This window comes from Eubacteriales bacterium, from assembly GCA_041390245.1.
Lineage (GTDB): Bacteria > Bacillota > Clostridia > Christensenellales > JAWKQI01 > JAWKQI01.
In genome coordinates this window covers 230,687-346,029 of record JAWKQI010000001.1, presented here as the reverse complement: position 1 = coordinate 346,029, position 115,343 = coordinate 230,687, and the positions used below count along the sequence as shown (strand labels likewise).

At 38.9% G+C, this 115,343-nt stretch carries 112 protein-coding genes, 1 other RNA gene and 4 pseudogenes (2 of these 117 running past the window's edge); 104 read left to right on the top strand and 13 right to left on the bottom strand.

The features are described from left to right. From R2876_01760 to R2876_01740, 5 genes are all read right to left on the bottom strand, one after another. Positions 1-467: the 5' portion of a type III pantothenate kinase gene (locus R2876_01760; protein MEZ4357346.1), read on the bottom strand. It extends 304 nt beyond the left edge of the window; only the first 467 of its 771 coding nucleotides appear in the window; the start codon lies at positions 465-467; the stop codon falls past the left edge of the window. A gap of 27 nt (positions 468-494) precedes the next feature. Further along, positions 495-1,064 carry an ECF transporter S component gene (locus R2876_01755; protein ID MEZ4357345.1) on the bottom strand — a complete coding sequence of 190 codons (570 nt, stop codon included), beginning with the start codon at positions 1,062-1,064 and terminating at the stop codon, positions 495-497. A gap of 134 nt (positions 1,065-1,198) precedes the next feature. After that, positions 1,199-1,672: a tryptophan-rich sensory protein gene (locus R2876_01750; protein MEZ4357344.1), complete on the bottom strand. Its 474-nt coding sequence runs from the start codon at positions 1,670-1,672 to the stop codon at positions 1,199-1,201. Between the two features lie 113 nt (positions 1,673-1,785). Continuing rightward, positions 1,786-1,968: a chorion class high-cysteine HCB protein 13 gene (locus R2876_01745; protein MEZ4357343.1), complete on the bottom strand. Its 183-nt coding sequence runs from the start codon at positions 1,966-1,968 to the stop codon at positions 1,786-1,788. 114 nt (positions 1,969-2,082) lie between these two features. Continuing rightward, positions 2,083-3,465 (bottom strand): glycine--tRNA ligase, encoded by a 1,383-nt coding sequence (locus R2876_01740; GenBank protein MEZ4357342.1) that lies wholly within the window; start codon positions 3,463-3,465, stop codon positions 2,083-2,085. A 182-nt stretch (positions 3,466-3,647) separates the two neighbouring features. Here R2876_01740 and R2876_01735 point away from each other — a divergent pair, with 182 nt between their 5' ends. The 13 genes and pseudogenes from R2876_01735 to R2876_01675 all read left to right on the top strand — a co-directional run bounded on the left by R2876_01735 (position 3,648) and on the right by R2876_01675 (position 14,961). After that, positions 3,648-5,012 (top strand): TrpB-like pyridoxal phosphate-dependent enzyme, encoded by a 1,365-nt coding sequence (locus tag R2876_01735; GenBank protein ID MEZ4357341.1) that lies wholly within the window; start codon positions 3,648-3,650, stop codon positions 5,010-5,012. Positions 5,013-5,210: 198 nt separating this feature from the next. Then, positions 5,211-5,972 carry an N-acetylmuramoyl-L-alanine amidase gene (locus R2876_01730; protein MEZ4357340.1) on the top strand — a complete coding sequence of 254 codons (762 nt, stop codon included), beginning with the start codon at positions 5,211-5,213 and terminating at the stop codon, positions 5,970-5,972. Between the two features lie 23 nt (positions 5,973-5,995). Further along, positions 5,996-6,427, top strand: a complete 432-nt coding sequence (locus R2876_01725) for a ribonuclease III domain-containing protein (GenBank protein ID MEZ4357339.1) — start codon at positions 5,996-5,998, stop codon at positions 6,425-6,427. Positions 6,428-6,432: 5 nt separating this feature from the next. Next, positions 6,433-7,176 carry an FAD-dependent thymidylate synthase gene (gene thyX, locus R2876_01720; protein ID MEZ4357338.1) on the top strand — a complete coding sequence of 248 codons (744 nt, stop codon included), beginning with the start codon at positions 6,433-6,435 and terminating at the stop codon, positions 7,174-7,176. Further along, positions 7,166-7,933 carry a 23S rRNA (guanosine(2251)-2'-O)-methyltransferase RlmB gene (gene rlmB, locus R2876_01715; GenBank protein MEZ4357337.1) on the top strand — a complete coding sequence of 256 codons (768 nt, stop codon included), beginning with the start codon at positions 7,166-7,168 and terminating at the stop codon, positions 7,931-7,933. The genes thyX and rlmB overlap by 11 nt, the downstream gene beginning before the upstream one ends. A 55-nt stretch (positions 7,934-7,988) precedes the next feature. Continuing rightward, positions 7,989-8,663, top strand: coding sequence for an RNA polymerase sporulation sigma factor SigH (sigH, locus tag R2876_01710; GenBank protein ID MEZ4357336.1), 675 nt, complete (start codon positions 7,989-7,991; stop codon positions 8,661-8,663). A gap of 17 nt (positions 8,664-8,680) precedes the next feature. Further along, complete coding sequence (locus tag R2876_01705) at positions 8,681-9,046, top strand: hypothetical protein (protein MEZ4357335.1); 366 nt, start codon at positions 8,681-8,683, stop codon at positions 9,044-9,046. A 6-nt stretch (positions 9,047-9,052) separates the two neighbouring features. After that, the gene (locus R2876_01700) at positions 9,053-9,751 is read left to right on the top strand and encodes a TIGR01906 family membrane protein (GenBank protein ID MEZ4357334.1); all 699 of its coding nucleotides are present in this window, start codon (positions 9,053-9,055) and stop codon (positions 9,749-9,751) included. Further along, a pseudogene (gene tsaD / locus R2876_01695) lies at positions 9,748-10,768 on the top strand (tRNA (adenosine(37)-N6)-threonylcarbamoyltransferase complex transferase subunit TsaD). The gene R2876_01700 and the pseudogene tsaD overlap by 4 nt, the downstream one beginning before the upstream one ends. Positions 10,769-10,792: 24 nt before the next feature. Next, positions 10,793-11,110, top strand: coding sequence for a hypothetical protein (locus R2876_01690; GenBank protein MEZ4357333.1), 318 nt, complete (start codon positions 10,793-10,795; stop codon positions 11,108-11,110). Between the two features lie 233 nt (positions 11,111-11,343). Then, positions 11,344-12,036 (top strand): response regulator transcription factor, encoded by a 693-nt coding sequence (locus R2876_01685; GenBank protein ID MEZ4357332.1) that lies wholly within the window; start codon positions 11,344-11,346, stop codon positions 12,034-12,036. Continuing rightward, positions 11,990-13,531, top strand: coding sequence for an ATP-binding protein (locus R2876_01680; GenBank protein ID MEZ4357331.1), 1,542 nt, complete (start codon positions 11,990-11,992; stop codon positions 13,529-13,531). The genes R2876_01685 and R2876_01680 overlap by 47 nt, the downstream gene beginning before the upstream one ends. Continuing rightward, positions 13,528-14,961 carry a GerMN domain-containing protein gene (locus tag R2876_01675; GenBank protein MEZ4357330.1) on the top strand — a complete coding sequence of 478 codons (1,434 nt, stop codon included), beginning with the start codon at positions 13,528-13,530 and terminating at the stop codon, positions 14,959-14,961. Before R2876_01680 ends, R2876_01675 begins: the two co-directional genes overlap by 4 nt. A 7-nt stretch (positions 14,962-14,968) precedes the next feature. On the opposite strand, the gene R2876_01670 is transcribed toward R2876_01675, so the two are convergent. Further along, positions 14,969-16,468 (bottom strand): hypothetical protein, encoded by a 1,500-nt coding sequence (locus R2876_01670; protein ID MEZ4357329.1) that lies wholly within the window; start codon positions 16,466-16,468, stop codon positions 14,969-14,971. Between the two features lie 170 nt (positions 16,469-16,638). Between R2876_01670 and R2876_01665 the strand changes: the two genes are divergently transcribed. Genes R2876_01665 through holA form a run of 5 tightly spaced genes read left to right on the top strand, consistent with a single transcriptional unit; the run spans position 16,639 to position 21,160 of the window. Continuing rightward, the gene (locus R2876_01665; GenBank protein ID MEZ4357328.1) at positions 16,639-17,166 is read left to right on the top strand and encodes an ECF transporter S component; all 528 of its coding nucleotides are present in this window, start codon (positions 16,639-16,641) and stop codon (positions 17,164-17,166) included. A 1-nt stretch (position 17,167) separates the two neighbouring features. Continuing rightward, a complete protein-coding gene (locus tag R2876_01660; protein ID MEZ4357327.1) occupies positions 17,168-17,896 on the top strand; it encodes an MBL fold metallo-hydrolase in 729 nt (242 codons plus the stop codon). 29 nt (positions 17,897-17,925) lie between these two features. Further along, positions 17,926-19,404 (top strand): ComEC/Rec2 family competence protein, encoded by a 1,479-nt coding sequence (locus R2876_01655; protein ID MEZ4357326.1) that lies wholly within the window; start codon positions 17,926-17,928, stop codon positions 19,402-19,404. A gap of 26 nt (positions 19,405-19,430) precedes the next feature. After that, complete coding sequence (locus R2876_01650) at positions 19,431-20,195, top strand: MBL fold metallo-hydrolase (GenBank protein ID MEZ4357325.1); 765 nt, start codon at positions 19,431-19,433, stop codon at positions 20,193-20,195. Positions 20,196-20,200: 5 nt separating this feature from the next. Then, complete coding sequence (holA, locus tag R2876_01645) at positions 20,201-21,160, top strand: DNA polymerase III subunit delta (GenBank protein MEZ4357324.1); 960 nt, start codon at positions 20,201-20,203, stop codon at positions 21,158-21,160. Between the two features lie 110 nt (positions 21,161-21,270). Here holA and rpsT read toward each other — a convergent pair whose 3' ends face one another. Next, positions 21,271-21,534, bottom strand: a complete 264-nt coding sequence (gene rpsT, locus R2876_01640; GenBank protein MEZ4357323.1) for a 30S ribosomal protein S20 — start codon at positions 21,532-21,534, stop codon at positions 21,271-21,273. Positions 21,535-21,759: 225 nt separating this feature from the next. On the opposite strand from rpsT, the gene R2876_01635 reads away from it, so the two are divergent. The 13 genes from R2876_01635 (at position 21,760) to R2876_01575 (ending at position 34,441) form a co-directional block, all read left to right on the top strand. Then, the gene (locus tag R2876_01635) at positions 21,760-22,110 is read left to right on the top strand and encodes an Asp23/Gls24 family envelope stress response protein (GenBank protein ID MEZ4357322.1); all 351 of its coding nucleotides are present in this window, start codon (positions 21,760-21,762) and stop codon (positions 22,108-22,110) included. Between the two features lie 15 nt (positions 22,111-22,125). Next, entirely contained in the window at positions 22,126-23,751 is a 1,626-nt protein-coding gene (locus R2876_01630) for a DAK2 domain-containing protein (GenBank protein ID MEZ4357321.1), read from the top strand. A 69-nt stretch (positions 23,752-23,820) separates the two neighbouring features. Then, positions 23,821-25,836 (top strand): ATP-dependent DNA helicase RecG, encoded by a 2,016-nt coding sequence (gene recG, locus R2876_01625; protein MEZ4357320.1) that lies wholly within the window; start codon positions 23,821-23,823, stop codon positions 25,834-25,836. 159 nt (positions 25,837-25,995) lie between these two features. Then, positions 25,996-26,193, top strand: coding sequence for an alpha/beta-type small acid-soluble spore protein (locus R2876_01620; GenBank protein ID MEZ4357319.1), 198 nt, complete (start codon positions 25,996-25,998; stop codon positions 26,191-26,193). 50 nt (positions 26,194-26,243) lie between these two features. Next, positions 26,244-26,474: an alpha/beta-type small acid-soluble spore protein gene (locus R2876_01615; GenBank protein MEZ4357318.1), complete on the top strand. Its 231-nt coding sequence runs from the start codon at positions 26,244-26,246 to the stop codon at positions 26,472-26,474. 190 nt (positions 26,475-26,664) lie between these two features. Further along, positions 26,665-27,537 (top strand): methylenetetrahydrofolate reductase [NAD(P)H], encoded by an 873-nt coding sequence (metF, locus tag R2876_01610; GenBank protein ID MEZ4357317.1) that lies wholly within the window; start codon positions 26,665-26,667, stop codon positions 27,535-27,537. Between the two features lie 12 nt (positions 27,538-27,549). Next, positions 27,550-28,221, top strand: a complete 672-nt coding sequence (locus tag R2876_01605) for a methionine synthase (GenBank protein MEZ4357316.1) — start codon at positions 27,550-27,552, stop codon at positions 28,219-28,221. Positions 28,222-28,261: 40 nt separating this feature from the next. Continuing rightward, entirely contained in the window at positions 28,262-30,568 is a 2,307-nt protein-coding gene (locus R2876_01600) for a homocysteine S-methyltransferase family protein (GenBank protein ID MEZ4357315.1), read from the top strand. A gap of 85 nt (positions 30,569-30,653) precedes the next feature. Beyond that, the gene (locus R2876_01595; protein ID MEZ4357314.1) at positions 30,654-31,091 is read left to right on the top strand and encodes a TIGR04086 family membrane protein; all 438 of its coding nucleotides are present in this window, start codon (positions 30,654-30,656) and stop codon (positions 31,089-31,091) included. Between the two features lie 68 nt (positions 31,092-31,159). Continuing rightward, positions 31,160-31,303, top strand: coding sequence for a six-cysteine ranthipeptide SCIFF (gene scfA, locus R2876_01590; GenBank protein ID MEZ4357313.1), 144 nt, complete (start codon positions 31,160-31,162; stop codon positions 31,301-31,303). Positions 31,304-31,363: 60 nt separating this feature from the next. After that, the gene (gene scfB / locus R2876_01585) at positions 31,364-32,692 is read left to right on the top strand and encodes a thioether cross-link-forming SCIFF peptide maturase (GenBank protein MEZ4357312.1); all 1,329 of its coding nucleotides are present in this window, start codon (positions 31,364-31,366) and stop codon (positions 32,690-32,692) included. Between the two features lie 42 nt (positions 32,693-32,734). Further along, on the top strand, positions 32,735-33,607 hold the full coding sequence (locus R2876_01580) for a hypothetical protein (GenBank protein ID MEZ4357311.1): 873 nt from the start codon (positions 32,735-32,737) through the stop codon (positions 33,605-33,607). Between the two features lie 42 nt (positions 33,608-33,649). After that, on the top strand, positions 33,650-34,441 hold the full coding sequence (locus R2876_01575) for an amidohydrolase family protein (GenBank protein MEZ4357310.1): 792 nt from the start codon (positions 33,650-33,652) through the stop codon (positions 34,439-34,441). Between the two features lie 16 nt (positions 34,442-34,457). Here the strand turns inward: R2876_01575 and R2876_01570 are convergent, their stop codons facing one another. Then, positions 34,458-34,979: a hypothetical protein gene (locus R2876_01570; GenBank protein MEZ4357309.1), complete on the bottom strand. Its 522-nt coding sequence runs from the start codon at positions 34,977-34,979 to the stop codon at positions 34,458-34,460. A 306-nt stretch (positions 34,980-35,285) separates the two neighbouring features. On the opposite strand from R2876_01570, the gene R2876_01565 reads away from it, so the two are divergent. The 36 genes and pseudogenes from R2876_01565 to sigG all read left to right on the top strand — a co-directional run bounded on the left by R2876_01565 (position 35,286) and on the right by sigG (position 73,797). Then, the gene (locus R2876_01565; protein MEZ4357308.1) at positions 35,286-36,563 is read left to right on the top strand and encodes a substrate-binding domain-containing protein; all 1,278 of its coding nucleotides are present in this window, start codon (positions 35,286-35,288) and stop codon (positions 36,561-36,563) included. A gap of 109 nt (positions 36,564-36,672) precedes the next feature. Beyond that, complete coding sequence (dnaX, locus tag R2876_01560; protein ID MEZ4357307.1) at positions 36,673-38,256, top strand: DNA polymerase III subunit gamma/tau; 1,584 nt, start codon at positions 36,673-36,675, stop codon at positions 38,254-38,256. Between the two features lie 19 nt (positions 38,257-38,275). After that, entirely contained in the window at positions 38,276-38,620 is a 345-nt protein-coding gene (locus R2876_01555; protein ID MEZ4357306.1) for a YbaB/EbfC family nucleoid-associated protein, read from the top strand. A gap of 3 nt (positions 38,621-38,623) precedes the next feature. Next, positions 38,624-39,223 (top strand): recombination mediator RecR, encoded by a 600-nt coding sequence (gene recR, locus R2876_01550; GenBank protein ID MEZ4357305.1) that lies wholly within the window; start codon positions 38,624-38,626, stop codon positions 39,221-39,223. 321 nt (positions 39,224-39,544) lie between these two features. After that, the gene (thrS, locus tag R2876_01545) at positions 39,545-41,452 is read left to right on the top strand and encodes a threonine--tRNA ligase (GenBank protein MEZ4357304.1); all 1,908 of its coding nucleotides are present in this window, start codon (positions 39,545-39,547) and stop codon (positions 41,450-41,452) included. A 19-nt stretch (positions 41,453-41,471) separates the two neighbouring features. Then, a complete protein-coding gene (gene lgt / locus R2876_01540) occupies positions 41,472-42,452 on the top strand; it encodes a prolipoprotein diacylglyceryl transferase (protein MEZ4357303.1) in 981 nt (326 codons plus the stop codon). 173 nt (positions 42,453-42,625) lie between these two features. Then, entirely contained in the window at positions 42,626-43,018 is a 393-nt protein-coding gene (locus R2876_01535; protein ID MEZ4357302.1) for a DivIVA domain-containing protein, read from the top strand. A 352-nt stretch (positions 43,019-43,370) separates the two neighbouring features. Continuing rightward, the gene (locus tag R2876_01530; protein MEZ4357301.1) at positions 43,371-44,291 is read left to right on the top strand and encodes a deoxyguanosinetriphosphate triphosphohydrolase; all 921 of its coding nucleotides are present in this window, start codon (positions 43,371-43,373) and stop codon (positions 44,289-44,291) included. Positions 44,292-44,308: 17 nt separating this feature from the next. Beyond that, a complete protein-coding gene (gene dnaG, locus R2876_01525) occupies positions 44,309-46,069 on the top strand; it encodes a DNA primase (protein MEZ4357300.1) in 1,761 nt (586 codons plus the stop codon). A gap of 41 nt (positions 46,070-46,110) precedes the next feature. After that, positions 46,111-47,232, top strand: coding sequence for an RNA polymerase sigma factor RpoD (gene rpoD, locus R2876_01520; GenBank protein ID MEZ4357299.1), 1,122 nt, complete (start codon positions 46,111-46,113; stop codon positions 47,230-47,232). Between the two features lie 80 nt (positions 47,233-47,312). Then, positions 47,313-48,011, top strand: coding sequence for a class I SAM-dependent methyltransferase (locus R2876_01515; protein ID MEZ4357298.1), 699 nt, complete (start codon positions 47,313-47,315; stop codon positions 48,009-48,011). Next, the gene (locus R2876_01510) at positions 47,998-49,101 is read left to right on the top strand and encodes a Nif3-like dinuclear metal center hexameric protein (protein ID MEZ4357297.1); all 1,104 of its coding nucleotides are present in this window, start codon (positions 47,998-48,000) and stop codon (positions 49,099-49,101) included. Before R2876_01515 ends, R2876_01510 begins: the two co-directional genes overlap by 14 nt. A 23-nt stretch (positions 49,102-49,124) precedes the next feature. Then, entirely contained in the window at positions 49,125-49,847 is a 723-nt protein-coding gene (locus tag R2876_01505) for a C4-type zinc ribbon domain-containing protein (protein MEZ4357296.1), read from the top strand. A 4-nt stretch (positions 49,848-49,851) separates the two neighbouring features. Further along, positions 49,852-50,189: RNase P RNA component class A (gene rnpB, locus R2876_01500), an RNA gene on the top strand. A gap of 156 nt (positions 50,190-50,345) precedes the next feature. Continuing rightward, the gene (gene tig, locus R2876_01495) at positions 50,346-51,728 is read left to right on the top strand and encodes a trigger factor (protein MEZ4357295.1); all 1,383 of its coding nucleotides are present in this window, start codon (positions 50,346-50,348) and stop codon (positions 51,726-51,728) included. A gap of 45 nt (positions 51,729-51,773) precedes the next feature. Beyond that, the gene (gene clpP / locus R2876_01490; protein MEZ4357294.1) at positions 51,774-52,358 is read left to right on the top strand and encodes an ATP-dependent Clp endopeptidase proteolytic subunit ClpP; all 585 of its coding nucleotides are present in this window, start codon (positions 51,774-51,776) and stop codon (positions 52,356-52,358) included. A gap of 19 nt (positions 52,359-52,377) precedes the next feature. Further along, positions 52,378-53,664, top strand: a complete 1,287-nt coding sequence (clpX, locus tag R2876_01485) for an ATP-dependent Clp protease ATP-binding subunit ClpX (GenBank protein ID MEZ4357293.1) — start codon at positions 52,378-52,380, stop codon at positions 53,662-53,664. A gap of 140 nt (positions 53,665-53,804) precedes the next feature. Next, positions 53,805-56,135 (top strand): endopeptidase La, encoded by a 2,331-nt coding sequence (gene lon / locus R2876_01480; protein ID MEZ4357292.1) that lies wholly within the window; start codon positions 53,805-53,807, stop codon positions 56,133-56,135. Positions 56,136-56,149: 14 nt separating this feature from the next. Then, positions 56,150-56,749, top strand: a complete 600-nt coding sequence (gene yihA / locus R2876_01475) for a ribosome biogenesis GTP-binding protein YihA/YsxC (GenBank protein ID MEZ4357291.1) — start codon at positions 56,150-56,152, stop codon at positions 56,747-56,749. Next, positions 56,750-57,442: a metallophosphoesterase gene (locus R2876_01470; GenBank protein ID MEZ4357290.1), complete on the top strand. Its 693-nt coding sequence runs from the start codon at positions 56,750-56,752 to the stop codon at positions 57,440-57,442. A gap of 177 nt (positions 57,443-57,619) precedes the next feature. After that, on the top strand, positions 57,620-58,051 hold the full coding sequence (gene mraZ, locus R2876_01465) for a division/cell wall cluster transcriptional repressor MraZ (GenBank protein MEZ4357289.1): 432 nt from the start codon (positions 57,620-57,622) through the stop codon (positions 58,049-58,051). Positions 58,052-58,054: 3 nt separating this feature from the next. Continuing rightward, on the top strand, positions 58,055-58,987 hold the full coding sequence (rsmH, locus tag R2876_01460; protein ID MEZ4357288.1) for a 16S rRNA (cytosine(1402)-N(4))-methyltransferase RsmH: 933 nt from the start codon (positions 58,055-58,057) through the stop codon (positions 58,985-58,987). Positions 58,988-59,012: 25 nt separating this feature from the next. Further along, positions 59,013-59,552 carry a hypothetical protein gene (locus tag R2876_01455; GenBank protein ID MEZ4357287.1) on the top strand — a complete coding sequence of 180 codons (540 nt, stop codon included), beginning with the start codon at positions 59,013-59,015 and terminating at the stop codon, positions 59,550-59,552. A 25-nt stretch (positions 59,553-59,577) separates the two neighbouring features. Continuing rightward, a complete protein-coding gene (locus tag R2876_01450; GenBank protein MEZ4357286.1) occupies positions 59,578-61,680 on the top strand; it encodes a penicillin-binding transpeptidase domain-containing protein in 2,103 nt (700 codons plus the stop codon). Between the two features lie 32 nt (positions 61,681-61,712). After that, positions 61,713-63,148, top strand: a pseudogene (locus R2876_01445) (UDP-N-acetylmuramoyl-L-alanyl-D-glutamate--2,6-diaminopimelate ligase). A 28-nt stretch (positions 63,149-63,176) separates the two neighbouring features. Next, positions 63,177-64,175, top strand: coding sequence for a phospho-N-acetylmuramoyl-pentapeptide-transferase (gene mraY, locus R2876_01440; protein MEZ4357285.1), 999 nt, complete (start codon positions 63,177-63,179; stop codon positions 64,173-64,175). Between the two features lie 13 nt (positions 64,176-64,188). Beyond that, complete coding sequence (murD, locus tag R2876_01435) at positions 64,189-65,448, top strand: UDP-N-acetylmuramoyl-L-alanine--D-glutamate ligase (protein ID MEZ4357284.1); 1,260 nt, start codon at positions 64,189-64,191, stop codon at positions 65,446-65,448. After that, complete coding sequence (locus R2876_01430; protein MEZ4357283.1) at positions 65,418-65,543, top strand: hypothetical protein; 126 nt, start codon at positions 65,418-65,420, stop codon at positions 65,541-65,543. Before murD ends, R2876_01430 begins: the two co-directional genes overlap by 31 nt. Positions 65,544-65,551: 8 nt before the next feature. Further along, entirely contained in the window at positions 65,552-66,649 is a 1,098-nt protein-coding gene (gene ftsW, locus R2876_01425) for a putative lipid II flippase FtsW (GenBank protein MEZ4357282.1), read from the top strand. Positions 66,650-66,728: 79 nt separating this feature from the next. Then, positions 66,729-67,985 carry a UDP-N-acetylglucosamine 1-carboxyvinyltransferase gene (gene murA, locus R2876_01420; protein ID MEZ4357281.1) on the top strand — a complete coding sequence of 419 codons (1,257 nt, stop codon included), beginning with the start codon at positions 66,729-66,731 and terminating at the stop codon, positions 67,983-67,985. A 20-nt stretch (positions 67,986-68,005) separates the two neighbouring features. Further along, positions 68,006-68,764: an FtsQ-type POTRA domain-containing protein gene (locus R2876_01415; protein MEZ4357280.1), complete on the top strand. Its 759-nt coding sequence runs from the start codon at positions 68,006-68,008 to the stop codon at positions 68,762-68,764. 99 nt (positions 68,765-68,863) lie between these two features. Then, on the top strand, positions 68,864-70,039 hold the full coding sequence (locus R2876_01410) for a hypothetical protein (GenBank protein MEZ4357279.1): 1,176 nt from the start codon (positions 68,864-68,866) through the stop codon (positions 70,037-70,039). 12 nt (positions 70,040-70,051) lie between these two features. Beyond that, positions 70,052-71,182, top strand: a pseudogene (gene ftsZ, locus R2876_01405) (cell division protein FtsZ). A gap of 148 nt (positions 71,183-71,330) precedes the next feature. Then, positions 71,331-72,188, top strand: a complete 858-nt coding sequence (locus tag R2876_01400) for a sigma-E processing peptidase SpoIIGA (protein MEZ4357278.1) — start codon at positions 71,331-71,333, stop codon at positions 72,186-72,188. Between the two features lie 57 nt (positions 72,189-72,245). Continuing rightward, positions 72,246-72,935, top strand: a complete 690-nt coding sequence (gene sigE, locus R2876_01395) for an RNA polymerase sporulation sigma factor SigE (protein MEZ4357277.1) — start codon at positions 72,246-72,248, stop codon at positions 72,933-72,935. An 82-nt stretch (positions 72,936-73,017) separates the two neighbouring features. Next, positions 73,018-73,797: an RNA polymerase sporulation sigma factor SigG gene (gene sigG / locus R2876_01390; GenBank protein ID MEZ4357276.1), complete on the top strand. Its 780-nt coding sequence runs from the start codon at positions 73,018-73,020 to the stop codon at positions 73,795-73,797. A 166-nt stretch (positions 73,798-73,963) separates the two neighbouring features. Here the strand turns inward: sigG and argH are convergent, their stop codons facing one another. Both argH and R2876_01380 read right to left on the bottom strand, forming a co-directional pair. Next, positions 73,964-75,343 (bottom strand): argininosuccinate lyase, encoded by a 1,380-nt coding sequence (gene argH, locus R2876_01385; protein ID MEZ4357275.1) that lies wholly within the window; start codon positions 75,341-75,343, stop codon positions 73,964-73,966. 2 nt (positions 75,344-75,345) lie between these two features. Then, entirely contained in the window at positions 75,346-76,554 is a 1,209-nt protein-coding gene (locus R2876_01380; protein MEZ4357274.1) for an argininosuccinate synthase, read from the bottom strand. Between the two features lie 160 nt (positions 76,555-76,714). Here R2876_01380 and ruvC point away from each other — a divergent pair, with 160 nt between their 5' ends. The 8 genes from ruvC (at position 76,715) to gap (ending at position 84,271) form a co-directional block, all read left to right on the top strand. Then, a complete protein-coding gene (gene ruvC, locus R2876_01375; protein ID MEZ4357273.1) occupies positions 76,715-77,209 on the top strand; it encodes a crossover junction endodeoxyribonuclease RuvC in 495 nt (164 codons plus the stop codon). A 30-nt stretch (positions 77,210-77,239) separates the two neighbouring features. Beyond that, a complete protein-coding gene (gene ruvA / locus R2876_01370) occupies positions 77,240-77,824 on the top strand; it encodes a Holliday junction branch migration protein RuvA (GenBank protein MEZ4357272.1) in 585 nt (194 codons plus the stop codon). Between the two features lie 15 nt (positions 77,825-77,839). Next, positions 77,840-78,871, top strand: coding sequence for a Holliday junction branch migration DNA helicase RuvB (ruvB, locus tag R2876_01365; protein ID MEZ4357271.1), 1,032 nt, complete (start codon positions 77,840-77,842; stop codon positions 78,869-78,871). Positions 78,872-78,880: 9 nt separating this feature from the next. Continuing rightward, a complete protein-coding gene (gene queA, locus R2876_01360; GenBank protein ID MEZ4357270.1) occupies positions 78,881-79,903 on the top strand; it encodes a tRNA preQ1(34) S-adenosylmethionine ribosyltransferase-isomerase QueA in 1,023 nt (340 codons plus the stop codon). A 16-nt stretch (positions 79,904-79,919) separates the two neighbouring features. Further along, entirely contained in the window at positions 79,920-81,032 is a 1,113-nt protein-coding gene (gene tgt, locus R2876_01355) for a tRNA guanosine(34) transglycosylase Tgt (GenBank protein MEZ4357269.1), read from the top strand. Positions 81,033-81,076: 44 nt separating this feature from the next. Further along, complete coding sequence (locus R2876_01350) at positions 81,077-81,997, top strand: glycosyltransferase family 2 protein (protein MEZ4357268.1); 921 nt, start codon at positions 81,077-81,079, stop codon at positions 81,995-81,997. Positions 81,998-82,029: 32 nt separating this feature from the next. Further along, positions 82,030-83,145: an aminopeptidase gene (locus R2876_01345; GenBank protein ID MEZ4357267.1), complete on the top strand. Its 1,116-nt coding sequence runs from the start codon at positions 82,030-82,032 to the stop codon at positions 83,143-83,145. Between the two features lie 115 nt (positions 83,146-83,260). Next, the gene (gene gap, locus R2876_01340) at positions 83,261-84,271 is read left to right on the top strand and encodes a type I glyceraldehyde-3-phosphate dehydrogenase (protein MEZ4357266.1); all 1,011 of its coding nucleotides are present in this window, start codon (positions 83,261-83,263) and stop codon (positions 84,269-84,271) included. A 64-nt stretch (positions 84,272-84,335) separates the two neighbouring features. Here gap and R2876_01335 read toward each other — a convergent pair whose 3' ends face one another. Continuing rightward, positions 84,336-86,093, bottom strand: coding sequence for an NFACT RNA binding domain-containing protein (locus R2876_01335; protein ID MEZ4357265.1), 1,758 nt, complete (start codon positions 86,091-86,093; stop codon positions 84,336-84,338). A 158-nt stretch (positions 86,094-86,251) separates the two neighbouring features. Here R2876_01335 and spoIVB point away from each other — a divergent pair, with 158 nt between their 5' ends. The 29 genes and pseudogenes from spoIVB to erm all read left to right on the top strand — a co-directional run bounded on the left by spoIVB (position 86,252) and on the right by erm (position 113,658). Beyond that, entirely contained in the window at positions 86,252-87,538 is a 1,287-nt protein-coding gene (gene spoIVB / locus R2876_01330; GenBank protein MEZ4357264.1) for a SpoIVB peptidase, read from the top strand. 86 nt (positions 87,539-87,624) lie between these two features. Beyond that, a complete protein-coding gene (gene spo0A / locus R2876_01325; protein ID MEZ4357263.1) occupies positions 87,625-88,428 on the top strand; it encodes a sporulation transcription factor Spo0A in 804 nt (267 codons plus the stop codon). 84 nt (positions 88,429-88,512) lie between these two features. Continuing rightward, a complete protein-coding gene (locus R2876_01320; protein ID MEZ4357262.1) occupies positions 88,513-88,698 on the top strand; it encodes a hypothetical protein in 186 nt (61 codons plus the stop codon). A 425-nt stretch (positions 88,699-89,123) separates the two neighbouring features. Beyond that, positions 89,124-90,305 carry a phosphopentomutase gene (locus R2876_01315; GenBank protein ID MEZ4357261.1) on the top strand — a complete coding sequence of 394 codons (1,182 nt, stop codon included), beginning with the start codon at positions 89,124-89,126 and terminating at the stop codon, positions 90,303-90,305. Then, positions 90,302-91,117: a purine-nucleoside phosphorylase gene (locus R2876_01310; protein MEZ4357260.1), complete on the top strand. Its 816-nt coding sequence runs from the start codon at positions 90,302-90,304 to the stop codon at positions 91,115-91,117. Before R2876_01315 ends, R2876_01310 begins: the two co-directional genes overlap by 4 nt. A 98-nt stretch (positions 91,118-91,215) precedes the next feature. Next, entirely contained in the window at positions 91,216-92,415 is a 1,200-nt protein-coding gene (locus tag R2876_01305) for a D-alanyl-D-alanine carboxypeptidase family protein (GenBank protein MEZ4357259.1), read from the top strand. Between the two features lie 82 nt (positions 92,416-92,497). Next, positions 92,498-93,811 carry a diaminopimelate decarboxylase gene (gene lysA, locus R2876_01300; protein MEZ4357258.1) on the top strand — a complete coding sequence of 438 codons (1,314 nt, stop codon included), beginning with the start codon at positions 92,498-92,500 and terminating at the stop codon, positions 93,809-93,811. A 15-nt stretch (positions 93,812-93,826) separates the two neighbouring features. Beyond that, entirely contained in the window at positions 93,827-94,342 is a 516-nt protein-coding gene (locus tag R2876_01295; protein ID MEZ4357257.1) for a site-2 protease family protein, read from the top strand. Between the two features lie 157 nt (positions 94,343-94,499). After that, entirely contained in the window at positions 94,500-95,228 is a 729-nt protein-coding gene (locus R2876_01290) for a segregation/condensation protein A (GenBank protein MEZ4357256.1), read from the top strand. After that, entirely contained in the window at positions 95,221-95,736 is a 516-nt protein-coding gene (scpB, locus tag R2876_01285) for an SMC-Scp complex subunit ScpB (GenBank protein MEZ4357255.1), read from the top strand. The genes R2876_01290 and scpB overlap by 8 nt, the downstream gene beginning before the upstream one ends. A 147-nt stretch (positions 95,737-95,883) precedes the next feature. Next, positions 95,884-96,381 (top strand): hypothetical protein, encoded by a 498-nt coding sequence (locus R2876_01280; GenBank protein ID MEZ4357254.1) that lies wholly within the window; start codon positions 95,884-95,886, stop codon positions 96,379-96,381. 6 nt (positions 96,382-96,387) lie between these two features. Then, on the top strand, positions 96,388-96,900 hold the full coding sequence (gene ytfJ / locus R2876_01275) for a GerW family sporulation protein (GenBank protein ID MEZ4357253.1): 513 nt from the start codon (positions 96,388-96,390) through the stop codon (positions 96,898-96,900). A 23-nt stretch (positions 96,901-96,923) separates the two neighbouring features. After that, entirely contained in the window at positions 96,924-98,075 is a 1,152-nt protein-coding gene (locus R2876_01270; protein MEZ4357252.1) for a D-alanyl-D-alanine carboxypeptidase family protein, read from the top strand. Positions 98,076-98,092: 17 nt separating this feature from the next. After that, complete coding sequence (locus R2876_01265) at positions 98,093-98,797, top strand: pseudouridine synthase (protein ID MEZ4357251.1); 705 nt, start codon at positions 98,093-98,095, stop codon at positions 98,795-98,797. A gap of 24 nt (positions 98,798-98,821) precedes the next feature. After that, positions 98,822-99,586: a 5'/3'-nucleotidase SurE gene (gene surE, locus R2876_01260; protein MEZ4357250.1), complete on the top strand. Its 765-nt coding sequence runs from the start codon at positions 98,822-98,824 to the stop codon at positions 99,584-99,586. 19 nt (positions 99,587-99,605) lie between these two features. Further along, positions 99,606-99,941 (top strand): hypothetical protein, encoded by a 336-nt coding sequence (locus tag R2876_01255; protein ID MEZ4357249.1) that lies wholly within the window; start codon positions 99,606-99,608, stop codon positions 99,939-99,941. A 17-nt stretch (positions 99,942-99,958) separates the two neighbouring features. Then, positions 99,959-100,492: a MurR/RpiR family transcriptional regulator gene (locus tag R2876_01250; GenBank protein ID MEZ4357248.1), complete on the top strand. Its 534-nt coding sequence runs from the start codon at positions 99,959-99,961 to the stop codon at positions 100,490-100,492. Continuing rightward, positions 100,482-101,707: pseudogene (locus R2876_01245) on the top strand (NAD(P)/FAD-dependent oxidoreductase). The gene R2876_01250 and the pseudogene R2876_01245 overlap by 11 nt, the downstream one beginning before the upstream one ends. Before the next feature lie 65 nt (positions 101,708-101,772). Beyond that, positions 101,773-102,183, top strand: coding sequence for a HutP family protein (locus R2876_01240; GenBank protein MEZ4357247.1), 411 nt, complete (start codon positions 101,773-101,775; stop codon positions 102,181-102,183). Positions 102,184-102,195: 12 nt separating this feature from the next. After that, positions 102,196-102,768 (top strand): (d)CMP kinase, encoded by a 573-nt coding sequence (gene cmk / locus R2876_01235; protein ID MEZ4357246.1) that lies wholly within the window; start codon positions 102,196-102,198, stop codon positions 102,766-102,768. 104 nt (positions 102,769-102,872) lie between these two features. Further along, the gene (locus R2876_01230; GenBank protein MEZ4357245.1) at positions 102,873-103,460 is read left to right on the top strand and encodes a 1-acylglycerol-3-phosphate O-acyltransferase; all 588 of its coding nucleotides are present in this window, start codon (positions 102,873-102,875) and stop codon (positions 103,458-103,460) included. Between the two features lies 1 nt (position 103,461). Next, positions 103,462-105,639 carry a bifunctional 4-hydroxy-3-methylbut-2-enyl diphosphate reductase/30S ribosomal protein S1 gene (locus R2876_01225; GenBank protein MEZ4357244.1) on the top strand — a complete coding sequence of 726 codons (2,178 nt, stop codon included), beginning with the start codon at positions 103,462-103,464 and terminating at the stop codon, positions 105,637-105,639. A gap of 291 nt (positions 105,640-105,930) precedes the next feature. After that, positions 105,931-107,220: a lysine 2,3-aminomutase gene (gene ablA / locus R2876_01220; GenBank protein MEZ4357243.1), complete on the top strand. Its 1,290-nt coding sequence runs from the start codon at positions 105,931-105,933 to the stop codon at positions 107,218-107,220. 40 nt (positions 107,221-107,260) lie between these two features. Beyond that, on the top strand, positions 107,261-108,109 hold the full coding sequence (gene ablB, locus R2876_01215) for a putative beta-lysine N-acetyltransferase (GenBank protein MEZ4357242.1): 849 nt from the start codon (positions 107,261-107,263) through the stop codon (positions 108,107-108,109). A gap of 212 nt (positions 108,110-108,321) precedes the next feature. Beyond that, the gene (locus R2876_01210; protein MEZ4357241.1) at positions 108,322-109,050 is read left to right on the top strand and encodes an endonuclease Q family protein; all 729 of its coding nucleotides are present in this window, start codon (positions 108,322-108,324) and stop codon (positions 109,048-109,050) included. A 173-nt stretch (positions 109,051-109,223) separates the two neighbouring features. Next, positions 109,224-111,611 carry a UvrD-helicase domain-containing protein gene (locus tag R2876_01205; GenBank protein MEZ4357240.1) on the top strand — a complete coding sequence of 796 codons (2,388 nt, stop codon included), beginning with the start codon at positions 109,224-109,226 and terminating at the stop codon, positions 111,609-111,611. Between the two features lie 266 nt (positions 111,612-111,877). Next, a complete protein-coding gene (locus tag R2876_01200; protein MEZ4357239.1) occupies positions 111,878-112,504 on the top strand; it encodes a superoxide dismutase in 627 nt (208 codons plus the stop codon). Between the two features lie 121 nt (positions 112,505-112,625). Beyond that, complete coding sequence (locus R2876_01195; GenBank protein ID MEZ4357238.1) at positions 112,626-112,790, top strand: hypothetical protein; 165 nt, start codon at positions 112,626-112,628, stop codon at positions 112,788-112,790. Positions 112,791-112,863: 73 nt separating this feature from the next. After that, entirely contained in the window at positions 112,864-113,658 is a 795-nt protein-coding gene (gene erm, locus R2876_01190; GenBank protein MEZ4357237.1) for a 23S ribosomal RNA methyltransferase Erm, read from the top strand. A gap of 214 nt (positions 113,659-113,872) precedes the next feature. Here erm and R2876_01185 read toward each other — a convergent pair whose 3' ends face one another. Together R2876_01185 and R2876_01180 are read right to left on the bottom strand one after the other, a co-directional pair. After that, a complete protein-coding gene (locus R2876_01185; protein MEZ4357236.1) occupies positions 113,873-114,778 on the bottom strand; it encodes an AraC family transcriptional regulator in 906 nt (301 codons plus the stop codon). A gap of 162 nt (positions 114,779-114,940) precedes the next feature. Beyond that, positions 114,941-115,343, bottom strand: partial view of a helix-hairpin-helix domain-containing protein gene (locus R2876_01180; protein ID MEZ4357235.1) — the 3' portion only. The gene runs 221 nt beyond the window's last position; only the last 403 of its 624 coding nucleotides appear in the window; the start codon falls outside the window, past its right edge; the stop codon is at positions 114,941-114,943.

Here is a 115,343-nt window from a genome sequence, read left to right as displayed (position 1 = left end):
ATTTTGATCCCGGGGCATATCGCCCCACCCAAAAAATCCCCTTCTTTTGATATAACGCCAAAAGTTGTGGCTGTTCCAAAGTCTATGATAATTGTAGGGCCTCCGTAAAGGTTATAAGAGGCAACTGCATTAACGATCCTATCCGCTCCTAACTCTTTTGGGTCCTTATACTTTATATTTATACCGGTCTTTATGCCGGGGCTTACGAACATGGGCCTTATGTTAAAGTACATACGGCACATATGGTCTAAAGTATAATTAACGGACGGAATGACAGAAGAAATTATAACACCGTTTATATCAGATGGTGAAATATTGTATCTTTCTAAAGATGCGCATATCACTATTCCATATTCATCTGCTGTTTTATCAGCTAAAGTACTTAATTTAAATGAATGTATAAGCTTATCTTCTTTAAAGACACCGCACTTTATATTAGTGTTTCCTAAATCCAAAACAAAAATCACGACTTTAATTTTTTCCCTTCGTATAAGTTATATTTGTATATGCTTAAGGGCTCTAACGATCGGCGGGCAAATTATTCCCATAAAAATAGCTTCCGGGATGCCGTTTGTTAGAACCAAAGATCCGACAAATGCTAAATTTACAGCCGATATGTTAATAAACAGGGCAAGCAGCATGCCTAAGAAAAACACTGTGTTCGTAAGTGACGCTGCAACTGATGAAACGGTCAGAGACAAATAATTGTGTTTGTCACTTTTAGACATGGCTTTGTATACGAGATAAGTGGCTATTGGTACCAATAACCGCGGGATAAAGATTATTAAAGGCATCTTTACCCAGAATAAAGAATCAGACATCAAGACGGTTATCACGGCAGTTGGGGCTGCCAGCATCTGAAAAAAGATTGTTGCACCAAATATAAATCCAAGAAAAAGGCCGCTTCTTAAACCTAAGGTAAGCGTGCCGACTGCAACAGGCAGGCAAAGCAGCGTTATTTGTACTGGCCCTATCGGTATATAGCCGATAGGCGTTACACCAAGGACGATACAGATTGCTGCCAGGGCGCTATTGAGCACCAATTTTTTTGTTTTACTGTTCATTTTACCTCCGCTCAGGTTCTTAAAAAAGATACCCTGCATTATTTATTTTGTTCCTTTAAAAGAAACAATTTAAATAAATTATATCAGTTTTATTTAAGTTCATCAATAACTTAAATTTTAAGTGTTTAAGGGAGTTAGTTGAGAAATGCAAGCTCGTAGTTTAGAAAAAGGCAAAAGCCTATCCAAAGGATGGTAGGAAGTATTATATAAGAGCATACTTTATTTTTTTCAAATACCCGTTCAAACAATACAACTGAGGATACGAACAATATTCCAAGTGTCAAAAGGGCGCCGTTTAAGCTTTCTAATTGATAAAATATATAGCTATATAATGGGAAGAGCATCAAGGTAAGCAGGAAAAACAAAAGCGCATCGCTTAAAGTTGATACGTCTTTGCTTGATAAGTATATAGAAAAGGATATTGCGAGAGAGAGCATACACATGCAGCGTGCAACTAAAAGGACTTCGCTGTTTACTTTAAATACAGTTTTTTTAAGGCCTTCGTAAAACGTAGGGTCCATAGCGAAACTTTCAGACAGCATTAAGCAAAACAGAGTGAGAATAGATACCAAGATTATCTTTAAGGCAAAGAAAATACGATTGTTCATAAAATATGCACCTCAAAAAGATTATATGAGGGATTTTTATAAAATATTTACGTATTTGGCAAAAGAAAAAAGCCTCACCTAAATAGGTGAAGCTCTTTTCTAAAAGGTTCAAACTAGCACTTTGAGCATCCGCACCCGCCGCAGCAGCAGAGAAGTATGATGATAGGTAAGATGCAGCTACAGGAATTGTCTCCACACCCGCTTCCTCCGAAAAAGGAATTATTACCATTCCCACAGCAGCAGCAAAGTAGTAAGATAATCCAAAGGCAATTATTGTTATCGCAACCACAACCCATTTTAAAAATCCTCCTTGAAATAACATTTTTTTGTTTGGTTTACAATGTATAATACGCAGAGGCTAAAAAATGGGTGACAGCTTAATATATATTTTTATAAAACAATGAAACTTTTTAAAACCTGAGTTTTGTTAAGATAAACGGCGCTACTTCATCGATCTTCATACGCAGCTGTTGCATAGTATCCCTGTCTCTAACTGTAACGGTGTCATCGTTTAAAGTATCGAAGTCTACTGTTATGCAGTAAGGAGTTCCTATTTCATCCTGGCGGCGGTATCTTTTCCCTATGCTTCCGGTTAAGTCATAATCTGTATTAAAGCAGGAAGAGAGCTTTTCATAAACTTTATCTGCCTTGGGTGAAAGTTTCTTTTGAAGCGGCAATACCGCAGCTTTAAAAGGAGAAAGGGCCGGATGCAGGTGAAGAACTGTCCTTATATCACCGGACTCAAGAGTTTCTTCGTCGTATGCGTCGCATAAAAATGCAAGAGCAACACGGTCTGCACCAAGAGACGGCTCTATGCAATACGGCAAAAAGCGCTTTCCGTTTTCAGGGTCTATATACTCTAAGTTTTCACCGGAATGGTTCTGATGCTGTTTTAAGTCAAAATCCGTTCTGTCCGCAATGCCCCAGAGCTCGCCCCAGCCGAACGGGAATAGATATTCTATGTCTGTAGTTGCATTTGAGTAATGCGAAAGCTCTTCTTTTTCGTGGTCTCTTAGTTTTATATTTTCTTGTTTTAAACCTAGGTTTAAAAGCCAGTTGTGACAATAGTCCTTCCAATACTTAAACCACTTAAATTCTTCTTCCGGAGCACAGAAAAACTCAAGTTCCATCTGTTCGAATTCCCTTGTTCTGAAGGTAAAGTTGCCCGGAGTGATTTCATTTCTAAATGATTTGCCTATTTGGCCGATGCCAAAAGGCAGTTTTTTTCTGGATACCCTCATAACATTTTTGAAATTGACAAAAATGCCCTGCGCCGTTTCCGGGCGAAGGTAAATTTCCGCAGCAGAATCCTCCGTAACGCCTTGGAAAGTCTTAAACATTAAGTTAAACTTTCTTATTTTTGTAAAATCGTTTTTACCGCAGGAAGGGCAGGGTATGGCGTATTCTTTTATTATCTCTTCGAGCCTGTCGTTTGAGGCTCCGTTTATATCGATGTCAAGGCCATTTTCATTGACATAGTCTTCTATTATTTTGTCTGCTCTAAACCTTTCGTGGCAGGCTTTGCAGTCCATCAAAGGGTCGTTGAATCCGCCGACGTGCCCGGATGCTACCCAAACTTGCGGGTTCATTAAAATTGCACAGTCAAGCCCTATGTTATAGGGAGACTTATGTATAAACTTATTCCACCATGCCGCTTTAACGTTATTTTTAAATTCTACGCCTAAAGGGCCGTAGTCCCAGGTATTGGCAAGACCACCATAAATTTCGGACCCTGAAAATATAAAACCGCGCTGTTTGCATAAGCTGATTATCTTGTCCATGGATTTTTGCATATATTTAAAACTCCTTTAAAGGTTTTTTTATAGTCTGGTTTAATATTTAAATATTATATATGGGGCATTAAAAAGTCAAGCTACTTTAATATATACTTTTGCAAAACCTTGACAAAAAATTGGCACAGAAGTAAAATATCTCTATCAAATCTTAAAATAAATATGTTAGGAGACGAGAAGAGATGATTAAAAACACACCAAGAAGAGTATTTTTAGACGAGAAGAGCCTTCCAAAACAATGGTACAACATTGCGGCAGATATGCCGAACAAAATCCACCCTTATTTAAGCCCGGTAACTAAACAACCAGCGCAGCCAAGTGATTTATCTGCGATTTTTCCAATGGCACTCATCGAACAGGAGATGTCTACGGAACGTTTTATTGATATACCGGAAGAACTGCAGGAGATGTATAAGGTCTTTAGGCCGTCTCCGCTTGTTAGGGCAAAAGATTTAGAAAAAGCGCTTGATACGCCGGCACGTATATATTTTAAATACGAAGGTGCAAATACATCGGGAAGCCATAAGTTAAATACTGCTATGGCGCAAGCTTATTACAATAAAAAAGAAGGAATAAAAAAACTGACTACGGAAACAGGTGCAGGCCAGTGGGGTTCTGCGCTGTCCATTGCATGTGCTAAGTTAGGCATGGAATGTACTGTATTCATGGTTAGAGTTTCTTATGACCAAAAACCATATAGAAAGATACTCATGAGAACATACGGGGCAGATATCTATTCAAGCCCAAGCAATGTTACTGAAGTTGGCAAAGCCATTTTAGCAAAAGACCCTGATTGCAGCGGAAGTTTAGCTATAGCTATAAGCGAAGCTGTTGAAGTTGCTGCAAAGAACAGCGACACAAACTATTCATTAGGAAGCGTTTTAAACCATGTAATACTGCATCAGACAATAATAGGTCAGGAAGCTAAAAAGCAGTTTGAGGTAATGGATGATTATCCAGATATCATAATCGGATGCAACGGTGGCGGATCTAACTTTGGCGGTATTGCATATCCTTTCATGATGGATAAGTTAAGAGATAACAAAGAAATAGAATTTATAGCAATAGAGCCAACAGCTTGCCCAAAACTCACAAAAGGCGTCTTTGCATATGACTACGGCGATATGTCTATGTTCACACCGCTCATGAAAACATATACCTTAGGGCATGAGTATATGCCAGACGGTATACACGCGGGCGGCCTTAGGTATCACGGAGATTCTCCGTTATTAGGCCAGCTTTATCATGACAAGTTAATAAAGGCGGAAGCTAAGGATCAGGTAGACGTATTCGACTCTGCTATACTTTTTGCAAGAACAGAAGGAATACTTCCGGCACCTGAATCTGCACATGCAATAGCAAGTGTAATAGCACATGCTAAGGAGCTAAAAGAAAGAGGCGAGGCTAAGACAATATTGTTTAACTTAAGCGGCCACGGCGATTTCGATTTGGCGGCATATGAAGAGTATATGGCAGGCAAACTTAAGAAAATCAACTACACAGATGAGCAGTTGCATTCCGGGCTTAGTTCTATACCTAAACTTTAAGAAAATTATAATAAAATAAAAATGGCAGGAAGAGAACTTTCTGCCATTTTTAATGGTATAATATTTTACCGGTTTCGGGTTTTTTCCTTAAAAAAATATATTTTTATTACTATACATATAATGACAAATAAGTTATTATAATCGCAAGGGGAAATTTTTAAAGGAAAGATATTATCAAATATCTTGATGGGAAGGGAAATGCCGAAAAAAATTAAACCTGAGAAATTTTTAACTACTTTGGTAATTTTATTTTTCTTTATCGCTGTAGTTTTGGTTTTATTTGAACTTAACAGTGAAGGAACTTTGGCCACTCTTGGGCAGGATTTAACAAACGATACGCAGGATACTGTAAATACAACTGATGATGCTGAAAGTAACGTAGGAGAGTTGTTTAGAGGCCTTTGCATCGTTGTAGATGCAGGGCATGGCGGGTTTGATTCCGGTGCTATCGGCACATTTACAGGTGCAAAAGAAGCTGATATCAATTTAGCAGTTAGTAAAAACTTAAAGGGTATACTTGAAAGTGCCGGAGCGACAGTTGTTATGACCAGGGATACAGACGAAGCACTTGGTACCACTAAAGATAGTGATATGCAGGCAAGAGGAGTGATAGTATGCCAGGGAGAAGTAGACTTTATGCTAAGTATACATATGAACAAATATGTAGATTCAAGCGTAGGCGGCCCGCAGGTATTTTCATATCCGGGGTCGGAAGTGTCAAAAGAGCTTGCAGAGGCTTTACAGGATAGATTAAACGAGCTATCCGAACATAAACCAAGGGTTGCAAAAGAGGAAAACTTTTATATACTAAGAGCGGGCAACTCACCTGCAGTATTAGTAGAGTGCGGTTTTTTATCTAACGAGGAGGATGACGAACTCCTTTCAACAGACAGTTATCAGCAGGAAGTAGCCAGGACTATTTTTAATGGCCTTAAGGATTTTTTGGAGGAACAAAACTAAAAAATAGCTTTAATAAAGGTAATATGCAAAATAATTTTGATGAAAAATTTAATATTTCGCTTTTACCGTTAAAAGAGCAGGAAGCAAGTCAGTTAAATGCAATAGAGTTAGCCTATTTGGGCGACACTGTCTATGATTTGTACGTACGCTCTTTTTTAGTGAAAAACGATTTGGGAGTAATATCCGCCATTCATCAAAAAGCAGCGGATATAGTAAATGCCAGAGCACAGAACAAAAGTTTTAAGCAAGTATTTGAAATACTGACAGAACAGGAAAAAGAAGTATTTACACGCGGGAGAAACGCAAAATCAAGCGTGCCCAAAAACATGACGGTCAACGACTACCGGCATGCGACAGGATTTGAGACTTTGATAGGCTATTTATATATAACAGGTAAAAAAAGCAGGCTGGATGAACTGTTTAAGATAATATTGAGCGATTTTTTTAAGGAGTGAAAAAAGTGGGACAAGTTAAAAGTAGGGTGTATCTTCTTACTCATACGCCGAATCCGGAAGAGGCAATAGCACTTTGCGCTAAATTATGCTATTCAGATGCGGAGATAAAAGAGATAGCTAATGGTATTTCAGCGGATAAATGCGCGGGCTTTATAAAAACGCTTATAAAGATGAACCATTTGGCGCCGATAGAACATGCTTCTTTTACATTTGGCATAGAAGGGGTTTCAAGGGCTCTTTTAGCACAGATAACGCGGCACCGCTTGGCCAGCTTTTGTGTGAAATCCCAGCGGTATGTGGGGGCGAAAAACGAGCAGGGGGTTTTTGCATACGTAGTTCCGCCTTCTATTGAGGCGCTTGGGGAAGAGGCAGTTTTAAAATTTAACAGCCAGATGAATACCTTGCAAGGCTGGTATAACGAGTGGGTAGATGCGCTTGGAAATGCAGGTGAGAAGTCTAATGAAGATGCCAGGTTCGTATTGCCAAATGCCTGCGAGACCAAGATAATAGTCACCATGAATGCGAGGGAGCTTTTACATTTCTTTGAGTTAAGGTGCTGTTTCAGGGCGCAATGGGAGATAAGGGAAGTTGCCTGGGAGATGTTTAGGCTTGTATACAAAGTTGCTCCTAACATATTTTCATTAGGCGGCCCTTCATGTATAAACCATACTTGCAACGAGGGAAAGATGAGCTGCGGCAGATCAGCAGAATCAAAGAAACGTTTTTGGGAGATGACAAATGGACAGTGATGATATAATATATGGAAGGAATACCGTAAGAGAAGCGGTAAAAAGCGGCCGAAGTATCGACAAGGTAATAATTGCCGAAGGTACTACGGACGGATCAATAAAAGAGATAGAAGGACTTGCACGGGATAGAAAAATAGTAGTAATAAAAAAAGACAAAAGGTATTTAGACGAAATTTGTATGCCGTTCGGACGAAATAATATAACGGCTAACCATCAGGGTGTAGCGGCATTCGTAAGCGCGCTTGAATATGCAGAAGTTGAAGATATAATTTCAGCAGCACAAGATAAAGATTCTTCGCTTATAATACTGCTTGACGGAGTTACCGATATAAACAATGTAGGTGCTATAATAAGAAGTGCCGAGTGTCTTGGGGCGGATGGCATAATTATGGCAAAGCGCCGCAGTGCCCCTTTAAACAGTGCGGCCAATAAGGCTTCCTGCGGGGCGCTTGAATATGTAAAAGTCGCAAGGGTTTCAAATATTTCGCAGGCGCTTGATAAATTAAAGCAGGCAGGTTACTGGACAGCTGCAGCGGTTATGGACGGGCAGGACGTTTTAAAAACAGACCTAAGCGGCAAGATAGCATTGGTTATCGGAGATGAGGGCGAGGGAATAAGCCCGCTTGTCTCTAAAAACTGTGATTATAAAGTAAGTATTGAACTTATGGGAAAGATAGAATCGCTTAATGCCTCGGCAGCGGCAGCGGTTTTGATGTTTGAGAAGAGAAGGCAGGATAAAACAAAAAATTTGACTTAATATAGTCGAAAATAATATAATATATAAATAGTTTCTTAAAAGGAGCGAATAATTTTTGCCAAATGAATATATAAACAAGCCGGCCGGATCACCTGAAAATGGCGTTAAACTTGATAAAAAGGCCTATCTTCTTGGTTATAAACTTATGAAAGATGAAGACGTAGCATTTTTGGCAAATGATGGGGACGGATTGGCGCTTGAATATCTGCTTAATAAGTATAAGAATTTTGCAAAGGCAAAGGCAAAGTCTTATTTCATTATTGGAGCAGACAAAGAAGATATAGTACAGGAAGGTATGATCGGGCTATATAAGGCTATCCGCGACTTTAAAGAAGGTAAACAGTGCTGTTTCAGGGCATTCGCAGAGCTTTGCATAACCCGTCAGATAATAACTGCTATTAAATCGGCTACTCGGCAAAAACATATATTTTTAAATTCATATGTGTCTTTAAGCAAGCCGGTTTACGATGAAGAGTCTGATAAGACCTTAATGGATCTGATACCTACTGCAAGGGCGCAGGACCCTGAAGAGATCTTTATAGATAAAGAGAATTTTGACCATATGGAAGTCAAGATAGATGGGATGCTCTCCCCGCTTGAAAAGAGGGTTTTGGCATGTTATCTAGAAGGTAAAAGCTATATAGAGATATCTAGTGAACTTGGCAAATCTATAAAGTCTGTTGACAATGCGCTCCAAAGGATTAAAGCGAAATTAGAAAAGTTTTTATAAAGGAGTAGAGAAAAAATATGGATGAGGCAGCGGCAGCCGCAACAAATGAAGTTGGCTTTGACACAACATTTTGGATGCTTATTATCATCGTAATCGGTGTTTATTTGCTGGTAATCGGTGTAAAAGGCCATAAAAAAGTAGAGGAAAATTATCCTGAAAAAATAAGGGAACAAGCTTCCAAAACTGCTAGGAAGTTTTATTTGATATTGGGGATTGATATGATAGTCTTCGCTGGGTTAGAGTTCTTACTTGGTGGAATAGCTCTTTATGCCCTGGCTATATCGGCTCCCCTAATAATGATAATATATGTAATAGTATCGTTTAAAAAATACGGGAAAGCAATACGGGAGAATGAAGACAAACACTGGAAAGGTAGATTTTAAAAAATCATGAAAAAGGCGACTATGTTTTTAGCATCAGTGGTTTTCTCTGTTTCTCTGATACTTGCAATTTTGTTGACGGCTATAGACATTTTTGCCGTTAATGAGGGATTTTATAAAACTCAATATCAAAGATTAGACCGTGCAGAGGCGATAGGCATTTCGGAAGAAGAATTAGACGAAGTCACCTCTGTACTTTTAGGTTACACAAAAGGCGAAAGAGACGACATGGATATAACGGCGAGTATTAACGGCGTTTCAAGGGAAGTATTTAACGACCGTGAAAAAAGCCATATGGAAGACGTTCGCTATCTTTATTTAAGTGCAATGATAGTTAGAAATATCGCTGTTATAATTTCATCAGTCCTACTGCTTTTGTTGATAATTTCAAAAAGGCATATATGGACAGCATACTTCATTAGAAAATCTATGATTATGTTTTTTATAATTTTGGCGTTGTTTCTAGGCATAGGAGCTTATGCCGCAATAGATTTTGACTCTTTTTGGATAATGTTTCATAAGATATTCTTTGTAAACGACTTATGGCTTTTAGACCCTTCAACGGACATACTTATTTTAATGGTACCAAGCGCATTCTTTGAAAGCCTGGTCACAGTCATACTGGCAACTTTTGGTGCGGGATACATTTTGTCATTGCTAATTATGTATATAAGCTATAAGAGCCTTAAAAAAAGAGGTTATGCATGATTAAAGATACTTCTTTAAATATTTTGGCGATAGAGACGTCTTGTGATGAAACAGCAGCCGCAGTAGTTAAAGGCGGAAGGGAAGTCTTATCGAATGCTGTTTATACCCAGGCGATGACACACAGGCTTTTCGGCGGGGTTGTTCCTGAGATAGCATCTAGGAAGCATATAGACAAGCTGCCTTATGTAGTTTCAGATGCTGTTAGTGAATCTGGTCTTGTCATAGATGAGATAGATGCTTTTGCAGTCACTGTCGGGCCGGGCCTAGTAGGAGCTTTGTTAACAGGGGTATCTTATGCCAAGGCACTTGCCTACGCGTACAAAAAGCCGCTTGTAAAAGTCAATCATATAGAAGGGCATATTTGTTCTAACTATATATCTTCAAAGGATTTAACACCGCCGTTTATCTGCCTCATAGTGTCCGGCGGCCATACTAACATAATAAAAGTATCGGATTATGGGGAGTATGAGCCTTTAGGGGGAAACAAGGGACGATGCGGCAGGCGAGGCTTTCGACAAGATAGCAAGGGTTTTAGGGCTTAATTATCCCGGAGGGCCGGAGCTTGAAAAGCTGGCTCAAAGCGGCAGTATAACATACGACTTTCCACAGGGATTTAAAGGCCAGAAACATTTGGATTTTAGCTTCAGCGGCCTTAAAACCGCAGTCATAAACGAAATCAACAAAGCTTCGATGAAAAAAGAAGACATAAGTTTTCCTAACATTGCGGCGTCTTTTCAAAAAGCAGTTGTAGATGTGCTTTTAAAAAATACGTTTTTAGCAGCGAAAAAGCTAAAGATCGATAAAATTGCCATTGCAGGCGGCGTATCCGCTAACGGAGCGCTCAGGCAAGCATTTATTCAAAAAGCTCAAAAAGAAGGCATTAAACTTTTTTTGCCAGACATAAAATACTCAACAGATAACGCAGCAATGATAGCTTCGGCAGGATATTTCAGATATTTAAAAGGGGATTTTTGTTCTCTAGACCAAAATGCATATCCGGTGCTTGATATATTTTAAATACTTTTGTAAAGGAGTTTTAATATGAAAAACAAGGCTGAGCTAGTATTTGGTATTATATTTTGCGTAGTGTCTATAGCCCTTGCTCTTATAGGCGCTATGTTAGATCTTATAATGTTTATCACCGGAATGGTTCTCCTTCTAGTAAGTGGCAGTATCCTTACGCATTGGAGCACACTTAATTATAATTGGGTGTGCGATGAATGCGGTGAAAACGTAGACTTAACATTTAAACAGCGTATTTCAAAAATAAACGGTAATGCAAAAAACAAAAAGATGTATTGCCCTAACTGCCAGAAAGAAACAAAATTCAGCAAGTGTAAAAAGAAATCAGATAAATAAAGGCGCTTCATTAATGAGGCGTTTTTATGTTTTATAAGGGCGGCTAGACTATAAATTATTATTGATTTTAGCTATTTTGGCAAAAATAATAATAATAATAAAAACTTAAAGTTATTGATTTTAAATTGTTTAGTAAAGGTTTCGTAAAATTTTTCTCCCAATCTTATAACAAATATGTTATAATTATTAAAAATTTTCTTAGCACTATGTTAACGAAAGAAGGCTTTAAAACTATGAGCAAACACATACTTGTAGTAGATGATGAACCATCTATAGTAAAAGGGCTTAGGTTTAATTTAGAACAGCAGGAGGGCTACATCGTATCTGAAGCGCATGATGGGCAAGAAGCGCTTGATAATTTTTTTAGAGGTAAGTTCGATATGGTATTACTCGATTTAATGCTGCCTAAGATAGACGGTATGGAAGTATGCCAGAAAATAAGGAGCAATTCTGATGTTCCGATAATAATGTTGACAGCTAAGGACTCCGATATCGATAAACTGACAGGTCTCGAATTTGGGGCAGACGATTATATGACAAAGCCCTTTAACATGCTTGAATTAAAGGCCAGGATAAAGGCGATATTCCGCCGCTCAGAAGGCGCTTATAAACACGAAGATAACGATGTAATAAAAGTACTCGATATAGTAGTTAATGCAAACACGAGGACTGTTGAAATAGCAGGCGAGAATGTGGAACTAACGGCAAAGGAATTCGACTTACTACATTTGATGATAACTAACCGTGGCAAAGTTTTCAGCCGCGAGGATTTACTTAACACGGTTTGGAAAAACGATTACGACGGTGACTTAAGAACTGTAGATGTCCATGTACGCCGGTTAAGGAAAAAAATAGAAAAAAATCCGGCGGAACCGGAGTATGTCCTTACTAAATGGGGAGTTGGATACTATTTTACAGTTAAGTAATAAAATGTTCTCCATCAAATGGAGATTTGTATTAATATTTTTGATAGTGGCGGCTGTAGCTTTTGCAGCCGTTGCATATTCTGTTATAAAAATGTCAGAAGACTACCTTTTATCCCAGAGAGTGGAAGAGAGCTTGGAAGAGGCCAGCGGCGCTGCAGTCAGTGTCGTTTCTACTGTAATTTCAGACGATTCAGATGGTATGTACAATTTAGTTTTGACCCGTGCGAAAAATACGGGCGGAAGGTATCTGATTGTAAACAAGGCAGGAACCGTAATTGCTGATTCTCAGTCTAAATTAAACGGGCAGATACTTTATTTAGATGAAGTGGAAAAGGTACTTAGCAACGGCGAAGTAAATGCGTATTCGTATCATAATATAGATGGGGAATGGGCAGTTTACTATGTAAATGAGATTACGGATGAAGGCTCCCTTATCGGAGCAATGGTATATCAATCCAGTATTCAGACGCTTATCAATTCTATGAACGATTTAACTGTAAAAATAATTGTTATTTCTATAGCATGCTGTTTGATAGTCATAGTACTAAGCATAATAACTTCGGATTATATAACGCGCCCTATTATAAAGTTGAAAAAAGCGGCGATAGATATATCGACAGGGAACTTTAACCAGCGTGTCAAAGTCTCCGGAAGGGATGAAATAGCAGAGCTTGCTCAGGCTTTTAATGAGATGACAAAGCGCTTAGAAGATATAGATATAACGAGGAGCGAATTTGTTTCAAACGCTTCGCATGAGTTAAGGACGCCGCTGTCTTCTATAAAGATATTGGTCGAATCACTTATATATCAACAAGACGTTCCCAAAGAGACATATGATGAGTTTTTAACAGATATAAACAAGGAGATAGACAGATTAAATAATATAATAAGCGACTTGCTTAATATAATGAAGCTGGAGGGGGAGGAAGTCCTCGTCTGCAAAGAAAACGTATCGTTAAAGGACATACTTTTAGATACAATGAATCTCTTAAAACCCCTTGCAGACCAGCAAAGGATCCATATTACTCTGGATGCAGACGAAGATGTGCTTATTGAATGTGACCCGCTTAAGATACATCAGGCGGTAAATAACTTGGCGGATAACGCAATAAAGTATACGAACACTGGTGGACTTATAACCATCCGGCTTAAAAGATTAAACGATTTTGCGGTTATTGAAGTGGAGGATACAGGAGTTGGCATCAGCCAGGAGGACATGCAGTTAATATTTGAAAGGTTCTATAGAGTAGACAAAGCCCGTTCGAGGAAGACGGGAGGGACAGGCCTTGGCCTATATATTGCAAAAAAGATAGCAATAATGCACGGCGGCTCGCTTGATGTAGTAAGCGAAGAAGGAAAGGGCTCTGCCTTCATACTTTCAATACCAGTAAAACATACAAAAATCAAAAGTAAGGCGGAAGAGGAAGCCAGTAAAGCTAAGAATGTGGTTAAAGGCAAGGTTTTTAAAAGAAAAAGCCTGAGGATTAAAAAATGAAAAAAATATTGGCTTGGTACATTTTAATAGCGTTTTTATTAACTGTCTTTACTGCGTGTAGCCAGGTTAAGGAGAGCATACGCCCAAGCAACGAGATAACTCTGCCAAAAATAAATGAGGAAATAGCAGCTAAAAGCAGCATTGTGTCTAAACAGGTGGAATTAAAACTTTATTTTTTAAGTTTAAGCCAGACAAGTTTGGTAACCGAAAATAGAACGGTTACCTTGTCACAAGATGAAAACGTGGCTAAACGTACAGTATCTGAGCTTATTTTGGGAAGTAAGGAGTATGGGCACACACAGATAGATGTGCAGGGTGTATCGGTGCAGGACGTGCTCGTTAACAAAGATATAGCAAGCGTATATTTAACAGCAGGATCGATACCGGAAAACGAAAAAAGGTACTATTTTGAGTGCACGATTGTAAATACACTTATTAACCTCCTTGATGTAACGTATGTAAACGTATTTTGGAATGGGCGGATAGAGGAAGAAAATATATTCGGGTTAAGGGCTGTTTCAAAAGACAATATTGCACAGGAGTATATAGAAAAAAGCAGTTTAAAGGCAGACAGCACTGATACGGCAACAGAGGAGAATGTAGCCGTATATTTTGCATCGTCTGACTATAGCTTGTACCTGCCTGAGGTAAAAAACATATCTGTTGAGAATAAAGATTATATAACCACATTATTTGATGCTCTGCAAGAAGGTTCAAACGAAAAAAATAGCCGTGCAGACGTATTCTCAGATGATATAAAGCTTTTGACTTATAGTATAGATGATTTACAGGGCGAAAACATAGTAACGCTTATTTTAGACAAAATGCCGTTATTCTTTAACTATCAAGACAGCGACTCCATAAACGCATTTTATGCTAGTTTAGTACTTACACTTACTGCAAATATACCAAAGATCGACGGTATGCGTATCATCTCTACACAAGGGCAGTTTGAAAGCGAAATTATAAAAGCTAAGGACTTTATTTCATCTCACGGCAGCGAAATAACCGTCTTTTTGCAAAAGGCGGGAGAGGATGAGCTCGTTCCGGTTAAAAGGATCATTAATACTAATAGGCTATATGATATAAAATCACGCATTGAGGAACTTTTAAAAGGCCCGGCAACAGGTGAAGCTCAAAGCGTGCTGCCAGTATTTCCGAGTGGAGTCAGTGAAGAGGATATTTTAGATGCCTACGTAGTCGATGATATAGCTTATATATCTTTAAGCCAGAATTTTTACGACAGGGTAAGCGAAATGTCTGACCAAAACGGTAGGCTGCTTATTTTTAGCATAATAGGCACTGCCGCACAAACAGGTATTGAAAAAGTCCGGTTCTTGATTGAAGGAAAATCAGTTTCAAATACAGTGGCAACCATTAATTTATCTAATTCACTGCTTGAAAACCCCGGACTGATATCAGGTGATTAAATATTTATTATATATGGATATTTACATTAAAACTTTTGATAAAACTGTTTAAAGAAATAATTCTAAGCGCACTTATTAGAGCGGATTTTTCGTTTTTCAAAAGTGCGTTTTTTAAATTATCAAGTTTATTTTTATCTATTAGTAAAAGAGTCCTTTCATCTATGTCATTTAGCATGAGCGACAATTTTTGGGAGACCGGAGTCATGTCGGTCTTTATATCTAACATATTCTTATCAGGCTTTTTAAACTCCAGCCGTAAATCTGAAGAAGCATTTTTTATTATATTTGAAATATGCCCGGTAAGAAGCGGTGTTATAAGTTTCACTTTTTGGCTTAAAGCTATTTTTTCTGCTTTTGATCCGCTGATTAAAAACGCATCTTTTAACTTCAGATCTGTTTCATTTAAGAGTATTTCTCTTAGAACATTTTCCTGCGTAAGCAAAATCAAATTATCAAACGTCTTTTTCTCATAAGCCGCCATTATATCTTCATCGAGCTTAGAAATGCTCGTTACCAGAGGATATTCGGAGTTTTTTATTAGGCCGAGCATGGCAATGTCCCTAAAATTAAGCACGGGAGTTTCCGCGATATTAACCACCTCATCTATGAGAAAAGGCAGCATATCCGGCGAAAAATCATCATTAAAAAACTGTTTTTTATCTATAGGAGCTTTAAAGCGTTTGTCTTGGCAAAGCGAGTTTAAAAGCTCGTCGCATGTGTCACCTAAGTAAAGGGGCCTAAAAAATTCAAAATGGCTTACCTTTTCTCTAAGAGAGGTATCGGCTGCATTTATGAAGATGTCTTTAAAACTCTTTTGATCGGAGCTTTTGACATTGTGTATGTAAGGCTCAAAGCTATGCAGATAAAACCCAAGCGGTGAATATATAGCACATTCACCCGCACCCAAACTGTATATGTCGCTGAACGGAGTCAAGTTGGGTGAAGGAGCAAAAAGTGCAGGCAAATTTTGCTTCTTTATATCGGGCTTAAAGCCGGAAGACAAAAGCACGCCTATTTCTGATGAAAAGTATATAGCCTTGTCTTTCAACGTGAAATAAAGCGGCCGTTGGCAAAAAGTATCCCGGGCTAAAAAAAGCCTCTGGTATGTATCTTCATATACGGCGAAGGCATAGTAGCCGTTTAATTTTTTAAGGCAGTCGTATCCCCATTCTATGTATGCGCAAAGCGCAAGTTCAGCAGGGTTAGAGCTGTTTATCATGTGCCCGCGTTCAATAAGTTCAGATTTTATCTGAGTTGAGTTGAGTATCACCCCGTCAAAAACGACACAATAAAGTTCACCGCAAAGCGTTTTAAAGAACGGTTGACCTATATTGAAAATGTTGTCGCTTCTGGCAAAAGAAGCGCAAAGACACGCATTGTTTATGCAGTAAATTCCGCTGCCGCTCACATCGTCTATACGGTTATTGAAACTGTTTAACATATTGACCGCTTTATCGTTGCGGAAGTTTTTTGCACCAAAGTCAAGCATGCCTGCAATGCCACCCATGATAATCCCCCCGTTAGCCTTTTATGTAATAATATATGCTAAAATAAACAAAAGGGTACGCTATATAAACCTAAGAAATTTGTTTTATAAGCTAAAACTCGTTGTTTTTTATAAGACCTTTATATATAATAAAAATAAGAAAAAATTTCAATAGATTGGGGCGTTTAGATATGGAATGTTTTAACAAAATGGATAAGACGGGTAAAATCTGTCTTGCAGGAGTTATGGCAGCATTAGTATTTGTAGTCACGTGGCTGGTTCGTATTCCGGTTCCACTGCCGACTTTAACTGGAGCCTATATAAACATAGGAGATTGTGTAATAATCATTTCTTCCTATATGTTAGGTGGAGTATTCGGGGCATGTGTGGCCGGTATTGGCAGTGCACTAGCAGATATACTTGCCGGAGCGTCACAATATATAATAGCTACATTGATAATCAAAGCACTGATGGCATTTGTGTTTGCGCTGATAGCTAGGCGCGGAAAATTCGGTATGTATGTGTTTGCCGCAGTTATTGCAGAATTGATAATGGTAGCCGGATATGGCATTTATGAGTATTTTATGTTTGGATGGGCAGTCGCTATTGCCTCTTTCCCATATAATATGGTACAGTTTGCCGGCAATTTAGTAGTCTCTCTGCCGCTTTATAAGGCAGTTAAATACTTATGCAAACTTCCGTTTTTAATGAAGGTATAATATGAATTTTACAGTTATAGGAAAATATGGCCCGTTTCCTCCGGAGGGCGGGGCATGTTCTTGTTATTTGCTTGAATTTTCGGATAAAAAGATAGTACTTGATATGGGGGCTGGGTCCTTCTCAAGACTTATGCATTTCGTAGATGTGTTTGATATAGACGCCATATTCTTATCGCATCTTCATTTTGACCATATGTCAGACATACCTGTATTTGGATATGCAGTTAACGCGATCAATAAAAAATTAGGGCAGGATAAAAAAATCAAGCTTTTTACCCCGAAAGAACCTTCAAATATATTTAAACTGTTTTCGCGTGAAGCTTTCGACATAGAAACTATCAATGAAAATTTAAAGGTTAAACTCGGAAAAGCAGAAATAACCTTTTTAAAGATGACGCATCCGTTCCCGTCGTATGCGATAAAAGTTGACGACGGTGAAAAAATATTTGCCTATTCAGGAGATACAAGTTTAAATGATAAACTGGCCGGCTTTATTAAAGGCGCCTCAGTAGCGCTGCTGGATGCCAACTTTAAACATAAGGACAAGCCGCAAAACACGGTTCATATGACGATAACAGAAGCCGCGATGGTCGCTAAGCAAGCAAACGTCAAAAAACTTATTCTGACGCATCAGAGCGCTTTTAATTCCTCCAGGGAAGTACTGAATGAAGCTATCAAAGTGTTTTTAAAAAGCCAAACAGCACAGGAAATGAAAAGCATAGTTATTTAGGTAAAACCTTATAGTAGGGGACAAGGCTAATGGCAGAAAGAAACACCATTTTTAATTCCCGCCCTTTATTTTTTATTGCCTCGTTGCCGTGTTTCGCAATAGGCATAGCCGTTGAGGATGCTGTAAGATTAAACACGCCCTTCATTTTTGTAATTTTATTTTTAGGCATTTTAGTGTCTGCACTCCTTTACATGCTGTTTAAAAAATGGTTTATATTAGGGATCCTTTTAGCCTCCGTAAGTCTGGGGGCTTTTTGTTATAATTTAGCGCTGATACCGGTAAACCAAAGCATACCGTCTGAGCAAAGCATATCAATAACTGGAACCATATCAGAAAATCCGGAATATGTGACAGGGGAAATCAGCAAGTATGTTTTAAAAGGTGTCAGCATAACAGCGGAAGATGGAATCAAGCAGCTTGAAGGAAAAGTGCTGTTAACGGCACCCGCCGGCTTTGAATACGGCGACGTGGTTTATGCAGATAAAGCAAGTATAAGGTATACCTATGAAGAGAGGAATCCGAATGGATATAACGAACAAAAATACCTTTTGGCAGATGGAATAGCTTTTCGTGCAAATGCAGACGAGATTACTAAGACAGGGCAGGATAAAAACTTTTTTAAAAACGTTTTTATAACTATAAATAAATCTATTGCCATGGTCATAGATTCTACGTTTGATGCTTCTGCCGCTCCGGTAGCAAAGGGCATGCTGCTTGGCGATACATCAAGTATAAGCGATGACGTGACTTCTTCATTCAGCACGGCCGGAATATCACATATAGTTGCTGTGTCTGGGTTGCACATTGGGTTTCTTGCCGCGATTTTGGTTTGGCTTTTAGGGCTTTTAAAAGTAGGTAAAAAGATAAGCTTTGCAGTAGAAATATTGATATTGTATCTGTTCGTTGAGATAATCGGTGCGCCGGCAAGCGCAGTTCGTGCGTTTATTATGGTGGCGGTTTACCTTATATTCAACTTAACAGATAAGAGAACTGATACGCTTATAGTTTTTTCAACTGCATTTTTGATTATACTGGTCTTGTCCCCGCTGAGCATATTTAAAATGTCATTTCAGCTTTCCTTTGCCGCAGTTTTCGGAATAATAACGGTGGGGGATCTTTTAAACCGCTGCTTTAAAAAGAAAAAGGTGCTAAGCCTAGCAGCAGCTTCTATCGGCGCTTCATCTGGCGTATCTTTATTTGCAGCCAGGTTCACGGGTACAATAGCTGTTTATTCGCTGATAGGAAATTTGCTTGTTATACCGCTAGTGGCTGTCTCACTTATATTTATACTCCTATCCGTTATATTGGGGCTTATTTTTGCCCCGATAGCGTTTATAACGGCGGCGGCTGGTAGCTTTATAATAAATGTGATAATCGACATTGCTTTGTCAATTTCAAACCTGCCTTATGCAAACATATCTTTTCCAAGCCTTGGTATCTTGGCAATAGCACTGGCGCTTTTGCTTATGCTCGTAGTGTCTAAATACTTCTTTAAAGACAAAGATTAAAAAATAGTTGGCGTAACGCTTTATTTTTGCTATTATTAGTGATAGTTTTAGGCTACATGATACCGTATGGCGGATTATATATTGCGGCAATAGATGTATCTCAAGGCAGCGCTACGTATATAAGGACTCCTAATAACAAAACTATACTGATAGACGGTGGCAGTGAGTATAATCTAACCCTGTTAGAAGATTATTTGCAGGGCAGGGGAGAAATAGATATAGGTATAATAACTCATGACGATTCAGACCATTCCTACGGAATAAAAGAGCTTATGGAAGAAGGAAAGATAGAAACTGTCTATACAAATGAATGCGATGCCCCTAAAATAAGTATAGAAGAAAATACGAATAAGATACTCACTCTAAGTAAGGGAGATACTCTATATTTCGACGGAGTAAAAATAACCGTATATAACCCGGGTTCAAACAGCGATGAGGACGATTCCAATTATAATTCGCTGGTATTGCTTATTGAATACAATGGGAATCGTATACTGGTACCGGGAGATATACCCAGCGCAGTCGAAGAAGATATAATGGCTGAAATCGGCGATATAGACGTATTGTTTGTAGCACATCATGGGGCTGCTTCTTCCACGTCAGATGAGTTTTTAAAATATGTAAAACCGGAAACTGCGATTATTTCGGTTGGTAAGAACAACTACGGGCACCCGAGCGAGCGTGTTTTAAATTCGCTCTTAAAGGCCTGCGACGAAATTTATACAACTGAACAAAATGGCTGCGTAGAGCTTTATATAGACGACAAAATAAGAGTAGAAACGGTAAGGTAGGCAAAATGGCAAACAGTGTTAACAAAAATGTATATCTTTTTCATGGGCAGGAAAATTTTCTTAGAGAAGCAGCGGTAAAAGCGGCGGTTAATGGCGTGCCGCTTAACATACCTGAACTTAACTATATGGTATTAGATGAAAAAACGCCCGCTAATGACATCATAGTCGCATGTGAGACACTGCCTGTAATGGATGAATCCAGGGTCATCTTGGTTAAGGATTCGCCCTGTTTTTCAGGCGATACTTCTGGTGCCGCTAAGTTAAGCGAATATCTGCCGAAGATACCTATAAGCACGGTGCTTATATTTGAGTTGACATATAGCGCAGACACCCGAAAAAAATTGGTGAAGGCAATTCTTAATGCCGGAAAAGTAGAACACTTTAAGAAACTAAAAGGGTATGAAACGGTAAGCTACCTTACAAAGGATCCTGAAATAAACATAGACAGGGATGCAGCCCATCTCCTGGTGGAATATGTAGGCAGCGACCTGTTGAATGTGCTTGGTGAAATAGAAAAACTGCGTTTTATCGTTGGTAAAAACAAGATAAAGGTTGCAGATATAAAAAAGTATGTAAATTATGGTGTAGACTACGAAGTTTTTTTGCTTCACGGATATTTTATGAAAAAAGATATGAAAAATATGAAAAGGCTTTTTGATAAGATTTTAGATGAAGAAAGAAGCCCTTTTTCGATAATAGGTTTAATAGCGGCTAAGTTTAGGACCCTTCATATGGTGAAAAGCCTGTTAAACTTAGATTGCAGTGCAGAAAGAATAGTCTCTTTAACGGGCCTATCACAGTTTGAAGTGAAAAATGCGCTTTTAGATGTAAAAAATTTTTCAAGCAGAGATATTAAAGATGCGTTTACCAGCCTTGCGGATTTAGAAGTTTCACAAAAAAAAGGCGAAGCGTCTTTTGATTTATCAACGTTTGAAACGCTCTGCCGGATATACAAAGTTTTCTAGTAATTATTGGCAAAACAAAAAAGCCCTGAAAGTGACTTAAAAGAGCTTTTTCAAAATCAAATTAAAAACCGCTTAGGGTGAAAAGCTGTTTTTAAAGTTTTAATTTGGCTTTAAGCTTGCGCTTTGTTTAAAGCCTTGGCCATTCTGCTTTTTTTACGGTTAGCTTTGTTTTTGTGTATAACGCCTTTTTTTGCGGCTTTGTCTACAGCACTTACTGTATCACGCAAAAGTTCTTTGGCAATTGGATCGTCTGACTTAACAGCAACGTCAAAATTTTTAAGCCTTGTCTTTAAATTGGTTTTAACGGCGCGGTTTTTAAGCGTTCTTTTCTCAATTGTCAATACACGCTTTTTAGCAGATTTTATATTAGGCATTTTCTTCACCCCCGGTTGTATTTTAAACATTAGGATTGTATCATAAATAAAAAACTAATGCAAGCAAATATTTATTTTTCCCCGAATTTTTATTGCTTTAATGGGAATAGAAATAGTATTGTCAATATAAATATTTTAAAAAAAGTTGAAGTTTTTTTAAAAATGTAATAAAATAGGTTCCTAATTGTAAGAAAATGAGTTGTAACAAGTAAGGGAGGTCTATGAATGGGAGCTACTGTAAAAAATATGATAGGTAGTATTGTCTTTTCGGAAGAAGTTCTTGCTAACCTTGCAGGGTTGGCGGCGATGGAGTGCTACGGTATAGTTGGTATGGCCTCAAAAACTGCTATGGACGGTATTGTGCAACTTTTTAAAGGGGAAAACTTGTCCAAAGGCGTAAAAGTATCAGTTGACGGGAATAATTTATCGATTCATCTATACATTGCCGTTAAGTATGGGGTATCAATGCCTGCTGTCGCAGAGAATGTCGTTGATACTGTTAAGTATAAAGTCGAAAAACTTACAGGCCTTAGTGTTGCTAATTTAGATGTAACTATAAGCGACATAAGGTTATAAGGGGGCAAAAATAGTTTGGAAGAATATAAAATTACCGGAGAGATGCTTCGGGATATGATTTTATCTGCAGCTTCTCTGTTAGAAGAAAATAAAGAGGCACTAAATTCATTGAATGTCTTTCCTGTGCCCGACGGAGACACCGGAACTAATATGACTTTAACAATGATGTCTGCAGTAAAGGAGATAAACAGTGTAACTGACGTTACAGTACATAACGTCGCGCAGGCACTGGCTTTAGGCTCTTTAAAAGGCGCAAGAGGGAACTCAGGTGTTATTTTATCGCAGCTGTTTAGAGGGTTTACGCAAGCCTGTACCGGGCTTAACGATATGACTACAGCAGATTTTGCAGCCGGTCTTAGGCTGGGTGTCGAATGTGCGTATAAGGCGGTCATGAAGCCAAAGGAAGGCACGATATTAACGGTAGCACGTTCCATGGCAGACGCTGCTGTTGAAAGCGAAGATGAAGGTGTCCTTAATCTGCTTGACAATGTGCTTAGAGAAGGGGAGAAGACCCTTATAAAAACACCGGATATGCTTTCTGTTTTAAAAGAGGCGGGAGTTGTAGATGCTGGCGGCAAGGGCTTGCTAATTATATATAGCGGTTATAAAGCTGCTCTTAACGGCAACCAGATAAGTATAGACTTTGAAAGCATGGCTCCGCAGAATAACGAAGTTGTCGAAAGCAGTAATGCAGAAATAGAATTTGGATATTGCACAGAATTTTTTATAAAACAATTAAGACAAGGAATTAAATTAAAAGATGTAGACGATTTCAGGGAAAAGCTTTCTAATATTGGGGACTGCGTCTTAGTTGTTGGGGATTTGATGCTGGTTAAGGTGCATGTACATACGAATGAACCGGATAAAGCATTGAACGAAGCTCTTAAGTTGGGGTCCTTATCGGGGATCAAGATAGACAACATGAGAGAACAGCACAATGAAATAATAGGCGATTTCAAGAAAAAAGAAAAAGAAATCCCTCAAAAAGACATAGCAGTAGTTTCTATTGCTGCCGGAGAGGGAATATGCGCTATTTTAAAGGAGCTAGGTGTAGACTTACTAGTTGAAGGCGGCCAGACCATGAATCCAAGCGCACATGATATAGCAACAGCAGTAGATAGCGTACCGTCGCAAAACGTTATTATTTTACCTAATAATAAAAATATTATATTAGCCGCGACACAGGCAAAATCGCTGACCGGTAAAAATATTGAGGTGGTTCCGTCAAAATCCATTCCGCAGGGAATAAGTGCTATGATGGCGTTTAATCCGGAATTAAAACTTGACGAGAACGCAGAAAAGATGACTAAGGCCTTAAGCAATGTAAAAACTGGCGTCGTTACACAGGCGATAAGAGACAGTGGTATGAACGGCCGGGATATAAAAAAGGATGAATTTATAGGCATATTTGAATCTAAGATCGTCGTCAATAAACCGGAATTAGACAGTATACCTACAGAGCTGCTATCGCAAATGGTAGACGAAGATGATTGTGTGATAACCGGATTCTTCGGTGAAAACGTTAATGAAGATGACGCAAAAGAGCTTTTAGAAGAGATACAGGATAAGTTCCCGGATTGCGATGTCGATATGCAATGCGGCGGCCAGCCTGTATATATGTACATATTTGCTGTAGAATAAAATTTTTAAAAAACCGGCATTTTAGCCGGTTTTTTAAAAGGCAACGAAAGAGCAAAAGGAGTTATATAAATGCCAGACCTTTTAAATCTAACTGGTATTGGGCCAAAGACTATAACGCTTTTAAAAAAACTGAATATCTTTTCAGTTGAAGACCTCGTTTATTTTTTGCCAAGAGATTATACAGATTTAAAACAAAAAACGCCGATATTTTTTTTAAAAGATTCTGATACGGTTTTGCTTAATGCGTCTTTAATAGACGTATCTTTAAACCGTATCCGCAAAAACTTAAATATACTTAAGTTAAAAGTTTCAGATGGATCTTCATTTGCCAATGTTTACTATTTTAACCAGGCATATTTAAAAGACAGGTTTAAAACTGGAGATAAGATATGCGTTTTAGGTAAAGTCAAGCGTACTAACTTTGAAATAAGATTAGATAATCCGGAGATAATATCAAACAGCGAAAATTTATTTGATATACTGCCGATATATCGGTTGACAGCAGGGCTGACACAAAAAAAGATGCGTGAGCTTATTTTAAACGCACTTAAGAAATATGAAGTTAAAGACGATATGTTTTCTGATAAAACGCGTAAAGAATACGGGCTAAGTAAGCGTAAAGAGGCATTTTTCAACGTGCATTTTCCAAAAGACAAGGAAATGCTTGCTCTAGCTAAAAGAAGGCTTTTATTTGAGGACTTAATGCTATTTAATGCCTTTTTATATAAGGTCAGCAGTGAAAATAAAAGTGAGGACTTTATAAAAGTTAATACAGACGGTGCACTTTGTGAATTTTTTTCGCTGTTGCCTTATGAACCAACGTCTGCCCAAAGGCGCATCTGTGGCGAGATTTGCGAAGACATGCAAACAAAGCGTATGGAGCGACTGATTCAGGGCGATGTTGGCTGCGGCAAGACCATGATCGCATTTTTTGCTATGTACCTGCTTGTAAGGCAGGGCTACATGGCTGCAATGATGGCACCAACTGAGGTACTCTCAAGGCAGCACTACGAAGAGGCGAAAAAGCTGTTTGAAAGCAAAAATATAAGAATAGAGCTGCTTGTAGGATCTATGAGTGCATCTGAAAAAAAAGAAGTAAAGGAGCGTATAAACAAAGGAGAGGCAGATTTAGTATTTGGTACGCATGCGCTGTTTTATGAAAACGTGGTTCCGCCGAATTTAGGTTTGGTTATAGCTGATGAGCAGCACCGTTTCGGGGTGTCGCAGCGTGCGGCATTTGAGGCTAAAGGTACCCCGCATGTAATGATCATGTCAGCTACGCCGATACCAAGGACGCTTGCAATGGTGCTTTATAAGAACTTGGATATTTCTATAGTAGATGAAATGCCTCCTTTAAGAAAAAAAGTAAAAACTTTTATAGTAAGCGAGCAAAAGCGTCTTGATATGTATGGCTACATAAAAAAAAGCATAGTGGATGGCTCGCAGTGTTATGTGGTCTGCCCGCTTATAGAAGAAAACGAGGATTTCCCAAAAAGGAGTGCAGCTGACGTACTGGCTGAACTTTCTAAAATCTTTCCTAAAGGAAGCGTTGCTATGCTGCATGGGAAGTTGAGCGCAAAGAAAAAACAGGAGATAATAAACGGATTTTATTCTGGTGAAATAAAAGTCTTAGTGGCGACGACAGTTGTTGAAGTTGGCGTAAATGTTCCAAACGCTACTATAATGGTCATAGAAAACGCTGAGATGTTCGGGTTGTCTACTTTGCACCAATTAAGAGGAAGAGTAGGTAGGGGAGAAAAAGAATCCTTTTGCTTTTTAGTAACAGAAGCAGATACAGGCCCTGCATATGAGAGATTAAGTATGCTGGTCAGTTCAAACGATGGATTTTTAATAGCGCAAAAAGACCTTGAGATGAGAGGGCCTGGAGAGTTTCTTGGCAGCAGGCAAAATGGGACAGGCGATCTATACATGACTCATTTGATTAAAGACATGCGTATTTTAAATGAGACTCAAGAAGCATATATGAAGATGCTTGAAAACGGCGACAGCGAAGAAATAATGCGTATTGAGAATGCAGCAGAAGAGAGGTTTGCCGATAAATTTGACAAAGTTACATTAAATTAAAAAATTAAATTTATTTAATATTAGTTTAAAAACCAAAAATCTTTTTAAAAAAGATTTTTGGTTTTTTTATGGAAAAAGTTTAATTATTTGCCAGTTTATTATTTTTATTACTGGTTAAATTATTAATGCACACACAACCATCAAAAGGAGGTGAAAAAGATGGCAAAAGGAAAAGCAGCAGTTCCGGAAGCAAAACAGTACTTAAATAACATGAAGTATGAAATTGCTACTGAACTCGGTGTTAATTTAAAGCAGGGTTACAATGGTGATTTAACAGCAAAACAGAATGGTTCAGTTGGTGGAGAAATGGTAAAGAGAATGATCCAGCAGGCTGAAAATTCAATGCCTAATCAGTAACTATATATATGTTTATTAAAAGCATATTTAAAAAAATGGAGGTGAAATAAATGAATCAGCAGGGTTCTAATCAGCAGAACACTAATCAGAGTTCCAACAGCAGCAACAATAGCTCCAAGAAAAAGTTAGGTAACATGAAATATGAAATAGCTAACGAACTTGGTGTTAATTTAAAGCAGGGTTACAACGGAGATCTTACATCACGTGAAGCTGGATATGTTGGCGGATACATGGTTAAGAGAATGATTGAGCAGGTCGAACGGTCTATGTCGGGCCAGTAAAATCTTTTTAGTTGAGATATGATTATAAAAAGGCGAAGCGCTTAAAATAAGAAGTGACTTTGCCTTTTATTATGCCGCAAAATAGGTATTTAAAGCTAGATTTGTGGGCCCTTATATGTTATAATTTTTAAAAATAATTTTAAGAAATTTAAAGCAAACATAGCTTTAGGGGTTTTAAGGAGTAAATGTAATGAAGATATCCTCAATATTTAAGCAAAATAAAACAATTTTTTCACTTGAGGTGTTTCCGCCAAAAAAAACGAGCCCGATAAATACTATTTACGATACTTTAGATAAATTAAAAGATTTGGATCCGGATTTTATAAGTGTGACATACGGTGCCGGAGGCAATATTGCAGATACATCGACATGCGATATAGCTTCTGACATAAAGAAGATATATAATATAGAGCCGCTTGCACATCTAACTTGCGTAAACAGCACAAAAGAGGAAGTAAAGATAAATTTAGACAGGCTAAATAACTGCGGAATAGAAAACATAATGGCGCTAAGAGGAGACGTAAATCCGAATGTAGAGCCTAAAAAAGATTTTAAATATGCAAGTGAACTCGTTGCCTTTATTAAGCAAAACGGGGATTTCAATATATCCGGGGCATGTTATCCTGAAGGGCATGTAGAAGCCAAAAATCTTAAGGGAGATATTTTAAACCTTAAGAAAAAGGTTGATACCGGAGTATCGCATCTTATTTCGCAGCTTTTTTTCGATAATAAATTTTTCTACGATTTTGTAAGAAGGGCGAAAAACGCCGGTATAAACGTACCGATAGAAGCAGGTATAATGCCGGTCGTTAACAAAAAGCAGATAGAACGTATGGTCACTCTTTGCGGAGCCAGCCTTCCTCCTAAATTTACTAAGATGATGCAAAGATACGAGTACCATGAGGAGGCTCTTCGCGACGCGGGTATAGCATATGCTATAGAACAGATAGTAGACCTGCTGTCACACGATGTAGATGGGATACACCTTTATACCATGAACAACGCAAATATTGCAAAGAGGATAAGTGAAAGCGTACATAGTTTAATAAAAGCTAAGAGCTAAAAGGAGGATGTTTTGATAAATATACTCTCAATTGACAAAGAAGAGGCTTGCCGTTATTTAGGGTATAAAGGCCAGCCATCTGAGCAGGTTTTAAACGCCCTTATCGAGAGTGAACAAAGGCTGCTTTCTGTTATTGCACCAAGGTATATTTATTCATCTTTCGATATAAACAGAGTTGAAAAAGGGGTAAAGCTAAGAGGCACCGGCTTAGTTTTAACTGGGAAAGATATTTTAAAGCATCTGGAAGGGTCCCAAAAAGCCGTTATATTATCTGCGACAATAGGAGCAAATGTAGATGCGGTTTTACGGGCGGCAGAAATAAGCGATATTGCAAGTGCTGTTATGATGGATGCGCTTGCGTCTTCGGCTATTGAACAAGTCGTTGATAAAGTTGAAGAAAAGATTAAAGACGAATTTTATAAGTATAAATTAACCAGCAGGTTCTCTCCTGGATATGGGGATTTGCCTTTAAATATACAGGAAAAACTTTTAGATGTGCTTAATGCGCCTAAAAGGATAGGGCTTTGCGTCAATGACAAAAATATGCTGACTCCGATAAAGTCTGTAACAGCGGTAATGGGCTTATATCTCGGGGAGACAAAAGAAGGAAGCTCGCCATGTGAAAGGTGCAATTTGGCCGGCAACTGCCCATATAGAAAAAGAGGAGAGTATTGTGGAATTTAAAAAACTTTTAAATAAAAAATTTATTTATTTAGACGGCGCAATGGGCACCCTGCTTTTAAAAAGCGGTTTAAAGCTGGGTGAAATACCAGAAGTACTAAACATAACACATGATAAGCTTATATCAGATATTCACTTAAGTTACGTAAAAAGCGGCGCGGATATAATATATACGAATACATTCGGTGCAAACAGGCTTAAATTAAAAGACAGCGGTTATAGCGTAGACAAGATAGTTAAAGCAGCTGTCAAAAACGCACGGACCGCCTGTGGCAAAGATACGCTCGTTGCACAGGATATAGGCCCGATAGGCAAGCTTTTAGAGCCTACCGGCAGTTTGACTTTTGAAGAAGCATACGACATATTTGCCGAGCAGGTTAGGGCCGGAGAAGATGCTGATTTAATAGTCATAGAGACTATGGCAGATATATACGAGGCTAAGGCCGCCGTTCTTGCCGCTAAGGAAAATAGTACAAGGCCGGTCCTTGTAACTATGACATTTGAAAAAAATATGCGTACTTATACCGTGTGTTCTATTATGGATATGGTTTTAGCGATAGGCTCGCTCGGGCCGGATGCTATAGGCATAAATTGTTCTCTTGGGCCAAAGGAGATATACCCTTTGGTTAAAGAGCTAAGTTCTCTAACCGATCTTCCTATAATAGTCAAGCCTAACGCAGACCTCCCAGACCTTGACAACAATCAGTATAATATCACCGCCGAGGAATTTAGCGACTATATTCACGCTTTAGTTCCGTTTGGCATAAAGTTTGCGGGAGGATGCTGCGGCACTACACCTGAATATATAAAGCTCATTAAACAAAAGCTTGAAAAAGAAAATAAAGTAAAAATCAAAAAAGAGAGTTTTTCTGCCGTTTGTTCGCATGGGAAGACTGTTATAATAGATAAATCCAGGATAATAGGCGAGCGCATAAACCCGACAGGCAAGAAGCTGTTTAAAGAGGCTCTTAAAAACGGTGATATAGACTATATTTTAGGACAGGCCATCGAACAGGTTAAAGCCGGTGCGGATATTTTAGACGTAAATGTAGGTATGCCTGATATAGACGAAAAAGCGACGATGGTCAAAGTCGTTAAGGCTGTTCAAAGTGTTGTAGACGTTCCGCTTCAGATAGATTCATCAGACCCTGAAGTCCTCGAGGCAGCGCTTAGGGTATACTGTGGCAAGCCGATTGTAAATTCCGTTAACGGAGAGGAGAAATCTTTAAATACTATATTGCCGCTTGTTAAAAAGTATGGGGCCGCAGTTGTAGGGCTAACCCTTGACGAAAACGGAATACCAAAGGAAGCAGACAAAAGGTTTGAAATAGCAAAGAAGATTTTGAATAAAGCGGCTGAATTAGGCATTAAGAAAGAGGATGTATTTATAGATTGTTTGACACTGACGGTTTCAGCAGAGCCAGGTAGTGCAGTTATAACTTTGGATGCCCTAAAAAGGGTAAAAGAGGAATTAAAGTTAAATACAGTCCTTGGAGTATCTAACATTTCATTTGGGCTGCCTGAACGCGAAAAGATAAATGCAACGTTTTTAACTATGGCTCTTAACGCAGGGCTGACTCTTCCTATCATTAACCCGAATATAGAGTGCATGACAGGGTCGGTCATTGCTTATAACCTCCTTACAGGTAAAGACGAAAATGCCAGTGAGTTCATATCTAAATATGGGAATAATATTCCTGCTAAGCCAGAGGTTAAGCAAGCAGGTTGCGCCGATATATTCTATGCAATTGAAAACGGGCTTAAAAACGAAGGGGCGCTAATTGTTAAAAACCTCCTTTTGGAAAAAGATCCTATGGAGATAATAAACGAATACATAATCCCGGCTCTTGATACAGTTGGAGACAGATATGAAAAAGGTGAGATATTTTTACCGCAGCTCATAATGTCTGCCGAAGTCGTTAAATCGGCTTTTGAGATAATTAAGACAAGGCTAATAAAAGACGACAAAGCCTCGGTAGACAACGGCAAGATAGTACTTGCGACTGTTAAAGGGGATATACATGATATAGGGAAAAACATCGTAAAAGTGCTTTTGCAAAACTACGGTTATAAAGTCATAGATTTAGGCAAGGATGTAGAAGTAGAAGCTATTGTACAAACCGCTAAAAGCGAAAAGGCACCGTTAGTTGGGTTGAGTGCTCTTATGACAACCACACTTAAAAGCATGGAAGAAACTATCGCTATGATAAAAAATGAAGGCCTTAATTGCAAAGTTATGGTGGGAGGAGCGGTACTGACTCCGGAATACGCCAAAAAGATAGGCGCAGATTTTTACGCAAAGGACGCAAAGGGAGCGGTCGATATATCTAAAAGCGTATTTAAAAGATAAGTTTTATGCTGCCATTTTTAAAAATACCGTTCATAACCTCGGAAAAATTTTCATAAAATTGAAAATGAAGAGGGGGAATTTAGAAATGGTGAAAACAATGGTCGGCAAAAGTGTAACAAAAGGTAAGACTCAAGGGGCAGACAAATATTTTAAGTGCATGTTGCTTTCTTCACTTCGGTCAGCGATTTTAGCTACTATCTTTACGATCGCGCTGATACTTATATTCGCCCTGATACTTAAAAACGGTGGGATCTCCGAAAATTCGATACCTTTGATAAACCAGATAATAAAAATATCAAGTGTAGTTTTAGCAGCGATTTTAAACGTAATTAAAGTTAAGGAAAAATTCTTTTTAGCTGGTGCTCTTGCAGGCGTTATGTACGTCTTGATAGGGTTTTTAACTTTTTCACTTATAGAAGGCAACATGGGGAGTTTTCTGGCGCTCTTGTCAGATGCACTTATGGCAGCTTTAATAGGCGCTATCGCAGCTATAATATTTTCACAATTCAAGCGCAAGAAATAAAATACACTTGAAAATACGGGCTAGAGGTTATATAATAACTTACGTAAATTGTTTACGGAGGAAGTCTTATGCAGCATATTAAAATAGCTAAAAAAGGTACGCTTAATTGCAATTTAAAAAATACAGGCTGTGGAGAATGTCAGGTTTCTTGCCAGTCTGCTTGCAAAACATCTTGCACTGTTGCTAACCAAAAGTGTGAGAACAAAAAATAATGGTATTTAAAAATTTAAATGAAAGGCAGTAATTATACCTAAAATTACTGCTTTTTTAATATGTATGGGGAAAAAACATTGATACACGCATTTACATTAAGAGGAAAAAATTACGTATTAGACGTTGAAAGCGGAACAATCTTAATGCCAGATCCTTTAAGTTTTAAAGTGCTTCTGGCGCTTGAAAAAGGAGAAGATGTAAATTTACTTTCGATTGAAAAAGAAATTTTAGATAGTATACTGGCTGAAATCAAGGAGCTCAAAAAAGCGGGCATGCTTTTCACACCTGCTCCTAATATCGAAGAAAAACGGGAATATGGTTTAAAGGCGCTTTGCCTTAACATGGCGCACGACTGTAATCTTCGCTGTACCTATTGTTTCGGAGATAAAGGTGCATTTGGCGGCGAGAGAAAGAAGATGAGCGTAGATATAGCAAAAAGGGCGCTATTGATGCTCGCTCAAAAAAGCGGCAAGAGGAAGAATTTAGAGGTAGATTTTTTTGGCGGGGAACCGCTTATAAATTTTGAAGCTGTAAAAGAAGCGGTTGTTTATGGCAGGCAGCTTGAAAAAGAGTACGATAAGAATTTCCGCTTTACCATAACTACGAACGCATATAGCTTCCCAGAAGAATATATGGATTTTTTGAATAAAGAGATGAAAAACGTCGTGATAAGCGTAGACGGAAGGAAACAGACTCACGACCGACTTAGAAAAACGGTTTCCGGCGGCGGAAGCTATGATAAAGTTATTGAGAACGCAATGAAATTTGTTAAAAAACGCGGGGAAGGCGAGCATTATATAAGAGGTACGTTTACTTCTAATAACCTTGATTTTTCGGCAGATGTAACGGACCTTGTAGACAAGGGGTTTAAACAGATATCGATAGAACCGGTGGTAACGGTAGGATCTCTTGCTATAACAAAGGAAATGCTGCCCCAAATCATGGATGAATACGAAAAGCTGTTTGATTTGCTAAGAGAGTATAAAGATACGGAAAAATGGTTTAATTTTTTCCATTTTATGATAGACTTAGATGCAGGCCCATGTCTTAATAAGCGTATCCGCGGCTGCGGCGCCGGCAGAGAATATGTTGCAATTTCACCAGACGGGGACATTTATCCTTGTCATCAGTTTGTCGGCAAAAGCGAATTTTTGATGGGCAATATATTTTATGGTATCATAGATAAAGATATTGCTAAAAAATTTAGCAGTGTAAATGTATTTGAAAAAGAAGACTGCTCAAAATGCTTTGCAAAATACTATTGCAGCGGCGGATGTGCGGCAAATTCATATAATATAACGGGAGATTTAAAGAAAAACGTTGATATAAGCTGTGAAATGGAGAGAAAACGGGTTGAACTTTCTATAGCTCTTGCGCTTGACAAGTAAAGGCAGGAAAGTTGTTGTTCAGGGGAAAAAGGGGACTTTTTTATGCGTCCTAACGGAAAGGCAAAAAAGATAGTTTTGTTCTCGCTGATATTATTAGCCGGTGCTATGGCTCTTTATGCCCTTTTTGTGGTTTCTTGTTCGGTAAGCGCATTTAACCAGCTAAGCGAAGGCAACTACCATGAAGCTTTACTGACGTTTAATAAGATACCTGATTTGACTCAGGATATCAGCTTAGGCCGGAAATTTGCTCAGGCAGGCGATCTGATGGAGCAAGGCGAGTATGATGAAAGCAGGGAACTGTTTGAAGAACTTGGGAATTTCAATGGAGCTAGCCTCCTTTTCAAAGAGATAAATTATAGGCAGGCAAAGGACAAGCTGTTAGAAGAAGACTACACAACCGCGATAGATATGCTTTTAGATCTTGGAAATTATATGGACAGCGAAGAGTTGCTTAATTACGCCAAGAAAAATATTTACGAAAAAGCGGTTGATTATTATGAAAACGGGCAAATAACTATTTCTGCTGCATTGTTTGAAAAAATTGAAGATTATGAAGATGCAGGTAAGTATAGGATACTTGCCAATCCAAAGAGTTTAGATGAGCTTCTTAGTATTTTAGATTATGAAGATGCCAAGGAAGTTTTGCTAAAAAGCAAGTATTTTGATGATTATTTAAGCGGTACATGGAGCGGCTCTAAATATTCGCTTACAGCTAAAATCGAATCGGGTGTTTTGGTTATAGAACATAATTTCCCTATAGAATCTAGAGAAGATTATGTTATTAAAGACGGGTACTTATGCAGTTACGAAGGGGGCACGGCAGAGAAATTTTTAGGGTTTTCGATTGATAGCAAAGACAAGATATACGTAACGATTGTAAGTACAGGGAAAAAAGTAACATTAAAAAGGCAATAAAAAGTTTATATAAGAAAGGCATATTTTAAAAAGGGCAAAAACGTGGTAATAGATTTTCATACACATGCATTTTCAACAAAGGTAGTAAATAAGGCTATAAGTTCACTAAGCAAAAAAGCGGCACTCATACCGTATTTTGACGGAACGCTTGCCGGCCTTAAAAATCAGATGAAAATTGACGGCGTAGATATGTGCGTCGTGCTTAATATCGTAACGAATCCAAAAAGCCAGCGTGTAGTCAATGATTTTGCTATTGAAGTTAACAATATGCCGGAATTTTTCGGATTCGGTTCTGTTCATCCGGATGCACCGGATGCGCTTGATGAAATAGATTATATATGCGACATGGGTATAAAAGGGGTAAAGCTTCATCCGCAGTACCAGAATTTTTACGTAGACGATAAAAAGATGATTAAGATATACGAGAAGCTGGCTAAAAAAGGGCTTATAGTAACATTCCATGCAGGAGACGATATTGGTTTTTTCGGGGCAAAAAACTTCTTGCCGAAAAATTTTTTAAATATTATGGGAGCGCTTGAAGGTGCAAAGGTAGTTCTTGCGCACTACGGCTCTTTCAATATGCTTGATGAAGTTGAAAAGCTCTTGGTAGACAAAAACGTATACTTTGATACATCTTATAGCTACGGGGCAATGTTTAAGGACCAAATAGAGCGTATAATTAAAAACCACGGGGCAGAAAGGATGCTTTTTGGCAGCGACATGCCGTGGAGCAGCTTTGAACATGAAAAATTCGTTATTGAATGTCTTGATTTAACTAAGGAACAAAAAGATAATATATTTTATAAAAACGCAAAAGAGCTTCTTCATATATGAGGAAGCCCTTTTAATTTTAGGATTGCGGAGCGTATTTTTCTATAAGTTTATTTACCCATAATTTATTTGGGCCTTCGATTATGGAAAACGGTTCGCCAGATTCTAATTCTTCTTCTTTAAACATAAGGAGCTTAACATTTTTTCTGGGTGTAGCTGAAGTAACCTCAAGATAGAAAAGCGCATATGGGGCATATCCGTCTTTATATGCTATTAAGTTTATTTCGCCCCACGGTTTTGTAATCGAAGAATCAAACCTATCATCTAGGACTACCGGAACGCTTATTTCAGGAGTGTTGCCATCTTCGTCTGTCGTATAATATTTTCCGGTCTCGATGATATATACTTTGGCTAAGGGTATTGGTGTTTCACTGTATCCGTCTACAACAGTAAAACTTACTGTGGCGGTCTGAGTTGTCTTAAATACCGACAGGCTGTCGGTATCCAGAGGGATTACGGATGTTAAAAGAATGGAGGATGTAAGCAGCATAATGCATACTATTGCCGTAAAAATATATGTTTTTTTATTTAGGTTTTGCATATGTTTTGTCCCTTTCACAGTAATTTATATGCTTAAAAAGGTTTAAAATTTACAATTAATAAATGGAATTTATTAAGGTTGAATGATATTATGTATAAGAGGAATTAATAATAATCTATATTTTGTCATTTACTAGATTTTTTGTTTAGGTTATAATTATTAAAATACTTAGAAGTTAAGGGGTTTTAAATGGACACTTTTAGAAGAAGCCTCCGTCATAAAAAAAGGCACAGGCTAAGAAATGTGTTTAGAAAAATTTCGAGCTTTATGTATAAGGTGCGCAGACTCTTTAAAGCTCTTTATAAATTGGCGTATAGATTTGTTAAGACTCACCTTCTTATCAGCGCAGGTGCTTTTGTCGTCTTTATCGGCATAATAGTTGGGATGGTATTTTTATTCGGCGGTACTGCCAACACCGGTGCAAACGTGGATGAAGATACTCTGAATGGCCTTACTGGAGAAGGCCTTACAGACGACGAATATTATACTTCTGATGATGTACTGGACCAAAACGTTATTGGCGTAATCATGGAAGAGATGACGAGTGATAAGGCAAAGATAATAATACAGGGTTTAGAAGAGCTCTCAAACGAGGCGATTGGAGCCGGGCAGATAACATCAGTGCGTTTTTACGATGCATCACAAGACAAAAACCAACAGATGCAGTATTTAAGGAGCATGATAAATTCTGGAGTTAAAGTTGTCATTTTATATATGAGCGACGAAGAGACTTTTAAGACAATGGCGAGCTTAGCTAAAGATTCTGATATCTACGTCGTCTCAATAGACGCGCCAGTAAAGAGCGGATATGATGTAAACATAGTATCAGACTTAGGTAACTACGGAAAGCAGTCCGCACAGGTGATTATAAGCAACGCGCAAAGCGGAAATATGCTTCCGATAGTAGAAAACGATATTTCAGAAATTGGGCAAAAGCGCCTTAATAATATACTTAATCTGTCAACATCCTCTGAGCGGATTAAGTTACCCCAGGTGTCTACAACGGCAAATAATGCTGCTAGCGACTTTAATTCGGCTTTGACAAGCGCTGAAGGGGAGCAGCCAAAAACTGCAGAAATTATAATTTCAGGTATAAGTATTTCAAAACAGGTTTTAAATGCAGCCATAAATGCGAACAAACTTCCCCGTGTATTTGTCGGCGGCGCATCTGCAGGATTTATAAAGCTTTGGTATACTCTTAAAACAAGCGGCGTTTCTGTAACGACAATGGATGAGACAACACAGCAAAATGTAACTATAACGCTTACCCAAGGCGCAGATAACCTGATTTTTGCAGAAATAGCGCCTCAGGCAAGCGGAGATGCAGCCTTAAGGTTTGCGCTGAGGTTTGCACAGGGGAAAATATTAAAGGCAGATGTGCTTGAAGATAATACGTACTACTTAAACGAATTTACACTGATAGACGATAATACACTTTCTACCTACTATGAGATGGTAAAGGATAAAGACGATTCTTATATGCTAACTAACAGCGTAGACGATGGAACCGTGGATTCATTTTTCGAAGATGCACCGGAGGCAAGTGCCCAGCAGTCTATGGATCCGTCGCTTATGCAGGATTAATAAATAAAAAAAAGCCGCTTTTAAAAGAGGCGGCTTTTTTAATGTTAAAGTTGCAAACATCCTCTTTTAAATGATATATTATTAATAACCGAAAGACTTCGGAGGTAACATGGGATATAAGGCTTTATACAGAGTGTGGCGCCCAAAAACTTTTGCAGAGTTAAAAGGGCAGGACCATATTACAGAAATTTTAAAAAATCAAATAAAACAAGAAAAAATTGCACATGCATACCTGTTTTCAGGGCCTAGGGGAACTGGCAAGACGAGCGTTGCAAAGATATTCGCGCGGGCTGTTAATTGTAAAAATCCGGTAGACGGCGAACCGTGCGGCGAATGTGAAAGCTGTAAAGAAATATTAAACGAAAACAGTATAGATGTGATTGAAATAGATGCCGCATCCAATAACGGCGTTGAAAATATACGCGACATTCGCGAAAATGTAAACCTGCTGCCTGCGGGAAGCAAGTTTAAAGTCTATATAGTAGACGAAGTGCACATGCTGACGATTCAGGCGTTTAATGCATTGTTAAAGACGCTGGAAGAACCGCCCGCGCACATTATTTTCATACTTGCAACGACGGACTTACAGCGCGTCCCGGCAACTATTTTATCCCGCTGCCAGCGGTTCGATTTTAAACGCATCGGCAAAAACGAGATAGTTAACCTTTTATCTAAAATAGCTTTAAAAGAAGGAATAAGTGTTGAAGATTCTGCATTATCTTATATAGCCCAGTCCGCAGAAGGAGGGCTAAGGGATGCTATTTCGCTTTTAGACCAGGTCAGCGCTTATGAAGGCGGAGTCACCATAAAAAATGTCGAAAAGGTACTGGGGGCAACGGATTCTTTAAAGATAATCAAAATAGCCAAAGCAACGGCCAATTACGATATGAAGGGTACCCTTTTGGCAGTACAGGATTTGCATGCGTCCGGTGCGGATATGGGCGTCTTGTTTAAGGATTTGGTATGCGTATTCAGGGACATGTATACTCTAAGCTTTATATCGGACGATATAGATTTAAAGTTTATCGGTGAGGACGTAAAGGAGCTAAAAAAGGCCGGGGCCAATATGGGCAAGGAAGCTCTTTTGAGGACAATAGACATATTGCTTTCAAAGGAAAAGGATTTGCGGTATGCTTTTTCACCGGAGATATTGATACAGACGGCCCTTTTATCGGCCATGTCGCCGGAAGATAAAAAGCAGGAAAACATATCCGAGAGGATAGACAAACTTGAAAGCGTATATAAAAATATACAAAAGGACAGTAAAAATACTGAAGTAACTGAAAGTAAAAAAGAGGTGAAACCTCTAAAAACGATAGATATTGATAAAACGGTATCCCCGTTGAAGATAAAAGAAGATTTAAAGGCAAAAGAGACTTTTAAGGAACATGAAACGCCAAAAACCGGTAATGTCGAGTGGGAGTCTTTAGTAAAGGCGAGTAAGAGCAAAGCGGCGTTTTTATATGAGCATTTTTTAAGGCTTAGATTTATAAGTGAAGATAAAGATGTTATTTGCTTAAGCTGCCCGGAGAAAAGCTCTATTTCAGCAGACATACTTTTAAGCTCTGCGGCAAAAGATGTGATAAAGAAATTAACTAAAGAATTTTACGGACGGGATATGTCACTTATCATTAAAGTAGATAAAGAACAGGCGGCTTTTGATTTTACAGACGATACAATTGAGATAATATAAAAAATTGGGAGGATTTTCTATGAAAAAAGGATACGGCGGCGGCTTCGGAGGCGGAATGAACATGCAGCAGATGGTAGCACAAGCGCAGAAAATGCAGCAGGATATGGCAAAGGCGCAGGAGAGCTTAAAAGAAGAGGAAGTAACCTCAACGGTTGGCGGAGGTACTATCACAGTTAGTGCAACTGCCGATAAGGCGATAAAGAGCATTGAAATAAAGCCGGAAGTGGTTGACCCAGACGACGTAGAAATGCTTCAGGATTTAGTTTTAGCCGCAGTTAATGAGGCGCTTAATCTGGCGGAGAGCAAAAGCCGCGAGATAATGGGAAAGGTTACGGGCGGAGTAAACGTGCCGGGGTTATTTTAATTAATGCAGCATAAATTAGAGCCGCTTGTACGCCTGGCGAGCAGGTTTGAACGTCTGCCGGGCATCGGGCCGAAAACTGCCAGAAGGCTTGCATATTTTATGATACATATGCCCAAAGATGAAGTTGAAGGGTTTGCACGTGATATGGTCGCAAGTAAAGAGGCAATACACGAATGTACTATATGCGGCAACTTAACTGACAGGCAAAATTGCTATATCTGCGATGACAGTTTAAGGGACAAAGGTATCATCTGCGTCGTAGCTGATGCAAAAGATGTAAACGCAATTGAAAACACATCGGAGTTTTCAGGAGTTTATCATGTGCTTGGCGGTACCATATCGCCGATAGACGGTATTGGCCCTGATGATATAAGGATAGACAAACTGTTATCACGTATAGGCGAAGGAAACGTAAGAGAAATAATACTTGCTACTAATCCGGATATAAAGGGTGAGGCAACAGCCGCTTATATTGCACGTATACTAAAGGATAAAAACGTTAAGGTAACGCGTATAGCCTATGGGATACCGATAGGAGGAGACGTTGAATATACCGATCAGGTTACTTTGTCACGTGCTCTATCCGGAAGGCGGGAATACTAAACTAAAAAATAGTATTTATTGACATGCAATTTGTTTGGGCATATAATGGCATTAATTTAAAAATATTTGCCGTTGAACGAAAACAAGTAACTTAAAAACAAGTTTTAAAAGAGAGGCGTTTTTAAGCTGAAAGAACGCTAAAACAGTTTATAAGCGAAACCATTTTGGGAGGTAACCGCATGTAACATGCGTTAAAATGTTTGAATTAAGAAAGCTTTTTAAGCTGTCCGCTTTTAGCGGGAATTTGGGTGGAACCGCGGTATAATTCGTCCCTTTATGGGGCGATTTTTGTTTTTTAAAAATATTTAGGAGAGGATTTATATGGATATTAAGCTAAGTGACGGGAAGAGAGTATCTTATGAAAATGAAGTTAAACCGATAGAAATAGCAAAGGATATAAGCAAGCGGCTAGCGCGTGAGGCACTGGTTGCTGAAGTTAATGGAAAGATAGCAGATTTAACAGCACCTATTAAAGAAGACTCTGAGCTTAAACTACTGACATTTGAAGACGAGGCTGGCAAAAAGGCCCTTAGGCACAGCGCTTCGCATATTATGGCACAAGCTGTAAAGAGATTGTATCCGGGGATTAAACTGGCTATCGGACCTGCCATAGACAATGGATTTTATTATGATTTTGATATAGATAAGCCTTTTTCAATAGAGGAGCTTGACAGTATAGAACATGAAATGGCAAAGATAGTAAAGGAAAATATGCCTATAGAACGCTTTACACTGCCGAGAAATGAAGCAATAAAGTATATGGGCGGTATGGGAGAGACATATAAAGTTGAGCTTATTGAGGCTTTGCCTGAGGGAGAGACGATAAGTTTTTATCGCCAGGGAGAATTTGTAGATCTCTGTGCCGGCCCTCACGTACCCTCTACCGGATATGTGGAACATTTTAAGCTTCTAAGTGTTGCAGGTGCGTATTGGCGCGGAGATGAGAAAAACAAGATGCTTCAGCGTATCTATGGTACTGCATTTACGAAAAAGAGCGACCTTGAGGATTATCTTAACAGGCTTGAAGAGGCAAAAAAACGAGATCACAGGAAACTGGGAAAAGAACTTGATTTATTCAGCATCCATGAAGAAGGCCCCGGATTTCCTTTTTACCACCCAAAGGGCGTTATTCTAATGAACAACTTGATAGATTTCTGGAGAAAAGAACATGTAAAACGCGGCTATGAGGAGATAAAGACTCCTATGATACTGAACCGCGACCTCTGGATACGCTCCGGGCATTGGGATCACTATAAAGAAAACATGTATTTTACAAAGATAGACGATATGGACTATGCGGTAAAGCCAATGAACTGCCCGGGCGGTATGATAACTTATAAGAGAAAGACACCCAGTTACCGTGAACTGCCTATACGGCTTGCGGAATTAGGGCTTGTGCACCGCCACGAACTTTCCGGTGCCCTTCATGGGCTTATGCGCGTCCGGTGCTTTACTCAGGACGATGCACATATATTCATGACAAAAGATCAGATAAAACAGGAGATATTTAACGTTATAGATTTAACGGATTATTTTTACTCAGTATTCGGCTTTAAATATCATGTGGAATTATCTACGCGGCCTGAAGACAGCATGGGTAGCGATAAAGACTGGGAAGAAGCCACAAATGCACTAAAAGAAGCTTTAATAGAAAAGGGCATGGAGTTTACGATAAACGAGGGAGACGGGGCATTTTACGGCCCTAAGATAGATTTTCATTTGGAAGATTCAATAGGCCGTACGTGGCAGTGCGGCACGATACAGCTCGATTTCCAGATGCCTGAAAAATTTGATTTAAATTATATAGGCGAAGACGGTGAAAAGCACCGCCCTGTAATGATACACCGAGTTGTTTTCGGCAGTATAGACAGATTTATAGGTATTTTGACAGAACACTTTGCCGGTGCATTCCCACTTTGGATATCCCCGGTACAGGTAAAAGTAATATCACTGACTGAAAAGACTATTAACGAGGCAAAAGCTATATATGAAAAACTGTTAGAAGAAGAAATACGCGCCGAACTCGATATAAGGAATGAAAAGGTAGGTTATAAGATACGTGAAGCAGCAGCGCAGAAAACACCTTATATGCTGATTATCGGAGATAAGGAAGTAGCAGAAAATGTTGTAGCGGTGCGCAAGAGAAAGGCAGGAGACATAGGGAAAATGTCTCTTGACCAATTCATAAAATTGCTTAAAGATGGTATCAAAGATAAATCAAATGATTAGTTTCAGGGAGGATTAATTAATGGACGAATCAAGAGTCGCATTTTATATTTTTAATAAACCCATATACTGGTATGCGATCATAATAGTTGCGGGTATTATTGCGGCTACGATAATAGCAGTACGTGAAGCAAGAAAAAAAGGCTACAATGCCGATATGATACTCGATTTTATTATTTTGGCGCTGCCTTTGGCAATCATAGGTGCAAGAATTTACTATGTAGCATTTGAGTGGGAACTATATTCAAGCGATTTATTAAGCATCCTTTATATATGGAATGGTGGGCTAGCATTGTACGGGGGCTTGATAGGCGGAATAATCGCCGCAATTATTTTTTGCAAGTGGAAAAAAGTCCCGTTTGGGGATTTAATAGATATAGTGGCTCCCTCCATTGTATTGGCGCAGGCAGTTGGCCGCTGGGGCAACTTTGCTAATCAAGAGGCATTCGGAGCCGCAGTTACTAATCCTTCGCTGCAGTTTTTCCCGTTAGCAGTATATATCGATTCTTTAAGCGGCTGGTATATGGCCACATTCTTCTACGAATCTATATGGAATTTAGGTGTATTTTTCGCGCTGCTTCAATATAGAAAGAAACCAAGGGAACGCGGCAATGTATTCGCCTTATATCTAATGCTTTACGGAATAGGCAGGGCTATAATTGAAGGCTTTAGAACGGACAGTTTATATCTTATCCGCTGGGGAAATGCCGAATCTGTCTATAATTCAGTGATATTCGACGGCATCAGGATATCGCAGCTTTTAAGCCTGCTGATGGTTGCCGGTGCCATAGCATATTTTATTTGGAGGAGGCACCACGCACTAAAAGAACTAGCTTACAGTGGCGAAGCATATTCTATTGAATATGAACTTAAGCAAAGGGAGAAGCTAAATGCTTTAAAAGATGAAAAGAAAATAAAGAATAATATTAAACATAAAAAAACTGACGATGTAGATAGCAACCAGGGTGATTCAGGCAATACGGTAAGCAAGCCTGAAAGTTAAAAGATAGATAATATTATCTTTAATTTAAACATTTAAAATAAAAAGGCTATTTAGAGAAATATCCTATAGTCTTTTTATTTTATACAAAATTTTTTATATCAATTTAGCATACTTCGACAAACATTTAAGCCGAAAAAAAGTATATTATAGACATCACATAGGAGGACAAGCGCATGGTAAAGTTGAAAAAGACGATAACAGGAAAATATAGGCCCGAAGATGTTGAATGCTATATAAGGCAGGTAAGGGCGGAACTTGAAACTACTCTTAAGGAGCAAAGCGACAGAATAACAGACTTAAAAGAAGAAAACATACTGTTAAAAGACCAACTGGAGTCTTTTAAAGAAAAAGAAGCGTATATATTAGATACCATGCAAAGAGCCGAAAAAATGTCCGGGGATATAATAGACGACGCTAATTTGGAAGCGGCAAAAAGGCTTTTTAAAGTGGCTGAAAGGGAAAAACAATTACAAAGGCTTAATGGTGTATATGTAGATAAGCTCGTAGCAGTAAAAAAATATATATCCATGCTTCTTACAAATATAGTTGAAGTTATAGATACGTAAAAAGCGAAGAGGTAAATCCTTCGCAAAATGGGAACAATGATTTTATGCGTATATTGGAAAATTTAAAGACACAAAAAACAGGTGGAGGCAAGTGCAATAAAGCCTCTTAGATCAAGAAATATTCTTAATTAAAGTTGGTTTCTTCCATAAAAGAAAGGAAGGGAACAGGTGCTCTTCCTTTCTTTATGTAAAAGTATAATGTATTTTTTAGAATTTAAAGGAGTTTTTTATATTAACAGCGTATTTTATATTTAAAAGCAGATTGAAAAGCGTGGTATTTTATGTTTAGGGAATATTTGGAAGAACTTGAAGAAAAAAGTTATCGCCTTATGCCAAGAAAAGTATTGAGACTTTGGGCAGGGAAAAGCCTATCGCTCCGTGCGACATACGTACAGAATTTCAAAGGGATAAAGACCGTATTTTGCATTGCAAGTCTTTTAGAAGGCTAAAGCATAAGACGCAGGTGTTTTTAACGCCGGATGGAGATCATTACAGGACAAGGCTTACACATACGCTTGAAGTCTCGCAGATAGCGAGGACTATAGCTCGTGCTTTAAGATTAAATGAGGATTTATCAGAGGCTATCTCGCTGGGGCATGATTTAGGGCATACTCCTTTTGGACATGCAGGCGAGCGGGTCTTAGATGAGATAACAGGGCATTTTGCACATAATGAACAGAGCCTTAGGATCGTAGAACATTTAGAAAACGGCGAAGGGCTTAATTTGACTTTTGAAGTTAGAGACGGTATATTAAACCATAAAAAGGGTTTAAAGCCAATAACTCTTGAAGGCGTAGTAGTAAACTTTTCGGACAGGATCGCATATATAAACCACGATATAGACGATGCCATCCGCGCAAAGATCATAAGCTTAAATGATATCCCCAAAGAATGTAGGAGCTTGGGGCTGACACATGGCCAGCGCATCGACTCCATGATAAGGGATATAATTACTAACAGCTTTATGAAAGACCAAATTATAATGTCCAACGAAGTCAGTGAAAAAACTGATATTTTACGGGAATTCATGTTTAAAAATGTTTATATAGGTTCTGCTGCAAAGGTTGAAGAAAAAAAGGCGGAACAGATGGTAGCAACGCTTTACAATTATTTTTTAAATAATATAGATGCGCTTCCAGAAGAAACAAGAAATATGATAGACAAATACGGCAAAGAAACCTGCACGCTAGATTACATATCAGGCATGACAGACAGATTCGCGATAAAAACTTTCAGCGACTTATTTTTACCATGCGGCTGGCATAGTTATTAATTTTTTTGGAGAACAAAATGCAAAGACTGCCGGACAACTTTTTATCCGAGCTTATAAGTAAAAACGATATAGTAGACGTCGTTTCAAAATATGTAACGCTTAAACAAAGCGGCGTTAACTTCTGGGGGCTGTGCCCTTTTCACAATGAAAAGACGCCGTCTTTTTCTGTTAGCCCACAAAAACAGATGTTTTATTGCTTTGGCTGCAAAACCGGAGGCGGTGTTATCCAGTTTATCATGAAGATAGAGAAGCTCGAGTTTATGCCGGCTGTAGAGTTTTTGGCAAACAGGGTAAACATGGAGATGCCGAAACTTGTAGATGATGAGAATTACAAGAGAAAAAAACAGCTTATCAAACGCATTTATGAGATAAATAAAGCTGCGGCGCTATTTTACCATCAAAACCTGCTGGCAGAAGAAAATTCAAAGGCAGTCTCTTATTTAAATGATAGAGGTATAGAAAAGGGAATAATAAAACGTTTCGGCCTTGGATTTTCACCAAATAAAAGTAAAAGCTTATTTGAACATCTAACGGGTATGAATTTTTTGAAAAGCGATATTTTAGCCGCCGACCTTGCGCGCACTAAAGACGGGCGTGTTTACGATACATTCAGAAACCGTATAATGTTTCCGATAATAGATACTTTTGGACAAGTGCTTGCTTTTGGCGGAAGGGTTATGGACGATAAGCTGCCAAAATATCTAAATTCTTCAGACACGCCTGTATTTAACAAACGTAAGAACCTTTATGCAATAAATTTAATAAAAAAACAAAGGGGATTAAAGGCTGCAATTTTACTGGAAGGGTATATGGACGTTATTTCCCTTAACGCCGCGGGGATACCAGGGACTCTGGCCTCGCTTGGGACTTCGTTTACCCGTGAACAGGCGTATCTTATAAAAAGGTTCTGCTCAAACGTATGTATATCATATGACGGGGATTTTGCAGGGCAGACCGCGGCAGTGAAAGCAGCGGATATTCTGGAACAGTGCGGCATAAACGTGCGTATTATAACGTTTGAGCAGGGTATGGATCCAGATGATTTTGTTAGGAAATTTGGTACGGGGGCCTATAACAAAAAACTCAGTTCGTCTCTTACTGTAATGGACTTTAGGCTTGACAGGATAAAAGAAAAATACGATTTTTCAAAAAAAGACGATAAGATGGACTATTCCGTTGAAGCCTCTAAGCTTTTGTCTAATGAAAAAAGCCCGGTTAAGGTAGAGAGGTATGCAAAGAGATTAAGCAATGAAACAGGATTTAGTGTGGATGCTATTCTTAGGCAGATAAAAAGTTATTCAGGCGATGAGAATAGCGTTGGAAATATAAGGTATAATAATATTGCGGGTGAACACTCAAGTGAGCATGCGAATAGAACGGAAAGGGCGTTAATATTATGCCTTATCCGCAATAGGGAGTTGCTAAATAAGGCAAGTAAAGACATAAAAGACGAAATGATTGTAGATAAATTCAATAAAAAGATATTTAATCTACTAATTGATAGTATAAAAAAAGGAGTTTTGCTGTCAAATGCAGAATTAATAACAAAGTTATCTAATGATGAAGAAATTACTTATCTCTCAAGGCTGGTTCTTGAGGATGAAGAACAAAGTTACGACGAAGAATATTATGATAACTTGAGAAAGAAACTTATCGTAGCAGATTTAAATAGACAAAGAGAAAAAATCATTGAGAAATTAAGCAGCGTGGATTCAGATCCTAAGTTGCTTGCAGAGCTTTCTTCAATAGATAAACGAATTTACGATGAGAAACTTTAAAATATTTATATGAAGGTGATGAGTTGGCAGGTAAGGAGAAAGTGCCGTCGAATTTAAAAAATCTAAATGATGCAAACGACCTACGGACGGAAGATGAAAAAATAAATAAAATTTTAGAGGCAGGGCGTTCTAAAGGTAGTATCAGTTATAAAGAAATCAACGATACGCTGGATGAAGTTGAAATAAAACCGGAATCTTTGGAAAAACTTTTAGATATTTTGGAGCGTCTAAATATTGAAGTTACAGACGAAGATATAGAACCCGACCTTAAAAAGATCGAAGAAGAACCTGAAGAGGTAGTGCAGGATGAGGTATTTGTAGCGCCTGAAGGGGTCAGCATCGATGATCCTGTACGCATGTATCTAAAAGAAATCGGGAAAGTTGCTCTATTATCTCCTGCGGAAGAAATCGATTTAGCACAAAGGATGAACGATGGCGACGAAGCTGCAAAGAGAAAACTAGCCGAAGCTAATTTAAGGTTGGTCGTTAGCATAGCGAAACGTTATGTCGGCCGTGGCATGCAGTTTTTGGATTTGATTCAGGAGGGAAACTTAGGGCTTATAAAAGCCGTTGAAAAGTTCGATTATAGAAAAGGATATAAGTTTTCTACATATGCGACTTGGTGGATACGCCAGTCTATAACCCGCGCTATTGCGGACCAGGCGAGGACGATCCGTATCCCTGTACATATGGTTGAAACTATTAATAAACTAATACGAGTGTCAAGGAAACTGTTGCAGCAGTACGGAAGGGATCCACATCCTGAAGAAATAGCCCGTGAAATGGATATTTCTAAAGAAAAGGTTATGGAAATAATAAAGATAGCACAAGAGCCTGTGTCTTTAGAAACGCCGATAGGTGAAGAAGAAGACAGCCACTTAGGTGACTTTATTCCGGATGACGATGTTCCGGAGCCCGCTGATGCGGCTGCATTTACCCTTTTAAAAGAACAATTAACAGATGTTTTAGATACTTTGACTCCAAGAGAAGAAAAGGTTTTAAGGTTGCGCTTTGGTTTAGATGACGGCCGGGCAAGGACGCTTGAAGAAGTAGGTAAGGAATTTAATGTTACGCGTGAGCGTATTAGACAAATAGAAGCAAAAGCATTGAGAAAATTAAGGCATCCAAGCCGAAGCAAGAAATTGCGGGATTTCCTAAATTAAATTTTAGCTTGAAAATTAGTTTTAAAATGCACGGGAAGTGCATTTTTTAACTTATGCCAAATTAATTAAAAGGAGAACATGTGAGGAATTCAGTCCGTTTAAATGCCCTTTTGAATATTTCTCCGCAAATTGAAACCATTGCCGATATAGGGTGCGACCATGCGCTCTTAACCATAAAGTTTATAAAATCCGCTAAAGCTAAAAAAGGTATTGCAAGTGACATTAGTGAAAAATCCATAAAAAAGGCCGTTTTTTATTTAGAACAGGAAAATTTTAAGAACAGTGTTAGCTTAAGGGTAGGAGACGGGCTTTCTGTACTTAAGGAAGGCGAGGCAGACCTTATTGCCATTTGCGGACTCGGCGGAGATTTGATTTCAAATATAATTAGGGGTAACATCAAAATTGCAAAAAGTGCAGACTATCTGCTCATAAGCCCGCACACATCTGTAGCTGCTTTGAGAAAATGTCTGAATGAGGCAGGCTTTAAAATATTGAATGAAGATTTAGTCAAAGATGGCAGATGGATATACCAATTAATGCTTTATGTACCAGGTTATGAAGAGACATATTCGGAAAACGAACTGGAGTTTGGACGGATCAATATAAAAAAAGGCGGGCCTTATTTAAAACAGCTGATAAAAAAAAGGATACACGAGATGCAAAAAATGGGGCAGACCGCAAATGGGTCTACCTCAAAACGGGCGGTAAGCGCGTACAAAACGTCAGTTAAAAGGCTTGGGGAATTAAAGGAGTTGTTGAAAAAATATGAAACCATGTGAATTTGCAAAGATAATAGATAAGATAGCACCGGAAAAAACTGCCTGCTCATGGGACAACAGCGGCCTTATTATAGATTTAGGCAAAGACATAACCGGTATTATGATAGCCTTGGACTTAAAAGAAGAAGTGATTGATCAGGCTATTTTAAAAAAATGCAACATGATTCTAACTCATCATCCTATAATGTTTAATGCTATAAAGAGGATAAGTTCTGAAGATGAACAAGGAGAGTTGATAGCAAAGCTTATTATAAACGGAATATCTTTATACAGTGCTCATACGACGTTTGACGCATGCAGTGGCGGTATAAACGATGCCCTTGCAAAAAAACTTGGGCTTAACAAAGTTAAAGTTATAGCCGAACAAGAGGACAACTATCTAAAAGCTGTGGTGTTTGTGCCCAAAGGCTATGAAGATACGGTTTTTGAAGCTGCGGTTTCAGCAGGAGCCGCAACTATCGGCGATTACACTTCATGTTCATTTAGAAGTTTTGGAGTCGGCACATTTCGCCCGGGGGAATGCACGGATCCGTTTATAGGGAGTGAAAACAATCAAACGAGTGTTGAAGAGACCAGGATAGAGTTTATTCTAAACCCGGATATTTTAGATGATGTGTTAACGTTTATTAAAGAGGCACATCCGTATGAATGCCCGGTTATAGATGTTTATAAACTTAAAAGTCCTGTTAAAGAAATAGGAATTGCAAGAATAGGCGAGCTAAAAAATGATATTGCTGCAAAGGATTTCCTAAAATTCATAAAGGAAAAATTAAATTTAAATACCTTGCGGGTATCAGGCGATATGAATATGAAAATAAGAAAAGTATGCGTTTGCGGAGGAGGTGGAGACGGTTTAACTAAAAGTGCATATATTGCAGGAGCAGACGCATTTATAACAGGGGAGTTAAAATATTCAACGCATTTAACGGCAAAGAAAATGGGTATGCTGCTAATCGAGGCAGGGCATTACGAAACGGAAATCGTATTCGTAAATGCAATCTATTCCTGTTTACAAGAAAGCAAGAATATAGTAAAATATAATGTACAGCTTTTTGAAGAAGAGAAAAGATGTCCGTATATTTACATTTAAGATGATTTTAGGAGGGAAGATATTTGGATCAGCTGGCAAAACTCTACGAATATCAGCAGATAGAATTAGAACTTGAAGAGAGAGAGTTAAAATTTAAAGAGACGGACACACGCAAAAAATTACTTGTGCGTCAGAAATATTTTCAAAATGCGAACAACGTTATTAAACGCATAGAAAAAGATATTTTAGTGCGCCAAAATACTATAGCAGAAGTTGAAAATGCAACGCTGAAACTTGTTTCGGAGAAGCAAGAACTTGATAAGAAACTAGATAATTTAAGTAATGATACAGGTGGTAAATCTATTGATGATATAAAAGGGATGCTTCACGAGCATGAAGCAGTTATGGACATGATTTCTAAGAATAAAAGGTTGGTTCTGGAAGCAAAAAAAGCTTCTGAAAAGGCAGATGAGGAATTAAAAAATATATTGCCGCAGATGTCTAAGGTAAAAAAAGAGTTTAACGAATTAAAGCTTATATATTTAAAAGAAATGGAAGATGGTTCTCCTGAAATAACAGAACTTAAGAAAAAGGCGGATAAGGTCGCCAAGGGAATTGACGCTTCCATTATGAAGAAGTATAATTTAATTAAGAGGACAGTAAAAGACCCGGTTGCATTCATCATCGAAGGAAACAAATGCTCCGGCTGTAATATGCAGCTTCCTTCTGGAAACTTAGGAAGCATGAAAAACAGCAGTAAAATTTTTGAATGCGATAACTGTGGCAGAATATTAATAGTGAAGTAATGTTTGAGCTAGCTGGGCGGTCGCGTGCTTATTTGCACGAGGAAAGTCCGAGCACCTAAGGGCAGGGCGCCGGGTAACACCCGGTGGAGGCGACTCTAAGGAAAGTGCAACAGAGATATACCGCATGGGTTTCCCATGCAAGGGTGGAAAGGTGAGGCAAGAGCTCACCAGCGGCGTGGAGACATGCCGGCTATGTAAACCCCGTCTGGTGCAAGATTGAATTGGGGGCATTTAATGGCGGCCCGCCACGCCCCTTGTAATCGCTTGAGCCTGCGCGGTAACGGCAGGCCTAGATAGATGACCGTCTTTGACAGAACTCGGCTTACAGGCTTGACTCAAACTTATTTTTTTATGGAGCTTAAGTTTTTTTAAGCTCTATTTTAAATAAAAAGGTTATTTTTATATGTGTTGCTAAAACACATTACTTTATGGTAAACTATATAGCAGTTTATTTATGAAAATATAAACAATTGGTTTTGTAAGGTTTTGGAGGAAAAAATGGGCAATAAAGTAGAAAAAATTGGCGGAAACAAAGTAAAAATTGAATTTAGCATATCACCTGAAACGTTTGAAGATGCGATTTCTCGTGCCTTTGCAAAAAACAAAGATAAATTCAGTGTGCCTGGCTTTAGAAAAGGAAAAGCTCCTAGGGCGATAGTTGAAAAACATTATGGCGACAGCGTATTATTTGAGGAAGCGTTCGATATAGCATTTCCTGAGGAATATGCGAAAGTTGTCGAAGAGACTAAGATAGATCCGGTTGCGCACCCTGAGATAGATATAACTTCATTTGATAAGGCTAAGGGAATAGATATAAAAGTTGAAGTTTTTGTTAAACCTGAAGTTAAATTAGGCAGTTATACGGGAGTTGAGGCTTCAAAAAAACAGGTTAAAATTACAGAAAAAGACGTTAATGAAGAACTTAACAGATTACTTGAGAAAAACGCGAGATGGGAAGCAGTTGAAGACGAGGCAAAACTTAATGATCGTGTTACAATAGATTATTCCGGATCTGTAGACGGAGTTAAGTTCGAAGGCGGAACAGCAGAAAAGCAGCCTTTAGAACTAGGATCAAAGACCTTTATACCGGGCTTTGAAGAGCAGGTGGTCGGCATGAAGATAGGCGAGGAAAGAGATATCAAAGTAACTTTCCCAAAAGAATACCATGCAAAAGAGCTGGCCGGCAAAGAGGCGGTATTTGCAGTTAAATTACATGATATAAAGAGAAAAGAACTAGATGAATTAGACGATGAATTTGCAAAGGACGTCTCAGAATTCGAGACGCTTGCAGAGCTCAAAAAAGATATTAAAAAGAGATTAAAAGCAGAAGCGGAGAAAAAAGCAAAAGAAGAAACTGAAGACGAAGTTTTAAGAAAAATAGTTGATGGATGTGAAATAGATGTTCCGTCTCCGATGATAGAACTTCAAATTGATAGACAAATCGAGAGACTTGAATATAATTTAATGTATCAGGGTATAAAATTAGAGGATTATCTAAAGTATACCGGTACAAAGATGGAGGATTTAAGAGCACAGCATGAAGATACGGCTAAAAGTGCAGTGCGTTCGCACTTGGTTATAGAAGCTATTGCCAAAAAAGAAGACATTGAGACAACTGAAGAAGACTTAAACAAGTTCTTTAAAGAGGAATCTAAAAAGGCAAATAAGACTGTAGAAGAATATAAAAAATTAATAGGCAGCGATGGTATAGAAAATATTACTGCAAGACTTGCATTTGAAAAGACGCTTAAATTTATATTTGACAGCATAAACTATGTTGAGCAAAAAAAAGAGGAGAAGGCAGAGAAGAAAGCTCCTGCTACATCTACCGCCAAAAAGAGCGCTTCTAAAACAGGGGCAAAAACTACGGCGAAAAAGTAAAAGATTCAAGAGTAATAACACTTAAAACCAGGAAGGAGAGCGTAAATGAATTTAATTCCAATGGTAATAGAACAGACCGGAAAAGGCGAACGTTCCTACGACATATATTCAAGGCTTCTTCGCGACAGGATTGTATTTGTAACCGGCGAAATAACAGATGAAACTGCGGATTTAGTCATAGCTCAGCTTATTTTTCTTGAAGCAGAGGACCCGGATAAAGAGATATTTATGTATATAAACAGCCCGGGCGGCTCTGTAACCGCTGGACTTGCCATATACGATACGATGCAGTATATACGCTGTGAAGTTAGCACTATCTGTATCGGCCTTGCGGCATCTATGGGTGCGTTTTTACTTACTGCGGGAGCCAAAGGAAAGAGAAAAAGCCTTCCAAATTGCGAGATTTTGATACATCAGCCTATGGGCGGGGCAAAAGGCCAGGCTACTGATATAGCTATCCACGCAGAACAAATAATCAAGATAAAGAATAAACTAAATAAGATTATGAGTGAAAGAACCGGGCAGCCGATAAAGAGGATAGCAGAAGATACTGAAAGGGATTTTTATATGAGTGCTGAGGCCGCCAAAGAATATGGAATGGTCGACGAGATAATTCCTCCAAGACACTAGAATATTTAAGGAGGGGAAAATGGATAAATTTTTTGAAGATACAAAATACGCAAAATGTTCGTTTTGCGGTAAGAGCCAGGATCAGGTCCGCAGGTTAGTTGCAGGGCCGGGCGTGTTTATATGCGATGCCTGTGTTGAGCTGTGTCATGATATAGTTTATGAAGACTATCAGGAAGACAGCGAGCTTAACTTAGACGAAGTTTTAAAACCGTCTCAGATCTATGAAATATTAAATGATTATATAGTCGGGCAGGATCAAGCGAAAAAGACGCTTGCTGTTGCTGTATATAATCATTATAAGCGTGTCCGTGCAGGAAATTTAAAGGAAAACGATGTGGAACTTCAGAAGAGCAACGTGGTTATGATGGGGCCCACAGGCTGCGGCAAAACGTTTTTGGCACAGACGCTGGCAAAGATCTTAAACGTCCCGTTTGCAATGGCAGACGCAACGGCATTGACCGAAGCCGGCTATGTAGGTGAAGACGTAGAAAACATACTTTTAAAGCTGATACAATCAGCGGATTACAACGTAGAAAAGGCACAGCAGGGCATAATATATATAGACGAAATAGATAAAATTGCAAGAAAGAGTGACAACCCGTCTATAACCCGTGATGTTTCGGGAGAAGGTGTTCAGCAGGCGCTTTTAAAGATAATCGAAGGAACAGTTGCGAGCGTACCTCCGCAGGGAGGCAGGAAGCATCCGCAGCAGGAGTTTATACAGATAGATACAACAAACATACTTTTTATCTGCGGCGGAGCATTCGGAGGGCTTGAGGGCATAATCGAAAGGCGTGTAGGCAAGAAATCTATGGGGTTTGGAGCCGAAGTTTCATCTAAGAAGAAAAAAGATTTAGGGGAGCTTTATAGCCAGGTTTTACCTGAAGACCTGTTGAAATTTGGCTTAATACCTGAGTTTGTAGGAAGGGTTCCTATTATAGTAACGCTTAATGCACTCGATGAAGATGCGCTTGTCGATATCCTTAAAAAGCCAAAGAACGCGCTTATAAAGCAGTTCACAAAACTTCTCAATATGGATGGAGTACAGCTTGAGTTCGAAGAAGATGCTATAAGGGAAATAGCCAAACTGGCACTTGCAAGGAACACTGGCGCAAGGGGCTTAAGGGCTATTCTTGAAGGCATAATGTTAGACATAATGTTTGATGTCCCATCAAGAGACGATGTTAAGAAGTGTGTGATAACTAAAGATACGGTCATCAACAAGAGTATGCCTGTCTTGATACTTGGTGATAAACAGCCTAAGAAATTAAGCGATACTAAAGGGAAAAAAGAAGTAGTCGGATAAAATAAATTAGGCTAAATAGAATAAATATTAAACTAAGCGGCGGAACTATCCGCCGCTTTTGGATTTTTAAGGTAATATAAGACTTGATATAAAAGTAGATAATAAGTTATAATTGGCTTAAAAGACAAGGAGAAAAATGCATGGACGAAACACTAAAAGAAACCAGAACTATGTCTATGGTAGCGCTCAGGGGAATGGTTGTTTTTCCCTATATGGTGCTGCATTTTGATGTTGGCAGAAAAAAATCCATTGCTGCGCTTGAACAGGCTATGGCCAAAAATCAAGTGGTGTTTTTAAGTGCGCAAAAAGATATAAATACTTACGAACCCAATTTTGATGATGTAAACAAGATGGGTACTATATGTAAGATAAAACAGGTCTTAAAACTGCCGGGAGATAATATCCGCGTTATGGTAGAAGGTTTGTGCCGCGGAGAACTTATGAGCTTCAATGAAGAAAAGGATTATTTGAGTGCGGAAGTCAGAAAAGTTGAGGAGCCAAACGAAGAAGCGGCACCGACACCTTCTGAAGAAGCCCATATGAGGACACTCATGTCTCTTTACATGACATATGCGCGCCAAAGCGGCCGTATTTCGCCTGAATCCGTTGTGTCAGTCGGCGAGATAAAGGTGCCTGGCAGGCTTGCAGATACTGTCGCTGCTAATTCGCTTTTCAAATTAGAGGACAAGCAGAGCATTATAGAATGCATAGACGTTGAAAAGCGTTTAAAGCTTTTAATAGATATGATAACCCGTGAAATTGAGATTTTAGGTATAGAAAACGAAATCGGACGTTCGCTAAAGAAACAGATAGAAAAATCCCAGAGAGAATATTATCTAAGAGAGCAGATGAAAGTCATACAAAAGGAACTTGGCGAGGAAGAATCTATAACTGCCGAAGTTCAGGAGCTAACTGAGAAGATAGAAAAGTCTAAGATGAATGAAGAAGCAAAGCAAAAGGCAAAGAAGGAACTTTCAAGAATGGCTGTTATGTCTTCTTCATCTCCGGAAATAACCGTTATTAGGACTTACCTAGATTGGATAATAAGCTTGCCATGGGGAAAAGAGACTAAAGACGACCTTAATTTAAAACACATAAAACGTGTTTTAGATGAAGACCACTACGGCCTTGAAAACGTAAAGAAGCGTATTTTAGAATATATATCCGTCTGTAAAATGAAAAAAGACATGAGAGGGCCTATACTTTGTTTCGTCGGGCCTCCGGGAGTAGGCAAGACATCTATTGCAAAGTCTATAGCAAGGGCTTTGAAAAGAAAGTTTGTAAGGTCATCACTTGGCGGGGTCAAGGATGAGGCAGAATTAAGAGGCCACAGGAGGACATACATAGGTGCGATGCCAGGAAGGATCATTTCTTTGATAAAACAGGCGGGATCTATGAACCCGGTCTTTCTTTTAGATGAGATAGACAAGATGTCCAGCGATTATAAAGGGGACCCTGCTTCTGCAATGCTCGAAGTATTGGACCCTGAAATAAACAACACATTTGTAGACCACTATTTAGATATGCCATTTGACTTGTCTAAGGTAATGTTTTTAACGACAGCTAATAGTATAGACACTATACCACGCCCGCTTCTTGACAGGATGGAAGTAATAGAGCTTTCAAGCTATATGCTCATAGAAAAAATAAAGATAGCTAAAAAACACCTGATAAAAAAACAGCTTGTTGAGCATGCACTTACGCCTAAGATGCTGCGTATAAGCGATTCTGCAATAGAAGAAATAATCACCAACTATACTAATGAGCCGGGTGTCAGGAATTTAGAAAGGTCTATCGCAGCTATTTGCAGGAGAGCTGCTTGGAAGATAGTCGAAAACGATTTAAAGAGCATAAGCGTGACAAAGGCCAATTTACAAGAATATCTGGGCACGCCGAAATATAAAAATGAAGACATAAACCACGAGGATAAAATCGGCGTCGTTACCGGCCTTGCATGGACAGTTTCAGGAGGGCAGACTTTGCCTGTTGAGGCAACGGTAATGGAAGGAACGGGCAAATTAGAGTTAACAGGACATTTAGGGGATGTAATGAAGGAAAGCGCACGTGCAGGAATCAGCTATATACGAGCCAACAGCTCCAAATTAAAAATAGACATGGAGTTTTACAAAAACAAAGACCTTCATATACATTGTCCGCAGGGAGCAATCCCCAAAGACGGCCCATCTGCCGGCATAACGATAGTTACAGCTGTCGTCTCGGCGCTTACTAAGAAAAAAGTACGTGCGGATGTAGCGATGACGGGTGAAATAACTTTAACGGGAAGCGTTATTCCTATAGGCGGGTTAAAGGAAAAACTGCTGGCTGCTCAGCGTGCCGGCATCAAAACCGTTTTGATACCTAAGGATAATGAGCGCGATATAGACGAGATACCGGATGAAATTAAACATAAGTTAAACATAGTTTATATAAACGATATAATGCAGGCGCTTGAACTTAGCCTGATAGACTGATAAAAGGGGTTACAGTGGTAATAAAAAATGCACGATTTGTAAAAAGCATGCGCGCGCAAGAAGACTATTTAGATTTAGGGTTTCCGGAAATTGCCGTAGTAGGGCGCTCTAACGCGGGGAAATCCTCTTTGATAAACTGCCTTTGTAGAAACAGCAAATTAGCGCGTGTCAGCAAAGAGGCAGGCAAAACAAGGCTTATCAACTTTTTCTTATTAAATGAAGATAATGTTTTAGTAGACCTTCCGGGATACGGATATGCCAAAGTTTCCAAAAGTGAAAAAAATGCATGGGAAAGCATGGTAGAGGCCTATTTTAATGCGACCAAGCATTTGCAGGCTATATTAGTATTAATGGATATCCGCCATAGACCAAACGGGTTTGATAAGAGGATGCTTACGTGGGCGCAATATAACTGTATACCATTTGTACTAGTTGCGACTAAAGCGGATAAGATATCAAAAGCGCAAAGAAAGCAGCATATTGATGCTATGTTAAAAGAATTAGGCATACAATCCGGGATCGATATAGTTGCCTTTTCATCTCTTGATAAGACCGGCAGGGAAGAGCTGCTTAAAATAATGGAGAAATTTTATGATAGAGGAAAAGAAAAGTAAATGGGCGTTTATGCAATAGCAGACCTTCATCTTTCCGGATTTAGAGAAAAACCCATGAACATATTCGGGGAGAACTGGAACAACCATTGGGAAAAAATTAAAGACAGCTGGCATGAATGCGTGAAAGATGGCGATGTTGTACTTATCCCAGGTGACATAAGCTGGGCGATGAAGTTAAACGAAGTTAAGGTCGATATAGACGAAGTGTGCGCTTTGCCCGGAAAAAAGATATTATTACGCGGCAACCACGATTATTGGTGGAGTTCTTTAACTAAAGTGAATTCCATATTATCAAATAACACCTATGCGCTCCAAAACAATAGTTTTATTATAGGCGATTATGTAATAGTCGGTACACGCGGGTGGACCATGTCGATGGACAAAGCCACCAGCCAGGATTTAGTTATATATAACAGGGAAGTAGAGCGATTAAAACTTTCCGTTGCTTCCGTTGATGAAGTTGAGGCAGGAAGCAGGGCAAGGGTAGCTATGTTTCATTTTCCGCCGTTTAACGAGACTCACAGCCCCTCTGAACTTACAGATATTTTGGCACAGTTTAAAGTTTCAGAGGCGGTTTACGGGCATCTGCACGAAAAGAGTTTGAAAGGTGCATTTAACGGGCCGCTGGACGGAGTAAACTATTCCCTTGTGTCGTGTGACTATTTAGACTTTAAATTAAAGAAAATAATCTAATATTTGGTAAATAAGGGTTTTAAACACATTAAAAGCAGCTATTTTTAAAATAGTTGTTTTTAATTTATGAATTTTTTCAAAAAAATAAAGGAACTGTTGCATTTTTGGAGAATTATATTATAATAGTGGGTGAAAGTGGGTCTAAATGGTAATCTTAATGCAAAGGGGGTGAGAAAAATGCTGATTGGCGAATACCGTCATAGTGTGGATGTAAAGGGAAGGGTATTTATTCCATCAAAACTCAGGGAAGATTTAGGCGAAAAGTTTATTGTATCAAAGGGTATCGGCAATTGCTTGTTTGTTTTTGGCGCAGACGAGTGGGCAACTTTCTCATCCCGTTTAAAGACCTTACCCATTGCGGATAAAGCGGTCCAGGATTTTTTACGCATGCTGTTTGCAAGCGCATGCGAGTGTGAACTGGACAAACAGGGAAGGGCGCTTATTCCGCAAAGGCTAAGAAACCACGCGGGCATATCTGATGATGCAGTAATAATTGGTGTTATGACCCGCGCGGAGATCTGGTCTGGTGAAAATTGGGACAAATTCAACGAACGTCAATCTGAAGATTTTGAAAGTGCTTTGGAGAAGTTGTCTGAACTTGGTATTTGATAGATGGATGGGCACGTATCTGTACTACTTAACCAAAGCCTAGATATTTTGTCTTTACAGCCGGGTATGACTGTTGTAGACGGTACGCTTGGCGGAGGGGGGCACGCACTAGAGATATTAAAAAGGATAACTCCGGGCGGAACTCTTCTTGGCATAGATAAAGACGAAGAGGCCATAAAAAGGGTTTTAGAATTTTTGCCTCAATACAAAGAGAATATGGTACTTATTAACGACGACTTTAAGAACATAAAGCGGCTTATATCGGAAAAAGGTTTTAAGAAGGTAAATGCCGCTATTTTAGACCTGGGAGTTTCATCTTTTCAGCTAGATGAGGCAAGCAGGGGGTTTTCATATCAAAGCGATGCAAAACTTGATATGAGGATGGACTTATCACAGAGCAAATCGGCTTACGACGTAATAAACAAGTATAGCGAAGGGCAGTTAAGGGAGGTAATATCCTCTTACGGCGAAGAACGCTGGGCTGCCAGAATAGCTAAATTTATAGCAGATAAAAGAAGTGGCGGCGAAATTAAGACGACAGGTGAACTGACAAGCATAATAAAGGCGGCCATCCCAAAAGGTGCAAGACTAAACGGACCGCATCCCGCAAAAAGGACATTTCAAGCGATTAGGATAGAAGTAAACGACGAACTTTCGTCTTTAAAAGAGGCAATAGAGGATTTTGCAGACGTAATTGTAAGCGGAGGGAGACTATCCGTTATTACTTTTCACTCTCTTGAAGACAGGATAGTAAAAAGAGCGTTTTTAGGGCTTGCTAATCCGTGTACATGCCCTCCGGATGCTCCGGTATGTGTGTGCGGATTGAAACCTAAAGTAAAGATACTTTTAAGAAAACCGATAATTCCGGAAGAAGATGAAGTTTTAAGCAATCCACGTTCCAGAAGCGCAAAGCTTCGTGCAATAGAGATTTTGTAACTTAAGCACAAAAAGGGGTAAGGAAATGCCGCAGACCGCAAGAAAACTTGATTACTTTAAAGAATTTGACCAACATGTAGAGGATCTAAGGAAACGCCCTAAGAAAAAAGGCAATATTTCCACCTATGATTTAGACAGGGAAAGAAAGCTAAAGGCGCAACCTAAGAATGCACATCCACAGGTTAAAAGCACCCGGAAGGAAAAAGTAGAAGAAAAGGTTTTAATTGAAAAAAAGCCTAAAAGTTTTAGGTCTGTTTTATCTTGCTTTTTTGTAATATTCGCTATTTGCGGAATTTTTTCTTTGATAATATTAAGATACATGATAATAAGCAACAACAATACGACAATAAATTCACTTAAAAGCGATATAGCCGAAATAGAAGCACAAATACAATATAACGAGGTGCAAGCTGAACTAAAAAGTGATTTAGAAGAAATAAAAAAGGTTGCAAGTGAAGAATTGCATATGGGTTTCCCAACCAGCGATCAAATCGTATATATAAACCTAAATCAGAATATAGATGATACCGAGGACACTAAATTAGCCGACTCGGGGGTAAATTAAATCTGATATGTTTTAGGAGGGGAAATTGTCCATATCTGGATTAAAAAACAAAAAGAGACTTGTGTTTTTATTGTATACTTTGGCGTTTTTCTTTTTATGCCTGGTACTTAGAATAGGGTACCTTGCTTTTATTAAAAGCGATTGGCTTATGGAAAAAGCGGAAAGCCAGTGGACACAAGATTCGTTGATAGCCGCTGAACGCGGCTCTATTTTAGATAGGAACGGAAATGTCTTGGCGACAAGCGCCAATGCAGATACTATAGTTTTGCACCCAACTCAAATAAAGGATGCACAAGAAGTTGCAGAAAAACTATCTGGCCTGCTGGATTTGACTTATGATTATGTGCTTGAAAGAGCGCAGAATACAAGCAAGCAAGAAGTTTGGCTGAAAAGGCAGGTAGACAGGGATGTTGCCAATGAGATAAGAGAACTGGATTTAGCTGGAGTTGATTTTGTCGTAGATGTAAAACGCTATTATCCAAACAATGATTTTATGACTCAGGTCTTGGGGTTCACGTCTATTGACGGAGAAGGCCAGGAAGGTATAGAGTTAAAGTATAATAAGTATCTAAAAGGCCAAGACGGGCGTATAGTAACAGAGACAGATGCTAAAGGGAATGAGCTTTTATTCGGTAAGGAAGTAGTAGTTGAGGCGGAAGACGGGTACGACCTTTATTTAACTGTAGATGAGGTCATACAAAGCTATTTGGAGCAAGCGCTTGAAGAAGCTCTTGAAACAAACGACGCAAAATCAGCACAGGGTATAGTTATGGATCCGGATACGGGAGAAATACTTGCAATGGCAGTTACTCCGGATTATGATTTAAACGATGTGCCAAGAGATGATTTAAGCGTTCTTCAGGAGTTATCGCGAAATAAGCTGATAACAGATATGTATGAACCTGGTTCTACATTTAAAATAGTCACTACGGCTGCCGCTTTAGACAGCGGGGCAATAGATACTAACACTACTTTTTACTGCCCTGGATATAAGATGGTAGACGGAGTAAAGATAAAGTGCTGGCGCACCGTCCCACATGGCTCTGAAACACTGGAAGAAGCACTACAGAATTCATGCAACCCATGTTTTATGGAAATGGCACTTAGAATGGGTACGGATACGTTTTATGATTATCTAGACGCTTTTGGCTTTAACAAGACAACAGGCATAGATTTAAGCGGCGAATCTTCCGGCAAAGTCATGGCGGAAAAATATGTTCAAAACGTAGACCTTGCACGTATGGGTTTTGGGCAGGCGATAGCAGTTACGCCGTTGCAGCTTATAACAGCAGCTTCTGCTGCGATAAACGGTGGGAACCTTTATCAACCTTATATAGTAGAGAAAATGGTAAATACTCAAGGGGATACCGTAGTTCAGAACAGCCCTACAATTGTAAGAAGGGTAATATCTGAGGAGACTTCTGCAACAATGCGCGATCTGCTTGAAAAAGTAGTAACAGATGGCTCCGGCGCAAATGCAGCAATAGATGGCTATAGGATTGGCGGGAAAACAGGCACTGCACAAAAATATGATGAAGACGGTCAGATCCTACAAGGTAAGCATGTTGCCTCGTTTATAGGTTTTGCACCGGCAGACGATCCTGAAGTCATAATACTTATAATAGTAGATGAACCAAACGTCGCGGTAGACTTCGGAAGCGTTGTGGCAGCACCATATGTTAAAATGGTGCTTGAAAATACTCTAAAATATTTGCAGATTCCGTCAACTGGGGGTACAATTGAACAGGTAGAGGTACCGGATGTCCGCAATATGACACTTACTGATGCAGATTCCAAACTTGAGAACGCAGGCCTTAACTATGTTGCCGATGGTACAGGTACGGTAGTCAAGATGTCTGTCGCACCAAACACTTCGGTTAATAAAGGTACTGCAATACAGCTTTACATGTCTGATAAGAGCGAGAGCGAAGGCGATTATGTAACTGTACCGGATCTGATCGGAAAATCGATAGTTGATGCTAAACTCATCTTAAATAATTTAGATTTAGAGATGGAGGCACAGGGGAGCGGAGTTGCTGTTTCGCAGAGCATTAAAAGCGGAGAAGAGGTATTGGTCGGTTCAACGATAAAAGTGTATTTCGAGCAACCGGACGATGATTCTGGATGAGGTTTTGAAGTGGGTTTTAAAGGGGAATTGTTATGGAACTTATGAAATTAGCAAAAAATGTAGATTGTGGCGTATTCGGTAATGCAGATATTGATATTTCAGGGTTAAGCTATGATTCAAGAAAAGTTAAACCTGGAGACCTGTTTTTTTGTATATCTGGTTTTACGTTAGACGGGCATCACTTTGCAAAGCAGGCTGTGGAACTTGGTGCAGCCGCACTTGTAGTTAAAAGAAAACTTCCTTTAAACGTACCGCAGTTAATAGTAAAAAACGACAGGGAAGCCATGGCAATTATAAGTGGAGAGTTTTATGGGAACCCTTCTCGTGAGATGACGATGATAGGCATTACAGGAACAAACGGAAAGACAACTACGACTTATATGATAAGGAGCATACTGAAAGAGGCCGGCCACAAAGTAGGAATTACGGGTACGATTTATAATATGATAGGGAAAAGAGGATGGAGGCAGAACGCACGACACCGGAATCGCCGGACCTGCAGCAGCTGCTTCGCCAAATGGCAGACGAAGGATGTACTACGGCAGTCATGGAAGTGTCTTCACATTCTCTTGATTTACTAAGGGTGCACGGTATCACATATGATATAGGTATATTCACTAATTTAACACAGGATCATCTGGATTACCATGTGACTATGGAAAACTACAGGCTTGCGAAAAAACGCCTGTTTTTATCAAGCAAAACGTGTATATCGAATATAGACGATCCTGCAGGGATGTTTATGATAGATAAAGCACAAAATAAGGTTACTTATGGCATAAAGAACAGCGGAAAGTATACGGCAAAAGATATCAAATTAAATACCAGTAGCGTTGAGTATAAGGTAGTTTATCCAAATGGGAAAGCAGATATTTTGGTTCATATACCAGGAGAGTTTAGCGTATATAATTCACTTGCGGCAGTTTCCTGTACTTTAGAACTTGGTATTGATATTAAGTATATAAAAGAAGGTTTAAATAAACTTAAATCCGTAGAAGGGCGTTTTGAGGTTTTAGACAACGGAGGAAAGGATTTTACAATAGTTTTAGATTATGCACATACTCCGGATAGTCTTGATAATATAATAAGGACGGCAAGAGGTTTTGCACGCGGTCGTATAGTTACGATATTTGGCTGCGGAGGAGACAGAGATAAAAAGAAACGCCCAATCATGGGCGAAATTGCCGGAAATAAATCAGACTTCACGATAATAACCTCGGACAACCCGAGAACGGAAGACCCGTTAGAAATAATAAGGCAGATCGAACAGGGCATTAAAAAAACTCTGGGGGAATATATATGCATAGAAAACAGGAAAGAAGCAATACGTTATGCTCTTTCAAACGCAAGAAAAGATGATTTTATTTTATTAGCAGGTAAAGGGCATGAGACTTATCAGGAGATAAACCATGTAAAATACCATTTCGATGAAAAAGAAGTGGTTAAAGAACTGTTAAAAGAAATATAAAAAAGTAACTTAAGTTTGGGGATAAATTATGCAAACACTAATATTATCTACAATATGCGCTTTTGCAATTGCCATATTGGTCGGATATTTGGCGATACCACTACTAAGGCGTTTAAAGTTCGGACAACAGGTTAGGGACGACGGGCCAGAAACGCACCTTAAAAAAACCGGGACACCAACAATGGGCGGTATAATAATCTGGATAGCTTTGATAATCACTACGCTTATATTTTCAAGCGGCAGCTACAGGTATGTGACGTTTTTGACATCGGTGACTTTGGGCTTTGGCCTTATTGGCCTTATAGACGATTTGATTATAGTTATAAAGAAACGCTCCCTTGGCTTAAGGGCATATCAAAAGATAATAGGACAGTTTGGCCTTGCTATAATAGTTGCGTTGTTTGCTTATGACGATCCTAACATAGGATCCAAAATAGTTGTGCCGTTTTTAAATGTAGAGTGGGACCTTGGAATATTCTATATTCCGTTTACTATATTTGTCGTTGTCTCACTTGTAAACGCAGTTAATTTAACAGACGGGCTGGACGGATTGGCAGGAGGGGTCACTCTTATAAACTCAGCTACTTTTGCGGTTATATTCCTGGCTATGTCTGCTGCAGCTTCGGCTATGGGGCTTACGCTATATTCTGTAGACTTAAAAAACACCATGGTATTTTGTGCGGCATTAACCGGTGCATGCCTCGGGTTTTTACGGTTTAATTCGCATCCGGCTTCGGTATTTATGGGAGACACCGGTTCGCTTGCCCTTGGGGCTGCCGTGTCGCTTATGGCGATAGTTTCACGTATGCAGTTTTTAATAGTTATAACAGGCCTTATGTTCGTATTATCGGCATTGTCGGTAGTTATACAGGTCGGATATTATAAGATGACTAAAAAACGCGTGTTTAAAATGGCGCCTTTGCACCATCATTTTGAGCTTAGCGGGATGCATGAGACAAAAGTCGTTGCACTTTATATGATAATCACAACAGTACTGTGTTTAATAGCAATGCTGGTACTGGTTTAGGAGGAACCCTTAAATGGTCTTAAATGACAAAAAAGCATTGGTAGTCGGAATGGCCAAAAGCGGAGCAGCCGCTGCAAGGCTGCTTGTTGATCTTGGCTTTTTTGTCAGCGTTTACGACGCAAAAGAAGAAAATGAATTAAGTAAAGAGGTATTAAGCGTTTTAAAAGATTTAACGCTTGAAAAGTATTTTAAAAAGGACCCGACTGAGGCAGTCTACGCGGCAGATTTAATAGTGATTAGCCCGGGAGTGCCACCGACGGCGCCTGTATATGTGCTTGCCAAAAAATTAAAGAAATATATAATTTCTGAGTTGGAACTTGGATTCCAAAACGCAAATGGAGATGTAATTGCAGTTACCGGAACAAACGGCAAGACTACAACAGTTTCACTGCTAGGTAATATCTTTGAAAATGCAGGGAAGTGTACACATGTAGTTGGCAATATTGGTATACCGTTTACACAAGAGGCATCTAAAACTAAAAAGGGTGATAAAATAGTTGCAGAAGTTTCATCTTATCAACTAGATGATATAGATACTTTTAAGCCAAAAGTGAGTGCAATATTGAATATTACACCAGACCATCTGAATAGATATAAAACAATGGAAAACTACATAAGATCTAAGTCCAGGATATTTGAAAACCAAACCAAAGATGATTTTTTGGTACTTAATTACGATAACAAAATGACACGCTCACTATCTGACAAAGCCAAAGCTAAAGTACTTTGGTTCAGCATAAAAGACGAAGTCAGCGAGGGAGCCTACCTAAGAGACAATGACATAGTATTTAAATATGGCGGAATAGAAAAGTATATATGTAATAAACACCAGGTTTTTATTCCAGGTGAACACAATATGGAAAACGCGCTTGCCGCAGTTTGTATTGCTAGCGTCATGGGTGTATCCGCACAAGTCCTGCGCCATACTCTTATGTCTTTTAAAGGTGTTGAGCATAGAATAGAGTTCGTCAGGGAAGTTGGCGGCGTAAGGTATATAAACGATTCGAAAGGCACAAATCCTGACGCCACGATAAAGGCAATACAAGCGATGAATGCGCCAACAGTGCTGCTGTTGGGCGGGTATGATAAAAAAAGCGATTTTAGGGAGTTGTTCCATGCGTTTAACGGCTATATAAAGGCCGTAGTAGCTTTAGGAGAAACAGCACCTAAGATCTTAAAACAGCAAAAGAAATGTCTTATGACAATATTGTTTGCGCATCGAGCTTTGAGGAGGCCGTCCATATGGCTGCAGATTATGCACAGCCGGGGATGAATGTGCTCTTATCTCCCGCATGCGCAAGCTTTGATATGTTTGAAGACTATGAACACAGGGGTAGAGTATTTAAAGAAATCGTTTCAAAGTTATAGGAGAAAATATGCGTAAAAAGTCAATGGATTATGCACTGTTAATAGCAACAGTTATTTTAGTGGCATTCGGCATACTTATGGTTTTTAGTGCAAGCTATTATTACGCGGAAACGAAATTTTCAGACGGGCTATATTTTTTTAAAAAGCAGATTTTAGGGGCAGTTGTCGGGTTTGTGGCCATGATAGTGCTATCCTTTTTTGATTATAAAAAATTAAAGAAATTTAGGTATATAGGTCTTATAATTGCTATAGGTCTTTTGGCAGTAGTGCTTGTAAAGGGCGTTGGGGTAAATCTTAATGGATCGAGCAGATGGCTAAGTATAGCTGGATTCAGTGTACAGCCGTCCGAAATCGCCAAGTTTGCACTTATACTTTTCTTTGCGGCTAATATGGCTGACAAAAAGGATAAAATGCAGACATTTAAATATGGTATTTTTCCATATCTTCTGGTATTAGGCATAGTATGCGGTCTTTTATATCTGCAGCCTAATTTTAGCGCAATAGTATGTATTGCTCTAATGGGTTTTGTAATGATGTGGGTAGGAGGGGCTAAAAGGCTTCATTTATCTCTCATTGCGGGTGCAGGAGCCGTAGGCGGGACAGCGCTTATGATGGCCAAATCTTACAGGATGGACAGGATATTTGCCTTTTTAAATCCATGGCAATACGCTTCGGATGAAGGGTACCAGCTTATACAGTCATTATACGCGATAGGTGCTTCCGGGCTTTTTGGCTGCGGCATAGGAAACAGCAGGCAGAAGTTCTTATATTTGCCTTATGGCGAATCGGATTTTATATTTTCTATAATAACGGAAGAAATAGGGTTTATAGGGGCGATAGCACTTATTTTAGTCTTTGTGTTTTTAATATGGAGAGGTATAAAGATAGCCTTGAAGGCTCCGGACCTTTTCGGAACCTTATTAGCTACCGGAATAGTATCTATAATCGGGATACAGGTTTTAGTCCATATCGCGGTTGTAACAGGCTCAATTCCGCCGACGGGGGTAACATTGCCGTTCATAAGCGCGGGTAATTCTTCGCTAATGATTTTTATGGCGTCCATCGGAATTTTACTTAATATTTCAAGGCAGTGTGAGAAAGGGTAGTATGCTCGTCAGGTAACGTCTTAATGAACGATTGCATAGTATATTCTATGCTTTGGTTGTTGTTCATGGAGGTGTTATCATGCCAAAATTTATAGTAAATGGGGGAAAACGTCTTTGTGGGAGTATACGCGTTCATGGTTCTAAAAACGCTATTTTGCCTATACTGGCGGCGTGTCTGTTGTTAGACGGCCCGGCTGTAATAAGGTCTTATCCAAAGATATCGGATTTTTACAATATGCTAGATATTTTAAGGCATACGGGATGTAGTGTAGTTGAGAGCGAAGATGAATTAACGATAGACCCAAGGACTGCAAACGTGTGGAAGATCCCAGATAAACAGGCAAAAGAAATAAGGTCATCGATATTTCTTTTAGGATCGGTGATCGGCAGATTCGGCAAGGCCAAGTTCACATACCCGGGTGGATGTGAAATAGGGAACCGGCCCATCGACCTTCATTTAAATGGACTTAGAAAATTAAATATTACTATCGAGGAAGAGTTTGGATACATAAACTGTAATACAGATCAAGTTATCGGAAGCGATATACAGCTAGATTATCCAAGCGTTGGCGCAACAGAAAATATTATGATGGCAGGTATAAAGGCAAAAGGCAAGACAATAATCAGAAATGCAGCTAGGGAACCAGAGATAGTAGAATTACAGCGATTTTTAAATATGGCTGGTGCAAGGGTCTTTGGTGCAGGGACAGATACTATAATAGTCAATGGGGCTGAAAAATTATCGGGGGTAGTCTACGATTGTCAGTCTGATAGAATAGTTGCCGGAACTTATATGCTAGCAGCAGTTATGACGCTAGGCGACCTGACAGTAGAAAACTGCATAGTAAAACACAATATGCTTTTAATAAACAAACTGCGTGAGGCAGGAGTATCAATAGATATAGAAGACGATTATACAGTGCATGTATGCGCAGATAAACGGATGAAGGAACTGCACTTAATAGAGACAGCCCCATACCCAGGATTCCCGACGGATATGCAATCTCAGATGTGTGCAGCAGCTTCAATAGCGGAAGGTACGAGTATCATAATTGAAAATGTATTTGATAATAGGTTCAAGCATTTAGGAGAACTTACCCGTATGGGAGCAAATATAATGCTTAAGAATAACGTTGCTATTATAAAAGGCGTAAATGACCTATATGGTACAGAAGTAAGGGCTATGGACCTAAGAGGGGCTGCGGCAATGGTATTAGCAGGGCTTGCGGCAAAAGGCCAGACAGTAATTGAGAATATACAACTACTAGATAGGGGATATGAACATCTGGAAAGGGTATTAAATAGCGTAGGCGCGGACATTCAAAGGGTAACTTAAACTAAAAAGGACTTTTAGTAGTGGTAAAACAAAAGAAAAAGAAGAAATTAAAAAAAGGAAGAGGCAGGGCAGCCTTAATAGTACTGGTTTTGATCCTTATCCTAAGCGGAATTACGTTTATAGGATATAAGGTACTTAGAGTTGCAAAAATTGAGGTAACGGGCATTGAGACGGTATCCTCAGATTATGTAGTAGAGCTTTCAAAAATCAACATAGGCGAGCACCTGTTTAAAATAAATAAAAATAAAATTGAAAAAAACATAGAATCAGATCCTTATTTGGAATTTGTATCGCTAGATATTAAATATCCGAATGAAGTGTCAATCAATATAAAAGAAAGGACAGAAGCAGCTGCCGTTAAAGCAGTAAATATGTATATTTACATAGATATAAACGGATATGTCCTTAAAGTAGCCAAAGCAGACGAAGAGAATAGCTTAATAATCATAAACGGGATAGACGTAGCTAAATATGAGATAGGAGATAAGATAAATTTTAGCGATGAATTGAGATTCAACGCAGTTACGGAGATATTATCCGGTATATACGAGGGATCTTTAAACGGCGTGATAACAAGTATTGATTTATCAAATATAAATAATATAGTTTTACAAGAATCAGGTGGGATAAAGATAAAGTTTGGACAATCTGACAATGTAGAGAAAAAAATGCAATGGATTAAAGGCGTTCTTGATAATCTAAGTGAGCAAAGTATAACAAGCGGAACAATAGATGTGTCGACAGGCGAAACTGCATACTATAGTCCAGAAAATGGATAATTTTTGATTTTTATTATTTACAAACATCTGTGACAGATATATAGTATAAGATATATTGGGCTTTTTATAATAGTATACTATATTGGGGAAACATAAATAATGGCAAAAAGCATTGCGGTAATTGAATTCGGCACATCCAAAATTGTTTGTGCTACGGCAAAACGTGACGCTTTTAATGTGTTTTCGGTAGAAACATTTGAACAAACACCATTCAGCGGGATAAAAAACGGCAAGATCGTTAACCTGGATGATACCAAAGAAAAGGTCTTTGAGGTTTTAAAAGAAACAAAAAATGCGGCAAATAAGAAGATACGCGCAGTGTATGTGGGTGTACCTGCTTGTTTTTGCAAAGTGGGGTTTTTCGAAAGTACGGTTGATATTGATAACAATATCGTGACCGCTAAGCACATGGAAGATGCGGTTAACCGTGAGCATAATATGGTTTCAAATGAATATAAGCTTTTATCTGCTATGCCGGTATACTTTAAGCTGGACGACGGGCAGTATTATCTAGACCCTGAAAATATGAGGTCTTCTAAGATGACGGCCGGTGTATCGTATATTGTTGGCGAAAAAAGTGCCCTAAGGCAGATTTATAATATATTTTATGAATTGAACATCGCAGTCGTAAAGATGATTCCGGATTTTTTGGCAGAAGGGCTCTTCATGGTACCGCCTCACTTTAGGGACGAAGTTGCGGCATATGTCAATTGCGGCAAATATGATACTAATGTGTCGATATTATGCGGCGATGCCGTGATAGAGAACCATAACATAAGCATAGGCGGAGAAGATATAACGAGAGATTTATCGAGAGTTTTAAAGATAGATTTAAAAGCTGCAGAAAAATTAAAAAAGCGTTTTACGTTAGGTATGAGCTATTCTGAAAACGATTATGAGTATATAATAGGTGAAGAAGTAATCGGGCGTAGATTTTCTTGTGACTTAATAGAAAAAATTATAGAATCAAGGGTTGAGCAATTGGCAGAAATTATATATAATAAGATAAATAAGTGTGTTCTTCCTGTTTCACGAAAAAATCCAGTTATATTTAGCGGCGGAGGGCTGATTTTAATACGTGGGGTCAAGGAATTCTTGATTAAGAATTTTAATAGAAAGATACATTTGGCAAAATTAAATTATTTGCCATACGATTCTCCGAGTTGTTCTACTATAGCCGGCATGATGCATTATTTGTTTAGCAGTGGTGCTGAGCTCGTTAGAATGAATTCTATAATATTTGCTATAAGAAAAACGCATAAGAAAAATCGATGAGGGGGAAAGCAAATGCCTTTGGAATTTGATATTGAGAATAGCAATTTTGCAAAAATTAGAGTAATAGGTGTAGGCGGCGCCGGAAATAATGCGGTCAACCGTATGATTGATTATGGTGTTAAGGGCGCCGATTTTATTGCAGTAAATACGGACAAGCAGGCACTTTATTTATCAAAGGCTAACAATAAGATACAAGTTGGCGAAAAGCTGACGAAAGGTCTTGGATCTGGAGCAGATCCGGAAATAGGTAAAAGGGCTGCAGAGGAAAGCTACGATGAACTCGCAAGCTCAATGAAAGGTGCAGATCTTATTTTCATTGCAGCCGGCCTTGGAGGCGGAACCGGGACAGGCGCGGCTCCGGTAATTGCAGAATCGCCAAAGAATTAAATATACCTTACAGTAGGCGTTGTAACTATGCCCTTCCTGTTTGAGGGCAAACAGAGAATGATAAGGGCGCAAAAAGGATACCAGAATATGTTTGAAATGGTAGACTCTATTGTAACGATACAAAACGATAAACTGCTGCAGATAGTAAGCAAAGCTACTCCAATGATAGAGGCATTCAGAGTTGCAGACGATGTTTTAAGGCAGGGCATACAAGGCATAACGGACTTGATTGCTAAACCTGCAATGGTCAATTTGGACTTTGCCGATGTCAGAACGGTTATGACGGAACATGGTGTTGCTCATATGGGAATAGGCGTAGGACATGGTGAAAACAAGACTCTAGATGCTGCTAAGCAGGCAATACAAAGCCCGCTACTTGATACAAACATAGAAGGGGCATGCGGAATACTCTTTAACGTAACAGGGGATTCCTCGATAAGCTTAATGGAAGTAGGCGATGCTGCACAATTGATCCAGGAAGCGGCAGACCCTAATGCAAATATCTTCTTTGGCGTGGACACAGATGATTCGCTTGAAGACGAAGTACGTATTACCGTTATAGCAACTGGCTTTGGAGGCGAGAAAAAGCGTGTAGCGAGGGAACAGTTCGGTGGGATACATGCAAGCGATATTATGAATAGAATTAAGAAGACAGATGAAGAAAAAAAGACAAAAATAGACGTTATGCGTCTTTCTGAAGACGATGATTTAGATATACCTTTCTTTTTAAAGGATAGAAGGAAACCAAAAGAATAATAATATCAACGTAAAACACAAAACGACAGGAATGCATTTCCTGTCGTTTTTTTTATTCATTTAAGTGCATTTCTTCAACAAGTTTTACATACATCTATAAATATAATAAATTCATAAGTTTCTTATAAAATCCATGTGAGTGTTACAAATGAAAGTATACATTGAAAAGCTGTTCTTGGATAACATGGTAGCTAACTTTATAATACTTTATTTTTCATCGTGCTGGCTGCGTGTTCCCAAAAAGATTTCAAGGATAATATTGGCGTCGGCCATTGCCGCGCTGGCTGCGTGTTTTGTGTTTACGATAGGTGGGGTATTAAAAGGCATAGTTTTTCGCATCTTTGTTTCGCTTTTGATGTGTTTCACTGCTTTTTACAGGAAAAACGATTTAGCGGTTTTTGCAAAAGGGGTATTTTACACTTATGCAGTCACTCTTGTATTCAACGGGGCCATGCTAACCGTTTTGACACTGTCAGGAGACGACTACTCGCTCTCAGGTGGAGTGATTACAGGGCAGGGATGGGTGTTTAAAGCATTATACGCTCTGGGAGCGGCAACTATTGTCCTGGCAATAGTAAAAAGAAACGGCAAACGGGATAAACTTAATTTTTCGCTGACAAAGACGCTGGAAATTTTTATAGGTGAAAAATGCGTTAATGTGAGCGGTTTTATAGATACCGGTAATACGGCAAAAGAACCTATAACGTCTTTGCCGGCCATCATACTAAGCGTAGAAAAAGTAAAAGACTATATTTCAAAAGAGCTTTACGATGCGGTAAACGACGAAACAGTTTATTCAGATGCACTTTTGGCCGTAAGCGAAAAAATACGCATGGTCCCGTATTCGGTAATAAACGGGCAAAGCGGTATATTGCTTAGCATTTGCCCTAAAAAAATATATTTAATTGAAAAAGGCAAGAAAAAGGAGGTTAAGGCGGTACTTGCTCTTACGCCAAATAAGGGCAAGAAGGATGAGTTGGCAATTATAAATGCAGAAATCATATAGAGTTTTGAGAGGTTAAATCGTATGAAAAAAATTGATTTTATTAAAAGAACAGCCATTATGTTTAGTTTAAAGGTAGTTAGGCTTTATTCGCTATGTAAAAAAATACTCTATATAAATGGAGCAGAAGTACTTCCGCCGCCTTTGACCGCAAAAGAAGAAGAAAAACTTTTAGACAGCCTAAGGGAAGGCAACGATGAAGTCCGCCAGACCCTTATAGAAAAGAACCTGCGCTTGGTCGTATATATTGCACGTAAATTTGAAAATACCGGAGTCGGTGTTGAAGATTTGATTTCGATAGGGACTATTGGCCTTATAAAGGCAGTTAAGACTTTCGATGTAATGAAGAACATAAAGCTGGCAACTTATGCATCCCGGTGTATAGAAAACGAGATACTGATGTATCTGAGGAGGAATGTAAAGATGAAGTTAGAGATTTCATTTGACGAACCCCTCAATGTAGACTGGGATGGGAACGAGCTTCTTTTATCGGATATTCTCGGGACGGAAGTAGACACCGTATATGCACAGATAGAAGGAGGGGTGGAAAAGACCCTTTTAAAAAAGGCAATAGATCAGCTTTCGGAAAGGGAAAGGACCATCATGGTGCTTAGATTCGGTTTAAAGGATGGAATGGAAAAAACACAAAAACAAGTAGCAGATATTTTAGGCATATCTCAATCCTATATTTCAAGGCTGGAAAAACGCATAATTAAAAAATTGCAAAGAGATATCAGGCGAGTTACATAAATTGACATAAAAACAGCAATTAAGGTGGAATAAAAAAAACTCCGATGGCAAAGCTATTTTTAAAAGCAGCCGGAGGAGTATCATGTTGATAAATAAAGTTGAAATATGTGGAGTAGATACAAGTAAATTGCCAGTCTTGAAAGAAGAGAAGATGCGGGAGCTTTTTGTTAAGATAAAGCAGGGCGATAAGGCGGCAAGGGAAGAGTTTATAAGAGGCAATTTGCGTTTGGTATTAAGCGTGATACAGAGGTTTTATAATAAAGGCGAAAATTTAGATGATCTATTTCAGGTGGGGTGTATCGGCCTTATAAAGGCGATAGATAATTTCAAAGTGGAGTTAGACGTACGATTTTCAACGTATGCCGTACCAATGATAATAGGTGAAATCAGAAGGCATTTAAGAGACAACAATTCATTAAGAGTAAGCCGTTCTATAAAGGACACGGCGTACAAAGCACTACAGATAAGAAACGAACTGGTAAACAGGGATTTAAGGGAACCGACAATTGATGAGATAGCAGATAAGATGGAAGTAAAAAGAGAGGAAGTTTCATTCGCTCTGGATGCAATACAAGACCCGGTCTCTCTTTTTGAGCCGGTGTACCATGACAGCGGAGATGCAATATTCGTTATGGACCAAATTAAAGACGAAAGGGCCTCAGACGAAAGCTGGCTTACGGGAATAGCAATAAAGGAAGCCATAAAGAAACTAAATTCCAGAGAAAAAGATATAATAAAGATGCGCTTTTTTAACGGACAGACACAAATGGAAGTTGCAAAGGAAATAGGCATAAGCCAGGCTCAGGTTAGCAGGCTTGAGAAAAACGCACTTAAGCATATAAAGAAATCTTATCAGGAATAAAGAAAAGAGCTGATACCTACTAAATTAACAAGCACCAGCTCTTTTTTTTGCACCCCTTCTCAAAACCCTGATTGGCGTTGATGGAAGGGGCGGGAATTCAAAAAATTCATTATTGATGAATGAATTATAAATCTTTATCCATAATCTGTCAATATATTTTAATTTTTTATATACTTAATAGAAAATTTCGGCATGTTTTTATGTGTTCCGACACGCTTTTTGGTGATGGCCCTCCGGGCACATTGCGGGAGTTTATGCAAGTTTTAAGCTCTATTGCATTAAAGAAATCTTCATTTGCATCCGGGCAAAAACCCTTTATTTCTTCTAATGTAAGGTCGCTTAATGCTTTAGAATTTTTCTCGCAGAAAAGCACCATTTTGCCGATTATTTCATGTGCGTCCCTAAATGGGATACCTTTTTTAACAAAATAGTCTGCTGCATCTGTTGCATTCGTAAAGCCAAGAGATGCACCGCGTTTCATATTGTCTTTTAAGAACTTAGTAGTTAAAAGCATATCGTTAAAAACGAGCAAGCAGGATGAAACGGTGTCGCAGGCATCGAATACGCCTTCCTTGTCTTCCTGCATGTCCTTATTATAGGCAAGAGGGAGAGCCTTCATAACTGTTAGGAGCCCGACAAGCGAGCCGTAAACACGGCCTGTTTTTCCGCGGATGAGTTCTGCCATGTCCGGGTTTTTCTTCTGCGGCATGATACTTGACCCAGTTGAATAAGCGTCGTCTATTGATATATACGAAAACTCGTTCGTAGACCAAATGATAAGCTCCTCGCAAAAGCGTGATAAATGCATCATGACTATAGATGCACAGGATAAAAATTCTATCAAATAGTCCCTGTCGCTTACTGCATCGATACTGTTCTTGGTTATGTCTGAAAAAGCAAGTTCTTTTGCTACCATATCCCTGTTAAGGGGATACGTGGTTGCACAAAGAGCGCCTGAACCAAGCGGCATATAGTCCGTACGTTTTAAACAGTCTTCTAAACGTTCAAAATCGCGCTTGAACATCTCAAAGTAGGCTAGCATATAATGCGCAAGCGTAGTAGGCTGAGCTTTTTGCAGGTGTGTATATGCGCTCATTACAGTGTCTTTATTATTTTCTGCAATGTCGACAAGTGTGGTCAGTAGATTTTTAATTAAACTTTTGGTTTCTTTAATCTGCCCTTTCATATACATGTGCATGTCAAGAGCGACCTGGTCGTTCCTGCTACGCCCGGTATGCAGTTTCTTGCCCACGTCTCCTATGCGGCTTATCAGTATCTTTTCTATATTCATATGTATGTCTTCATCCTGGACGCTGAATGTAATTTTATTGTCTTTAATATCAGCTAAAATGCCCTTTAGCGTCTTGACTATCAGCTCCGCATCATATTTAGGGATTATTCCGCATTTTCCAAGCATAGCCGCGTGGGCGATACTCCCCAAAATGTCTTCTTTATATAGCCTTGAGTCAAATGATATTGAGGAGTGAAAACTTTCAGCTTTTTTATCGGTCGCCTTATTAAAGCGCCCGCCCCATAATTTTGACATAGTTATTTCCCTGCCTTTTGTTTCATTAAAGCGTTGACCTTGAGCGGCAGACCATAAAGGTTAATAAAGCCTTCTGCATCTTTTTGGTTATAAACCTCATCTTCACCGAATGTCGCAAAGTCTTCGCTGTATAGCGAATAAGGTGATTTAATGCCAGCCGGTTTTGTACTCCCTTTATAGCATTTCATGCGTACTGTACCGGTGACATTTTCCTGTGTTTTATCAACGAAAGCGCTGAGAGCCTCACGCAGAGGCGAGTACCAAAGCCCGTTATACACAAGCTCTGAAAATTTTATAGCAACTAACTGCTTATAATGGAAGGTGTCGCGGTCTAATGTTATGCTTTCAAGAGCGCTGTGCGCCTCCATTAAAATAGTTCCGCCCGGAGTTTCATACACCCCGCGGGATTTCATTCCTACCAAGCGGTTTTCTACCATGTCGACAATGCCCACGCCGTGTTTGGCGCCTAATTTATTCAATTCATCTATCAAAGCAAGAGGATCCATCTTTTTGCCGTTTAAACCGACGGGTATGCCCTTTTCAAAGTTGACTTCTACATATTCGGGTTTATCGGGCGCCTCTTCAGGGGCGTTGCATATCAAATATAAATCGTCTTTTGGTTCGTTCCATGGGTCTTCCAAGTCTCCACCTTCGTGGCTTAGATGCCATAAGTTACGGTCCATACTATAGGGGCGCTTTTTGGTTACAGGTACGTCTATCCCACGCTTTTTTGCATAATCTATAGCTTGGTCGCGGGAGCGTATGTCCCATTCGCGCCATGGAGCTATTATTTTCATTTCAGGGCTTAGCGCCTTAATTGTAAATTCAAAACGGACCTGGTCGTTCCCTTTGCCTGTTGCACCGTGGGCGATAGCGTCTGCACCTTCTGCTTTTGCTATTTCAACAAGGCGTTTTGCTATTATAGGGCGTGCAAAAGAGGTGCCTAAAAGGTATTTCCCTTCGTAAACTGCGCCTGCCTTTACCGTTGGGAAGATAAAATCCTCTACAAATTCCTTTTTTAAATCTTCTATATAGATTTTCAAGGCGCCTGTTTTTATCGCCTTTTCGTTTAACGGCTCGAGTTCTTCACCTTGTCCTACATCTGCCGCCATAGCGATAACTTCACAGCCGTAGTTTTCTTTTAGCCATGGTATGATAATGGAAGTATCAAGACCTCCGGAATAAGCAAGTACAACTTTTTTAATAGACATATAAAATCCCTCCTAAAACATATAAAACGCACATATCTTAATTATAAATAATTATACATATATTTGAATAATTATGCAATAGTTTTTTTCAAAAAAAGCTAAAAAAATTGACAATGCATGATAAAAAATATATATTCATTATATGGAAGCAGGTAAAAAAATCCGAATTTTGGGAATAGACCCGGGGCTTGCCACAATGGGGTATGGCGTGGTAGACTTATGCGCCTCAAAACTTAAGATGGTAGACTTTGGAGCAGTGTATACAGACGCATCACTGCAGCTGCCGGAAAGGCTAAACATGATCTTTGAAGGCGTAACGCAGCTTATTGAATGCTTTAATCCGGATACCATTGCAATAGAGGAGCTGTTTTTTAACAAGAACGTAAAAACGGCCTTAACCGTTGGACATGCAAGGGGAGTAGCGATAGCAGCTGCATACCGTAAAAACAAAGAGCTTTTTGAGTATACTCCGCTTCAGATAAAGCAGTCTGTCGTTGGATATGGAAGGGCGGAGAAAGAGCAGGTACAGATGATGGTTAAGACTATACTTTCATTAAATTGTATACCTAAACCAGATGATGCGGCAGATGCTCTCGCTGTTTCGATATGCCATGCACATAGCTTTAAATTCAAAGCCGAATTTAAAATAGTTTAATAAAATTTTTATACAAGGAAAATAAGATTTATGTATGAATATATCTATGGAAAAGTTGCTGAAAAGTCTTTAAACTACGTAGTAATAGACGTAAACGGCGTAGGTTATAAGATAAATACCAACGTATTTTCCATAAACGGTATAAAAGAAGACACTGCAAAATTTTTTGTATATCTTCATGTGAGGGAAGAAGAGCAGACCTTATACGGCTTTTTGACTCAGGAAGAGCGCAATATGTTTTTACGCCTTATCGCCATATCCGGAATAGGGCCTAAAGTTGCCCTTGCGATACTTTCTACTATGACTGTGTCCGAAACTGCGACGGCGATAATTACTTCTAATGTAAAGGCTTTTTCATCTGTCTCAGGCGTTGGGGTAAAAACTGCTCAGAGGATAATACTGGAGTTAAAAGAGCGCATACAAAAATCCGAAGAGGCAGAAGGATTATTGCTTAACGGCAATAAGGCTCAAACCGGGGCTGTCAGCGAAGCGGTCAGTGCACTTATGTCTCTTGGATATAGCAAAGCACAGGCATTACGTGCAGTAAACTCAGTAGCTAAAGAATCTTTGAGCTTAGAAGAACTTATTGTCACGGCACTTAAAAGCATGGAGTAATATAAGGAGTATTTAATGGAAGACAATAGATTTGTTTCCGCCAATGAGATGGCAGACGAAGAGAAAAAAATTGAATTTAGTTTGCGCCCGCATAATTTAGATGAATTTATCGGGCAAAATAAAGTCAAAGAAAATATGAGGATATATATAGAGGCAGCGCTTAAAAGAAAAGAGGCCTTAGACCATATTTTATTGTTTGGGCCTCCGGGCCTTGGAAAAACCACCCTTGCTTATATAGTTGCAAACCAGTTGGGAGCAAGGTTAAACATTACGTCCGGACCGGCCATCGAACATGCAGGAGACTTGGCGGCTATCTTAACTAACTTAAGCGAAGGCGATGTGCTTTTTATAGACGAGATACATAGGATGAGCCATACGGTAGAAGAGGTGCTTTATTCAGCGATGGAAGATTATGCACTTGACATAATCATCGGCAAAGGCCCGTCTGCAAGGTCTATAAGGATAGATCTTCCCAGGTTCACACTGATAGGTGCTACAACGAGGGCGGGGCTGCTTTCTTCTCCGTTAAGGGACAGGTTTGGGATAATAAACAGGATGGAGCTTTATGAAACAGAAGATTTGGAAAAGATAGTAAAGCGTTCTGCCAGTATCCTAGATATACAAATAGATGAAAACGGTGCAAAGGAGATAGCGAGAAGGTCCAGAGGAACACCGCGTATAGCGAACCGTTTTATCAGAAGAGTAAGAGACTTTGCACAGGTAAAGGCAGACGGTATTATAACGCAAAAGGTCGCGGACCAGGGCTTAAAGCTCTTAGAAGTCGATGAGCTTGGGCTTGACGGGGTAGACAGAAGGCTGCTTCTCTCTATAATAGAAAAGTACGCCGGAGGCCCGGTTGGTTTAGATACCATAGCCGCATCGACAGGAGAAGAAGCGGTTACTATAGAAGACGTATACGAACCTTACTTGCTGCAATTAGGATTTTTAAATAGAACACCGAGAGGAAGAATGGTTACGCCGCTTGCATACAGGCATTTGGGAATAGAGATTCCCGGAGAACAAGCGGAGCAGACAAAACTGTTTTAGACATATTAAATGCAAACAAAAGATTTTTATTATGAACTACCTAAAAATTTAATAGCGCAGACCCCTATGGAAAAAAGAGATAACTCAAGATTAATGGTTTTAAACAGGGAAACCAAAGAGATTTCTGATAAAATTTTTTATAATATCGTCGATTATATAAACGAAGGTGACGGCCTTGTCGTCAATAACACTAAGGTTATTGCTGCAAGGCTTTTTGGCAGAAAAAACGCCGGGCAAGCTATGATAGAGGTGTTTTTATTAAAAAGGCTATCACTTGATTTGTGGGAAGTACTGCTAAAGCCGGGCAAGAAACTGCATATCGGAGACAAGGTAGTCTTTAGGGAAGACGTCTTTGCTGAGCTTATAGGGAAAAACGAAGACGGGACTGCAAAAGTCAAGTTTTACTATGAAGGGGTATTTGAAAATATCTTAGATGAACTTGGGCAGACACCTCTTCCACCGTATATAACCCAACAGCTAAGTGATAAATCCAGATACCAGACGGTCTACGCAAAGGTGGAAGGGTCCTGTGCGGCGCCTACTGCCGGATTTCACTTTACAAACGGGCTTTTAGATAAATTGAAAGACAAAGGCGTTATTATCCTGCCTGTTTTACTGCATGTGGGGCTTGGAACATTCAGGCCGGTAAAAGAAAAGAATATTAAAGACCATAAGATGCACGAGGAATACTACTGCGTAAGTGAAGATACAGCAAGAAAGTATAATGATATAAAAAACTTAGGGAAAAAGATATTTGCGGTAGGCACCACATCGGTCAGGACACTTGAAACGGTGGCAGATGAAAACGGGATGCTCAAGGAAGCGCAGGGCAACACCGGGATATTTATTTATCCGGGATATAAGTTTAAAACTGTAGACCATATAATAACGAACTTCCATATACCGGAATCAACGCTGCTTATGTTGGTAAGTGCATTTGCAGGGAAAGACTTTATCTTAAAAGCATATGACGAGGCAGTAAAAAAGGAATACCGTTTCTTTAGCTTTGGGGATGCTATGCTTATATTGTGAGAGGGAAATTTTTAATATGTTTGAATACGAAGTTAAAGTAAAATCCTCAAAAAATGCATCTAGGATTGGCACTTTCAAAACTCCGCACGGAGAGATAGAAACACCGGTATTTATGCCGGTCGGCACGCAGGCGACTGTCAAAGCCTTGACTCCAAAGCAAATAGAGGATACAGGCGCGCAGATTATACTTGCAAACACATACCATTTATACCTGCGCCCGGGAAGCGATGTTATAAAAGAAGCAGGCGGGCTTCATAAGTTCATGGGATGGGACAAGCCAATTCTAACGGACAGCGGCGGGTTCCAGATATTCAGCTTAGGCGCGCTTAGAAAATTATCAGAAGACGGTGCAGAGTTTTCTTCGCATATAGACGGATCGAAGCATTTTTTAACACCCGAAAAGGCAATTGCCATTGAAGAAGACTTGGGTGCGGACATCATAATGGCATTTGACGAGTGCAGCGGATACCCAAACGATAAAAATACAGTTGAAAATGCAATGCTAAGAACACACCGCTGGGCGAAGAGGTGCAAAGATGCGCATACAAGGGAAGACCAGGCGCTATTTGGCATAGTACAAGGCGGAATGTATACTGACTTAAGGAAGATAAGCGCAAATGAAATTGCAAAGATGGGCTTTTTAGGAAACGCCATAGGCGGATTGAGCGTTGGCGAACCAAAGGAACTGATGTATGAGATGCTTGACGCGACTGTTCCAATACTTCCGAAAGGAAAGCCCAGGTATTTGATGGGCGTAGGCAGCCCAGACTGCCTTTTTGAAGGAATAATGCGCGGCATAGATATGTTCGATTGCGTACTTCAGACGCGTATGGGGCGAAACGGCACGGCGCTTACAAGCTCCGGGCCTCTAACGGTCAGGAATGCCGAATTTACAAGGGATTATTCCAAATTAGATGAGGAGTGCGATTGTTATACCTGCCGTAACTTTTCAAAGGCATACTTAAGGCATTTAATTAACGTAAATGAAATACTTGCATGCACGCTTTTATCAATACACAACATCGCGTTCTCAATGAACTTGATGGAAAAGATAAAAAAGGCAATAAAAGAAGATACTTTAGAACAGGAAAGAAAAAACTTTTACGAAAAATATTATGGGAAAGACTAATCATATTCCCTTAGGCTATAATTCAACATAAAAGGAGAATTATCATGGGCTGTAAGTACTCCGTAGTTGTTCCGGCTTTTAATGAGGAAGAAGTCATCGAAATGTCTTATGAAAGGCTTAGCGATGTCATGAAGGAAATTGGTGATTATGAAATAATATTTATAAACGACGGCAGCCGGGACAATACTTTTAATATTTTAAAATCTATAGCAAAAGAAGACAAGGCTGTAAAGGTTTTAAGTTTTTCGCGTAATTTCGGCCATCAAGAGGCGGTTTCTGCAGGGCTTGAATATGCCTCCGGTGATGCAGTTATCATAATAGACGCAGACCTGCAAGATCCACCGGAAGCCATACCACATATGATTAAAATGTGGCAAAAAGGCACGGACATTGTCTATGGCAAAAGGGAAAAGCGGAAGGGAGAGACTTTTTTAAAGAAGTTTACGGCCTGGGGGTTTTACCGATTCTTAAATGCCCTGGGCGCACAGAAGATTCCGCGCGATACAGGAGATTTTAGGCTTATAGACAGAAAAGTTGTAAATCAACTTAAAAACATGCCGGAAAAAAACAGGTTTTTGCGTGGTATGTCCGCATGGACCGGGTTCTCACAAGAACCGTATATATATGTACGGGATGAGCGGGCAGCGGGGAAGACGAAGTATAATTTAAAGAAGATGGCTAAACTCGCAGGGGACGGCATAACCTCATTTTCCAACCGGCCGCTTAAGATACCTATAGTAACAGGTTGTATAATGATGCCTTTATCGCTTGCGTATCTGATTGTCTCAATAGTGCTTAATGCCGTAAATATTTGGGATAGTATGCATATTATTTTTTCAGTATTATTTTTAATGGTATCTTTAATTTTCATATTTTTGGGAATTATGGGCATTTATATAGGTAGGATATTTGACGAAGTAAAAGGAAGGCCAACTTATATAATTGATGAGCTTATAAATATATAGTAATTTTAGATTCAAGGAAATGGAGGAAGCAAATGGTAGATAAAAGGCTTGAAAAACTCGCAGACACGATAATAAATTATTCATGTGCTGTAAAAAAGGGAGAAAGAATCTTAATAGAGATATTCGATTGCAACATGGAGGTGGCAAAACAGCTTGTAAAAAAGGCTTACGAAGCTGGTGGCATACCTTTTGTTTCGATAAATGATCAGGAAGTTTCAAGAGCTCTTATGATGGGAGCTACCAAAGAACAGATAGAGTATATGACCAAGTGGGATTCGCTTAGGATGCAGGATATGCAGGCATATGTTGCAATACGTGGCAGTAATAATATTTCAGAAATGTCCGATGTGCCTCTTGAAAACATGGAGATGTATAGGAAGATATATTCAAAGCAGGTACATACGGATTTAAGGGTCAAAAAGACCAAATGGGTGGTCTTACGGTATCCTAACCATTCTATGGCACAGCTCGCAGATATGAGCACAGAAGCTTTCGAAGATCTTTATTTTAATGTATGCACGCTTGATTATTCTAAGATGGACAAAGCTATGGACCCTCTTAAAAAGAGAATGGAAAATGCAGACAGAGTGAGAATAAACGGAAAAGGCACAGACCTTGAGTTTTCTATAAAAGGCATAGACGCAAAAAAATGTACGGGTAACATGAACATACCAGACGGTGAAATATATACTGCTCCGGTAAAAGACAGTGTCAATGGATATATTACATATAACACGCCGTCTATACATCAGGGATTTAAGTTTGAAGATATATATTTTAAGTTTGAAAACGGTAAAATCGTAGAGGCAAAGGCAAATGATACAAAGCGTATAAATTCAATACTTAATACAGATGAAGGTGCAAGGTATATAGGTGAGTTTTCATTTGGTGTAAATCCTTATATATTAAAACCGATGTACGATACGCTGTTTGATGAAAAAATAGCTGGGTCTATACACTTTACACCGGGTGCATCTTATGACGACGCGGACAATGGGAATAGGAGCGCAGTACATTGGGATTTGGTTTATATACAGCGCCCGGAATATGGCGGCGGAGAAATTTGGTTCGATGATGAGTTGATAAGAAAGGATGGAGTTTTTGTGCCAGATGATTTAAAGGGCTTAAATATTGAAAATTTGAAGTAGTATTATTGCATATTTTTAAAAATTAGCTTGAAAAAAGACGTCGTTTGGTATATAAATAAAAGAGATAGGCAAAAAGCCTAAAAATGTTTGTATTTTATATTTGGAGGTATTATTTATGGCTGTTAAAATGGGAATCAATGGATTCGGCCGAATCGGGAGGTTGGTTTTTCGTGCCGCAATCGCAAACGACAATGTAGAGATAATGGGGATAAACGACCCGTTTATTGATCCGGTATACATGGTATACATGATTAAATACGATACAGTCCACGGCAGATTTAAAGGTACGCTTGAGGCTGCCGACAATGCTATTATAGTAAATGGTAAAAAAATTACGGTATATAACTCCATGAATCCTGCAGAAATACCTTGGAAGGATTGCGGAGCACAGTATGTTGTGGAATCATCCGGAGTATTTACGGCTACGGAAAAAGCAAAGGCTCATTTAGAAGGAGGAGCAAAGAAAGTTATAATTTCTGCTCCATCATCGGATGCTCCTATGTTTGTTATGGGTGTTAACAACGACAAATACACTTCAGACATGCAGGTAGTTTCAAACGCTTCGTGCACCACTAACTGCCTTGCACCTTTAGCTAAGGTTATAAACGATAATTTTGGCATAGTAGAAGGTTTAATGACGACAGTCCATTCTATGACAGCTACACAAAAGACAGTAGACGGTCCTTCAAAGAGAGACTGGAGAGGCGGCAGATCTGCAAGCCAGAATACTATCCCTAGTTCAACAGGCGCTGCAAAGGCAGTTGGCAAAGTTATTCCTGAACTTAACGGAAAACTTACAGGTATGGCATTCAGGGTTGGCACACCGGATGTTTCAGTTGTAGATTTAACTGCTAAACTCGCAAAACCAACTACATATGAAGACATAAAAGCCGCTGTTAAAAAGGCTTCTAAAGGCGAGCTTAAAGGTATCCTCGGATATACAGAAGATGCAGTGGTTTCGTCAGACTTTATAGGAGACCCAAGAACATCTATATTTGATGCAGGCGCAGGCATAATGTTAAACGAAACATTTGTTAAGTTGGTCTCATGGTACGACAATGAGTGGGGCTATTCAAACAAAGTCGTCAACTTAATTGAATATATGGCAAAAGTAGACGCTAAATAAGAAAATATTTAAAATTTAAAACAGCCGGTTTAACCGGCTGTTTTTGTATATAAAAATTTAACCGTTATTTTTTTATCCTTAAGCGCTCGAGTAAACTAAAATCTGGTTTTACGTTTATAGTCTTATAAGATTGATATAAGACCATTCCCGGCCGGGCACCGGAAGCTTTCCATACGTTTTTTTTGGCAGTATAGTCTACAGATGCCTTATCCGAATTTTTCTGGCGTGAAAGAGCTGCGGCTATTACTGCTGCCTCTAAAATAGTATTATTAGGCACCTCTTTATTCCCAGATTTTATAAGAACGTGGGCTCCGGGTCCTTTTGCATGAAGCCAAATATCTGACGGGGTAGACAGCCTAAGTGTAACGTAATCGTTTTGCCTGTTATTGCGCCCAGCATATATTTTAAACCCATCAGAGGATAAAAATGAGGCAGGGGCCGATACCTGTTCCTTTGGCTTAGCATTTTTTCTGCCTTTTTCCTGAGCCTTTTTCTCCGGTATAAAACCTTCCTTTATAAGGTCTGAAAGGATTTCTTCAAGTTCATCAAGAGTATCTACGTTGTCTACCGAAGTATCTACGTCAAGTAAAAAATCAAGCTCTGACGCAGCTTCATCCATATGCTTTTTAGATAACGTACCTGCAGTTTTTAATTTGTTGTATTTTTTATAATATTGCTGGACGTTTTTTTGAGGAGTCATAGTAACGTTTAGAGGGATTTTTACATCCTTCATATCATCGTAGTAGTTTTGAACGGTGACAGAAGGCATACCGCGCTCTATTCTAAAAATATTTGCTGTTATTAAGTCCGCATATTCTTTATACGTAAGAGCGTTTTTAGAGTCTTCATAAGTTTGCGAATGAATGCCTAAAAGCTTCTGAGTTTTTTCTATGCTCTTTTTAAGATGTTTTTTTATATATTGTTTTTTAACCGATATAGCCTTTTTCAGCTCTTTGTCGTGGAAAAACGTATCGAGCATTTCGTTAGCGCTGTCAAATTGATTGGCCATATCTTGCCCTGTTGGAAGGGACGTAAATGTCTTTAAGGAATCAACCGGAGAGGTACATATATAGGTTTTTACGCCGCCTTTTTTAAGCTTCTTAAAAAAAGATACTAGATCGTCGGCCAGTTTTTCTTCCTGTTCTTTGTTTATATTGCTTTCATAAAAATTAATTCCTATGCTGCTGCTTAAAAGAGCCTCGGCACTTGCGGGAGAAATGCCCTGCAGATTTAAAGATATGTGCTTAGAAAGGCTTTTTACGCCGCGGGAGGTTATTATATCTAAAAAATCTCCTTTTGACATTAAAAACGGGTCTGCTTTTTGCTGCGGTGGCAGTTCGTAAGTAAGGCCGGGCAGCATCTGGCGGACGCGGCTTGTGTCGAATGTTACGTGCTTTAGACAAGAGAGGACTTTCAAGTTTTCATCCGTTATTATAAGGTTGCTATATTTACCCATTAATTCGACAATCAAATTTAAATTTCTGTATTCATATAGCTCATCTCGTGCAAGTATCTTAAAGGTCACTATCCTTTCCAGCCCGGATTGCTCTATATCTAAAATAGTTGCTCCGATTAGATGTTTTCTTAAATACATGCAAAAAGAATAGGGAGTTTTAGGATATTTTGCTTGAAAACGGCTTAAGTTGATTCTAAAGTCATTTGCGTTAGTGGATATAATTAGGCGGTTGGCTTCGTCGCTTATGCGCAAGAAAAAATGGACTTCATCCCACCTGGGCTGAAAAATCTTGTCTATTTTTGCATCTTTAATTTTATCTTTTAATTCATTAACCGCCAAAAAAAGAGTAATTCCGTCAAGTGCCATTTATTGTTTTTAAACCCGCCTTTAAAAAAACTATATTTGTATTATAAACGTAAAAATAACGCTTTTAAAGTAGAATTCTTAAATATTTTACCTAAAAGTTGTATAAAAACAAAATAAAGCTAAACAATATAATCTATATAAATCTTGAGGTGCGTAAATTGAAACGGAAAGTTTTTAAAAAAATAACAGGAATATTATTTTCATTAATCATCTTAACAGTATACATGCTGCCCGGTGTTCAAAGCGTATTATCTTTGCCAAACGAAATATATATACCAGACGGGTCAGAGAAGGTATTTGAATTTAACCTGCCTGTAAACGTAGAGATTTCGGGAGATAGTGTCGGAGTACTTGAGATAAACGGCACATCGCTTAAAGAACAAAACGAATATAGCTTAAACGAACCGCTAACCATCACAGCACAGGCAGAATCTTCTGCCGACATATCGCTTTCACTTTTTGGTTTAATCAAATTAAAGGACATAAAGATAGTTACAAGCGAAAGCAAGAGCATAATTCCAGGCGGGATAGCTATAGGAGTAGCGCTTTATACCCAAGGTGCGGTAGTCGTCGGCATGTCTAATATAAATGATATGGATGGAGATTCAGTTAATCCTGCTAAAAGCGCGGGGCTTTTGACCGGAGACGTTATAACTGAAGTGAATGGTACTGAAGTAGAAGATTCAGATCAATTGTCCGAGCTCATAGGGGAGCTTAACGGTGAGGCGATAAAAATGACTGTAACTAGGGAGTCTGGCCAAAAAGTTATTACGGTAAAACCCGTTAAGGACTCAAGCGATGGGAAATACAGGATAGGGGTGTGGGTCCGTGACAGCACTGCAGGCGTTGGAACGCTTACATACTATGACCCGGGTAATAACACTTTTGGCGGCCTAGGACATGCAATAACAGATGTCGATACTGGCATGCTCTTAACTGTCAAACAGGGTGAAATAGTTAGGTCGAGGATAGTAGGCGTGACAAAAGGTGAGGAAGGAGTGCCAGGAGAATTACATGGGACATTTAATTTGGCTGAAGAAAAACTGGGCAAAATAATTAGTAATACAGAATTTGGAATTTATGGGCAGGCTTATGATACAATAGAAAATGAACTATACAATACTCCCGTTTTAGTTGCGACTCACGATGAAGTTGAAACAGGCCCGGCAACAATACTTTGTTCTATTGACGATAATGGTATACAGGAATATTCATGCGAGATAATAAAGGTCAACCAGCAGAGTGTTCCGTCGCAAAAAGGTATTGTAATTGAAGTTACGGACAGCAGATTGATAGAAAAAACAGGCGGTATTGTGCAGGGTATGAGCGGCAGCCCTATTTTGCAAAATGGCAAGATAATAGGGGCAGTTACCCACGTTTTTATCAACGATCCGCTTAAAGGTTATGGAATGTTTATAGAGTGGATGCTAGGAATATCATCATAGTGATAATTGCTAGACAACATTATTCTTTTAGTGATATAATTGTGAACGTGAGATACAATTACATAATGAGGAGATGGAGAAGAGACGTGAGTGGGACTTACAAGGTTGTTATAACAGACAATAGCTCTGATTGCGCTAGAAAGATAAGAGACACACTATCGAAAAATAAGAGCATTAATGTAGTAGGACTTGCTTCTGATGGTAAAAGCGCCATTGATATCATTTCAAAAGAAAATCCTGATCTGCTGATACTTGACATGCTCTTACCCAATTACGATGGTTTTGAAGTACTGGAAAAAGTAAGGAACAAACTAGCATATAATAGGGCAAAAGTGATAATCACATCTGCACTGAATATAGACTTTATAATGAAAAAGTGTGAGGAGGCAGAGGTGGATTATTTCTTTCTAAAACCCTTAAAGTTGGATCTATTAGAAAGGCGTGTAATCGAGATCCTTGAAGAATGTGATGAGTATACGAAAGATGAAAGTTTTGAAAATTATACGAATACAAGCATAAAAGAACGTTCTTCCCAAAAGAAAAAATCACAGGTTGTAAACATACTCTCTCAATTGAATTTTAAAACTACACTTTTAGGCTATGAATATCTAAAGACTGCACTGTCACTTACGTTATCGGACAGGAGCTATATCTATAACATGACGACAAAACTTTATCCGATAATTGCTGAAAAATATTTAACTACAATTTTTAATGTAGAAAGGAACATAAGGCATGCAATAGAAGTAGCATGGAGCAGAAGTAACATAAACGTAATAGACGAAATGTTTGGATATACAGTTGATGTTAACAGAGGAAAACCCACAAATAAAGAGTTTATAGCTATGATAACAGATAAAATAATAATAGAAAATCAGATAGTGGAATAATAATTTTGATAAACATATTAAAATCATATAATACAAATGGTTTGCATATCTTTAAGACGAATATATATCTAGGGGCAAAGGCGTTTGTATTATATTTTTTTTCGAAAAATAAAAGAAGAAATATTAAGCAATAAACTGCTCTTTACCTTGGTGGCATTTGTTGGACTAACAGGTGTGGCAGCCGGCGTATTCACGGTATTTGGTTTTGACCAGTGGTTAAAGGAACAAATAATAGAAAACATTTCAAATATCATATCGAATTCTAGCTGAATTAAGCCTGAATATACTTACTATATTGCTATACGCGGTATTTAACGACGTATTTTTTTCTGGCACTTTTAATTTCATCTTTAAATCCATTTTTAATTCCAGTTGGCTTTATTTCGTTTTTAATTAGAGGGTTTTATATAGGCCTTGCATTTGCTATAATATTAATAAGCTGTAAATGGTTTTTAATAGCCGAAGTATTGATTTTTGTTATAATATTTTTTACGTTTATAGTACTTACGGCAAGATGCGCAAATATGGGGCTGATTAGGTTTAAAAACCCAGTAAAGAATAAAAAAATATTTGTTTGCTTAGGTCAGCATTTAAAAGCCATGATGCCGGTTATTATTTTTACGGTTTTTATAAATATCATAAATGTGATGCTGGTATATCTTACTATAAAAGTATTTTATTAAGAGGGAAAAGCGATGTCAAAAGTAGTATTAATAGTTTTAGATAGTGTAGGAATAGGCGCACAAAAAGATGCGGTAGAATATGGAGATTTAGGCGCAGATACTCTGGGGCATTTATTTGAAAAGGTTAAGGGTGTTTCTATCCCTAACCTTATTAATTTGGGACTTGGGAACATAGACGGAGTAAATATACCCTATAAGTCGGACAAGCCTCTTGGGGCATACGGAAAGAGCGCCGAGAAAATAAATGCCAAGGATACGACGGGTGGCCACTGGGAAATAGCCGGGCTTACTTTAAAAAAACCTTTTCCGGTCTATCCTAACGGCTTTCCCAAAGATGTCGTATCAGCGCTTGAAAAAGCATTTGGGAGAAAGATACTCGGTAATTATGCTGCATCAGGAACTGAGATTATAAAGATACTGGGAGAAGAGCACACAAAGACGGGGTACCCTATAGTTTATACTTCGGCGGACAGTGTGCTTCAGATAGCTGCAAATGAGGAAGTAATACCTCTTGAAGAACTATATGGCATGTGCAAAAAAGCAAGGCAGATAATGACGGGCGAGCATGCCGTTGGAAGAGTCATAGCCCGGCCGTTCATAGTTAAGGACGGGAAGCCGGAGAGGACAAAAAACAGGCGGGATTTTTCGCTGGAACCGCCGGGTAAAACTATGCTCGATATCCTGTATGAAAACGGATATGAGGTTATTGGGATAGGAAAAATAGAGGATATCTTTGCTAAACGCGGAATAACCAAGTCAATTCATACAACTGATAATAAATCCGGAACGGATACTACAATACAGCAAATGGAGCAAGAAGGAAGCGGGCTTATATTTACCAATCTTGTAGATTTTGACATGCTGTATGGGCATAGGAACAACGCCTGCGGTTATGCAAATGCTTTAATGGATTTTGATAAAAGGCTTCCGGAGATAATGAATGCACTAAACAATGATGATATACTGATTATAACAGCAGATCATGGCTGCGACCCTACAACCAGCAGCACAGACCACAGCAGGGAGTATATCCCGATACTTGTTTACGGGAGAAAAGTTAGCCCTGGGGTTAACTTAGGTATAAGAAGCACATTTGCGGACATATCTGCTACAATACTTGAATTTTTCAATTTGCCTACGACAGGTGAGGGCACTTCGTTTTTAAGGCAGATTTTAAAGGGGAAAAATAAATGACAAGAGAAAGAATATTAAGCGCGTATGAATATTTAAAAAGTATAATTAAGGTAAAACCTGATGTTGCGATAATTTTAGGCTCTGGCCTTAACTCTTATGCAGACACTGTGAAAGACGCAAAAATAACTAACTACAGTGACATACCGGGATTTCCGGTATCTACTGCGCCCGGGCATAAAGGCCGGCTCATATTCGGTAATATTGAAGGAAAGAACGTAGTATTGATGCAGGGCAGGTTCCACTGCTATGAGGGGTATAGCGCGGAAGAAACTGTTATCCCTATAAGGGCTTTTATAAAACTTGGCGTTAAAAGCATAATAATAACAAATGCTGCCGGAGGGATAAACGAAAATTTTAACCCGGGGGATTTGGTATTGGTTAAGGACCATATAAACTTTACATCCCTAACGCCGCTTAGAGGAAAGAATATGGACGAGTTCGGCGAGCGTTTTCCGGATATGACATTTGCTTACGACAGGGAGTATATGGATTTGTTTGTTAAAAAGGCAAAAGAGGAGAACGTAGTATTAAAGCAAGGTGTTTATGCCATGATGCTGGGGCCTTCATATGAGACACCCGCTGAAATACGGGCGCTTAGGACTTTGGGAGCAGATTTAGTGGGTATGTCTACCGTACCGGAGGTAATAGCTGCAGCTCATGCAAAGGTAAGGGTAGCCGTTATATCTTGCGTGACGAATATGGCAGCGGGCATTTTGGATAAGCCGCTTACGCATGAAGAGGTTATTAAGACGGGCAAACAAGTTTCCCTTGATATGTATAAGTTATTCAATGTTTTTTTAAAAGATATATAGTAATTTAAAGAAAGGGCCGTTTAAGGCCTCTTTTTTTATTTATAAAAGGTATTTTTTAAGCATATATATTTATAAAAATATCTTTTGGAGTGTTTTATATGAAAAAACCTATTTGTGTTTTATTTGTAATAATATTTTTAGTAGTTTTCATAGGTAAAAGTGCATATGCCGCCGAAGATGAGCAAGTAATAAGCACTGTGGATGAGGCGCCGGTTGAGATGCAAAGCGAGGCATATATTCTGATAGAAGCTTCAAGTGGGAAAGTATTGTTTCAGAAAAACGCAGAAGTGGCCATGCCTTGTGCAAACGTTATTAAGACGTATTTTATACTGATGTTTTTGCAGGCTATTGACGAAGGCGATGTGACAGCCGACGATGAAGTCACTATAAGCGAGCATGCGGCGGGTATAGGCGGTTCTACTGTATTTTTAGAAAAAGGGGAGACTTGTAAAGTAGGAGACCTGCTTCACGCAGCCATAATAAATTCTGCCAATGATGCCATAGTAGCGCTTGCCGAAAAGCTATACGGAGGGGAAGACGCCTTTATAAAAGTTTTAAATGACAAAGCAAGTGAACTTGGGCTTACCGGTACTCATATAGTGAATCTGACCGGAAATGATGTAGACGGGCAAACTACGACAGCGGCGGACATGGCGAAGATATCAAGTATGCTTGTTAAATATTCACTGTTCTTTAAATCCAGTACGACTTGGCTGGATACGTTTACACATGAAGACGACCGTATAACCCAGATAGTCAATTTAAACAAGATGATAAGGAATTACGAAGGCTGTGACGGGATAAAGACCGGCTTTTCATCAACGGCTGGGCAGTGCCTTGCATCTACGGCAAAGAAGGGAAACACTAGATATATTTACGTAGGGCTAAATGCACCGGATTCAACTTCAAGATATGACGACGCTAAAAATGCATTCAACTATGCCTTTGCAAATTACTCTCTTAAGACAATTGTAACTGAAAACCAGATAATCAAAAAAAATGTCTCAGTATTTGGAGGCTCAAAGGACATATTAAGCATTTATGCTAGCAAAGGATATAGCCTTCTCCTTAAAAAAGATGAGGAGGCCAACATAGAGACGAATATAGTGATAGAAGAAAAACCTACGGCTCCGATAAGCAAAGGGCAGGTAGTTGGGCATATAGATATAACACAAGACGGGCAAAGTATCGTAACGATAGATATCGTAGCCGGAGAGGATATAAGCGTAATAAATTATTCTCAAAGCCTTATGAAAATTCTTGCAGACTGGTTAGGCATAAACACTACATCCAGTTAGTTTAAGCGAATTGACACTCCCGAAAATAATGTGTTACAATGGTTTTGAATTTCAACTTGAAGGTTTAGGGAGTATTTTTTAAATGGATTATTGGGGAGAGCTAAATATTAACGATGAAGGACATTTGGTATTAGGCGGATGTGATGCCGTTTTGCTAGCAAAAGAGTATGGAACACCTCTTTTTGTAATGGATGAAAATAAAATAAGAGAAACTTGCCGTTCTTACTATAAAGTCATACGTGAAAAAGGAATAGATGCTTTAGTCGCGTATGCGAGCAAGGCATTCACTAATAAAAGTATGTGTAAAATAGCTGCCCAGGAAGGATTGGGGTTAGATGTCGTCTCCGGGGGAGAGCTTTATACAGCTGTTAAAGCTAAATTTCCTATGGAGAAGGTTTATTTTCACGGCAATAACAAGACAAAATCAGAAATCGCAATGGCAGTTGAACACGGCGTCGGCAGGATTGTTGCAGATAATTTTGAAGAAATCGATCTTATAGATAAGATAGCGGGCAGATTTAAGAAAAAGGTAAATATACAAGTTAGAATTAAACCGGGCATAGAAGCCCACACTCACGATTATATAAAGACAGGGACAGATGATTCTAAGTTTGGCCTTGGCATTAAAGACGGACAAGCTATACTGGCAATAAGGCAGGTATTGGATTCAACGAATTTGGAATTTGCAGGGATACACTGCCATATAGGTTCGCAGATTTTTGAGCTTGAACCGTTTAAAATGGCTGTCGATGTAATGACGGATTTTATACTTAAGGTAAAAGACAAATTGGGTGTCAAAGTCAGTGAAGCCAACCTAGGCGGCGGATATGGGATACACTATCTAGCTGAAGACGAGCCGTTATATCCATACCAGTATGTTGAAACGATTGTAGAAGAACTGATTGAGAGCTGTAAAGGCAAAAACATTGACATACCAAAAATGGTTATAGAACCGGGGCGTTCTATAGTCGGCGAAGCGGGAACAACACTTTATGAAGTTGGCTCTGTCAAAGAGATACCAGGTATAATAAAGTACGCAAATGTAGACGGGGGTCTTGCAGATAATCCGCGCCCTGCACTATATCAAGCTGAGTATACGGCAGTTGTCGCAAACAAGGCTTCTGAAAAAAGTGAGGAGAAGATATCGATAGCAGGAAGGACTTGTGAATCCAGCGATATCCTTATAAAAGATGCATTTTTGCCAAAAGTTGAGGCAGGGGATATTATAGCCGTATTCTCAACCGGAGCATATAATTATTCTATGGCGAGTAATTACAATAGGCTACCTATTCCGGCTGTCGTATTGGTTAAAGACGGGAAGTCTGATTATATGGTTAAAAGGCAGACTTATGAGGACATAACGAAACTTGATGTAATATCGAATTGGCTTAAATAAAGCGAGGGAATTTTAATGTTATTTAGTGGTTTAGATATAACGGAGATGCTATACCGCATACCGGGGATATTGATAGGTCTTTCAATACATGAATGCGCCCATGCTTGGGTTGCATATAAGGCCGGAGACCCAACTGCAAAAAATTTGGGCAGGATGACTTTGGACCCATTAAAGCATATAGACCCGATAGGGTTTTTTATGCTTATTTTGGTAGGCTTTGGGTGGGCGCGCCCCGTAATGGTATCTAAAAGAAATTTTAGAAAACCACTTCGTGACGATATATTGGTCTCCTTAGCCGGCGTTGTTGCAAATTTTATTACTGCGTTTTTGTTAACAGGCCTTTACGCTGTTTTGCTTGTCGGATTTAGCGTAACAAACGAGATCGTTATGAACTTGGTACTATATGCCATTTTGATCAATTTAGGGTTATGTTTCTTTAACTTGATACCCGTTCCGCCACTTGATGGATCTCATGTATTCAAGGATATATTTGGAAGGTTTTTTCAGCGCCAAGTTTTGGATGATGTTTGAAAGATACGGATATTTGATATTGCTCGTATTATTGTTTACTAATGCGATAAATACACCGCTCTCTTATTTGGTTATAAATTCATTAAAGCTGTTTTTTAGTATTTTTGGTATAGGTATATCTTTAGGTTAAAAGATTAATTTTAAAAGAAGGTCGCTTATGAGCTACAGAGTTAAACTATCTCAGTTTGAAGGCCCGCTTGATTTATTGTGTCATCTGATAAGTGCAGCAAAAATACGGATAGAAGATATTTTTGTATCGGAAATAACCGAGCAATATCTTTCGTATATGCAGCAGTTGGATGAAATCGATATGGAACGTGCCAGCGAGTTCATGCGCATGGCTGCTAATTTAATATATATAAAATCACGGTCCTTGCTTCCAAACTTAAAAGTGGAGGAAGAAGAGGAAATAGACCCGGAACAGGAGATAATCGAAAGGCTCAGGCAGTATAAGATATTTAAAGAAGCCGGAGAACATATGAAGCTGCTGGAGGGCGAAAACCTAGGATTTTATTATAAGTACGCAGATGAGTTGTTTTTAAATACAGAACTTAACTTAAACGGCCTTAGTATAAACGATTTATATCAGGCGTTCATAATAGCTTTGGCTAATATGCCGGACAAAGAGGAGCAAAGTGACCCGGAGGTAAAGATTACGCGAGAGACATTCAGTGTCAGGGAAAAGGAGAGGAATATCCTTTGTATGTTTAAAACTCGCGGCAGGGTATCATTTTCTGAGTTATTTAATAATTCAAGTTCGAAACTTGAAATAGCGGTAACATTTTTAGCTTTGTTAAACTTAGTCTTTAAACAGGAGATAACTATAAAACAAACTGAAAGTTTTAAAGATATAGAAATTTCAATGCCGGAGAGCTTAAATGGATAAATCTATTATTAAAAACATAACTGAATCGATATTATTTGTATCAGGCGATACCGTTTTGATTTCAGACTTAGCCAGGCTGTTTGAGTTAAGCGAAGAGCAGATGGAAGAAATAGCCCTTGAAATGATTGAAGAAAGGGAGAATAGCCAAAGCGGATTGCTTATACGGCAAATAGACGAAGGTATACAGTTTTGTACAAACAGGATGTACTCTAAGTATGTGGAAGAGCTTTTGTCGCCTAAAAAGACGTATACTTTATCACAAGCGGCGGTAGAAACTCTATCTATAATAGCATATAAACAGCCGGTCACAAAAAGCGAGATAGAGGCTATCCGCGGAATAAGGTGCGATTATACTGTATCTGCACTTATCGACAGGGGCCTTATATTCGTATCCGGCAAAAAAGATGTGCTAGGCCGGCCAAATTTATACTCTACAAGTGAGGAATTCTTAAGGCATTTTGGCATGAAGGATTTATCAGAACTTCCTAAGTTAAAGGAAGCAGAATAAAAAGGTATTTAAATTCAAATTTTTGTCAATAATTAATCGTGAATGCACTTTTAAGGAAATGATATTATGGCCTTCATAATAATTGCGTTTACGGTTTTTTTAATTATAGTTTTAGCGCTTTTAAGTAATGTATTTATATATATAAGTTTGGACCTAAAGGGTTTAAACGTTATTGTAAAGGCGCTTTTTTTCGTTAGATTAAAGTGGACAGTTAGGCTAGAAAAAGAAGACGTTATTTTTAAATTAAACCTATATACAAAAAAAAAGAAACGAACTATTTTAACCCTTAAAAAATTAATAGAGAATATAAAAAATATTAAAAATGAAAAAATCACTGTAAGAAATGCCAGGAACCAATTAATTAAAGATATATTTAGTCATGCACACTTTTATATTAAAAGCCTGAAAATAGTTTATGGAGACGATGATGCAGCTAAAACAGTAAATGTTATTTCATTTATACGCATATTGTTAAATGTGCTTATAGGAGTTTTTTCGACATATACTTCTATAGAAATTCACAATTGTCGATTTTTACCGCAATTTCAAAAAAAATATTTGGATATGGATTTTAATTGCATAATTAAACTAAAAGCAGCTCATATTACTATTGCATATATCAAATATTTAATTAAAAGGCGGTGATAAATTTTGCATCCTATAGAACACATAATAGAAACCTCGATGGACGAAATCAAAAAGATGATCGACGTTAACACAATCGTTGGCGAAGCGGTTGTAGCGCCGGACGGAAGTACAATTATTCCTATATCAAGGGTCTGCTTTGGTTTTTTAAGCGGTGGTGGAGAATATGGCGAAAGTGCCAGATCGGCGGAAGAAGACGGTTCGTCTTTCCCATTCGCAGGCGGAGCAAGCGCTACTGTAAGCCTGCATCCAACGGCATTTTTAGTCACAAGAGGAGATACGATAAAACTGTTGTCTTTAGATCATAAAAATTTATACGAGAAGATAGTAGATATAGTACCTCAGATACTCTGCGAAATAAAGAATGCTTTTATGGAGGGTGACAGCAGAGTTAATAGCAAAAGCAGCTATAAAGAAGGCCATGCCAGAAATAGGGATTATGACAGAAATGATTTAGCGAATGATGCCGGAGACATTAGGAATAGTAGAAGAGAACGTAAAGATAACTTCGACGATTAGAATTTAAGGGTGAAAATAGTTTTATGAAGAAGAGAAGTACAAAAATTATCTGGCTTTTAGTTGCTTTTTTATTTACTATGTCTTTTGTTTTGCCATCTGCATCTGCTGTACCGCAAGATTTGGAATTGGATGGTGCTGCTGCGGTTTTAATGGAACAAGGCACAAACAGGGTATTATATGCCCAAAATGAAAACGAAAAACTGGCACCGGCAAGTACTACAAAAGTCATGACTTGTATTTTGGCAATAGAAAACGGCGATCTTGATAAAGTTGTCACTGTAAGTAAAAATGCCAGCGGAGTAGAAGGGTCTTCTATTTGGCTGTCCCAAGGTGAACATATAACTTTAGGTGACTTACTATACGGCCTTATGCTCTCTTCGGGTAATGATGCAGCAGTTGCCATAGCAGAAGAAATAGGCGGTAGCGTTGATGGATTTGTTGAGATGATGAACAATAAGGCAAAGGAAATAGGGGCTTTAAACACCAACTTTGCAAATCCAAACGGGCTGCCTGACGATAATCATTATACAACGGCATATGATCTTGCTTTAATATGCAGCTATGCAATGCAAAACGAGACTTTCAGGACCATAGTTTCAACGGAATATAAAGAGATATCCTGGGAAGGGCACGAATATTTAAGGGTACTTAAAAATAAAAATAAGCTTTTGTGGCAGTATGATGGGTGTACAGGTATCAAAACAGGTTATACCAAGTCTGCCGGCAAGTGTTTGACTTCGGCAGCATGCAGAGACGGCATGGGGCTGGTTGCTGTCGTATTAAATGACGGAGATCTGTGGGAAGATTGCAGGGATTTGCTTGATTATGGGTTTGAAAACTATAAACAATATAGTATAATAAATAAAAATGACTATTTAGGAACGGTAAATGTCAAAAATGGCACTTCAAAGGTTATAAATGCGTATGCCGGAGAAGACATTACATATCCTTTGACCGATGAGGAATATGGCAATATAAGCGTACAGATACAACTTGAAGACAGCGTTGATGCTCCGGTTGAAGCGGGGCGTAAAGTAGGCGAGATAACTATAAAACTAGGTGACGAAGTTTTAAGCATTATACCGATAACAGCAAAAGAGGCAATACCTAAAAATACGTTTAAATATAATTTAGAAAAGATACTCAATATATGGTATAATCATATATATGAATAATTACTGAGGTAAACGGATTGAGGTTAAATAAATTTCTGGCTGAAGCGGGGGTTGCATCCAGAAGAAAATGCGACATGCTTATCGATGAAGGCAAGGTAACGGTAAACGGTATTACAGCTTTAAAAGGCATGCAGGTCGATGAAGGAAAAGATGTTGTCGTTTGCGGGAAAGAGCGAGTGACACTTAGTGAAGAAAAAATTTATATCATGTTAAACAAACCGTTAGGTTATGTAAGTACATGCAGTGACGATAAAGGCAGGAATACGGTTCTCGATTTAATAAATATCGACGGAGTCCGCCTTTTTCCTGTTGGAAGGCTGGATTATGACACGGAAGGTATGCTTATAATAACCAACGACGGAGATTTTTCGCATAAACTTATTCATCCCAAATATGAGGTAAAAAAGACATATTATGCGGTTGTAGAAGGATTATTTACAAAGGAAGCCAAAGAAAAAATAGAAAAAGGGATAAGGTTAGATGGGGTACTAACTTCGAAATGTTCGGCAGAAATATTAAAATCATCTCCTAAATCATCTTATATTCTAATCACGATTTCCGAAGGCAGGAACAGGCAGGTAAGAAGAATGCTTGAGATTCTGGGATTTAAAGTATTATACTTGAAAAGGGAAAGTATTAGCTCTCTTACGCTTGGCGATTTAGCTGCCGGTGAATGGCGGTATCTTACTAAGAAAGAAATAAATATTTTATTAAATAAATAGTTTTAAAATTTATTAGGTGTTGAAATGAAGATTTTAATAACAAACGACGATGGTGTTTATGCTAGCGGCATCTTTGAAATTGCAAAAGTACTGTCTAAAGATCATCATGTTACGGTGATTGCGCCAGATAGGCAAAAGAGCGCATGTGCCCATTCGATTACAATGCATAAGCCTTTAATAATCCATGAGGTTTCTTTAAAAGGCCTTGATAATTGTGATTGTTACACTTTAAACGGTACTCCGGCAGATTGTGTAAAGATAGCGGTTGAAAGCGGGATGTTTGAGAAACCGGATATTGTGATTTCGGGAATAAATCAAGGCGCAAACCTCGGAACAGACGTTTTTTATTCCGGGACTGTTGGAGGGGCACTTGAAGGCTGTATGCATTCTGTAAGGTCTTTTGCATTGTCTGTGACATCGCATTACACGAGGTATTTGGACCAGGCGGCGGCCGTCTTTAACAAATTGCTTTTTCTTGATTATTCTTCGATACCCAAAAGTACTGCTATCAATATAAACATACCAGATATCCCGGCCGCTGAGATAAAGGGGATAAAGATAGTAAGGCAGGGCCAGGCCATATATTCAGACCCGATTATAAAAAGAGAGCACCCGTCTGGATACGATTATTTTTGGCTGGGCGGTAAGCTGCAGCATGAAATTCAGGAGGGCGTTGACATTGGCACAGTTTTTGAAGGGTACATAGTAATAATGCCAATGAAATGTGACGTTACGGATTACGATCAGATTAGTGCTTTAAAGGAGATTGCAGACAAGGTTTTATTATAATTTTAGAGGGAATTGACAAATGAAAAACGATAATATGGATCTTTTAAAAAAGCTAGACTATGATCTAGGAGACATGAGCAAAAGCAATAAGCAGATTGCTGCTTATATATTAGAAAATTACGATAAAGCAGCATATATGACTGCGGCAAAACTGGCCGAAGTTGTAGGAGTTAGTGAATCTACAGTCGTACGGTTTGCATGTATCGAAGGGTTTGAAGGGTATCCGGAATTTCAAAGCTCTTTGCAGGAACTTTTAAAGAGCAAGCTGACATGGGTCCAGCGCCTTTACTTAGCGCACCCGGAATTGCCGGAAATAACCATTAAGAATGCAATGAAATCCGATTTAAAAGCTTAAGCAAACTAAGCGAAGATATGAACATAGACGAAATAAAGAAGGTCTGCGATGCCATTTTATCTGCAAGGCGCGTCTACGTAATAGGGGTCAGGAGCAGCTTGCCTCTAGCACAGTTCTTGCATTATTATTTAAACCACATACTGGAAAACGTAACATTGGCTTCGCCGGCTGATGGTGATATATTCGGTTCGCTTATGTATGCTGATGAAAGGGATTTAATAATAGGCATAAGTTTTCCAAGATATTCAAAGACAACTATGGAGGGCATGCATTTTGCCAAGATGAATGGGGCAAAAACGATAGCGATAACAGATACGGAAGATTCACCTTTGGTTTCTTTTGCCGATACAACGGTTTTTGTAAAATCCAATATGAACTCGTTTGTAGATTCACTGGTAGCACCTATGAGCATATTAAATGCCATAATTGTTATGGTCGGGGTATCTAGGAAAGAAGAGTTAACTAAGTATTTTGATAAATTAGAAGGCATCTGGGCGGAAAAAGACATCTATACTGGAAAAAATCCAGGCGGTAAAACGAATGGCGAATAGGAAAGTCTGCGTTATTGGCGGAGGCCCTGCTGGAATAATGGCAGCATATTCGGCCTCTATATCTGGCAAGGATGTCGTTTTAATCGAAAAAAACGAAAAGATAGGTAAAAAACTTTATATAACGGGCAAAGGGCGCTGTAATATAACCAATTCTGCGTCTGTTGGCGGTTTCATTGAAAATACAATGAGAAACCCAAAGTTTTTATACAGTGCGTTTAATGCCTTTAAAAACAGTGATTTAAAAGACCTTTTAGAATTAAATGGTCTTTTTCTTAAGGAAGAGAGAGGCGGGCGTATTTTCCCTGTTTCAGACAAATCAAACGACGTTAACAGGGCTTTTGAAAGGATATTAAACGGCAGGGGAATAGATATATGGCTAAATACGAAAGTAAATGATATCACTTTGAATAAAAATGGCAATGTAAACGTGATATCAAATGGCGATAAGCATTTGTTTGACAGCGTTGTAATAGCTACCGGAGGAGAAAGTTACCCCTTAACCGGTTCGACCGGCGACGGGTATTTTTTTGCTCAAAAATTAGGGCATACGGTTACAAAAGGTATCCTTCATTGATCCCACTTACGAGTACCGAGAGTTTTATATGCGATTTAAGCGGAGTTTCTTTAAAAAATGTGGGGTTTACACTTTCGCAAAACGGGAAAAGCATTTTTAATGGCTTGGGAGAAGTATTGTTTACTCATTTTGGTTTGTCAGGGCCCCTCGTTTTAACTGCAAGTGCTTATATAAATTTTGCAAAACCGTTGAATATGAAGGCGATAATAGATTTAAAACCAGGGCTAGATGATATAAAGCTTAACAAGAGGATTTTAAGGGACTTTGAAGAAAATAAGAATAAGAACATAGAAAATGCACTCTTTAGTTTGATAATAAGGCGGTTGATCCCTGTTATTTTAAACAAGAGCGGTATAAACAAGGATAAAAAAGTAAATGAAATTACATTAATTGATAGAAAAAATCTAGTTAAAACGATAAAAGGTCTTACGGTTGATATAAACGGGACAAGGCCGATTAAAGAGGCGATAATAACCCGCGGCGGTGTAAGCACTAAAGAAATAGATGCTTCTACTATGAAAAGCAAACTGGCACAAGGCATCCTATTTGCCGGGGAGGTTATAGATATAGATGCACTCACCGGTGGATACAACCTCCAGATAGCTTTTTCAACCGGTTATTTGGCAGGCATTAACTCATAGATATTGTAACAGTTTAAAAAAGGAATTATAATAGGATTTAATTTAAAGCTCAAGGGGGTTTTAAAATGTTAGCAACGAGCAAAGAAGTTTCAAAAGCGGCTATTCAAATGGCCCTTACAGCTTCGCGGGAAGATGAGAAAAAGCTGCAGGCTGTATATACTGCTGACGATGTTAAGACAGCGGCTGTCGACTTTGGCGGTGAATTTATAGTTTCTGTAATGAAAATGATAGAGAGGACTGTTGTCGCAGCCAAAAGGGAAGGTATAATAGGCGATACCCACAGCGAAGAAGGAGCGATAGCAGGGGCGGCCAAAGAGGCTATTTCACAAATAAGCAACAAAGCACTTGGCTTAAATGTCGGAGGCAAAATAGGGATAGCCAGGTCCAGCGAGCATATTGCCGTATGTGTGTTTTTCGGCATAGGGCTGCTGCATTTAAACGAAGTTGCAATTGGCCTTGGGCATAGAGTGATATAAAGGAGTATAAACATGGGGAAAATAAACATAGCGATTGATGGACCTGCCGGCGCAGGCAAAAGCACTGCTGCAAAGGAGATAGCAAAACGTCTTAAAATCTATTATCTGGATACAGGTGCTATGTACAGGGCGTTTGCATATAAAGTTATAAAAGATGGGCTTGATACCAAAAATCATAATGACGTTTTAAAGACTCTTGAAAAAAGCGACGTAATAGTAAAATATATAGATGGCGAACAAAAGGTGATAGTAAACGGTGAAGACGTAACGCCATTTATAAGGACACAGCAGGTAGCACAGGGAGCGTCGGATGTGGCTGTTTTTAAAGAAGTGCGGGTTAAACTTGTCCATATACAGCGCCAAGTCGCCAAGGATTACGATGTGGTTATGGACGGGCGGGATATCGGAACGAATGTATTAACAGACTGCAAAAACAAGTTTTACGTAACCGCAAGCGCTGATGAGCGTGCGCGCCGCCGTTTTTTGGAACTAGGCGGAAAGGACTCGGCAAAGTCACTTGAAGTTATAAAGCAAGAGATAATAAAAAGAGACGAAAACGATTCTAACAGAGATTATGCCCTCTAAGGCAGGCTGAAGACGCATACTTAATAGATACTACAAATATGTCTGTAGACAGTGTAGTTGAGACTATATTGAATAAGATAAAGAGGTAAGAAAAAAACAATAATATGTTTACTTGGACGATTAAAATAATTTTTTATCCGTTGTTGTGGCTGTTTTTCAAACCCAAAATATACGGAACTAAGTTTTGTAAAGTTAACGGTGGGGTCATACTGATGTCTAACCATGTAAACTTACTAGACCCTATTTTTTTAGGCATATTTTTCAGAAGAAGAATATATTTCATGGCTAAAAAAGAGCTGTTTAAAAACCCGTTTTTAAGATGGCTGATAAAAATGTTAGGCGCCTTCCCGGTTGACAGGGGAAAGACGGACATAGCGTCTATAAAAAGGGCAATGGCCGTAGTTAAGCAAGGCAAAGTGCTTGGCATATTCCCAGAGGGAAAAAGGGTTAAAACCGGTGAGCTAGGTAATTTTGAGCAGGGGACAGCTATGCTGGCCATGAAATTAAAATGCCCGATCATTCCAGTTTATACAGATGGCAACTACGGTATTTTCAAACGCGCAAAACTGGTTTTTGGAGAGGCGTTTTATTTACAGGACGTATTTGGCCGTAAAGTCTTGTCTGAAAACCTAGGTGATATATCAAGTTATTTAAAGGACAAAATCCAAAAATTAAAAGATCAGGTGGTTTAAATTGAAAATCAATATAGCTAAAAATGCCGGTTTTTGTTTTGGCGTGAAAAACGCTGTTGATACTGTAATAAAGAATGCCAAAGAAGGCAAAAAGCTGTTTATCTACGGCGATATAATACATAACCAGCATGTAATAGATTATTTAAGCACCTTGGGCGTTAAAAAGATAGACGATTTAAACGGCTTACATAGGTTAAAGGGAGAGACTGCAGTTATAAGGTCCCATGGAGCTCCGCCCGAAGTTTACGAAGCTTTCTTAAAAGAGGGTATTGAAGTTATAGATGCTACATGCCCATTTGTCAAGCGTATTCACGACATGGTCAAGGCCGCTGAGGAAAAAGGGGTAGCAGTTATCATAGTCGGAGAGGAAAAACACCCTGAGGTCTTAGGTATTAAGGGCTGGGCAGGAGATAATTCCTATGTAGTTTATGACGAACAGGATGTAGACAATCTGCCATGTCTTGAATCCGCCGTTTTAGTAGCGCAGACGACTACGCCAAAGAGCAAATGGCTAGAGCTTTTGCCACTTATTAAAGAAAAAGTCTTAAATCTAGATGCTAATATGACAATATGTGAAACTACTGAGAGAAGGCAAGAAGAGGCAGAGAAACTTGCAAAAAACTCGGACGTAATGATTGTAGTTGGCGGCAAAAACAGCTCTAACACAAAAAGATTATATGATTTGTGCAAAAAATATTGCAAAAGGACATATCACATTGAAAATATAAACGAAACTGTACTTGAAAATTTACGGCGAACTGATATAATAAACATAATTGCTGGTGCGTCGACGCCAGATTGGCTAATTAGGGAGGTTTTTTTACGGATGAGCGAAAATGAAAACATGCTTGTAGAGACAGAAACGGTTGGCACAGAAGATACCGTAAAAGGGGAAATACAAGCAGAAGAAATGCGGGCTAATGAAGCAAGTGAAAGTGAAGGCCAGTCCGCAGATGGGCAGAATGAAACACTCAAATCAAGTGACGACAGTTTTATGGAGGAAGTTGAAAAATCCTTCGTAAAAATCAGGAGAGGACAATTCGTAATCGGAACCGTAGTCCAATTAACCGATGAAGAAGCGTTTGTAAATATTGGATATAAATCAGATGGAATACTAACTAAATCTGAATTTTCTGTAGACGGAAGCATAAGCCCCAAATCTATATTAAATGTAGGGGATGAAGTAGAAGTTGAAATCATCTCTTTAAACGACGGGCAAGGCAATGTGCTCTTATCTAAGAAGCGTATTGATGCCAGGGCAAAATGGAATGAATTTGCCAAAGATGCCGAAGAAGGAAAAGGCGAAAAGGAATATACATGTAAAATAAATAAGGTAATAAAAGGCGGGTTGCTCGGGAAAATAGAAGGGTACGATACTTTCATACCTGCTTCTCAAACGTCTCTTAAGTATGTGGAAGACCTAAAAGTATTTTTAGGTAAAGAGCTGTCTGTAGTTATTATCGAAATTGATAAGGCGAAAAAGAGAATAGTAGCTTCTCATAGAGCTATACTTAAAAAAGAAGAAGAAAAGAAGTTAGATGAACTGTGGTCCAGATATAGTAAAGGCGATCAGGTGACAGGTACGATTAAACGTATAACCGATTTCGGTGCCTTTGTAGATATCGGCGGTGTAGACGCACTGTTACACATAAAGGATATATCGTGGATAAATATAAAAAGCCCGGCAGATGTTTTAAGCGTTGGCCAGGTTATAACCACGCTGATATTATATGTAGATGTTCAAAGAAGGCGTATATCCCTTGGATTAAAACAGCTTTCACCTAAACCATGGGATTTGGTTGAAGAAAAATATTTAATAGGCAGCGTTATCGATGTCAAGGTAGTAAGAACTGTTCCGTTCGGTGCATTTGTAGAGTTAGAACCGGGAGTAGACGGGCTTATACACATTTCTCAGATAGCAAACAGGCGCCTTGAACGTGCCGAAGATGAAATTAAAGTAGGCGATATCGTAAAAGTAAAGGTAATGGAAGTTGACGCAAAGAAAAAGAAAATAAGTTTGAGCAGGCGTCAGCTTATTATAGAGGAACAGGAAAAAGCTCCTAAAACTGAAGAAAAGCATACTGAAAACGAAGAAAGGTATGAGATACCTCCAGTTAAGGAGATGACTGTTTCATTAGGAGATTTTTTTCCAAAAAATGACACAGAAGGGGAAGAATAATTTTTTAAAAAGTGGTCATAATTAATAATGACCTCACAAAATTATATTAAGACCCCCTTTATCACGGCCGCGGAAATGTCCGCGGCCACCCTTTTTTAAACGCATAAAAAGCTTTTAAATAAGGGGTTAATCTTTATAAAGTGACAAAGAAACAGGTCTAAATTGTACTTGATTTATAGTGCTTAAGAAAAGAAAAAAGCCTTTTAAAATTTGACAGTAATCTGGAGAACTGATAACATAAATAGGTAATGGTACAAAAAAATTAGGGAGAATTAGACATTGGAAAACGACATGATAACGAGAAATAAAAACTTTAAAGTATTGAATAAACAATGGACTGATTGGCGTTGGCAGCTTAAACACAGTATTAAAGATATCGATACTTTTGAAAAACTTTTGGGTATTAAATTTGATTCAGATGAGAGAAAGAAATTAGAGGAAACACTTGAAAAGTTCCCTTTATCTATAACACCTTATTATTTATCATTAATTGATACGAAAGATTATAAAAACGATCCTGTTTATAAACAATCCTTTCCAAATCCAAGCGAACTTATAATTAAAGAACACGAGATGAATGATCCGTTATCGGAAGATAAAGATAGCCCCGTTCCTGGGCTGATACACAGATATCCAGACAGGGTCTTGCTTCATATAAGCAATGTATGTTCTATGTATTGTCGGCATTGCACTAGAAAAAGAAAAGTCGGAGATGCAGAATATATCCCTAGTAAAGAAGCGATATTAAAAGCGCTGGATTATATAAAAAACAACTCTAATATCAGAGACGTTTTACTTTCCGGCGGGGATCCGTTTATGTTATCAGATGAATTTTTAGATTGGATTTTAACGGAAGTAAGAAAGATAAAACATGTTGAAGTAATAAGGATAGGCAGTAGGATGCCAGTGGTTTTGCCTTACAGGATAACAGACGATTTGGTAAATATGCTAAAGAAACATCATCCGATTTGGCTTAATACCCATTTTAACCATCCGCAGGAAATAACGCCTTCATCCAAAGCCGCACTAAAAAAGCTGGCCGATGCAGGGATACCTCTTGGAAACCAGTCTGTATTGCTGGCAGGCGTAAACGATTGCTCGGTCATTATGAAAAAATTAGTACATCTTTTAGTGCAAAACAGAGTACGCCCATATTATTTATACCAATGTGATTTATCAGAAGGATTAACACATTTTAGGACGTCTGTTGGCAAGGGGATTGAGATTATTGAGAACCTGATAGGACATACCAGCGGATTTGCCGTTCCGACATATGTTATAGATGCACCCGGAGGTGGTGGTAAAATCCCGGTTATGCCTAATTACTTGATTTCATGGTCTACTAATAAAGTTGTACTGAGAAATTATGAGGGAGTAATCACAACTTACAGGGAACCGGATTCGTATAAAGAAATATCCTGTAACAGGGACTGTGAAACCTGTAACCTCCAGTATGGCTATGATGAGGAAGAAATAAAGGCAATGGGCATAAGCAGGCTGCTGGCAGATTACGATAAGACGATTTCTTTAGTCCCTCGAAATAATGCGAGGTTTAAAAGGCGGGAAAATATCGAGGAATGACAGCGGATTGACTGGGAAATATTAAAGACAGGACGGTTTAATGGTAGATAGAATTGAAAAGATCGGCGGATCTATGATACAGCATGGGAAATATAGTGACAGAGTATACTTAATCAAAATATGTAAAAAAGACTATCCTATAATTATAGATAAAATAGACAAACTGGCAAAGTTAAATAACTATTCAAAAATTTTCATTAAAGCACCTTCATGGGCAAAACAGGGGTTTGAATCAAATGGATATAAGATAGAGGCTTTTATCCCTAACTTTTACAATGGTATTGAAGATGCATTTTTTATGGCGAAATATTTGTCCACGGCCAGGGAAACGATATCAAATCAGGAATTGCTCGATAAAATCATTGAAACTGCTAAAAATACAGAGCCAATTAAAATCGAAGGCTTAAGGCTGGATAATGATTTCACTTTTGCTAAATTAGAACAAAAAGATTCAAAAGAGATGTCGGTACTTTATAAAAAGGTATTTGAAACCTACCCATTTCCTATTCATGACCCGGATTATGTAGCTTCCACAATGAACGAAGATTTTATATACTTTGGCATTAGGCATAACGGCAGATTGGTTGCAGTTTCATCTTGTGAAATGGACGTAAAATCAAGCAGCGTTGAGATGACGGACTTTGCAACTCTTCCGGAATACAGGGCAAAGGGGCTTGCCTCCTTTTTGCTGATGAAGATGGAAAGCGAGATGAGCAAAAAGGGGATAAAGACTGCATTTACGATCGCCCGCGCAGTGTCTTACGGCATGAATATTGCTTTTGCCAAGCATAAGTACGTCTATGCCGGAACGCTTAAAAATAATACGAATATTTTCGGCGGAATAGAAAGTATGAACGTATGGTACAAGGCTCTAGAGGGTAAAACATAAGACATTGTTTACTTATATAATTGATTTATAATAATCCAAGCCATAAGATTTAAGAATGGGTTGGATTATTTTTATTGATGCGCGTGCTTTTCAACCTAAATATAAAGCCCGTTAAAGTCACGTTTTTATAGATAACTAAAAAGGCAAAGAACGATTTTTGACCTTTTATGCTATAATAAACACAAATACACGATAAACCGCAGGAGTTTTTGATGTTTATTGCCGATCTTCATATCCATTCCAAATATTCGAGAGCTACAAGTAAGGATTGCATACCAGAAATGCTTGATCTATGGGCACGGCGCAAAGGCCTTGATCTTATTGGGACAGGGGACTTTACCCATCAAGCCTGGCGGGAAGAGTTAAAAGAAAAACTTATTCCGGCCGAAAATGGGCTGTACACTTTAAAAGACGACCTTCGTAAAGAGGATAATATTTTAGGGAGCTTTCCTAAACCACGTTTAATTGTCTCAGGCGAAATCAGCTCTATATATAAAAAGAACGGAAAGGTACGTAAGGTACACAATCTGATACTTCTTCCCAGTTTAGAGAGCGCAGATGCACTCTCACACCGGCTTGAGGCCATTGGAAATCTGCATTCAGATGGCAGGCCGATTTTGGGGCTAGACAGCAGAGATTTGCTGGAGATAACTCTAGATGTATGCCCAGATGCCATATTTATTCCTGCGCACATCTGGACACCGCACTTTTCTTTGTTTGGAGCGTATTCCGGGTTTGATACTATTGAGGAATGTTTTGAGGATTTAACAGGTTATATTAACGCGCTTGAGACAGGGCTTTCATCAGACCCGCCTATGAACTGGCGCGTATCCGCGCTTGACCGTTTCACATTGGTTTCAAATTCAGATGCCCATTCGCCGGCGAATCTCGCACGTGAGGCAAACCTTTTAACACGGAACTTTCCTATCCACATATTTTAAAGGCACTTAAAAATCGCGACACAGATGAATTTTTTGGGACTTTAGAGTTTTTCCCGCAGGAGGGAAAGTACCACTACGACGGGCACCGAAACTGTGGCATATGTCTAAAACCGGCCGATACTGTAGCTGCATCGGGTATATGCCCCGTATGCGGACGCAAAATCACTCTTGGAGTGCTTCATAGGGTAGAGTCGCTTGCAGACAGGGAAGAAGGATTCATACCACATTCGGTAAAGCATTTTGAAAGCATAATACCATTGCGTGAGGTGATTGCAGCATCTATGGGAGTTACTTGCGCAAGCAAGAAGGTCCTAACAAGAAACGATGAACTGATATGTACCTTAGGCCCGGAGCTATTTATACTCCGTGAAGCCAAGATTAGCGATATAGAGTTAAAGGCGGGAGCGATAGTTGCTGAAAGCATCCGCAGAATCCGCGCCGGAGAGGTTACAGTTCTGCCAGGGTTCGACGGAGAATATGGGAAGGTAAAAATTTTAGATAAACATGAGATAAGCCTGTTTACTGGGCAGTTGTCTCTTTTCGAAGATGAGAAGGATACTACTCGAGGAGTAAGAGACGTTAAAGAACAAAAAAATACTATTAATAAACCCCTTACGGAATCTAAATCAGCAAAATGCCTGCAACAGGAAGAAGAGGGCACTTTAGCTAAAGACATATACAGCGGATTAAACGAAAAGCAGAATGAAGCTGTCTTCGCAGACTATCCGGCTATCGCAGTAATAGCCGGGCCGGGGACCGGCAAAACACGTACACTTGTTACACGTATAGCACGCCTCGTTAAGGAAGGCATACCCCCAAGAGATATTACTGCCGTAACCTTTACAAACCGGGCAGCTGATGAAATGCGCACCCGCCTTAGTTCATATTTAGACGATAAACGGATGGTAAAATCCATGAATATAGGGACGTTTCATTCTATCTGCCTTAAGCTGATGGGAAAAAACGGTAAGGAACTCCCTGCAATCATAGACAGACGGGAAGCTCTCACCATTCTTTCGGATATTTTAGAGGATTTTAAAATAAAAGCATCCTTGCGGGACATTCTAAACGGGATTTCCCTTATAAAAAGCGGAGCTATTTCGCCGGAGGAAAGCCCAGTTCCGCCCGGTGTTTATGAAAGGTACTGTGAACTACTCTTACAGTATAGTGCCCTTGATTACGATGACATTTTATTAAAAGCGCTTCACTTGTTTGAGGGTGAGAACCTGGGGAAAAAAGAGGAGAAGAAAATTGAAAATGCCTTTACCTATCTTTTAGTAGATGAGTTTCAGGATATAAACCCCGTTCAATACCGGCTGATTAGGGCATGGAGCAAGAATAGCAAAGAAGTCTTCGTTATAGGGGACCCAGACCAGTCTATTTATGGGTTCCGGGGGTCCGATTCGCATTGTTTTGAACAATTTTTCAAGGATTTTTCCGGAGCCAAGCAAGTTTGCCTCACTGATAATTATCGCTCTACGTCTGAGATTTTAAAATGTGCTAAATCCGTTTTGTCAGAAGAAAGCATGAAAGAGACACTAAACGCATACAAAGGCAGCGGTTCCAAAGTACGCCTTTTAGAGGCATTAAGCGATATAACAGAAGCAATATTCATTGCGAAAGAAATAGACCGTATGGTCGGCGGGATAGATATGATCGGAGCACATACGTCTACCATTAAAGGAAGAGAGGTGCTTTCAGGGCAAATAAGGAGCTTTTCTGATATTGCATTGCTTTACCGTACCAACCGCCAGGCTGAGATTTTAGAGCAGTGCCTTAGAAAAGAGGGTATTCCGTACTCTACGGCTGGGAGAGATGAGTTTCTTTCCGGACTTGAAGTACGCAAAACAGTTGCCTTTTTCCGGTTTTTGTTAAATCCTGAAGATACACTGTCTTTAAGGCTATGTCTTAAAGAGTGGTACGCCTGCACAGGCGACAGCATTAAGCAACTTCTTGATGGTTACGAAAAAGAGGGAAAAAGCGTTGCCACTCTTTTAAAACTTATTGATGGGCTGCCTTCTTCACTTGAAAATTTAAAAGGATTTTCTGAACTGCTTTTAAAATATGAACCTCTTGTTCTAAAGAAGAAGCCTAAAGAGCTGATAAGCTCATGGATTGACGATAATGGCCTTAATGAAGATAAGGATATGCAGTTGTTTTTAAACATGGCCGTATTACATGAAAAAATGCCATCTTTACTTACAAACCTTTTGATAGGAAAGGAAAGCGATGTAGTATATAGTTCTAAGAATAGTTATTCTCCAGATGCGGTTTCACTAATGACACTTCACTCGGCAAAAGGCCTTGAATTCCCAGTTGTATTTGTGGCTGGTGTAAGAGATAAATGTATACCATTGAAAAACCACCATGGCGAATATGATTACGATGAAGAAAGGCGATTACTTTACGTAGGTATGACAAGGGCGGAAGATGAACTAGTTATTTTAACCTCTAAAGAGCAGTCCCCATTTTTGACTAAGCTACCATCAGACCTTATATTGAAAGGGGTCACCATACAACGCTCAAAAGAAGCGGAATCAAAGCAAGTCAGCTTTTTTTAACGTGTAGCATGGGTTTAGATATTATATTTATAAGAAAAGCACCTCGAACTAGTTGTCAGGTGCTTTTTTTGTTGCGAGCCCTTACAATGTTTACCCAAATACAAGTATAATTTTATAATTTCTATAGCAGCGTTCTTTAATATAGGAATCGTATAAAATAAACATACATACAATTAATATATGATTTATTGCTGATTTGGTCATATGCCATAGACCAAATTCTTTTGATAGTTTGTTAACGCTTTAAGCGTAAAAAGGAGGTTATAATGTCTGAAAACTACTATAAATTTGATTTAATGCCATTACCATATGGTTATAGCGCATTAGAGCCTTACATAAACACTCAGACTATGCAGGTCCATCACAATAGACTTTTAAGGGCCTATGTAGACAAGCTGAATGCAACTTTAGTTAACTATCCTAAATTACAAAGGCTGAGTCTAGAGCAAATGCTTGAAAATATATACGTCATACCTCTTGGTATAAGGACCCCGGTTATAAATTTTGGTGGAGGGGTATTTAATCATAATTTCTTTTTCAATTCATTAAACCCGGGGACTATAGAAAATACACCTGTAGGCAACCTTAAAAGAGCCATAGACCGTAAGTTTGGATCGTTTTGGGAATTCAAAAAAATGTTTAAAGAAAAAGCAATGTCAGTATTTGGCTCAGGCTGGATGTGGCTTGTTAAAGATTATAAGGGTAATCTTATTTTTGAACAAACAGCAAATCAGAATTCTCCCATATCTTTGGGACATATACCCATCATCGTGCTAGATGTTTGGGAACATGCGTATTTCTTACAATATTTAAACCTAAGAGACGAATACATAGACAATTGGTTCAACGTAATAAATTGGTATAGAGCTGATGAGATATACACAGGTAGTTGACAGGGCAACTGCGGCCAATTACGGGCAGTTTACCGTTCTGATTTTCATTGCCGTCCTTGTCCGTTAGCCGGTATTGGAACGGGCGTTAACTGATTAGTGCAAAAAGAGACCGTGTTTATACGTGAAGGATTGGGTCGGCATAGATGGTCTAAGGGTGTCAAAGCTTGCGTACATTGACAATACTATGATTTCCTGTATAATGACGTTGGTAACTATATTTTTTGGAGGATTTAATACACCTTATGTGTGCTTCGATTCGGATTCGTTAATAACGCGTACGGAATAAGAAGGGGATAGATGTCCTTTCTTAATTCGTACGCCTTTTTTCGGCCAAATGAATCGAAAGAGGTGTATTTTTTATGTCCAAAAAAAGAAGCGGCGGGGAAAAACTGCCACTTTGGGTGTCTCAAAACTTTTTAACAAGTTATCAGACTATTAAACGGGTGCTTTGCAGGTGTACCCTTAGCACAAACGATCATGTCATCGAAATTGGCCCCGGTAAAGGCCATATAACCCAGTTACTTATGGAAAAATGCCGGGAGGTAACGGCTGTTGAGATTGACGAAAGGCTATATAACAAACTTCTAGCAAAATTTAGAGGCACTGAAAACCTGTGCATTTATAATCAGGACTTCTTGAAATGGAAACTTCCCGTTTCTGGCGCGTACAAGGTTTTTGCTAATATGCCTTTTTGTCATACTACTGCAATCCTCCGTAAGCTAACGGAAAGCAAGAATCCGCCAAACGAAGCATGGCTAACCATGGAAAAGGGTGCAGCCAAGCGTTTTATGGGGAAACCACGTGAAACGCTAAAGTCGCTTATGCTAAAGCCATTGTTTGATTTAGATATTGTCTACTACTTTCTTCGGGATGATTTTCATCCAAAGCCCGGTGTGGATATCGTCTTATTTCACTTAAAGAAGAAAACACAGCCCGATATATTGCCGGCTCAATGGCGAGACTATAGGCATTTTATTACAAATGCCTTTGAATGCAACGCAATAGGGCTTCGAAATATGTTTACCAAGAAGCAGTTCGCGAGGGCTTGCCGGGAGGCAAATATTTGTGACTTTGCAGCCGGTGAAATTTTATACGTGCAGTGGCTTTGTCTTTTTCGGTGCTATTGTAATCATGTACTTGGCATAAAGGCATGAGGTTTAAAAATATGTTTAAAAGCCAACTATACTTTATTTAGAGTGACAGGGCAGTCGGATTGCTTGACTTATTAAAATCATTCAAGATATAGCAAAGGCCCGTGTAGTCCATGGAACTACAGGGGTCTTTTAATGGCGTAAGTGTTCATAAGGAAAAATTAATCTACTCATTTAGCACGTATTCTCAATGACTAATTTATTATTTGGTAATAATTTACTTGCTTAGCGCTTTCACCGGCTTGGCTTCGATATAGCCGCGATAGCCTTCGGGGTTTAGCTGAAATCTCGGCGCATTATCATTCGCCCATTCATACCCGTATAATGTAGGGTCATACTTGTCAATATACTCCTGCAAGCTGACGATTTCCTCTTCAAAATCTTCATCTTTGAAAGGCTGACCTTGAAAAATCATCATCTTACATGGCGGCAATGTAATCATATCAAAACCGTCAGGTATTTCGCCATCGTAGTCGACGGATACCTCAACACCTTGCGCATATTCCGAAGTGCCTTCAGGGCGAAATTTCTTTGGCAGCCACATTCCTATTGGCTCGTATAGTGCATCTTTAATACTGGTTAATAATCCCCATATGTCACAGCCAACTTCTTCGCAATACTCAAAATAATGAGTTGCCTTTTTCCCGCGTTTTAGAATTACCTTTCTTTCGGGGCGTTCAATAACTTGCACAAAAATTGTATTCACATTTTTGGTGTCCATACGTTTTGCTCCTCTCGTTTTGTATTTGTATTGGTCACGGGCGGAATATGGCATGAACAAGGTTATAGGTTTTGGCTTTCTTTTGTATCTATACGGAGTTATGCCAAACTCTTTTGAAAAGGCTCTTGTAAAGCCTTCGTGAGAGTCAAAAAGGTAATCAAAAGCCACGTCGATTACACGTTTATTTCCGTCGCGTAAGGTCAGCGCCGCTTTTGACAGACGTAAAGCCCTAATATACTCAAAGGGGCTTTTGCCAACGATTTCCCTAAATATTCGGGTGCAATGGAAAGGGGAATACCCCGCGTACCGGGATAATTCCAAAAGCGTAATCGGTCTGGTAATATGTTCTTCAATATACTTTTGCATACGGCTTACCGCTTCAACTTGTTCAATGTTCTCCATTTTTTACCGCCTTGAATACAGTATGCGAGAGTATACGCGCAAAATCTTGACCGTGATTGCTAATATGCTAAAGCAAATACAAAGCATTAAAAAATATACCGTATAGAAAAACATCTGATTATTGCAAAAAAGCATGTCAATCACAGCGACAGGTTTGAATTATCAACTAGTATGCTCCTCTAACAATGACGCGAAATCAATACAAAATTGCATATCTTTTAGACCCAGCGTTACCTTGTAATATCGTCGGATTCTATTTACCTCGGAGACCTTGCCAAGCATAGCCGATGCATCCGCACCGGCGACGTCTGGAACACACCTATATCCGGCTTCATAAAAAGCTTTTGCGGCTACCGGGCCCACGCCGTTGATCCTTATAAGGTCACAAAGACAAAACAGTTCATCTGACATAGACTGTTTATGCTCAAAATAGTCTTTTGATGTTTTAAGCCCTTTCTCGTTTAATTTTTCAATCAGTAAAGGATCGATGCCAGGAAAGCTCGCCAACGGGACAGGTTTTTGTTCCAGACTTCCAATTTCCCTTTTGAGGATCACAAAATAATTC

Bases quoted from the DNA above. Each gene is read 5' to 3' on its own strand.
- R2876_01305 (MEZ4357259.1), top strand. From the start codon at position 91,216: ATGAAAAAACCTATTTGTGTTTTATTTGTAATAATATTTTTAGTAGTT.
- metF (MEZ4357317.1), top strand. From the start codon at position 26,665: ATGAAGATATCCTCAATATTTAAGCAAAATAAAACAATTTTTTCACTT.
- murA (MEZ4357281.1), top strand. From the start codon at position 66,729: ATGCCAAAATTTATAGTAAATGGGGGAAAACGTCTTTGTGGGAGTATA.
- R2876_01470 (MEZ4357290.1), top strand. From the start codon at position 56,750: ATGGGCGTTTATGCAATAGCAGACCTTCATCTTTCCGGATTTAGAGAA.
- R2876_01295 (MEZ4357257.1), top strand. From the start codon at position 93,827: ATGTTATTTAGTGGTTTAGATATAACGGAGATGCTATACCGCATACCG.
- R2876_01310 (MEZ4357260.1), top strand. From the start codon at position 90,302: ATGACAAGAGAAAGAATATTAAGCGCGTATGAATATTTAAAAAGTATA.
- lysA (MEZ4357258.1), top strand. From the start codon at position 92,498: ATGGATTATTGGGGAGAGCTAAATATTAACGATGAAGGACATTTGGTA.
- R2876_01690 (MEZ4357333.1), top strand. From the start codon at position 10,793: ATGAAAAACAAGGCTGAGCTAGTATTTGGTATTATATTTTGCGTAGTG.
- R2876_01635 (MEZ4357322.1), top strand. From the start codon at position 21,760: ATGGGAGCTACTGTAAAAAATATGATAGGTAGTATTGTCTTTTCGGAA.
- ablA (MEZ4357243.1), top strand. From the start codon at position 105,931: ATGATAACGAGAAATAAAAACTTTAAAGTATTGAATAAACAATGGACT.
- erm (MEZ4357237.1), top strand. From the start codon at position 112,864: ATGTCCAAAAAAAGAAGCGGCGGGGAAAAACTGCCACTTTGGGTGTCT.
- rsmH (MEZ4357288.1), top strand. From the start codon at position 58,055: ATGGATGGGCACGTATCTGTACTACTTAACCAAAGCCTAGATATTTTG.
- R2876_01745 (MEZ4357343.1), bottom strand. From the start codon at position 1,968: ATGGGTTGTGGTTGCGATAACAATAATTGCCTTTGGATTATCTTACTA.
- R2876_01725 (MEZ4357339.1), top strand. From the start codon at position 5,996: ATGCAAAATAATTTTGATGAAAAATTTAATATTTCGCTTTTACCGTTA.
- R2876_01345 (MEZ4357267.1), top strand. From the start codon at position 82,030: ATGGTAGATAAAAGGCTTGAAAAACTCGCAGACACGATAATAAATTAT.
- R2876_01380 (MEZ4357274.1), bottom strand. From the start codon at position 76,554: ATGTCTATTAAAAAAGTTGTACTTGCTTATTCCGGAGGTCTTGATACT.
- R2876_01255 (MEZ4357249.1), top strand. From the start codon at position 99,606: ATGAAAAACGATAATATGGATCTTTTAAAAAAGCTAGACTATGATCTA.
- R2876_01270 (MEZ4357252.1), top strand. From the start codon at position 96,924: ATGAAGAAGAGAAGTACAAAAATTATCTGGCTTTTAGTTGCTTTTTTA.
- scfA (MEZ4357313.1), top strand. From the start codon at position 31,160: ATGCAGCATATTAAAATAGCTAAAAAAGGTACGCTTAATTGCAATTTA.
- R2876_01510 (MEZ4357297.1), top strand. From the start codon at position 47,998: ATGAAACCATGTGAATTTGCAAAGATAATAGATAAGATAGCACCGGAA.
- R2876_01615 (MEZ4357318.1), top strand. From the start codon at position 26,244: ATGAATCAGCAGGGTTCTAATCAGCAGAACACTAATCAGAGTTCCAAC.
- dnaG (MEZ4357300.1), top strand. From the start codon at position 44,309: ATGCAAAGACTGCCGGACAACTTTTTATCCGAGCTTATAAGTAAAAAC.
- R2876_01735 (MEZ4357341.1), top strand. From the start codon at position 3,648: ATGATTAAAAACACACCAAGAAGAGTATTTTTAGACGAGAAGAGCCTT.
- rlmB (MEZ4357337.1), top strand. From the start codon at position 7,166: ATGGACAGTGATGATATAATATATGGAAGGAATACCGTAAGAGAAGCG.
- R2876_01555 (MEZ4357306.1), top strand. From the start codon at position 38,276: ATGAAAAAAGGATACGGCGGCGGCTTCGGAGGCGGAATGAACATGCAG.
- R2876_01210 (MEZ4357241.1), top strand. From the start codon at position 108,322: ATGTTTATTGCCGATCTTCATATCCATTCCAAATATTCGAGAGCTACA.
- R2876_01570 (MEZ4357309.1), bottom strand. From the start codon at position 34,979: ATGCAAAACCTAAATAAAAAAACATATATTTTTACGGCAATAGTATGC.
- R2876_01595 (MEZ4357314.1), top strand. From the start codon at position 30,654: ATGGTGAAAACAATGGTCGGCAAAAGTGTAACAAAAGGTAAGACTCAA.
- R2876_01185 (MEZ4357236.1), bottom strand. From the start codon at position 114,778: ATGGAGAACATTGAACAAGTTGAAGCGGTAAGCCGTATGCAAAAGTAT.
- holA (MEZ4357324.1), top strand. From the start codon at position 20,201: ATGGCAAACAGTGTTAACAAAAATGTATATCTTTTTCATGGGCAGGAA.
- rpsT (MEZ4357323.1), bottom strand. From the start codon at position 21,534: ATGCCTAATATAAAATCTGCTAAAAAGCGTGTATTGACAATTGAGAAA.
- R2876_01410 (MEZ4357279.1), top strand. From the start codon at position 68,864: ATGGCAAAAAGCATTGCGGTAATTGAATTCGGCACATCCAAAATTGTT.
- R2876_01535 (MEZ4357302.1), top strand. From the start codon at position 42,626: ATGGTAAAGTTGAAAAAGACGATAACAGGAAAATATAGGCCCGAAGAT.
- R2876_01600 (MEZ4357315.1), top strand. From the start codon at position 28,262: ATGGGCACCCTGCTTTTAAAAAGCGGTTTAAAGCTGGGTGAAATACCA.
- R2876_01755 (MEZ4357345.1), bottom strand. From the start codon at position 1,064: ATGAACAGTAAAACAAAAAAATTGGTGCTCAATAGCGCCCTGGCAGCA.
- sigG (MEZ4357276.1), top strand. From the start codon at position 73,018: ATGTTGATAAATAAAGTTGAAATATGTGGAGTAGATACAAGTAAATTG.
- R2876_01250 (MEZ4357248.1), top strand. From the start codon at position 99,959: ATGAACATAGACGAAATAAAGAAGGTCTGCGATGCCATTTTATCTGCA.
- ftsW (MEZ4357282.1), top strand. From the start codon at position 65,552: ATGCGTAAAAAGTCAATGGATTATGCACTGTTAATAGCAACAGTTATT.
- R2876_01240 (MEZ4357247.1), top strand. From the start codon at position 101,773: ATGTTAGCAACGAGCAAAGAAGTTTCAAAAGCGGCTATTCAAATGGCC.
- R2876_01200 (MEZ4357239.1), top strand. From the start codon at position 111,878: ATGTCTGAAAACTACTATAAATTTGATTTAATGCCATTACCATATGGT.
- R2876_01730 (MEZ4357340.1), top strand. From the start codon at position 5,211: ATGCCGAAAAAAATTAAACCTGAGAAATTTTTAACTACTTTGGTAATT.
- R2876_01670 (MEZ4357329.1), bottom strand. From the start codon at position 16,468: ATGGGTGGCATTGCAGGCATGCTTGACTTTGGTGCAAAAAACTTCCGC.
- R2876_01705 (MEZ4357335.1), top strand. From the start codon at position 8,681: ATGGATGAGGCAGCGGCAGCCGCAACAAATGAAGTTGGCTTTGACACA.
- ablB (MEZ4357242.1), top strand. From the start codon at position 107,261: ATGGTAGATAGAATTGAAAAGATCGGCGGATCTATGATACAGCATGGG.
- R2876_01335 (MEZ4357265.1), bottom strand. From the start codon at position 86,093: ATGGCACTTGACGGAATTACTCTTTTTTTGGCGGTTAATGAATTAAAA.
- R2876_01665 (MEZ4357328.1), top strand. From the start codon at position 16,639: ATGGAATGTTTTAACAAAATGGATAAGACGGGTAAAATCTGTCTTGCA.
- R2876_01350 (MEZ4357268.1), top strand. From the start codon at position 81,077: ATGGGCTGTAAGTACTCCGTAGTTGTTCCGGCTTTTAATGAGGAAGAA.
- R2876_01580 (MEZ4357311.1), top strand. From the start codon at position 32,735: ATGCGTCCTAACGGAAAGGCAAAAAAGATAGTTTTGTTCTCGCTGATA.
- R2876_01290 (MEZ4357256.1), top strand. From the start codon at position 94,500: ATGAGCTACAGAGTTAAACTATCTCAGTTTGAAGGCCCGCTTGATTTA.
- gap (MEZ4357266.1), top strand. From the start codon at position 83,261: ATGGCTGTTAAAATGGGAATCAATGGATTCGGCCGAATCGGGAGGTTG.
- queA (MEZ4357270.1), top strand. From the start codon at position 78,881: ATGCAAACAAAAGATTTTTATTATGAACTACCTAAAAATTTAATAGCG.
- clpP (MEZ4357294.1), top strand. From the start codon at position 51,774: ATGAATTTAATTCCAATGGTAATAGAACAGACCGGAAAAGGCGAACGT.
- R2876_01430 (MEZ4357283.1), top strand. From the start codon at position 65,418: ATGGCTGCAGATTATGCACAGCCGGGGATGAATGTGCTCTTATCTCCC.
- surE (MEZ4357250.1), top strand. From the start codon at position 98,822: ATGAAGATTTTAATAACAAACGACGATGGTGTTTATGCTAGCGGCATC.
- R2876_01315 (MEZ4357261.1), top strand. From the start codon at position 89,124: ATGTCAAAAGTAGTATTAATAGTTTTAGATAGTGTAGGAATAGGCGCA.
- R2876_01700 (MEZ4357334.1), top strand. From the start codon at position 9,053: ATGAAAAAGGCGACTATGTTTTTAGCATCAGTGGTTTTCTCTGTTTCT.
- R2876_01400 (MEZ4357278.1), top strand. From the start codon at position 71,331: ATGAAAGTATACATTGAAAAGCTGTTCTTGGATAACATGGTAGCTAAC.
- recG (MEZ4357320.1), top strand. From the start codon at position 23,821: ATGCCAGACCTTTTAAATCTAACTGGTATTGGGCCAAAGACTATAACG.
- R2876_01620 (MEZ4357319.1), top strand. From the start codon at position 25,996: ATGGCAAAAGGAAAAGCAGCAGTTCCGGAAGCAAAACAGTACTTAAAT.
- dnaX (MEZ4357307.1), top strand. From the start codon at position 36,673: ATGGGATATAAGGCTTTATACAGAGTGTGGCGCCCAAAAACTTTTGCA.
- murD (MEZ4357284.1), top strand. From the start codon at position 64,189: ATGGTCTTAAATGACAAAAAAGCATTGGTAGTCGGAATGGCCAAAAGC.
- R2876_01455 (MEZ4357287.1), top strand. From the start codon at position 59,013: ATGCCGCAGACCGCAAGAAAACTTGATTACTTTAAAGAATTTGACCAA.
- sigE (MEZ4357277.1), top strand. From the start codon at position 72,246: ATGTTTAGTTTAAAGGTAGTTAGGCTTTATTCGCTATGTAAAAAAATA.
- cmk (MEZ4357246.1), top strand. From the start codon at position 102,196: ATGGGGAAAATAAACATAGCGATTGATGGACCTGCCGGCGCAGGCAAA.
- thrS (MEZ4357304.1), top strand. From the start codon at position 39,545: ATGGATATTAAGCTAAGTGACGGGAAGAGAGTATCTTATGAAAATGAA.
- R2876_01655 (MEZ4357326.1), top strand. From the start codon at position 17,926: ATGGCAGAAAGAAACACCATTTTTAATTCCCGCCCTTTATTTTTTATT.
- tgt (MEZ4357269.1), top strand. From the start codon at position 79,920: ATGTTTGAATACGAAGTTAAAGTAAAATCCTCAAAAAATGCATCTAGG.
- scfB (MEZ4357312.1), top strand. From the start codon at position 31,364: ATGTATGGGGAAAAAACATTGATACACGCATTTACATTAAGAGGAAAA.
- R2876_01740 (MEZ4357342.1), bottom strand. From the start codon at position 3,465: ATGCAAAAATCCATGGACAAGATAATCAGCTTATGCAAACAGCGCGGT.
- recR (MEZ4357305.1), top strand. From the start codon at position 38,624: ATGCAGCATAAATTAGAGCCGCTTGTACGCCTGGCGAGCAGGTTTGAA.
- argH (MEZ4357275.1), bottom strand. From the start codon at position 75,343: ATGTCAAAATTATGGGGCGGGCGCTTTAATAAGGCGACCGATAAAAAA.
- ruvA (MEZ4357272.1), top strand. From the start codon at position 77,240: ATGTATGAATATATCTATGGAAAAGTTGCTGAAAAGTCTTTAAACTAC.
- mraZ (MEZ4357289.1), top strand. From the start codon at position 57,620: ATGCTGATTGGCGAATACCGTCATAGTGTGGATGTAAAGGGAAGGGTA.
- R2876_01230 (MEZ4357245.1), top strand. From the start codon at position 102,873: ATGTTTACTTGGACGATTAAAATAATTTTTTATCCGTTGTTGTGGCTG.
- R2876_01680 (MEZ4357331.1), top strand. From the start codon at position 11,990: ATGTCCTTACTAAATGGGGAGTTGGATACTATTTTACAGTTAAGTAAT.
- lgt (MEZ4357303.1), top strand. From the start codon at position 41,472: ATGGACGAATCAAGAGTCGCATTTTATATTTTTAATAAACCCATATAC.
- scpB (MEZ4357255.1), top strand. From the start codon at position 95,221: ATGGATAAATCTATTATTAAAAACATAACTGAATCGATATTATTTGTA.
- R2876_01660 (MEZ4357327.1), top strand. From the start codon at position 17,168: ATGAATTTTACAGTTATAGGAAAATATGGCCCGTTTCCTCCGGAGGGC.
- R2876_01675 (MEZ4357330.1), top strand. From the start codon at position 13,528: ATGAAAAAAATATTGGCTTGGTACATTTTAATAGCGTTTTTATTAACT.
- clpX (MEZ4357293.1), top strand. From the start codon at position 52,378: ATGGATAAATTTTTTGAAGATACAAAATACGCAAAATGTTCGTTTTGC.
- tig (MEZ4357295.1), top strand. From the start codon at position 50,346: ATGGGCAATAAAGTAGAAAAAATTGGCGGAAACAAAGTAAAAATTGAA.
- R2876_01750 (MEZ4357344.1), bottom strand. From the start codon at position 1,672: ATGAACAATCGTATTTTCTTTGCCTTAAAGATAATCTTGGTATCTATT.
- R2876_01685 (MEZ4357332.1), top strand. From the start codon at position 11,344: ATGAGCAAACACATACTTGTAGTAGATGATGAACCATCTATAGTAAAA.
- lon (MEZ4357292.1), top strand. From the start codon at position 53,805: ATGGACGAAACACTAAAAGAAACCAGAACTATGTCTATGGTAGCGCTC.
- ruvB (MEZ4357271.1), top strand. From the start codon at position 77,840: ATGGAAGACAATAGATTTGTTTCCGCCAATGAGATGGCAGACGAAGAG.
- mraY (MEZ4357285.1), top strand. From the start codon at position 63,177: ATGCAAACACTAATATTATCTACAATATGCGCTTTTGCAATTGCCATA.